The sequence below is a fragment of the Streptomyces sp. ACA25 genome, assembly GCF_028200735.1.
Taxonomy (GTDB): Bacteria; Actinomycetota; Actinomycetes; order Streptomycetales; family Streptomycetaceae; genus Streptomyces.
In genome coordinates this window covers 115,343-230,685 of record NZ_JAQKPV010000006.1, presented here as the reverse complement: position 1 = coordinate 230,685, position 115,343 = coordinate 115,343, and the positions used below count along the sequence as shown (strand labels likewise).

The window sequence follows — 115,343 nt, the reverse complement described above, 5'->3', positions numbered from 1 at the left end:
CTGGGGGCCTGGCGTGGGCCAGGAGCCCATCAGCTACTCGTCGTTGGCTAGTTAAGCCCACGGCAGATCGAACGTCGTGGAATACCCGCCAGCCCCATGCCAAGCTACACAGCCAACCGGCAGGTGCACCGGGCGACTTTGACGCGTCTCGCATAGCACATTCTTCCGGCCTTACCAAATCGGGTGAAGCACGAGAGTGTGTCGCTACAGCCTTTCCACTCTGCGGAGGTCATGCGTGTCTGATGGTTCTTCTGCCCCCTACTCCAACGCCTTTCTGACCCTGGACAAGGCCGCCGAGTATCTCGGCATATCACCCAACACTCTCTACGTATGGCGGCATCGGAGGCAGGGGCCTCCGAGTTTCCGGATGGGGCGGCGGGTCATGTACCAGATCACAGCCCTCGATGACTGGGTGCGCGAGCAGGAGCAGGCGGACTCGCGGTCGAATCAGAAGATCAACCCGTTGAACCACCCGCTGGGGCGACGCCGTGCAGGTGCCGCAGGCAGGCGCCGGTGAGCAGGACAGGCCACACCAGGCGGCAAGGAGGTCGGGTATCGCTATGCCCGGATACATAGAGGACCGCTGGCTCAAGAAGCGCGCGGACAGGGCCACGGGGAAGCGGGAGCGGACGAAGCGGTGGGGGCAGGGTGCCCGCTATCGCGTGAAGGGGATTCCCGGGGTGCGGGACCGGTCCTTCGACACCAAAGAAGACGCGAAGGCGTGGCTCGCGACAGCGACAACGGATAGCAAGCGAGGGGGTTTGTCGATCCCCGCGACGGGGCGATCCTGCTGGAGGAGTACATCGAGGACTTCTGGTGGCCGAGCCGCTCCGATGAGCCTTCTACTCGAACCCCGATGCGCAGCCGAATCTGGAACCACATCATTCCGCTGGTCGGGGATGTGGCGCTCAAGGACATCGACGCCGCCGTTCTGCGAGCGTGGAAGGCGCAGCTGCTGACGCGTGTGGATGAGTCCACTGCTGAGGTGATCTGGATACACCTCTCGACGATTCTGGCCGCGGCAGTGGACGACGGGCGGCTGCTGAAGAATCCCTGCAAGTCGCATCGGACGGTGAAGCCTCCGAAGCGGGCCGAGTCCAAGGCGAAGGCGTGGGACCGTCCGACAACGGATGCCGTCAGGGCGAGCCTTCAGGAACGGTATCGGCTGGCAGTGGGCCTCGGCGTGGGTGCGGGGCTGCGGCAGGGTGAGGCGTTCGGGCTCGGGGAGGACGACATCGACGAGGACGCCAGCGTCATCCGAGTACGGCGCCAGCTGCGCTGGGATCACCGAGGGCGGCCGTACTTCTGCCTGCCGAAGGGCAAGAAGGCCCGAGAGGTTCCGCTGTCTCCCGCCCTGGTCCGGCGAGCGCGGGCGCGTATGGCGCGCTTTCCGACGGTGGCCTGCACGCTCCCGTGGCGTGACCCTGAACCTCCGACGACGGAGCTGGAGGCGCGCCAGTGCAAGCCAATCACCGTTCCGCTGGTGCTCAACACCTCGCACGGCAAGCGGATCAACTACGCCACCTTCAACGACCGCCGCTGGAAGCGGGTGCTGGCGGCAGCCGGTGTGATCACGGTGGTGGATGAGAGGGCGGAGGAGTTCGGGGGCGGGTACGTCGGTACCCGGTATACGAGGCGTCGCGCCAGGACATGTTCCACGTGCTGCGGCATACCTACGCGAGCGTCCAGCTGGAGGCCGGCGAGTCGATCGTGAGCCTGTCCGCGTGGCTCGGGCATGCCTCGCCGAAGATCACCCTGGATCACTATGCTCACTTCATGCCCAGGCGGGGAACCGCGGCCTCGCGGCGATGGATTCCTGGCTGGTCGTCCCCGAGCCGCGGAAAGTCCCCGAGAAGTCCCCAGGGTCCGTCTGGGACCTCGCAGTTCCAGTGTTTTCGCAGGTCAGCGGGGCTGGGGCAGAAGGAGCGGACATGAAGGTCAAGTACAAGGAGACCTCCCGCGGCGGCCTCAACGTCATCGAGTGCTGAACCGCAGGCCCCTGCCTCCTCGTCCGGTGCCTGCGGCGGGACCGCCTCCCCTGCCCCCGGCAGGCGGGGCAGGAAAGGCGGGGTGTCACACCGGGCGGTGTGTTCCGCCCCCTGGGGCCCCGGGCCGCCGCGGGCACCGGTCCGCGCGCCGGTGGTCTCAGAACGCCGGGGAGCCACCGATTCCGGGCTCCCCGTCGACGGGGCCGCTCATCGGATGGGTGTCGGCGAAGTACCGGGCAACGAGGCGCAGTATCTCGTTGGCGTCGCGCAGCTCCTCCAGCTCCTCCTGGAGAGCGGAATCGGTCACGCTCTCCTCCGCGGGCACGGCGGGGGGCGGGTCCGTGGGAGCCGGGTCCTGCTCGTACCGGTGCTCGGACTCGGATTCGGGTTGTCCGGCCATGGGCGGATCCTCCTCTTGGCTGGGCACGGGCGACAGCAGCCGTGCGGAAAGGGGACGGAGGGCCGCGCCAGGGGGACCGGAGTCGGGGGTGTCCCCGGCCCTTCACCTGGCGCGGCGGTCTTGAGGTGGTGCCGGCCGCGCCTACTCCTTGACGGCTCTGCGTGCCGACCCGGCGAGAAGCGCGGTGGCCAGCAGTGCCAGGGCACAGGCTGCGACGAACGCGGGGTGGGGGCCCGCGGGCTGCCCGTCGGTACGCACCGCGCCCATGAAGTCCAGGGCGGGGATGCCGTTGACGGCGATGTACCAGAGGGGCAGGTAAAGGGCCTGGAACAGCCGGTGACTGCGGCTGACCGTGCCGAGTGAGAGGGCGAAGGCGGGGATGAACAGCACCGCCGCGCACCAGGCGGCCACACCGGCCGTGTCGCCGTCGATCACCATGCGGACCAGCGGTCCGGCGCCCGTCACCGCGGTCAGTACCGAGCCGGCGGCCCACTGGGCCACCAGCCGGGGGCGCGGCCTCGGGTACGCACCGAGCAGACTCTCCAGGCCGTACTCGACCTGCTGCGTCCCCAGCCGGGACCAGACCAGCACGGGCCAGACCCAGCACATCGGCAGCACCACGCCGACGACGGTGTCCACCGGCAGGGTCAGCGCCGCGAGCGTCAGTGCCGCCACCACCGCCCACCACCACGGTGACAGGCCCTGTACCAGAATGCGCAGCTCCCCCGAGAGCAGCCGGAGCATCCCGCTGCCCGGCGTGCTGCCGGCGGCCACGTCGGTGCGGAGCCTGCTGACGGTCATCGTCGTGGCCGGACCGGCGGCGGGTACCGCGGCGGGCACTGCTCCGCCACCCCCGGCCGGGCCACCCTCGGTGTCGACCGGGGAGGTCACCGGGACACCGCCGCGGTGCCGGGCGCGGGAGGGGTCGAAGCGGCCGAACCACAGGGCCGGCAGCAGCGCCACCGCGATGGCCAGAGCCACCAGGAGGAGCCTGGTGAGCAGGAAGCCGCCGCCGGGGTGGAAGCCGTCCCAGGTGAAGGGGATGAGGGGGTCGTCGAGGTAGGTGAGGCCGAGACTGAAGTCGGTGGTGGAGGCGTCCGGGTGCTGGGCGGTGAGGGCAGCTCGCAGCGATTCGGCGAACCGGTGCACGCCCAGCCCGTCCAGTGGCGCGGAAGCCGACTGGCCACCGATCGCCACGATCAGGGCCACCACGAACCACACGACGTTGCCGACGCCGCCGCGCAGCACCGGGGTGGCCGCGAACAGCACGGCCGCGGCGGCCGTCATGGCCAGCAGGGGCAGCGCGAACACGGCGTAGGGCATCAGGAGCGCGTAGGGGTCGACGGCGCGGTTCTCGCCCCGGGCCAGTTGCATGACCAGGGCGGTGCCCGCGAGCACACCGGCCATGGAGGCCAGCACCAGCAGGTTGCTGAGGAACTTGCCGGCCAGGTAGTGGGTGGTGCGCAGCGGCGTGGCCGCCAGCAACTGCCCCACTCCGGTCGTCTCGTCGCGGGCAATGGTGTCGCGGACGACGTAGAACCCGCCGACAGTCAGCCACAGCGCCCCGGCCAGGGCCGTCACCATACCGACGTAGGCGCTGTCGTACTCGCCTCGGTAGGCACCGATCTGGACGATCGTCCAGTGCGCGCTGTCCGGGACGGCGAGGTAGCCCAGGCCGACGGTGGCCAGCAGGGTGACCAGGTAGACCGGCCGCCGTGCCCGGTCTCGGAAGTCGCCGACCGCCATGCGCCCGATCGCGTGTGCGGTCACCGCGGCACCGCCTGCCGGTGGCCGGAGTGGCTCTCGCCGGACCGGTGGATGACGGACAGGTAGGCGTCCTCGAGGTCCGGGGCGGCCGGTACCGCGTCAGAAGTGGGCCGCTGCTGGTGCAGGACCCGCATGCGGACCCCGTCGGCCGTGCGGACGACTCGGCTGACGACGCATCGGGCCTGGACGGCGGTCACGTCGGCCGGGTCGGCGAGCAGCTCCCAGACCTGTCCTTCCATGCCGCTCAGCAGCTCCGTCGGAGAGGCCCGCCGGAGCAGCCGGCCCTGGGCGACGACCGCGATGTCGGAGGCGGTCGACTCCACGTCGGAGACGATGTGGGTGGAGAGCAGCACCGCGCGGTCGGCCGCGAGGTCGCTGAGAAGGTTGCGGAACCGCACACGCTCCTCGGGGTCGAGACCAGCGGTGGGCTCGTCCACGATGATCACCTGGGGGTCGGTGAGCAGCGCCTGGGCGATGCCGACCCTGCGGAGCATGCCGCCGGAGTACTTGCCGATGGGGCGCTTGACGGCCTCGGTGAGGTTGACCAGCTCGAGCAGCTCGTCGATCCGGGCCTTCGCCGCGCGGCCGGGCAGTCCCTTGGCGGCCGCGAGGTAGGACAGGAACTCCCGGGACGTCAGGTTGGGGTAGACCCCGAAGTCCTGCGGGAGGTAGCCGAGCCTGCGGCGCAGCACCTCCGGTTCAGCCAGTACGTCGGTGTCGTCGAACCGCAGCCGGCCGCTGGTCGGGCGGGTGACCGTCGCGGCGATCCGCATCAGCGACGACTTGCCGGCTCCGTTGGGGCCCAGGAGCCCCAGCAGACCTGCCTTCATCGGCAGTGTCACTCCGTCGACGGCGCGCTTCCCGCCCTTGTAGATCTTGGTTACATCGATGAGTTCGAGCATGCTTCCTCTTCCGTGGCCTGCGCCCCGACCGGTCCGTCTAGCCGTCGCCCTTGAGGTCCGTCTCCCGGCCGTCCCTCAGGACCTTCACGTGCTGCGGCACCTCGACACGGAACTTGGCGTCGCAGTTGGCCAGCCCGGAGCATTCGGCGGTCAGGTGCAGTGTGCCGTCATCGCTGAGCGTCCAGGTGGCGTTGGCCCCTGACGCGCCGGCACCGGTGGAGAACCAGCGGGTGACCTCCACGTCCGAGCGGTCGGAGGTGGCGAGGTCGGTGGGTACGTCGTTGGCCTTGACGTTGAGGGTGTCGCCGCTGAACTCGAAGGTCTTCGTCTCGGGGTCCGCGTTGCTGGCCTTGGCACAGCCGCTGATGACCACCAGCGTGGCGGTGACGACCGCGACCGTCCACGTCACGCCAAAGCGCCTGTTCATAGCTCCTCCGGAGGCAGGTGACCGGTGTGTTCCGGTGCAGGGTTCCAGCTTCCGTGCCGGCGGGGTGCGGCACATCTGCCGTTCGGCAGATATCGGAGCACTTCCTGCGCGACGTGCGGCTTCACCGCTGCGACGTGCGGCTCGCCGGCGCCGGCAGGTACGCGCGCACCTGCCAGCCGCCCTGGTACGGCCCGGCGGTGAGCGTGCCGCCCAGGACCCGGATGCGTTCGGTCAGCTCGATCAGTCCGGTGCCGCCCCCACGCCGGCCGGCCAGCAGCCCTCCGCCCCCGCCGCCGTTGTTGGTCACCGACAGCTCCACACCGCCCTCCGCACGGCAGGCGCGCACGGCGATCCGGGTGGCCCGGGGGGCGTGCCTGCGCACATTCGTCAGCGCCTCGAGCACCATCGTGTACGCGCCCGTGTCGGCTTCGCGGGCCAGCAGGCCGACAGCGTCCTCGTCGAGCTCCAGCTCCGTCCGTAAGGGGCCGGAGGAACCGGAGAAGCGTCCTACCAGGTCCGGCAGGTCTCCCAGCCCGTACAGCCGGGGCGGGGTGGTGCCGGTCTGTGCCGCGTCGGGGTCACGGAGTACCAGCACTGTCTGGTCCATGGAGTCCAGGGCCCGCAGTCCCGCCTCCTCGACCCTCTGGAGCAGCTCCCGGAACTGTTCCGGGGCTTCGCCCGTGACTTGGGCGGCCTGTACCTCCAGCACCACACCTGTCACCTCGTGGGCGACGAAGTCGTGAAGTGCGCGGGCCACTTCGAGTCGCAGGTCGCGCCGGGCACCGGCCACGGCGCGCTTCCTGCGGGCCTCCAGCGCCCGGAGGTAGGCCGCGGCGGCGGCCACCGCGAGGACCGGGACGAACGTGAGGGTCACCGCGAAGGCGGACTGCTCCCAGCCGTAGGGCATGCGCAGCGTGAGGCGGAGCGGCAGCAGGGTCACCACCAGGCCGAGCAACGGCCCGGCCCATGCCAGCTGGCGTGCGGGGGCCCGGCGGACCACCCGCCACAGCAGCAGGCACAACGCGGCCATTTCGAACAGAAGCCAGGCGCCGATGAAGTGGTGCGCCCCCTGATAGGTGAGGCTGACCAGTACGGAGAGCAGCGCGGCGGCGGTCGCCGCGCCGGCCAGGCTGACGCGGCGGACCGGCCAGGGTGCCAGCGCCGCGGCAGCCGCGACCGCGGCGGCGGTCGCCAGTATCCAGGCGGTTGGCGGAGCGGCCGCCGCGGGACCCAGGACGAGCAGCACCAGGGCCGACCGCCAGGTGCCCGGCCACCACTCGGCCAGGGGGCGTCTCCCGGCCCGCGGGTCCTCGGTACCTTCGAACCTCAGCACGGAAACCGTCCTCCCTGTCGGTCCCGGGGGCGGAGCACCGCCGGGGATCTTCGCCACTGTGACGCCGGCTGTGCGGCACGTCGAGCGGAGTGAGCCTTTCCGGCCGGGCGGTGCGGTGAGGGCCGAGGATCGCACGCGGGTGACCGACGTGGCCGGTGAGGCACTGGTTAGCCGGAGAGTGAAGTACGTAGAACCCTACGTGCCCGCTCACCAGACTGGCTTTCGATCACATGCTCGATGCCGCGTTGAGGGAGTTGTTCCAGATGGTTGAGCGGAAGGCCCACGAGCCGGACGGGGATCTGTGCCTGGACCAGCTGTTCGCCGCACAGGCCGCCAGGACTCCGCAGAACACGGCGGTCAGCTGCGCCGGCGACGCGCTCAGCTACGCGGAGCTCGACGCGCGGGCCACGGCGCTCGCTGCGCGGCTGACGCGGCTGGGTGCGGGGCCGGAGCGGTTCGTGGCGCTGCTGATGCCCCGGTCGATCGACATGATCGTCTCGATTCTGGCGGTCCTGCGGACGGGTGCGGGTTATGTGCCGATCGATCCCGGATATCCGGCGGAGCGGGTGGCGTACATGCTCGCGGACGCCGCCCCCGTCGCGGCCGTCACGGTTTCGGAGGCCGGCACCCGGTTGGAGGGCACGGATTCCCGGATTCCCTGGCTGCTGCTGGACGACCCGGACTCCGACGAGGACGTGCGGGCGCGCGCCGCCCACGTCCCGGGCGGGGCGGCCTTCCGGCGTTTCGCCGACTCCCCCGCGTACATGATCTACACCTCCGGCTCGACCGGGAACCCCAAGGGTGTGGTGGTCGGGCACCGCAGCGTGACGCGGCTGTTCACGTCGACCGCCCACTGGTACGGGTTCACCGAGCGGGACGTCTGGCCGTTGTTCCACTCCTTCGCCTTCGATGTCTCGGTCTGGGAGATCTGGGGGGCCCTCCTGCACGGGGGCCGGCTCGTCGTGGTTCCGCAGGCCGTGACCCGGTCTCCGGCGGACTTCCTGCGCCTGCTGGCCGAGGAGCGGGTGACGGTGCTCAACCAGACGCCCTCCGCCTTCTATCAGCTACTGGGGGCCGACCGCGAGCATCCGGAGCTGAGCGCAGCCCTCGCTCTGCGTTACGTGATCTTCGCGGGTGAAGCCCTGGACTTCCGGCGGCTCGGTGACTGGTACGCCCGGCACGCCGAGGACGCGCCGAGGCTCGTCAACATGTACGGGATCACCGAGACCACCGTGCACGCCTCCCACCTGGTGCTGGACCGCCGGACGGCCGGGGAGGCACAGGAGAGCCGGGTCGGCGGGCCCATCCCCGACCTGGCCTTCCATGTCCTGGACGAGAACCTGCGGCCGGTACCCCCCGGCACGGAGGGCGAGCTGTACGTCGCGGGGCCGGGGCTCGCCCGCAACTACGCGGGCCGGCCCGACCTGACCGCCGGACGCTTCGTGGCCTGTCCGTTCGGTCCGCCGGGCACCCGCATGTACCGCTCCGGCGACCTGATGCGCCCGGACGCGGACGGCGGCCTGGAGTACCGGGGCCGGATCGACACCCAGGTGAAGGTGCGGGGGTTCCGCATCGAGCTCGGTGAGATCGAGGAGACGCTCGCCAGGGAGCCGGGCATCGGCCAGGCCGTCGTCGTGGTCCGGGAGGACCGGCCCGGTGACCGCAGGCTCGTCGCCTACGCGGTTCCCTCGGGGGACCGGAGCGCCGTCCCCGGGCCCTCCCGGCTGCGTGCGGCGGTCGCGCGCCGGCTGCCGTCCCACATGGTGCCCGCCGCCTTCCGCATACTGGACTCGCTGCCGCTGACCGTGAACGGCAAGCTGGACCGCAAGGCGCTGCCCGCGCCGAGGCGGCAGGACAGTGTGGACTCCGACCTGGTGGCACCCCGCGACGGGAGGGAGGAGACGCTCGCGCACATCTGGCAGGAGGTCCTCGGCCTCGGCCGGACAGGTGTCACGGACGACTTCTTCGACCTGGGCGGCGACTCCCTCTCCGCCGCCCGCGTCCTCACCCGGGTCAGGACCACGCTGGGCACGGCGTTGCCGGCCCGCGCGCTCTTCGAATCCCGCACGATCGAGGAGCTGGCCGCCCGGCCCGAGTGGCTGACCAGGGAGAGCGAGCCGGGGATCCCGCCCGCACCGCGCACGGACGAGCCCCCGCTGTCCCCCACACAGCGGCGCTTCTGGTTCCTCCAGGAGTTCCGGCCCGGGTCCGCGGAGTACCACGTGCACAGTGCCTGGCGGCTGCGCGGCCCGGTCGACACCGGGGCACTGCAGCTGGCGCTGCAGCGCCTGGCGGAACGTCACGAGCCGCTGCGCACCACCTTCCCCGCGCGCGACGGCCGGCCGCGCGCGGTCGTCGGCGCCGCGTCGCCGGAGTGTGTGCCGCTCGTCCTGGCCGATCTCTCCGGCACGGGCGGGGAGTCACGGGAGGCCGAGCAGCGGCGGGTGCTCCGCGAAGAGGTGAGCCGCCCCTTCGACCTGCACTCCGGCCCGGTCATGCGGGCGTTGCTGCTCCGGCGCGAGGCTCGGGATCATGTGCTGGTCCTCGGGCTGCACCACATCGTGACCGACGGCTGGTCGACGGGCATCGTCGCCGAGGAACTCAGCGCGCTCTACGCCGCCGCTCTGGAGGGCCGGGACGCCGGTCTCGACCCGTTGACGGCCCGGTACGCGGACTTCGCCGCCTGGCAGCTCACCAGGCTGGACGAGGAACGGCTGGCCCCCCAGCTGGCGTACTGGCGGGAGCGCCTGGCCGGCCTGGAGCCGCTCGCCCTCCCCACCGACCGGGCCCGGCCCACCGTCCGGTCCGCGGAGGGCGCGGCCCACCGCTTCACTCTGGACCGCGCGCTCGTGCAGGAGCTGCGGGAAGTGAGCGCCGCCGGTGGCGCGACGCTGTTCATGACGCTGGTGGCGGCCTGTCAGGTCCTGCTGGCCCGCTACAGCGGCCAGCAGGACGTGGCGGTCGGCACGGCCGTCTCCGGGCGGGACCACCCGGACACCGAGCGGCTGGTCGGCGCCTTCATCAACACCCTGGTGCTGCGTTCCACGGTCACCGGGGACATCCCGTTCACGGAGCTGCTGGCGCAGGTCCGGGAAACCGTGCTCGGTGCCTTCGCCCACCAGGACGTGCCGTTCGACCGGCTGGTGGACGAGCTGAGCGAGGAGCGCGACCCCAGCCGGACGCCGCTCGTTCAGGCCCTGGTGGTCCTGCAGAACGCTCCCGCCGGAATCGCCGAGCTGGCCGGGGCGCGGGCGGAGCGGCTGGCGCTGCCTCGCACCGCGACGGTCCTGGACCTCACCGTGGAGTTCACCGAGCGGGCCGAGGCACTGGAGGTCATGTTCGAGTACAGCACCTCCCTGTTCGACGCCGCGACGATCGAACGGATGGCGGCCCATCTGCGGGTGCTGCTGACCGCCGTGACGGCGGAGCCCGCCCGGCCGGTCGGGGACCTGCCGCTGCTCAGCGATGACGAACAGCGGGAACTGCTGTCCGCCCCGGGGCGGCCGGCTGCCGGGGACCGGGCACCGGCCCACCACCTCTTCCGCGAGCACTCCCGGCGTACCCCCGGCGCGATCGCCGTGTCCTGCGGCGATCTGGAGCTCAGCTACGCGGAGCTGGACGAGCGGGCCAACCGCCTCGCCCACCGGCTCCGGGAGCTGGCCGTCGGACCGGACGTCCCCGTGGTGCTGTCCCTGGAGCGCCGTCCCGAACTGCTCGTGGCCATGGTCGCGGTGCTCAAGGCCGGCGGCGCCTACGTGCCCGTACCGCCCGATCTGCCGGCCGAGCGGCTGCGCTTCGTCGTCCGGGACACCAAGGCTCCGGTCCTGCTGACCACCGGCCGGGCGGACGGACGGCTGCCGGACACCGACGCGACGGTGATCGACCTGGATGCGGACTGGCCACAGATCGCACAGCTGCCCGCCGACGAGCCGACGGTGACCGTGGGTCCGGAGAATCTGGCCTACATCATCTACACCTCCGGCTCCACGGGGGCGCCCAAGGGCGTGATGATCCCGCACCGCGGCCTGAGCGAGCTGTGCGCCTGGCACGTGCGGGCCTACCGGGTCGGACCGCAGGACCGGGGCTCGCAGGTGGCGGGGCTCGGTTTCGACGCGACGGCGTGGGAGATCTGGCCGTACCTGTCCGCGGGTGCCCGCATCGATCTGCCCGGCCCGGACACGCTCGGCCAGCCGGCGGCCCTGGTCAGCTGGTTCGCCCGGATGGGCACGACGATCTGCTTCCTGCCCACCCCGCTCGCCGAGGTTCTGCTGGACGAGCCCGGCCTGGCCGGGACCCGGCTGCGGACAGTACTCGTCGGCGGGGACGCGCTGCGGCGCCGGCCGCCCCACGGCCTGCCCTGCACCCTGGTCAACAACTACGGGCCCACCGAGGCGACGGTGGTGGCAACCGCCGGGGCGGTGGCCCCGGCGGACGACAGCACGGCGGGAAGGCCGATCTCCATCGGCCTCCCCGTCGACGACCTCACCGCCTACGTGCTCGACGGCCGCGGCCACCCCGTGCCGACGGGCGTCCCGGGCGAACTGCACCTGGCAGGCGACGGGCTGGCCCGCGGGTACGCCTCCCGCCCGGATCTGACCGCCGAACGCTTCGTCGCCTGCCCGTTCGGCCCGCCGGGGGCCCGCATGTACCGCACCGGCGACCTGGTCCGGCGCCTGCCCGACGGCTCGCTGGACTACCTGGGCCGCACCGACCAGCAGGTGAAGCTGCGGGGCTTCCGGATCGAACTCGGCGAGATCGAGACCGTGATCACCCGGCAGGAGGAGGTCGCCCAGGCGGTCGTGGTGGTGAGCTCCGACGGCGCCCGGGGACAGCGACTGGTCGGCTATGTGGTGCCCGAGCCCGGCCGGAACGTCTCCGCCGAGGCGCTGACCGGGGAGATTTCCGGCTTCCTCCCGGAGTACATGGTGCCGCGGACCTTCGTGGTGCTCGACGGGATGCCGCTCACCCCGAACGGCAAGATCGACCGGAAAGCGCTGCCCGCACCGCCGGAGGACCGTGCGGACCCGGCCGGGTACACCGCCCCGGCAACCGTGCTGGAGCGGATGCTCGCGACGATCTGGGCAGAGGTCATCGACGTCCCCCGGGTGGGCACCGACGACAACTTCTTCGGACTCGGCGGCGACTCGATCCTCAGCCTCCAGGTGGTCGCCAGGGCTCGGCGGGCCGGCCTCCGGCTGACCTCCCAGGACATCTTCCGTTGGCCCACCGTCGGCGAACTGGCCCTGCGCGTGGCTTCCGGCACCGGAGGCCCGGAGCGGCGGACCGGCTCCCCGGACGCTCCGGGGCGTCCGGAGGCCGGCCACCTGGACGCACCGCTCACCCCCATCCAGCACCTGCTGCTGGACGGCACCCTCAACGGCGGTGCCGACCCCCGAATCTTCAACCAGTACGTCTGGACCGAGCCGGCCGCCGGCATCGACGAGCCGGCACTGCGACGCGCACTCGGCGCCGTACTGGAGCGCCACGAGGCGCTGCGCCACCGCTTCACCGGCACCGGTGACCGGTGGCGGCAGAGTCACGCCCCGCAGGCCGGTACCGACGTGCTGAGCGTCGTCCGCCTGCCCGGCACGGGCCCGGAGGCGGAGGAAGCCGTCCGGGAGGCAGCCGGGCGGGCCCACGCCGCCATGGATCCGGCCACGGGCGAGCTGTTCCGGGCGGTGCTGTTCACCTCACCCGGCGGAACGCCCGCCCGGCTGCTGCTGACCGCCCATCATCTGGTGGTGGACGGCGTGTCCTGGCGGGTGCTCCTGGAAGACCTGTCCCTCGCCCTGGAACAGGCACAGCAGGGCGCCGCCATCACCCTGGAGCAGCCGGCCGGCTCCTTCCGGGAATGGGCCCGGCGGCTGCACCGCCACGCCCTGGACGGCGGGTTCGAGGAGGAACGGGAGTACTGGGCGGAGATCGCCCGGCACACCGACCCCCCGCTCCCCCGGGACGGCGCCGTCGGCGGTCCCGCATCCGGGCCGGCCGAGGCGTCCGTCTCCCTGACCGAGGCCGAAACCTCAGCACTGCTCAGAGCGGCACCCGCCGCCTACCGCACCCGGATCGACGACCTGCTGCTGAGCGCACTCACCCGCACCCTGGCCGAGTGGACGGGCCGGGATCGCGTGGTGATCGCCCTGGAGGGGCACGGCCGGGAGGATCTCTTCCCGGAGCTGGACCTGAGCCGCACCGTGGGCTGGTTCACCTCCTACTACCCCGTGGCCCTGGATGCCGCACCGCCCGGCTGGGAAGCCCTGGTGAAATCCGTCAAGGAACAGCTGCGGGCCGTCCCCCGGCACGGAGTGGGCTACGGCGCGCTGCGCACTCTGACGGCCGAGGGCCTGCCGGCCGGCCCCGCGCCCCGGGTGAGCTTCAACTACCTCGGTCAGTTCCCGGGGGCCGCGCCGGAGCACCGGCCGCTGCGCGACACGAGCGGGATCGGTCTGCACCGGCCCGACGGCCCCGGCGCGCACGAGCTGGACGTTGTCGGAGCGGTCCGCGACGGGCAGTTCGAGGTGACCTGGACGGCCGGCGGGGAGGGGCCGGGCGAGGGCACTCTCGAGGATCTGGCGGACCGTTTCCGCAGTCACCTGCGGGACCTCGTCGCCCACTGCGTGCGCCCCGGCTCGGGCGGCCGGACGCCGTCGGACTTCCCGCTCTGCGGCCTGGACCAGGCCGCGGTGGACCTGCTGGCCGGCGACGGCAGCGCGGTGGAGGACATCTACCCGCTGACCCCGATGCAGTACGGGATGCTCTTCCACAGCCTGATGGACAGCCGGCGGGGCCTGTACCTGGAGCAGAACCACTTCACCCTGGAGGGCATCGGGGACACCGCGCTGCTCGCCACCGCGTGGCAGCACGCGGTGGACCGCAACCCGGTGCTGCGGACCGCACTGGTGCGCAGCGGGCTCCCCGAGCCCCGGCAGGTCGTCGCGCAGCGCGCAGTACTGCCGGTGACCCGGCTCGACTGGCGCACGCTGAACGAGGAGCAGCGCAGGGAGACCGCGGACCGGTACCTCGTCGAGGACCGGGCACGCGGACTGGACCTGGCGGTGGCCCCGCTGATGCGGGTGGCCCTCGCCGACCTGGGCGGGGACCGGGTACGGGTGCTGTGGACGTTCCACCACACCCTGCTGGACGGCTGGAGCGCCATGCTGGTGCTCACCGAAGTGCTCGGCGAGTACGCGGCTCTCGCCGGCGGCACGCCCTTCGCCCCGGTCCGGCGCCACCCGTACGGCGACTACGTGCGCTGGCTGCAGGAGCAGGACCTCTCCGCCGCGGAGGCGTACTGGCGTGCCGCACTGACCGGCCTGCCGGGCCCGACCCCGCTGCCCTACGACCGCTCACCGGGTGACCGGCGGACGATCAGCTCCTCGTCCCAGCACCTCCTGACCCTCCCGGAGGACGTCTCGGGGCGCCTGTACGCCGCGGCGCGGCATGCCGGGGTCACCCCCAACACCCTGCTGCTGGGCATGTGGGCGCTGCTGCTGTCCTCGCACGGCGGCGACGATGTCTGCTTCGGCACCACGGCTTCCGGCCGTTCCGCGGAGGTCGACGGCATCGAGGCGATGATCGGACTTTTCATCAGCACCCTGCCGGTGCGGATCCGGATCAGCGAGGACGCTCCGCTCGCCACCTGGCTGCGCCGCATCCAGGAGGACCAGACGCAGGCGCGCCAGCACGAGCATGCGCCACTGAGCCGGATCCGCCAGTGGGCACCCGAACGGACCGGCCCGGAACTCTTCGACAGCATCATGGTGTTCGAGAACTATCCGGTCGATCCCGGGACCGCCCGCGAACACGGTCTCCGGTTGCGGGACATCACTGCGGAGACCGGTACCAATTACCCGCTGAATGCCGTGGTCTATGCCGATGCCCGGCTGTCGGTGCTGCTCCACTACGACCCGTCGGTGTTCGACGCGGCGACGGTTGAGCGGCTCGGGGAACTGCTGCGCGGACTCCTCACCGCCGTCACCGACGCCCCCGAGCAGACCGTCGGATCGCTCCGCAAGCAGGCCGGGGGCCACCCGCCACGCGAGCGAGCGGCCGCCAGCCACGGGCAGCCGTCCCCGGCGGAAGCGGAACCGGACCGGACCGGGTCCGGCGCACCGGGCGGCGCCGGCACGCCGTCGGACCCCACCGAGCAGGCAGTGGCCGCGATCTGGTCCGAGCTGCTGGCGCGGGAGTCCATCAGCACCACCGACAGCTTTTTCGACCTCGGCGGCGATTCCCTCACCAGCCTCCGGCTGATGTCGCGGATCTCCCACGCCTTCGGCGTGGAGGTGTCGCTGCGTGAGTTCCACGACGACGCGACCGTCACCGCACTCGCCGAACAGATCAAGGCCAAGATCCTCACCCAGTGGGACCAGCCCCTCGGAGACAGCACCCATGAGCCAGTTTGAGCAGGAGATCACCCGCGGCACCACCGAGCGGGCCGGCACCCTTGACGACCGGCTGGCGGCGCTGCCCGCACAGGCGCGCGAGCAGCTGCTCGCGCGCCTGTCGGGCCGCGCGGAGAGCGCTCCCGCGCCCGGTGTGCGGCAGCTCCGGCCGATTCGCCGGGACGCCCCGGCGCCGCTCTCCCCCGGGCAGCAGCGGCTCTGGTACCTGCACGAGGTCGACCCGCACAGCACGGAGTTCAACACCGTCCGGGTGCTGCGGATACGCGGCCCGCTCGACACCGGCGCCCTGCGTGCGGCACTGGACGGTCTGGTGCGGCGGCACGAGCCGCTGCGCACCACCTTCCTGCCCGGCGACGGATCCGGGGCACAGCTGATCCATCCGGCCGGCGAGGTGCCGCTGCCGCTCACCGACCTGTCGGAGGGGTCCGCACCGCAGCGGGAGAGCGCGCTCGCCCGCGCCCTGGACGCCGAGCTGGCCGCTCCCTTCGACCTGCGCACCGGCCCGCTGTTCCGGGCCCGGCTCCTGCGCCTCGGCGCGCTCGAGCACGTGCTTGTCCTGGGCCTGCACCACATCGTCACGGACGGATGGTCGATGGGCGTCCTGACCCGTGATCTCTTCGCCCTCTACGAGGAGCGGACCGGCGGCCCGGCCGCCGCCCTGCCGGAGCTGCCGGTGCAGTACGCAGACGTGGCGGCGTGGCAGCGTGAGCGCGGCGACAGCCCCGGGACGGCGGCGCAGCTCGACTACTGGCGCTCCCAACTGGCCGGGCTGGGCGCGATGGAGCTGCCCACCGACCGGGCCCGCCCGCCGGTCCGCTCGGGCCGGGGCGCGGACCACACCTTCACCCTCGACGCGGCCGGCACCGACGGCCTGCGCCGGCTGTGCCAGGAGCACGGCGCGTCGCTGTTCATGGGCCTGGCCACCGCCGTCCAGGTGCTGCTGGCCCGCTGGTCGGGCAGCGAGGACATCGCGGTGGGCACCGCCGTCGCCGGCCGCGACCGGGTGGAGACCGAGGAGCTCGTCGGCTTCTTCGTCAACAACCTGGTGCTGCGTACCACGGTGGACGAGGACCTGACCTTCGGTGCGTTGCTGCGCCGCGTACGGTCCACCGCGCTGGACGCCTTCAGCCACCAGGAAGTGCCTTTCCAGCACGTCGTGGAGGCCATCCGGCCCGACCGCGACCCCAGTCGGCCGCCGCTCGCCGAAGTGTCGGTGAGCCTGCACAACGCGCCGGACAGCACGGGGGCGTCCCGGGGCCTGGAGATCAGCACGATCGAACCGCCCCGGACCGCCGCCGGCATGGACCTGGCGTTCGAATTCACCGAGCGGGACGGCGAGCTCGACGGCCGGCTCGTCTACGCCACCGACCTGTACACCCCGGGCACGGCCCGGCAACTGACCGGCCGGCTGACCACCCTGCTCCGGGAGGTGCTCAGCAATCCGGACCGGCCGCTGGCGCGGGCCACCGTGCTCGGCGCGGACGAGGAACGGCAACTGCTGCACGAATGGGGCGGGACCGGGGCGGGCCGGGAGCCCCGGTGCGCCCCGGGGCTCTTCGCGGAGCAGGTGGCGCGCCGGCCGGACGCCACCGCCCTCGTCTCCGACGTGGACGGGGAAACGCTGACCTACGCGGAGCTGGACGGGCGCTCCGACCGGCTCGCCCGCCTGCTGACCGCCCGGGGCGCGGCACCGGACACGATCGTCGCGGTATCGCTGCCCCGCTCTTCGGACATGGTCGTCGCCGTACTCGCCGTCCTGAAGACAGGTGCCGCCTACCTCCCGCTGGACCCGGCCCTGCCCGCGGAACGGCTCCGGTACCTGCTCACGGACGCCGCCCCCGCCATGGTGGTCACCGCGCCCGGTACCCGGCCCGCGGACTGCCCCGCGCCCCTGACCGTCCTGGGCACACCGGAGACCGAAGCCGCGCTGGACGCACTGCCGCCGGACGCGCCCACCGCCGGCGGGCCGCTGCTGCCCTCCCACCCCGCCTACATCATCTACACCTCCGGCTCCACCGGACGCCCCAAGGGTGTGGTGGTCACCCACACAGGGGTGCACGGGCTGGTGACCGCGCAAGCCGAACGCTTCGCCGTGGACGACGCCTCCCGGGTGCTGCAGTTCGCCTCCCTGGGATTCGACGCCGCCTTCTCCGAACTGGGCATGGCGCTGTTCACCGGTGCCGCACTGGTCGTCGCCGAACAGGACCGGATGCTCGGCGAGGCGCTGCCGGAGCTGACCCGCAAACACTCCGTCACACACGTCACCCTGCCGCCCAGCGTGCTGGCGACGCTGCCCCCGGACGCGCTGCCCGGGCGGCTGACGCTCGTGGTGGCCGGCGAGGCGTGCCCGCCCGGCCTCGCCCGTACCTGGGCCGCCGGCCGGCGGATGATCAACGCCTACGGCCCGACCGAGGCGACGGTCTGCGCGACGATGAGCGACCCGCTCTCCCCGGACCTCCCGGCCGCCGCCACCTCCGTGCCGGTCGGCCGGCCGCTCGACGGCGTACGAGTGCGGGTCCTGGACCGCCGGCTGCGCCCGGTCCCGGCCGGGGCACCCGGGGAGGTGTACCTCTCCGGGCGGGCGCTGGCGCAGGGCTACCTCCGCCGTGCCCCGCTGACCGCCGAACGGTTCGTGGCCGACCCGTACGGTCCCCCCGGCGGCCGGATGTACCGCACCGGTGACCGTGCCCGGTGGCTGCCCGACGGCACCCTGGACTATCTCGGACGCACCGACGACCAGGTGAAACTGCGTGGCTTCCGCATCGAGCCGGGCGAGATCGAGGCCGTGCTGTCGCAGCATCCCGAGCTGGCCGCGGCCGCGGTGACCGTCAAGCGCGACGAGCGGGGCAACCGGCGCCTGGTGGCCTACGCGGTGCCCGCTGCCGGCCACGACCCGCAGACCGCCCGGCTGCGGACGTACGCCCGGGAACACCTTCCGGAGCACATGGTGCCCGCGCTGTTCGTCCGGCTCGACCGGCTGCCCGTGAACGCCAACGGCAAGACGGACCGCGCCGCCCTGCCGGACCCCGATCCGCGCCGCGACCTCGACGAGCCGCGCATCGCGCCGCGCACCCCGGCGGAGCGGACCCTCGCCGCCATCTGGTCGGAGCTGCTGGGCGTCGACACGATCGGTGTGCAGGACAATTTCTTCGAGCTGGGCGGGGACTCCATTCTCAGCCTCCAGGTGGTCGCCCGCGCCCGCGACGCGGGCCTGGCGCTGACGGCCAAGCAGACCTTCCTGCGGCAGACCGTCGCCGACCTGGCGGCGGTGGCCGGACAGGCCGGGACCGGCCCGGCCCACGGCGGGGAAGCACCCGAGCAGGGCCGCGTCACCGGCGATGTCCCCCTGCTACCCATCCAGCACTGGTTCCTGACCGAGCTTCCGGAGAGCCGGACACAGTTCAACCAGTCGCTGTTCTGGGAGCTCGCGGAGGACACCGACCTCGCGGCACTGGAGACGGCCCTGACCGCACTGCCCGGCCGGCACGACGCACTGCGGCTGCGGGCACTGCGGGAGAAGAACGGCTGGCGCCTGTCCCACACCGACCCCGACCCCGACCCCGGCCACGTGCTGCGGCGGACCGACCTGTCCGGCCTGGACCCCGCCGCCCAGGACGCGGCGATGCGGGAGGAGAACCTGCGCGCTCAGCACGACTTCCCGCTGGCCACCGGCCCGCTGCTGCGCGCCCGGCTGTACATTCTGGGCGCCCACCGCCCGCCGAGGCTGTTCCTCACCGCGCACCACCTCGTCGTCGACGCCGTCTCCTGGCAGATCCTGCTCGCCGACCTGGAGAAGGGCTACCGGCAGGTCCGGGACGGTGAGCCCCTGTCGCTCGGCGCCAAGGGAGTGTCCTTCCGGCGCTGGTCCCAGCGCCTGCACGAGCACACCGCCGACGGCGGCTTCGCGGACGAGGCCGCCTACTGGCGGTCCGTCGAAGCGGCGGTGGCCTCGGCCGCCACGCTGCCCGTGGACGGTGACGGACCGAACACCGTGGCAGCGGAGCGCACGGTGACCGTCGCCCTCAGCCAGGAGGCGACCGAAGCCCTGCTGCGCCAGGTGCCCCGGGCCTACCGCACCCGCGTCAACGAGGTCCTGCTCAGCGCCCTCGCCCCGGTTCTCACCGAGTGGACCGGGCAGGACCGGGCAGCCCTCGCGCTGGAGGGCCACGGCCGGGAGGACGTCCTCGGCGTCGACCCCAGTCGCACGGTCGGCTGGTTCACCACGCTGTTCCCGGTGGCCCTGGAAGTGCCCCGGAACGGCGGCTGGGACCGGACGCTGAAGAGCGTCAAGGAGCAGCTGCGCGGCGTCCCCGGCCATGGCATCGGCTACGGGGCTCTGCGCTATCTGACCGAGTCGGGCGAGGGACTGGGCGCGGCCCCCGAACCACCGGTCAGCTTCAACTATCTGGGCCGCTTCGACGGCCCGGCCGCGGACTCCCCGGTACTGCGGCGGCGGTGCGCCGCCGACGGCGCCGAACGCGCCCCGGAGCAGCCCCGCCGTCAGCTCATCGAGATCAACGGGTCGGTGACCGGCGGCCGGCTGGAGTTCCGGTGGTCGTACGCGGAGGGGGTGCACCGGCGGGAGACCGTCGAACGGCTGGCCGTCCGCTTCCAGGAGGCGCTGGAGGAGATCACCGCCCACTGCACCGCACCGGGAGCGGGCGGCCGCACCCCGTCGGACTTCCCGCTCGCCGCCCTCGACCAGGCGGCCGTCGATCGGATCGCCGGCACGGGCACGACGGTGGAGGACATCTACCCGCTGACCCCGGCACAGAGCGGCATGCTCTTCCACGCGCTGTCCGGCGCGGCCGGGGACCGGGACATGTACACCGGCCACTTCGGGGTGCGGATCGACGGCGTCACCGACCCGCAGGCGCTGGCGGACGCCTGGCAGCAGGTGGTCGACCGGACCCCGGTGCTGCGCACCCGCGTGCTGTGGGAGAACGTCACGGAGCCGCTGCAGGTGGTGCACACCGGCGTTCGGGTACCACTGACCCTCACGGACCTGCGGGAGCTGTCGGAGGAGGCACGGCAGGAGGCGCTGTCGGTGGTGTGGGAGCAGCGCGCGGCCGGGTCGCTGGACCTGACCACCGCACCGCTGCTGGATCTGTGCATCGCGCGGCTGACCGACTCCGCCGTGCAGCTGTTCTGGTCCGTCCACCACCTGGTCATGGACGGCTGGAGCTTCTCCGAACTGCTCGGTGAGGTGCTCACCGAGTACGCGGCGCGGACCGGTCCGGACCCGGACGCCACCCGGCCGGAGATGCCCGCCCGCCGCCCCTACCGGGACTATGTCGCCTGGCTGGCGGCCCAGGACGAGGAGGCGGCCCGCGCGTACTGGAGCGGGGTCCTTCAGGGCTTCACCGCACCCACTCCGTTGCCCTACGACCGGGTGCCGGTGCGGGCGCACGGCACCCGGTCCTCCCGGGAACTGCGGCTGCGGCTGTCGCCGGACCGGTCCCGGAGGCTGTACGCGACCGCCCGCGCCGCCCGCCTGACGGTGAACACGCTGGTGCAGGGTGCCTGGGCGCAGCTGCTGTCCCGCTACAGCGGGGAGAGGCAGGTGTGTTTCGGTGCCACGGTCGCCGGCCGTCCCGCCGACCTCACGGACGCGGGACGGATGATGGGACTGTTCATCAACACGGTGCCGGTCCGGGTCCGCACCGACGGGACGCAAACCACCTCCCAGTGGCTGCGCGAACTGCAGGCGGCCCAGCTCGACTCGCGCGCCTACGAGTACGTGTCGGCCGCCCGGATCCAGCGGTACAGCGGGGCGCCCTCCGGCGCGCACCTCTTCGACAGCATCGTCGTCTTCGAGAACTACCCCTACGACAGCGAGAGTGCCTCCCGCCACGGCCTGCGGCTCGGCAGCTACCTGGGTGACGAGCACACCAACTACCCGCTCACGCTGACCGCTCACGCGGCCGAGGAGCTGCAACTCGCGCTCGGATACGACCCGGCGGTCTTCGACACCGACACCATCGAGCGGCTGGCCGACTACCTCGACACGCTGCTGGAGGCGATGGCCGAGGACCCCGAAGCGCCGGTGTCCCAACTGCCGCCGGCCACCCGTGAGGAACTGCGCCGGCTGGCGGCGAACAACGACACGGACGTCGCTCACCCGCCCGCGCGCTGTGTGCACGAGCTGTTCGCCGAGCAGGCACGCCGCACCCCGGACGCCGTTGCCGTCAGCGACGACACCTCGGAGCTGACCTTCACCGAGGTGGACGAGCGGTCCAGCCGGCTCGCGCACCGGCTGGCGGAGCTGGGGGTGAAGCCCGGTGTCCTGGTGGGCGTCTGCACCGGCCGGCACGCCGGCACGGTGGTGGCGCTCTTGGCGGTGCTCAAGGCCGGTGGTGCCTTCGTGCCGCTCGACCCCAGCTTTCCGGCGGCCCGGCTGCGGCTGATGCTGGAGGACTCCGCGGCGCCCGTGGTGGTGACCGAGGAGAGGTACACCGGGCTGATGCCCGCGGGAGGCACCGAAATCATCTGTCTGGACCGGGACGCCGACCGGCTGCTGGGACAGCCGGTCACCCCGCCTCCGGACGTGGCCGCCCCCGACGACCTGGCCTACGTCGTGTACACCTCGGGCACCACGGGCAGGCCCAAGGGCGTCATGGTGGAGCACCGCCATGTCCACCACATGGTGCGGGCCTGGGACAAGCACCACGGCCTGACCGCGATGCGGCCGCGGGTGCTGTCGGTCTCCAGTCTCTCCGTGGACCTGTTCTTCGGTGACTTCCTGCTCTCCGCTCTCTTCGGCGGCGCCATGGTCATCTGCCCTGCCGAGGCCGTGGCCGACCCGGTGGCTCTGGCCGACCGGCTCCTGGACAGCCGTGCCGAGCTGCTGGTCACCGTGCCGGCGCTGGCCCACGCCCTGGTCACCGAATTCACCCACCGTGGGCAGCGGCCGGAGTCCCTGCGGCTGCTGATGGTCGGCTCCGAGGGCTGGCCGGCCGATGCCGCCCGTGAGGTGCGGGCCGGGCTCGGGGCCGGCACCGTGGTGGTCAACGCCTACGGCTCCACGGAGACCACGGTGGACTCCACGGTCTTCCGGCTCGGTACCGAGCCGATGGGACGGAGCGGTTACGTGCCGATCGGCCGTCCTCTGGCGAACACCCGCATCCATGTCCTGGACGAGAACCTGCGACCTGTGCCACTGGGCGTCACCGGCGAGTGCTGCATCGGCGGGGACGGGGTGTCCCGCGGCTACCTGGGCCGCCCGGAACTGACTGCTGAGCGGTTCGTCCGGGACCCCTTCGCCGACGACCCGGACGCCCGGATGTACCGGACCGGCGATCTGGTGCGCCGACGGCCGGACGGTGTGCTGGAGTGCCTGGGCCGCGTCGACGACCAGGTCAAGATCCGGGGCTTCCGGGTGGAGCTGGGGGAGGTGGAGGCCGCGCTCAGCCGCCACCCGGAGGTCGCCGCCGCCGCCGCGGTGCTGCGCCGGGACGGCTCCGGCACGGACCGGCTGGTCGGGTACGTGACCGCCGCCGACGGCGGGGCCGGCCCGGACCCCGACGCGCTGCGGGAGTTCGTCTCCGACGGCCTGCCCGCACCGGCCGTCCCCACGGTCGTGACACTGCTGCCCGAACTGCCGATGACGACCAGCGGCACTGTCGACCGCCGGGCGCTGCCGCAGCCCCGGTGGCCCGCCGCCGCTGCCGGGGAGTACGTGCCGCCGCGCGGCGGCACGGAGAAGCTGCTCGCCCGGATCTGGTGCGAGGTCCTCGGCATCGAACGGGTCGGGGCCACGGACAACTTCTTCGCCCTCGGCGGCGACTCCGTGCTGAGCATCCAGGTGATCTCGGCCGTCCGGGCCGCCAACGGTGCCGCCGTCTCCCCCCGGCAGCTTTTCGACACCCCGACCGTGGCCGGTCTGGCGGCCGCCCTCGACGGGCCGGATGCCGTGGAGGCACCGGTCGAGGAACTGCTGACGCCCGTGCGCCGGGACGGGCCGCTGCCGCTCTCCTCGGGGCAGCAGCGCCTGTGGTTCCTGTACGACTTCGAGCCGGAGAGCTCGGAGTACCACACGGTGTTCGCGGTGCGCCTGCGAGGCGAGCTGGACACGCAGGCCCTCGCCACGGCACTCGACGCGCTGGTCGCCCGTCACGAGCCGCTGCGCACGACCTACGCCACGGTCGACGGCACCGCCGTCCAGACCGTCCGGGAGCCGTTCACCACGGCGCTGCCCGTGACCGAGCTGCCCGAGGACGGTCCTGAGGACACGGAAGAAGCAGTGCGCGAGCACCTGCGGCAGGAGACGGCCCGGCCGTTCGATCTCGGGGAGGGCCCGGTCTTCCGGGCGGTGCTGGTCCGGACCGGCGCCCAGGAGCACCTGTTCGCGCTGATCATGCATCACATCGGGACGGACGGCTGGTCCATGGGTGTGCTCTCCGATGACCTGAGCGCGTTCTACACGGCCGCTGTCACCGGGGAGCCCGTCGAGCCCGCTCCTCTCCCGCTGCAGTACGCCGACTACGCGGTCTGGCAGCGCCGCCGGGCGGCCGGGCCGGTCATGGCGGAGCACCTGGAGTACTGGCGGGAGAAGCTGCGCGGGATCACCCCGCTGGAACTGCCGCTCGACCGTCCCCGCCCGGCGGTCCGCGAGTCGGCGGGCGAACTGAAGCTGGTGGAGATCCCCGCCGAGGTGGTCGACGGGCTGAAGGCCGTCGCACGGCGGCAGGACGCCACCTTGTTCATGGCCCTGCTCGCCGCCGTGCAGGTCCTGCTGGCCCGCTGGACCGGCCAGGACGACATCGTGGTCGGCACCCCCGCCTCGGGACGGGACCGGCAGGAACTGCAGGGCTTGCTCGGCTTCTTCGTGAACACGGTGGTGATGCGCTCCACCGTCGACGAGTCCGAGACGTTTCCGGCATTCCTGTCCCGGGTCCGCGACACGGCGCTGGAGGCGTTCGTCCACGGCGAAGCACCCTTCGAGCAGCTGATCGAGCTGGTCCAGGATCAGCGCGACCCCAGCCGCAACGCACTGGTCGAGGTCATGGTGGGCCTGGAGAACACCCGGCCGGACAGCATGAACGCCCACGGCCTGTCGGCCGAGGAGGTCTCCTTCGTCAGCGGCGAGGTGAGCCACGACCTGAGCTTCGACTTCGTGGAACACCGGGGTGCCCTGCTGGCGGGCATCAGCTACAGCACCGCGCTGTTCGACGCCGCGACCGTCGACCGGTTCGCCGCGCAGCTGCAACGGCTGCTGGCCGGAGTGGTGGGCGACCACGAGCGGATGAGCGGTCTGCCGCTGGAGGACGAGGAGGCTCTCGCCCGGAAGACCGGCACCTGGAACGACACTTCCCGCGACATTCCTCCCGGCCCCGTCACCGGCTATCTGGAGGAACAGGCCGCAGCCTTCCCGGACCGGAAGGCGCTGATCGCCTCCGACGACCCGGCGAGCCTGTCCTTCGGCGAGCTGAACGCCGCCGTGAACCGGCTGGCCCATCTGCTGATCTCCCGCGGTATCGGCCCCGAGGACCTGGTGGCGGTACCGGGCACCCGCACCACCGGCACGGTGGTGGCCGTCCTCGCCGTGCTGAAGGCCGGCGCGGCGTACCTGCCGCTCGATCCGTCCCTGCCGCCGGCCCGCCTCGGCCTGATACTCGAGGACGCCCGGCCCGCGCTGGTGCTGCTGGAGCGGGACTCCCCGGACCGGCTGCCGGGGATGACCGCGCGAACGCCGGTGCTGCACCTGGCGGACGCCGCGGGCGACCTGACCGGCTGCCCGGACACCGACCCGCGGGACGCGGACCGCCGCACCGCGCTGCGACCCGAGCACCCGGCCTACCTCCTGTACACATCCGGCTCAACCGGCCGGCCCAAGGGCGTGGTCGTCGAGCACCGGAACCTGTCCAACGTCGCGGCGGACCACCTCGGGAAGCGCTTCCGGCCGGCCGCCGCCGCAATACCAGGCGGCATCCTGCGGTCCGCACTCACCGCGACCTTCTCCTTCGACAGCTCGCTGGGCAATCTGCTGGCTCTGATGGGCGGTGCCGAGACGCACATCCTGGACGACCGAACCCGGCTGGACCCGGAGGCGCTGGCCGCCTACATAGCGGAACACCGCATCGAACACCTGGAGATCACCCCCACGTACGCGGAGCTGCTGCTGCGGGCGGGGATGATGTCCCCCGGCCGGCACCGTCCCTCGCTGATCATCGTCGGCGGTGAGGCGGTCGGTGACGCCCTCTGGCAGGAGCTGGCGGCCACCGGCGCCGCGTACAACAGCTACGGCCCGACCGAGTGCACCATCGACACGCTGTACGGCCCGATCACGGCGGACAGCCGTCCGGTCATCGGCCGTCCGATGACGAACAGCCGGGTCCAGGTGCTGGACGCCCGGCTGCGGCCCGCCCCGGTGGGCGTCCCCGGGGAGCTGTACCTCTCCGGAGCCCAGGTGTCCCGCGGCTATCTGGGACGCCCGGCGCTGACCGCCGGGAGCTTCGTGCCCGATCCGCTGGGGGCGCCCGGCGAGCGGATGTACCGCACCGGTGACCGGGGCCGCTGGACCGCTGACGGCCGGATCGAGTTCCTGGGCCGGGCCGACGGCCAGGTCAAGGTCAGGGGTTTCCGCATCGAGCTCGGTGAGATCGAAGCGGTCCTCGGCACCCATCCGGGCATCGGCCAGTGCGCGGTCGCGGTACGCGGCGGACCGGGGGGAGCACCACGGATCGTGGCCTACGCGACGGCCACGGGCACGCCGCCCGACCAGGAGGAGCTGCGCCGCCACCTGGAGGAGTCGCTGCCGCCCTACATGGTGCCTGCCGGTGTCACGTTCCTGGACGGACTGCCCATGACGGCCAGCGGCAAGGTGGACCGGGGTGCGCTGCCCGAGCCGGAGCTGTCCACCGCGACCGGCACGTACACCGCGCCACGCACGGAGGTGGAACACACCCTGTCGCACATCTGGGCCCAGGTCCTGGACACGGCGAGGGTCGGCCTGGACGACAACTTCTTCGAGCTCGGCGGCGACTCCATCCTGAGCATGCAGGCTGTGCACCGCATCAGGCAGGCCGGGCTGACGGTGACCGCCAAGGACATCTTCCTCCGGCAGACCGTCCGCCGGCTGGCGGAGGCGGTCGGCACCGCGCCGCAGCCCACCGCCGCCGCGGAGCCGGTGACCGGCCCGGTCCCGCTGACGCCCATCCAGCGCGAGTTCTTCGCCCGGGAGCCGCTGGCACCGCACCACTTCAGCCAGTCCGTGCTGATCGAGCTGGCACCGGACGCCGAGGAGAGCCAGCTGGGCGCCGCGCTGTCGGCGCTGCTGGAACAGCACGATGCGCTGCGCACCCGGTTCGTCCAGGAGGACGGCCAGTGGCACCAGCACGTCGTCCCGGGCGGCACCGTCGAGCCGGCCGTGTACGACCTGCCGGCGGATGAGGAGGCCGGTCAGGCAGAACTGGAGCAGCGTGCCACTGAGCTCAACCGGGACCTGGACCTGGCGCAGGGGCCACTGCTGCGCGCGGCGCTCTTCCGCCGCGGTGCCGGCCGGCCGTCGGTCCTGTACCTCACCGCTCACCACCTGGTGGTGGACGCCGTCTCCTGGCGCATTCTGCTGGACGACCTGGAGACCGCGTACCGGCAGGCCGCGGCCGGTGAACCTGTCGCGCTCGGCCCGCGGACCACATCCTTCCAGCAGTGGTCCCGGCTGCTCGGCGACCAGGTCGCGCAGGGAGCCTTCGACGACCAGCTCGCTCACTGGGCCGGCCTGCCGGAGCCCCTCCCGCTGCCGGGCACCGGCACCGGCACCGCCACGGCGGGCTCGGTGGAGAGCTGCACCGTCACCCTCGACGGGGAAGTGAGCGAGCTTCTGCTGCACCGCGCCCCGGGAGCCTTCCGCAGCCGGGTCCACCATGTGCTGTTCGCCGCGCTCGCGCACGCCCTGTCCCGGTGGACCGGCACGCCCGAAGTGGTCATCGACCTCGAAGGCCACGGCCGCGAGGACATCGCCGAAGGTATTGATCTCACCCGCACCACGGGCTGGTTCACCACGTTGTACCCGGTCGCCGTCACGGTGCCCGGGGCGGACGGCGACTGGCCGGCCCTGGTGAAGTCCGTACGGCGGCAGCTGCGGAAGGTACCCGGCAACGGCCTCGGGTACGGGGCGCTGCGCCGGCTCAGCGCCGACGGGGCCCCGGGCGCTGTCCTGCGGGACCGCACGGACCCGCAGGTCGTCTTCAATTACCACGGCTCCACCGGTGGTGCGGGCGGCCCGGAGCCGGCCGGCCGGCTCTGCGGCCGGCTGCTGGCGCCGGCGGGAGAGGAACAGGACCCCCGCGAGGAGGTGACCCATCCGCTGGACATCGTGGGCGTCGTCGAGGACGGCCGGCTCACGTTCACCTGGCACTACGCATCGGAACTGCTGTCGGAGAAAGAGGTACGCGAGGTGGCCGAGGAATTCGCCGATGCGCTGCGTGCCATCGCGGCGCACACAGGGAGGCGATGACGTGGCGGGCAACATCACGGTGCTGCGCCCGGAACGGCCGGACGACCTCGACCCCGCCTCCCTCACCCGGTTGCTCAGCCGGCTGGCCCGGGAGCACCGGGTGCCCGGCGCCCAGCTGGCCGTCCGGCATCAGAACCGGACACTTCTGGCCAGTACCGGGGAGCGGGTTCACGGCACCGGCGTCGCAGTGACCGCGGAAGCGGCCTTTCCGCTGGCCTCGGTCACCAAGCCGTTCACCGCCGCGCTGGCCATGGTGCTGGTGGCCGACGGCGATGTGGGGCTCGACGAGCCGCTCGCGGGTTGCCTTCCCGAGTTCGGGGCCGGCCGATCCGTGACGCTGCGCCAGCTCCTCACCCACACGGGAGGGCTGGTGGCCAACGTCGAGGAGGAATCCCTGCCCCGGGACCGGTGGGTGACGCGCCACTGCGGCGAGCACCAGCTCGCGCATCCGCCGGGCTCCGGGTTCTCCTACTCCAACGCCGGCTACGTCGTCGTCGGCCGCCTGGTCGAGGCGGTCACGGGGATGACGTGGCGGGAGGCCCTGGAGGGCATCCTGCTCGACCCGCTGGGATTCACAGCTGCCTACGCTGTCGGCCCGACGGGCCGCACCCCGGTTTCCGGTCACGCGGTGCACTGGTCGGGACGGCGCACGATTCCGGTGGACCAGCAGGTACCGGCCGTGGAGGAACCCAACGGGGCTCTCGCGCTCAGCGCCGCGGAGCTGGCCCGCTTCGCCGGGCTCTTCCTTCCCGGCACGGACGGCCAAGGGCTGCTGGAGAAGGCCACGGTCGCCGAGATGTGCCGCGACCAGCTCGGCGATGCGCAGATCGAGCCGTACGGCATGGCGAGCGGATGGGGGCTGGGCTGGGCCCGGTACACGGACCCGGACAGCGACGCACCGGTCTTCGGGCACGACGGGACGGGCGACGGGATCTCCTGTCACCTGCGCTTCCAGCCGGCAACCGGGACCGTGATCGCCCTGAACACCAATGCCGGTACCGGGCAGCGGCTCTGGGCCGACCTGGCCGGCCGGCTGGCGGACGCCGGGCTGCCGGGGGCACGCCCGCAGCCCGCGGCACCACCGGCCTCCTGTGTGCCGTCACCACCCCCCGACGCAGTGACGGGCCGCTACATCAACGGTGACCTGGTCTACGACATCGATCCGGACGGCGCGGGCGGCCTCCAGCTGTCCATCGGGGGCCGGACTCATTCCCGGCTGGTGATGGGCCATGGTCTGCGTTTCACCGCCCAGGAGATCGACGACGCGCGCAACGAGTTCCACGGCCGGTTCCTGCCCGGCGCGGCCCCCGGGGAAGCACCCCTTCTTCAGCTCGCGGGCCGACTGGCCCGCAAATGGCACGAGAAAGGTTGACGTCACCGTGACGACAACAGATGCGCATGAGCGTGACAGCCCACCGAGCACTCCCCGGGAGGCACCGGAGGAAGCCGGGGAGGAAGCGGCTGACGTTGTTCCGCTTTCCCGGAACCGCAACTACAACATTCTCTGGACCGGCCAGTTCTTCTCCGCCCTCGTCCTCGAGGTGGCGTCGGTCGCCTTCCCGCTGCTGATCCTGTGGCACTCCGGTTCTCCGCTGGAAATGGGGATCGCGGCTTCGCTGATGGCGGCCGCCCACATGGTCGCGGTGGTTCCGGCCGGGGTGGTGGCCGACCGCTACGACCGGCGCCTGACCATGCTGATCTGCCAGGGTCTGCGGACCCTGGCGCTCGGCGGTCTCGCGGTCGCCCTGGCCATGGACGCCTACTCCTTCACCCTGGTCCTGGTCGTGGTGGTGGTGGAGGGCATCCTCGGTTCGATGTTCGATCCGGCGGAGACCGCGGCGATGCCCCAGGTGGTGCCGAAGTCCCAGATGCCGACGGCGGTGGCCCGCAACATGGCGCGGCCGTACATCGCGATGCTGCTGGGCCCGGCCGCGGCAGGTCTGCTCTTCGCCATCAATCCGGTGCATCCCTTCCTGGCAAACACGCTCATGATCGCCGTGTCGTTCCTGGCGCTGTTCTGGCTGCGATTGCCCCGCCGGGGCGCTCCCGCGCCGGGCGAACCGGAAGGCGGCCCGGACGGACCGGCGGACGGCACCGGGGACGAGGGAATCGGGACCGACAGGGGGCAGCCCGCCGAGGGCCGCACCGGCATGCTCCAGGAGGCACTGACCGGACTGCGCTGGATCACGGGCAACCGCATACTCAGCGTCACCATGCTGTGGATCATGGCGTCCAATCTGTTCTTCAGCGCCCTGATCATCATCATTCTGGCCACCGCGCACCAGGACGGCATCGGGGCCGGTGAGACCGGACTGATGATGACCTGCCTGGGCATCGGCGGTGTCTGCGGTGCGCTGATTGCCGCGCGGCTGCACGCCGCGCTCCCCGCCTCGGTCATCATTCTCGGGTTCTCCTGGACCGCGGCGGCCACCACCGGCGCCATGGCGCTGGTCCCCAGCGGCATAGCCCTCGGTGTGCTGCTGGGCGCCGCGGCCCTGCTGGCACCCGTCGCCAACACCACGCTGATGACCTATCAGCTGATGGTGACCCCGGACGAACTGCGCGGCCGGCTCAGCGGCATCGTCAGCTTCTGCTCGGGCGGCGCGGGGGCACTGGGCCCTCTCATCGGGGCGCTTTTCATGATGTTGCCCTGGGGAGACGCTTCCGGAGTACTGGCCTGTGCCGCCTGCCTCGTCGTGGTCGCGGTGTTCACCACGCTCAGCCCCACACTCCGGAAATTCCCGTCCATTCCCCGGTGAAATCGCGGGAGGAAGATACACGGGACGGACTACTACCCGACAGTAGCTTAACCCGTGACTCAATCTGATGGCCCTCGCTCACCACTCGAACAAGAATCCTCACAGGGCCTTCGGTCCTGCGCCAACCGTCTCCGAAGCGGAAAGTGCCTCCATGCTGACCTATCAGTTGTTACCCGACGACATCGCGACCATCGACGAATTGACCGAGCAGCTCCTGCGACGGTACGACAGCGTCGAGTCCCCGGAGTTCCAGCGCGAGGCCCGCATCTATTCCGAGGAACTGCCCCGCCCTCTCCGCCGGACGCTGCACGAGTTCCGGTCGTCCGAGAGCACCGGCACCCTGGTGATCAAGGGCCTGCCCGTGGAGGACGCGGCCCTCGGCGCCACCCCCACCGAACGCACCGGCAAGACCACGCCGTCCGCCTCGCTCCGCCAGGACATCGCGTTCTACCTGGCGGCCGGCCTGCTCGGGGAGCCGATCGGCTGGGCCACCCAGCAGGACGGCCGCATCATGCACGACGTGTACCCGATCGCGGCGCACGAGTCGGAGCAGATCGGCTGGGGCAGCGCGGAGACCCTCGCCTGGCACACCGAGGACGCCTTCCACCTGCTGCGCACGGACTACGTGGCGCTGATGTGCCTGCGCAACCCGGACGAGGTCGAGACCACCGTCGCCGACGTGGCCGACATCGAGATCGACGACGAGACCCGGGAGATGCTCTCCCAGCCCCGGTTCCGCATCCTCCCGGACGCCTCGCACCGGCTGCGCGGAGAAGAGGACGAGGACGGCCACCCGCGCGTCAGCGAACTGCGCCGGCGCAGTCTGGAACACGTCGAGCGGTCCCTCGAGTCGCCCGAGCCCACCGCCGTCCTCTTCGGTGACCCGGACGACCCGTACGTCGTGATCGACCCGCACTACATGCAGGGAGTGCAGGGCGAAGACGAGCAGCGCGTCCTCGATGTCATCTGCCGGGCGCTGGACTCCGCCATGACCGGAGTCACCCTGACACCGGGTGACATCTGCTTTCTCGACAACTACCGCGTCGTGCATGGACGCAAGCCGTTCCGCGCGCGGTTCGACGGCACCGACCGCTGGCTCCGCAGGCTGAACGTGGCCCGGGACCTGCGCAAGTCACGTGCGTCCAGGCTCAGCGCCACCTCGCGGGTCATCTACTAGACGACCCCCCACGCGGCACCCGACAGAACCCCGGTACCACCCGATCCGGCATCAGCCCATTGGACGAATGGACAGAGGTATGGAGATGGACGTGCGCAGCGCGGGCCGAACAACTGAACCCGGCACCCCCAGCGCCAAGGTCAGAAACCTCACCGAGTGGGAGTTTCTCGCGCTCAACAGTGAGCTCAACGTGGCGGACGGCCACGCCCGGCAGGCCCTCACCCCCGGACAGAGCAAGGTCATCGACGAGCTCCCCCTCATCTTCACCGAGGGTGAACAGCGCCCCGTCGCGGAGATCGAGCGAGAGGCCCACCGGGCGTACTTCACCCTTCTGGGGCAGCACTCCTACCCCTCCGGCCCCGGCCGGGTGCTGAGCTGCTACTCGTCCTCCGTGGCGATGGAGATACTCTCCCGGGCCCTCGTCAGCAGGATCAGCACAGTGGCTCTGCTGCACCCCACGTTCGACAACATAGCGGACCTGCTGCGCGGCAACGGCCTGCGACTGGTGCCCCTGGAGGAGGACCCGCTCCACACCGCGGACCTGGACCCCGAGCTGCTCAAGTCGGTGGGCTGCATCTTCATCACCACCCCCAACAACCCCACCGGCCGGGTGCTCGGCGAGGAACGGCTGCGCCGGATCGCCGAGCAGTGCGCCGAGCACGACGTGATACTCGCACTGGACACCTCCTTCCGCGGTTTCGACCCGCGCGCCCACTACGACCACTACGCCGTGCTCAACGACAGCGGCTGCCGGTGGGCCGTGATCGAGGACACCGGGAAGCTCTGGCCGACCCTGGACCTCAAGGTCGGGCTGCTGGTGGGCTCCGAGAACCTCGGCCTGCCGGTGGACAAGATCTACTCCGACATTCTGCTCGGCGTCTCCCCGCTGGTCCTGGTCCTCGCCCGGCGCTTCGCCGTGGACGCCGCCGAGGGCGGTCTCGAGGACCTGCACGACTTCATCGACGCCAACCGCCGGCTGGTGCGGGAGACACTGACCGGGCTCGACGGCGTCAGCTTCCCCGACCCGGACAGCCGGGTGAGCGTCGAGCGGGTGCACGTCGGCGACCGGCTCGGCCAGGACGTCTGGATGACGTTGCAGGAGCACAACGTGTACGCACTGCCCTGTGGCCAGTTCCACTGGGCCCGGCACTCCGAGGGCGACCACACGCTGCGCCTCGCCCTGGCACGCGACCCGGAGTCGCTGCAGAGGTCGGTGAACGCGCTCCGGGCCGTGCTGGAAGCCCGGTGAGCCGCCACCCCACCCTGCCCCGCGCTCCGGGCGTCACCACCTCCAGCCCGGGGACCGGCGCGGAGCAGGTGACACCGTGGCGTCCCGGCATCGTCCAGGCCGTGGCACCCCCCGGGGTCCAGGATCTGGGCCCCGGCTACCTGGCGCCGGAGCTGCTGCCCGTGGATCTGCTGCGGCAGGCGTACGGCCGGGCCCTGGATGTCTACGGCCCGGCGGCGCTCGCCTACGGGCACGACCCGGGTGCCGATCCGCTGCGTGAGCTGCTCGCCCGGCGGGCGGCCGGGGAGGACGGGGAGCCCTGCGGGCCGGAGCACGTCGTCATCACCGCGGGCACCTCGCAGGCGCTGTTCCTGCTCGCCACCGCCGTCGCCTCCCCCGGCGACGCGGTGGTGGTCGAGCAGAGCTGCTACGACTACGGGCAGGACATCCTGCGGGACTGCGGTCTGGCGCTGTACCGGGCGGAGACCGACAGCAGCGGCATCACGCCCCACGGGCTGCAGGCTGCGCTGGCCGAGGCCGGCCGGGACGGCAGGCGTGGTGCCTTCCTTTACCTGAACCCGACTTTCCACAACCCCACCGGGCGGACGATTCCGGTGGCCCGCCGCCGGGAGCTCCTCGCCGTCACCGGTCAGTGCGGTCTGCTGATCGTCGAGGACGACGCCTACGCGGAGCTGGACCTCACAGGAGAAGGCAGGCCCCCTTCCTTCGCCGCTCTCTCGGGCTACCACGGCGTCGTCCGGCTGTGCACCTTCGCCAAGACGCTGGCTCCCGGCCTGCGTCTCGGCTGGCTGCTGAGCGATCCGGCGACGGCCGACCGGCTGGCGCGGCACGCGCTGTTCCGGAGCGGCGGGTCGCTCAACCACACCACGGCGATGGCCGTCGGCATGCTGCTGGACGGCGGCGCGTACGACGGGCATCTCGCGTTCCTCCGGGAACGGCTGCGGCTGCGGAGGGACACCCTCGCCGCGGCGCTGCGGGACTCCGTGGGCAGCGCGGTGGAATTCACCGTGCCCGCCGGGGGGTTCTTCCTGTGGCTGCGTCCTCGCGGGGACCGGCCGGAGGCGGGACTGCTGGCCGCGGCGGAAGACGCAGGAGTCCGGGTAGCGGCGGGTTCGCGCTTCGGGCCGATGTCCCGCCCGCGTCTGCGGGTGGCCTACAGCCTGACCTCACCGACCGGGCTCCAGGAGGCCGCCGGCCGGCTGGCCGAAGCCTGGGGTCCGCGGTCAACAACCGACAACAGGAGATAATCAGTGCCTCATCTGGTTCACCGGCCGGACAGCGCCGCTCCCGACTCGGCCGGCAGCCCCGTGGGCTACAGCCTGCCGCTTTCGCCATCCGGGGGAGCATCCATGATCACACCTCCGCCCTGGCACTTCTCAGGTGAGGTCGTCATGGTCGAGTACCGGGCCGACCCCGCGGCCGCCGCGGCGTTTCTGCCTCAGGGGCTGTCGGCAGGCCCTGACCCGGGGGCCGCGGCCGCAGTGTTCGCCGAGTGGCAGTGGTGCTCGGAGTCCGGGGCGGAGCTGGACGATCCCGCCCGGAACGGCTTCGCCGAGTTCCTGATCCTGCTCGGGTGCTCCCACAACGGCAGGCCGATGGCACGGAGCCCGTTCGTCTGGGTCGACCAGGCCGTGCCGATGGTGCGCGGCTGGGTGCAGGGCATGCCCAAGCAGTTCGGCTCGATACACCAGTCACGGCCGGTCACCGTGGGGCGCGCGGGCCCGCGGCTCGCCCCGGGTGGACGCTTCGCCGGGAACCTGTCGGTCTTCGGCCGTCGCGCGGCCGAGGCCCGCGTCGAACTGACCACCACCACCGACACTCCTCCCACCCTGCACGATGTGCCGCTCGCCCACACGCTCAGCTTCCCGGACTGGACCGGATCCGGGGACCGGACGGACCGGCTGGTGGCGTCCCGGGTGGGCGATGTCGAGTTCTCCGAGATCTGGAAGGGGACGGCGGAGCTGGACCTCTTCGACGTCCTGGGACCCGACTTCGCTTCGCTGGCTCCGGTGGAAACCGGCGACGGCTACGTGTTCTCTTATGCCGAGACTCTGCACGGGGGCTATTCATTGCACGATTGATGTTCTTATACATCCAGTAATGGGGGGGAGCCGCGTGTTACGTATCCATTTCACCGCCGATGAGCTTGCACTGTCGCACTTGTCGGCCGGGCTGAGCCCGATGGCCGAGGGGGTGTTCGGGCTACGCTTGTTCCGCCAGGCCGGCGGTACGAATTTTCATCGGTGGCGCACCGATGTGACCCGAAGACTCGGGTGCTCAGCCCTGACCTACCAGAACATGACGGACACGCCTGAGTCCGTGGATGACCTGCTCAAGCCACTGGGAGGAAGGACGAGGCCCATCGACGAGCGACGCCCGTCGAGCGCTGTGGACGACAGAGCCCTCGCCTCCCTGGTCACTTTCGCCGAGGCGGCCGTTCTCCCGTACTGGAGCGACGTCCAGGGCAGACTCGAAAGATTCCGTGAGACCCGCGGCAGAGTGATCGCCACGAACGGAATCGGCAGCCTGCTGAATTCCCTGCACCCGCGCATACGCTGGAATTCCTCCGTACTGGAGGTGCACGGCCTCCCGGACCGGGACGTCACTCTCGACGGGCGCGGGCTCATGCTCAGCCCTTCCTTTTTCCTGCCCCGTCTCGAATGCGTGTTCATCGAGCACTGGTGGGAAGAGAAGAGCTCCGTCGTGGCCTTTCCGATCAATGTCAGCGGCCAGGTCGATCTCCGGGAGACGCGGAGCTTCGGCACGGACATCCTGGGGGCGCTGGTCGGCCACACGCGGGCCGCCGCCCTGCTGGCGCTGACCGAAGGCCGCAGCACCGGGGAGCTCGCCAAGCAACTGGGGCTCTCCATGGCGGGAGCGAGCAAGCACGCCTCGATCCTGCGGAAGTCGGGGCTCATCACCACCCTGCGCAACCGCAACACCGCGCTGCACGCGCTGACGCCGCTCGGCTTCGCCCTGCTGCGCAGCAGTCAGACCCTGATGGACTCCGAAGCGACCGATATGAACTGCAACCGCCGAGCCTGACGGACGGGCTGGAGGCGCGCGCGGGATCAGTGGACAGATTCGGAACGGACAAGAACGGAGCCTTCCCATGAGCACCAACCCCTTCGACGACCCTGACGGCACTTTCCACGTGCTGGTGAACGACGAGGGCCAGCACTCGCTGTGGCCCTCGTTCAGCCCGGTACCCGACGGATGGTCGCCGGTGCTGAGCGGGACCGACCGGGAGTCGGCGGTGGAGTACGTCAACACCCACTGGACGGACATGCGCCCCCGGAGTCTCAGAGAAGCCCAGGAAGCCGGCTGACCCGCCCTGTCCGGAAACTGCCGCCGGCCGGGTCCGGTCGGCGGCAGTGGGGCGCTACCACCCCCGCACGATGGGAAGATGGCCGTTATGACGATTCGGCTGCTGATCGCGGACGATCAGGAGATGGCCCGCCGGGGGATGCGCCGGATTCTGGAGAGCCAGCCCGGCATGGAAGTCGTGGGTGAGGCCGCCGACGGCGTCCAGGCGCTGGAGCTGGCCCGGGAGCTGCGGCCGGACGTGGCGCTGGTCGATGTCCGGATGCCCCGCATGGACGGTCTGGAGCTGACCCGGTTGCTTGCCGGGCCCCATGCCACCCATCCCGTGCGTGTCGTCGTGGTCACCACCTTCGACCTCGACGAGTACGTGTACCCGGCGCTGCGGAACGGCGCGTCGGGCTTTCTGCTCAAGCGGTGCGGCCCCGTGCTGCTCGTGGAGGCGGTGCGGGCCGCGATGAGCGGTGACAGTCTGATCAGCCCTTCCGTCACCGTGCGGCTGCTCAAGCATGTCAGCGGCCGGTCCCACGACGGGAAGCCGCCGGTGGACTCCCTCACCCAGCGGGAGGCGGAGATCGCCGGCCTGGTCGCCGGCGGAAAGACCAACGCCGACATCGCGGGGGAACTGTTCATCAGCGCCGGCACCGTGAAGACCCACATCGCGAGCATTCAGCGCAAGCTCGGGGTGCGCAATCGGGTGGGTATCGCGGTGCGGGCCTGGGACATGGGCTACGCAACCGGGAAGCTCCCCGGACGGGCCTGACCCGGGGCCCGTTCCCGGGGAGGCCCTCCCGTGCGCCGGCGCCCCCGGGGGCGGCACTGAGGGCGAAGGCCTTCCATGAAGCCCAGGCGCTTCGCCCTCGTCCGTTCGCGAGCCGGGGACGTCGGTACGGCGGCCCCGGCCACCGGTCTCAGGCGTCGATGATGATCGGGATGATCATCGGCCTGCGACGGTAGGTACGGAACGCCCAGTTGCCCACGGAGCGGACGATGAGCTGCTCCAGCTGGACGGCGTCCCCCACCCCCTCCTGTGCCGCGGAGGCGAGGGTCTTCTCGATCACCGGGATGACGGCGGCGAAGGTGGCCTCGTCGTGGACGAAACCACGGGCCAGGAAGTCCGGGGGCTCGACCAGGGCACCGGTGTCGGTGTCGACGATCGCGACCACGGTGAGGACGCCCTCCTCCGCCAGGTTGCGCCGGTCCTTCAGGGTGGCCTCGGTGGCACCGCCGACCGTCATGCCGTCGACGTAGACGTACCCGGCGGGCACCTTGCCGGTGATGGCCGCGCGTCCGTCGACCAGGTCCACCACCAGACCGTCCTCGGCCATGAGGACCTTGTCGGCGTCGACGCCGGTGTCGATCGCGAGGTCGCCGTTGGCCCGCAGGTGCCGCCACTCGCCGTGCACCGGCATGACGTGCCGGGGGCGGACGATGTTGTAGCAGTAGACGAGCTCGCCGGCACTGGCGTGGCCGGAGACGTGCACCTTGGCGTTGCCCTTGTGCACCACGTTGGCGCCCCAGCGGCTCAGCCCGTTGATGACCCGGTAGATGGCGTTCTCATTGCCGGGGATGAGCGAGCTGGCCAGCAGCACCGTGTCGCCCTTCCCGACCCGGATCATGTGGTCACGGTTGGCCATCCGCGACAGCGCCGCCATCGGCTCGCCCTGCGAGCCGGTGCACACCAGCGCCACCTTCTTGGCCGGCAGCTTCTCCAGCTCCTTGACGTCGACCACCAGGCCCGAGGGAACCTTGAGATACCCGAGCTCCCTGGCGATGCCCATGTTGCGGACCATCGACCGGCCCACGAAGGCGACCTTCCGGCCGTGCTCGTGGGCGGCGTCCAGCACCTGCTGGATGCGGTGCACATGGCTGGCGAAGCTGGAGACGATGACCCGACGCGGCGCGGTGCGGAAGACCTGCTCGATAGCGGGCGTCAGGTCACGCTCCGAGGTGGTGAACCCGGGCACCTCGGCATTGGTGGAGTCGGTGAGGAAGAGGTCCACCCCTTCCTCACCGAGCCGGGCGAACGCCCGCAGGTCGGTGATCCGCTCGTCCAGCGGGAACTGGTCCATCTTGAAGTCGCCGGTGTGCAGCAGCAGCCCCGCACCGGTCCGCAGGGCGACGGCCAGACCGTCCGGGATCGAGTGGTTGACCGCGATGAACTCGCAGTCGAACGGGCCGAACCCGCGCCGCTCCCCCTCCGTGACCGTGACCTTCCGCGGCTTGATGCCGTGTTCCTTGAGCTTGCCGTCCAGGAAGGCCAGAGTCAGCCGCGAACCGACCACCGGAATGTCCTGCCGCTCGCGCAGCAGGTACGGCACCCCACCGATGTGGTCCTCGTGGCCGTGGGTCAGGACGATGGCGACGATGTCGTCCAGGCGGTCCCGGATCGCGGTGAAGTCCGGAAGGATCACGTCCACCCCGGGCTGGTGTTCCTCCGGGAACAGCACACCGCAGTCGACGACGAGGAGCTTCCCGCCGTATTCGAAGACCGTCATGTTGCGACCGATCTCGCCCAGGCCACCCAGGGGGATGATCCTGAGCCCGTTCTCGGGCAGGCGAGGGGGCGGTCCAAGTTTGGGATGGGGATGACTCATACTTTGACGCTACCGGAGAGTTTCCCGGTACTCCATTTCCGTCCGGCCGGCCACCAGAATCCTTCCGCAGGGCCACCCCCCGGCATGAGACGAAGGCCAGGCCGTCAAGGGCATCACTCCGCTCCCCCCGGGGGCGGCCAGAGTCCGCGGGAAGGCGGCATACCGGAGTCCCCGCCGGAGACCGTGCGGACGGCGAGGACCTGGTTGACGCCGAGGGCGTTGCGCTCGAAAGAGAGCGCCGACGCCGCCATGTAGAGGCGCCAGACCCGTGCCCGCCCCGGGGACGTCAGAGCCACGGCGTCGTCCCAGTGCGCCTCCAGGTTGGCCACCCAGGCCCGCAGTGTCAGGGCGTAGTGCTCACGCAGGGCTTCGACATCCCGCACCTCGAAGCCCGCCCGCTCCAGGAGCGAAACGGTCCTGCCGAGCGGAGCCAGCTCACCGTCCGGGAAGACGTACCGGTCGATGAACTCGTCCGCGCGGTAGCTCTCCCCGTCGGCCTCCGGGCGGCGGGCGATCTGGTGGTTGAGCAGCCGGCCGCCGGGCCGCAGGAGGCTGTGCAGTGCATCGGCGTACGCGCGGTACTGCGCCGATCCCACGTGCTCGGCCATGCCGATCGAGGAGACGGCGTCATAGGGGCCGTCCTCGATGTGCCGGTAGTCCTGCACCCGGATCTCGATGCGGTCGGTGAGGCCGGCCTCCGCCACCCGCTTGCGTGCCCGGGTGGCCTGCTCCATGGAGAGGGTGACGCCGACCGCGTTCACCCCGTAGTGCTGGGCGGCGTGGAGCACCATCGAGCCCCAGCCGCAGCCCACGTCGAGCAGCCGCTGTCCGGGCCGCAGCGCGAGTTTCCGGCAGACCAGATCCAGCTTCGCCTGCTGCGCGGCCTCCAGGGTGCCCCCGGGTGCCCCACCGTTCTCCCAGTAGGCGCAGGAATAGACCATGGAGGGCCCCAGGACCAGCTCGTAGAAGTCGTTGCCCACGTCGTAGTGGTGACTGATGGCCACGCGGTCCCGGTGCAGGCTGTGCAGGATGCCGTGGCGTCGGACGACCTCCTCCTGCGGCGGCGCGGGCGGCAGCGGCGGCCCGGCGAGCGCGAGCACCTCCCGGCTCAGCCGGAGAGTGTGCGGGTCACGCAGGGCCCTGAGGGCCCGCAGAGCGGCCGGGCCACCCGCGTCCCGGTCCGCAGGCCGGACCCAGATCACCCCGGCGACGCGGTCCAGCGCCTCGTACAGGTCGCCCTCGACATCGATGTCCCCCGCCACCCAGGCCCGCGCGAGACCCAGCTTGCCCGGCTTCCACGCCAGGCGGCGCAGCGCCCTCCGGTGCCGGATGACCAGCGTGGGACCGTCTGCCGGACCCGCCTCGCTGCCGTCCCAGGCGCGGATCCGTATCGGCAGGGGCCCGCCCAGCGCCTGACGGACCAGGGCGGCGAGCCGGTCGGCGACAACGGCCATGACGGATACCTCCGGAACTGCGGACGCGGGAGCGGGACAGCGAACAGGAGACAGAGAAAGTCTGCCGGTTCAGGCAGCTGTACACAGCCTATTTCGTGATATTGCGGAGGTGTTGAGCGCCACGCGGAAGCCCTGTCTCCCTCGGCGGGATGCGCGACCTCCTTGAGGCACGGCGGCCCCGCGTTGTACGACCCGTGCAGCGGAGAGCCGCCGCCGGATCCCTCGTCAGCCAGCCGCGGGCACCCCAGAAGTCCACGGCTCTGCAGAGGGTGGCCAGCGCGCGCTCCCTGGCCGGGCCGCCCCGGGCGTCCCAGCGGTCGCCGAACCACCGGGCGAGGGCCTCAGCGGCTTCCGAAGTGTCCAGCACACCGAGCCGGTTGCAGGAGCCCAGGTGAGTGCCGAGCAGCAGCATGGTGGTCCGGTCGATGTCTCCGGACGACTCGGCCTGGAAGGCGGCGATGGCCTGCCGCACCGTCGGCACAGGGACGGGCGCCGCACGCGCGCGGCCCGCCGCCGGACGCCCCGCGCCGGACCGCCGTCGACCACAAATCGACTCTCTCGTTAGGGTAGGTTCACAGCCGTGGATCCGGACTTCCCCCCTCCGGCTCCGCCCGGCAGCGCCGTCCCTTCCGACGCGGCGCTGCCGTTGCCTCCTCCCGCTCAACGGCGCTGCACCGAGTCGGATTCCCGGGCCTCGCCGTCGGCGGAGGGCCGATGCCAGGTCAGCTGGACCTGGAGATGCCCCTGGGCGCCCGTGCGGGCGAGGACGGCGCCCACCTCGGCGTCGAGCTGGATGCCGAATTCGATCGACACCTCGTCCGGACGCTGGGGCAGATCGCTCATTTTCTGCAGCGCGGAGGCAGCCGCGCTGCGGACGCCCTCGAGAGCGGCCTCGAACGACCCGGTGGCGCGCGCCACCACGTCAGCGGTGCCGGCCGCCTCGACCACCCCCGGCCCGGGACGATCCGTCTCGGCGACCACGGACCCACCGTTGTCCAGCTCGAACCGCAGTAACTCACCCATTGAGCCCCCTCGTTGGCACACCTCGGGGCGCGCCGCCGGAAATGTCACGGCGAACGGTAGCGAAGGCGGTGGCACGATGAGGGGCTTTGTCGCAAAAACCCCGAGCGGATCGGCCGGTTCCGGCCCCTGTGGCTTCCCTGCGCTCTTTCCAGAGAGCAACCCGCAGTCCACTATGAAAAAGAGCACAGGTGTACGACTCCGACCCGGCATCGGCAGACCGTCAGGGGGAAGCAGGAAGTGAGTACTTCTGCGACCGAGTTCGAGACCGATCTCGTCGATCTCAGCCACTGCGGGCTCCGGGAGGTGATGAGCCTTCGTGACCCGCTGGTCGTGGACGCGCTGGACGCTCTGGTCAGGCACCTGCGAGAACGCGCGGCGGTCCAGGCCGACGGTGGCGGCGAGGGGAGTCCGCACCTGGCCACCGGGTGTGCCGGCGACCCGCTCTAGAGCTGCCGGATGCCCAGGTCACCGACCAATTCCGGGCCGAGGCCGGCGCGGCACCGCACGCCGTCGGCCGATCTCGACCGGCTGGCAGCCGGCAGTCTGGGGCCGGACGCGGCTCAGCGCCTCCGGCTCGCCGAGCGCAGCCGCCGACTGCTGATGCTGCGGGCGGTCATGGAGGCAGCGGGCGAGGGAACGGCGGCCCCGCTGCCGCCGCTGCGTGCTGCCATGGAACTGCTGTCCCGTGCGGAACAGGTCCGCCCCGATGTGGTCGCCGGGATCCTCGACCACGCCGGCACCGGCGTGTGGGCGGTGCGCGTCCTGGAGCGGCTCGGCGGGGACGGTGTTCCCGGCCGGGCCACCGAAACGAAAGTCCCCCTGTGGGAGGAGCTCGGCTACCTGCACACCCTGGCCGCGACCGCCGCCCTGCGGGCCGGAGTCGCGGGAACCACCCTGCTGCCGGTCCGGGACGGCGGGATCACGCTGCCCACGCTGGGCCGGATCAGGCTGCCGCCCGCCCTGCTCCGCGCAGTTGCCGGAGGCGGTGCGGCCGTGGCCGGGCTGCGGCTGTCCTCGGCCGGGGCCGGTCCGGCCGTGGTGACCGCCGGCGACCGGCACCTGTGCCTTCCCTCCGACCTGCGGCGGGCGGGCTCCGGATGGCAGCCGCTGCGTTCGGTCTCCTGGCACGTCAGCGAGCGCGCCGTGCCCGTGGCGCTGGAGGACCTCGACCCCTACCGGGACTTCCGCTCCCCGGGACGGCAACCGCCGGCGCTCACCTCCCCGGAGGCCGACCGGTGGGCGGGACTGCTGCGGGAGGCCGGAGCACTGCTGCGGGGACGGCATCCGCGTGCCGCGGGCATGCTGAGCGGCGTGCTGCGCTCCGTGGTGCCGCTGCCGGCGGCGCCGCGCTTCCGGACCGCCAGCGCCTCGTTCAGCGAGGCGTACGGAAGCGCCCTCGTCTCGCTGCCCCGCGATGCCGTGGAGCTCGCGGTCACGCTGCTGCACGAGGCGCGGCACTCCGCCCTCAACGGCCTGGACCATCAGCTGCCGCTGTGCCGGGACAGCACCCCGGAACACGGCCCGCTGCTGCTCTACGCGCCCTGGCGGGGCGACCCGAGGCCGCCGTCCGGCCTGCTGCACGGGACCTACGCGTTCGCCGGGATCGCGGAGTTCTGGCGCACCGAACGTCAGACCCTGACCGGCGCCGAGGCCGAGCTGGCGCATTTCGAGTTCGCCGCGGCGGGTGCGGCCGTCAGGGAGGCGCTGCGCACCCTGCTCACCGGCGACGCTCTCACGTCCCCGGGCCGGCGGTTCGTCGACCGGCTGGCCGCGGAAACCGCCGGCTGGCCGGACGAGGCGGTGCCCGCCCGGCCGCTCGCGCTGGCCCGCTCCGCGGCCGCCGACCTGCGGGCCGTCTGGCGGGCGAGGCACACCCGCCCGCACCACCCCGGCCGGGTGCGGGAGCTCGCCGACGAGTGGCTGCGGGGCACCGACCCCCGGACGGTGGCCGGCGTCTCCTCCCGGTTGCGCTCCCCCGTGCGCTTCGCCTCCCCCGACCCGCGGGACGAGCTGCGGCGGGTGCTGCTCGCGGAACCCGAGGCCCTGACCGCGCACGCCCACGGCGCGCTCTACAGCGCGCGACGGCACCCCGCCCTGGTCTCCGCCGACCTCGCGCTGCTCAGCGGAGCCCTGGGCCGGGCGGCCCGGGGCTACCGCAGCACACTCCTGGAACGCCCCGGCAGCGCCGCCGCGTGGGCGGGACTCGGGCTGGCGCTGGGCGGAAACGGGGACCGGGCCGCCGCCGGGGCCCTGCTGCAACGGCCCGAGGTGGTCCGGGCCGTCTGGCAGCAGGCCGCCGGACGGAGCAGCAGACCGCCCGATCCGGTGACGGTCGCCGACTGGATCGGGCGGATCCCCGGGATGTGCGAGCGGCCGTGAGCACCGGCCCTCAGAGCGGGATGGGATCGATGTCGCAGTTCGCCGGTCTGCCTTCGGCGGCGGCGGCGGTGGCCGGATGCTCCGGGCCGAGAGTCCGCCGATAGCGCTCCAGCGTGGCGGCCAGCAGCGCGTCGGCCTCCTCGCCCCTGCCCAGCTGACGCAGCCCGAGCGCCAGGTTGACGGCGGCCGCGGAGGTGCCGGGATGGTCCTCGCGCACCTGCCTGCCCTGTTCCAGGAGGCGGGTACTGAGCTCGACGGACTTCTGCACCTCGCCCAGCTCGTACAGGTCGACGGCGAGGTTCGTGGCGCAGGCCAGCACGTTCGGATGGTCGGGCCCGAGCGTCTCCTCCATGGAGGCCCTGGCCTGCTCGTTCAGCTCCTTGGCCTCCAAGCTGCGGCCGAGGAGCCGGAGACCCACCGCGTGGTTGACCTGGGCGGCACGTGTGTGGGGGTGTTCCGGCCCGAAAATCTGGTCGTATCTCTTGCATGACTGCTCGCTCAGCTCCACCGACCGGTGCAGCTCTCCGCTGTAGCGCACGTCGACGGAGTGGGCGAGCAGGGTGGCCAGTGTTTGGGGGTAGTTGTCGCCGTAGCGTCTGCGCAGCTGCGACAGCACCTTGGTGGACAGCTCCCTCGCCTCGTCGTGCCGCCCCGCCCGCCGCTCGGTCACCGCCAGGCCGCGGTAACTGGCCAGCGTGCTGGGGTTGGTGGCCCCGTAGTTGTACTCGTAACGGCTGGACACGTCCTTCTGCAGGTCCCGGGCTTCGAGGTAGCTGCCGATGCCCTGCAGGTCGAGGACGATGGCCGCGAGGGTGGACAGGGTGGACAGGGCGTTCTCCCCGAGCTCCTCCACCTTCCGGCGGTGGGTGTCCCGGTCCATCTCCAGCGCCTCGTCGTACGAACCGGTGAGCCGCAGATTGAGCGCCACCCGATGCGCCACGATGAGCGTGGAGATGTCGTTCGGGCCGAACAGCCGCCGGGTCGCCTCGAAGGTTTCCTGGTCGAGCTCCAGGGCCCTGCGGAACTGCCCGCGCATCCGGAGGTCCCAGGCGAGCATGCTGGTGATCTCCAGAGTGGCCTCGTGCTCGGGACCCAGCGTCTCGGTCATCAGCCGGCGCGTCTCCGCGTCCAGATCGTAGGCCTGGCGGTAGAGGCCGAGCACCCGCAGCGCGTCGGCGTGGAGCTTCGCGGCCTGCAGTACGTGCTCGTTGCGCTCCCCCTCCACGGTGCGCCAGCTGCGGTGGGCGCGTTCGGCCAGCTCCAGGGAGCCCGCGTGATCCCCCCAGGAATACATGTAGGTGATCATGTTGAGGACGAGCTGCCGCACCCAGGGATCGGTGGAGTGCACCGCGCCGCTGGCGAGGACGTGCGGCAGGAGCTCACCGTACTGCTGCCACTGGTGCGAGGCGGTCGGCTCCCCGGGATCCCCCTTGGCGAGCAGCCCGTGGGCGCCGTTGCGCATCTGTGTCTTCAGCGCGTCGGGCATCTGGGTGATCAGCACCCGCTGGACCAGCCGGTGGAGCTGGATGGTGTTGGTGCTGTGGTTGATCCGGGCCAGCGCGTACCGGTTGATCTCCCGGATGGCGCGGCTCAGCCGGATGGGGTCGCTGAGCGCGGCGGCGAGCTCGGGCGGCACGGGGGCGTCCCGGACCCCGGTGAGCAGCCGCCGGGAGATCGGCTCGGGGGCGAAAAAAGCGCACACCTGGAGGAGTTGCAGCGCGGCGGGGTGATTCCTGCGAAGCCGCTCGAGGGAGACATTCCAGGCCGCGGCGACCGACCGCGGGTAGTCCACCGGCGGATCGCTCAGTCCCAGTTCGGACGCCTGCTGCTCGAAGAGGCGCAGGTACTCGTCAGCAGGCATGCCGGTTTCGGCCAGCCACACCGCAGCCTGCTCGACCCCCAGGGGAAGGTCTCCGAGGGTTTCGGCCAGCCGGTCGGCGGTCCCGTCGTCGAGGCTCGGCGCGCGCAACTGGAGGAGCCGGCGGCTCTCCTCGCGGGTGAAGACGTCCACTTCCAGCGGGCGGGCCGCGGTCGCCCACCGGGCGTTGCGCGAGGTCACCAGGATGCGCCCGGAGCCGTTGGTGGGAAAGAACTGACTCACCTCTCTGGGGTCCTCCGCGTTGTCGAAGACGAGCAGCCAGTTCTTGTAGGGCTCGCCGACGCGGAGCGCCTCGATGACGGCGGGCACGGCCGTGCTCGCCTCGCCGCCGCCCGTCTGCAGGCCGAGGCGGGCGGCCAGCTCGACGAGGACCTGCCGGATCTGCTGCGGCTGCTCGGCCGGGATCCACCAGATGACCTGGTACTCGTGCAGGTGCCGGTAGACGTACTCCACGGCGAGCTGGGACTTGCCGACCCCGCCCATCCCCTGGAGCGCCTCGGGCAGGACCGCGGTGGTCCCCTGTTGCAGACGCTGGTGCAACTCGTCCAGCAGCGCACCGCGGCCGGTGAAGGCGCGGTTCCGCGGGGGGACATTGCCCCAGACGGGCGGCGGTTTGCGCGGCCCGCCACCTCCTGGCCCGGCGGGGCCGGACTGCTGCACGCCCACGGACACGTTCCCTCTCTCTCCGGACGGTCCGGCATCCTCGTCTGCCTCCGCGGGGGCGGCGGCGGGTTCCGGGCCGTCCAAATTATCACTCGGCGTATCTGCTCCGACACCAGCTTCACCGGTGCGGTCCGTTCCGTCCACGACCCCCCGCCCGCCCGCCCCGGGGGCCGGTACGGTCTCCTCCGCGATCCGCGCCGTGTCCTCCTCGGCCAGCCGGCCGCCGATCTCGGCCGCGAGGACGGTGAACTGCCCGTCGAGCGCGGTGAAAGCGGGAAGGGCCGGCTCGAGCCACGGGCGCAGGCGGGCCAGCGGGAGCCGGTCCGCCTCGCTCGGGTCGGCGACCAGCGCCTGCAGGCGGCGCAGGGACGCGCCGTCCGTGCCGGGCATCACCTCCGCCAGGTGTCCGAAGGCGACCCTCATGGCCCGGGCCGTTTCCCCCCGGGTTCCCTCGGCCAGCAGCTCCTCGCGCACTCCCTCGGCGAACTCCAGCTCGACCCGGGCCGGGCGGGGCACGCCGGGGTCCGGTCCGGCACTGCGCAGCAGCCCGCTGAAGAGGAGCTCCGCGAGGTGCCAGGTACGGGCCTCCGGCGCCAGCTCCCGGCTCAGGAGCTGAAGAAGCGTCAGGTTGACCGGCACGGCCGCGCACAGCAGGGCCAGCCGGTAGGCGGTCGGTGACAGCCGGGCGCGCTGCGCCCGTACCAGATCGGCCGGCGGGGTCCGGGCCGCGGCGATGCTCCACGACGCCGGCAGGAACACCGGGCTGTCGGCGGAGGCCGGAACGGTCCGGGTGACGTAACCGGTGAGGGCGTCGCCGCTGACGAACCGGGCCCAGCCGTGCAGCGCCTCGGGAGTGAGCTCGAGCACGGGCACCGGCACCGCACCCGGCCGGTCCGGGTACCACGGCCCCGCTCCGTCGTCCGGCGGGAAGGCGAAGTCGTCGGCGGCCCGGGACCACCGGCTGTTGGCGACGGCCGGGCCCGGACTGGTCAGCCGGGCCCGGCGCGGGACGGTGGCCATCCGCGGCCACAGATGCTCCGGCAGCACGCTCACCACCGCGGTCGGGGCGTGCTCCGCCCACGCGGCGATGCGCCGCAGACCGCTTCCGTCGCTCCACCGGCTCTCGTGCAGGTCGGTGAGGACCAGCACCATGTGGCGGCCGGGTGGGCCGGCCCGCAGCGCCACCGCGTCCCCGGGCGACCAGCGGTGCAGCCGCACATCCCGGAAGGCCCCGGATCCGCCCAGCGCGGCCGCGAACCGCTCGGCGGTCCGGGACCACAGCCGCATCGAGCCGCGGGAGTCCACCACCAGGGACACCGACAGGCGGCGTTCGGTGCCCGGCCGGAACCGGGGCAGCCATACACCGTACTCGGCGGCCGAGGCAGCGGTCGCCTCCTCGTCGAGGACGGGGGCGGACGGGGACACCAGCCGGCGCCGCAGCGGCCGCAGGGCCTGCTCGACCGCGCGGGCCCGGCCCGGGCCGGGGTCCGCCGCAGGCCGCCGGACCAGGACCGCCGGCCGGACGTCTGTTCCCGGGGTGAGGAGCGGGCCGGAGATCGGACCGGGAAGGTCCGGGCCCGGCTCGCCCCCCGTCCGCACCCACGGCTCCGGCCCCGGCTCCGGGCCGTCACGCGGTTCGGGGTCCACCGGCTGCCCGGCGGGCCCCGGGTCCGCGGACAGCTCCGGCTCCGTGACCGGGCCGGGCTCCGGAACATCCGCGCCGGGGGCTTCCTCCGCACTGTCCGGGACGGGGCCGCCGGGCTGCGCCGCCGCCTCCCGCAGCAGCCGCTCCCGCTGGGCGGCGAGCCATACCGCCTCCCCCGCCTCGTACCACAGGGGGTCAGCGCGCTTCCCGGCGCGCGGGGCGGTACCCGGCACCGTGCTGCTCCCCAGGCCGTTCGGCGAGGGCGGCTGAGTCATCCAGGGCCAACTTCGTCGAGCCGCTGCCACAGGGCGTGCAGGAGGCGGTCCCAGGCTTCCTGGCCGGGGCCCGTGGGAGCAGTGCGCAAGTACTCGGAGTTGAGCAGCTGGTCGGCGGCGAGCGTCCCGGTCACCCGGGACCGGGCGAGGAAGTCACGGATCATCGCCGCCCGTTCGTCCCCCGCCCCCGCCCCGAACTGCGCCGCCAGGATGGCGGCGAGCCTCCGCTCGTCCGGCGGGGGCATGTCCAGGCACAGGCAGCGGCGCAGCAGGGGCGGGGGCAGGCTGCGTTCGCCGTTGCTGGTGATGACCACGACGGGGAAGGCACGGCAGCGCACCGCGCCGTGGCGGATGACGGCCGTCCCTTCGGGGTCGTCGGTGTGGACCTCGGCCTCCGGCAGCCGGGAGCGGACCCGGGCGAGCTCCGGAATGCGGAACTCACCGTCCTCGAAGGCACCGAGCAGGTCGTTGGCGAGATCCGTGTCCGCCTTGTCGAACTCGTCGATCAGCAGGACCCGCGGTGCCTCCCGGGGGAGCAGCGCGGTGCCCAGCGGGCCGAGCTGCACGAAGTCACCGATGCTCCGGGTGCCGTCCGTGTCCGCCGCTTCCGGGCCGGCGCCGTCCGCCTCCGGTAACCGGCCGTCCGGGCCGGGAAGGCCCCGCAGCGCGCCGCGGGCCGCGGCGTCCTGCACCCGCCCGATCGCGTCGTAGCTGTAAAGGCCCTCGGTGAGCGTGGATCTGCTGGTGATCGTCCAGCGCAGGACCTTTCCGAGCCCCAGCTCCCGGCTGATCCGGTAGGCCAGGCTGGACTTCCCGATACCGGGCGGACCGGTCACCAGCAGCGGCCGGCGCAGGAACATCGCGGCGTTGACCATGTCGGCCTCTTCCGCGGCCGGCGCGTGCGCGTCGCCGGGCACCCCCAGCCGGCGCCGGGTCTCGGCCTCGTCCGGCGGCGGCGGGCCGGAAATCACCGGACCGCCGTCGAAGTCGCGCCACGGGGGTGGCGGGGGCAGCACCTCGGCAAGCGGGCGTGCCTCCTCGGAGGGAACTCCCGTGCCCCGGTAGATCCACCAGGCATCGTCCCCGGCGCCGGGCACCGCCGCTGCGCCCTGCGGCCGGTCCTCTTCAGCGTCATCGCCGCTCATGGCCACCGCCTCTCCCGGGATGCGGACGGGTCCGCCGGCGAGCACCCCGCCGGCGTCCGGATGCTGCTCGGTCATCGTGCTGGTCCGGTGACAGGTGCGCCGGCCACCCTCGGCCGGTTCACCTTAGACGTTGCGTCGGGCGGCAGGGTACGAATTCGTGAGACCGGACCGACGGAGCGTCACCGCACCGAATATCAGGTCACCGGCGCCGGAATCTCCGGGAGCCGGTCCGGGTCGTCCCACAGCACGGCGATACGAGAACTGGTGGAGTCCCCGGACTCATAATCCCGCGTCCCGGGAGGCGAGCGCAAGGGCCTGAGCCGCTCCGGCAACTCGCTCAACCGGGCTTCCAGCAGCGCCTCGACGACCGACCGGGCGGGGGCGGCCAGGCTGCCCCGGTGACTCCAGACGAACAGGGGGAGACCGGCCTGCAGGCCGGTGAACAGCTCGTTCCTCCCGTGCTCGTCGTCGGGCGGTGAGCCCAGCGCCATGAGCACGACGTCCGCGTTCTCCTTGAGCCGCGCGTAGAGCTGGTTCCGACGGGCTCCGTCGCCCTGTGCGCAGTGATGCGCGCGGGCGCTGCCGACCCCGCTTCTGAGCACGTCCCAGCGCTCGTTCCACACCCGGTGCAGTTGCAGGGCCTCGATGCGCTCCAGACTGCGCACCACGACCGCGTAGTCCTGCCACAGCGGGGGCCCGCCGTCATCACTGCCCCAGGGCCGGCCGGCCGGGAAGGCTCCGGCCCGGGGCCAGTTCTCCACCGGCTCGTTCATCAGGGAGGCAGGCAGGATGAACTCCAGCACCACCTCCCCCCGGTGTTCCCGCAGCCGGATCTCCTCCCGGTCCACCAGGGCCGCCACGTGCTGCCGCACTTCGGCGCGCGGCACGGTGCGGTCGTCGCGCCGGCGGGGCGCCCACTCCTCGCCGGTGTTCGTCCAGCAGGTGACATGGACGCGTTCGGCGGCGCTGGTGGAGGGATACAGCCGGATCAGCAGATGGGCGGGGCTCCGCGCTGCGTCCCGCCAGCTCCCGGTGTTCCGGCGGGCGTCGTCCAGCACGCGCTGGGCCGCCGTGCTGTCCCCCGCGGAGTCCCGCACCTGACGGCTCACCCAGCTGCGGATCCGGTCCCCCAGCTCCGGCCGCTGGACGGCGGCCAGCTCCTGGAGGAAGCGCATGCTCCGCGAAGCACCGGCGGCGGCCGGCCGGTTGGTGTGCGCCAGCAGCTCGTGCGCGTCCCAGGCGGTGTGCACGCCCCCCGGGAGCGGGCCGAAGGAGTCGCCCGCCACGGCGTGGTAGAGCGCGGGGAGCTCGGGCACCGTCCCGCGGTCCAGCCCGGCCAGCAACCCGGCCAGCTCGCGCCGGCCGGGCTCGTCGAGAACGGGCGGCAGCACCGGATCGACCAGCCCCAGCGCGTGCTGGGAGGGCAGGTCGTAGCCGGCGAGGTGGTGCACGGCGCCGGTCAGCTCCCGCAGACCGGTGTCCACCGTGCCGAAAGCCCGCACCATCGCCACCACATGGACCCGCTTCTCGGACCGTTCCGGCACCGACAGGCGCACTCCCAGCCGGTCCATGGCAAGGGACGTGCACAGCCTGCGGTTCTCGAGGTCGTCCAGCACCGAGACCTTCATCAGCGCGTCGACCAGCCGGACCGGCAGCTCCGCGTCGTCCGCCGCCGGGAGTTCACTCATGGTCGCCCAGCTGCCGTGGCCACGTCCGTCCGGCCAGGTCCGCAAAACGCTTCATCGCGATCGTCTCCCCGTCGATCCTCCGCACGGCCTCCACCAGGGCCGCCGGGCCGTCCTCGAACTCCCCGCACCGGCGCACGGTGTGGAAGAGCTGGAGGTGCGGTCTGCTCTGTCGTGGAATGCTGCCGCTGATCCTGCCCGGCAGGAGCGACAGCAGAGCGGCCCCGCCGTCCGCCCCCACCGCTTCCACCGCCTGCAGGCACTCCACCAGCGGCCACAGCCCGGCCGGAGATGTGCTGCCGGCGGCGGCACTCCCCCCGCCCGCGGCATTCCCGGCGGACAGCGTGCCGAACCGGGTTCCGCGCAGGACGTCCAGCGGAATCATCCAGGCGACCGCGGTGGGACCGGGCTCCCTGGTCTCCAGGACTGCGGCGACCACCCCGGTCACCCGGCTCCGCTCCACGTCCCAGGCCCCGGCGCCGCTGAAGCCCCGCTCCATCCTGGCACCGCCTCCGCCGAGACCGTCGAGCTGCTGCCATCCGGGGTGCGGACCGCCCGCACCGGCCACCCGGGCCCGCGACCACACCCCGGTGGGCACGGCGGGCGGGTGGCCGAACGCCGCCACCTCGAAGCCCGCCCGCAGGCCGCAGCCGCCGGTCGGCGCGGGCTCCGGCCCCGGGGGCAGCGGCTCCAGCAGCCGCAGCACCGCGAGGTCTCCCGCCGGCCCCGAGCGCAGCCAGCCGTCCTCCGCCACGCGGGCGCGCAAGGGCGCGTCTCCCTCCGGGGCGGCGGGAAAGTCCACCAGCACCGTACCGTCGGGCGCCACCGGGGTACGGGGGGTCCGCAGCGCCGCCTCCACGACGTGCGCACACGTCAGCAGCCGTCCCCCCGGCACCAGCACAGCGGCGCCCACGATGTCCGTACCCGGGCGGCCGCGGATGCGGGCACGCCAGGAGAAGGCGGCTCGCGGCGGTGCCCGGTCCTCGTCCTCTGCCCCCACACGCCCCCCTGTGCACCGTGCGGCGACGCGGCGAACACCGCGCCGGTACGACACGTCAGGGTAAGTCGGACAGCCCACGCCTGTCATCAGAAGGTGCGGACTCCCATCGGCCGCGGACGCCCGGTGACCACCGGCCGGCCCGCGGCGGGGAGACTGTGCGGTGCCGGCCCACACCGCCCGGCACCGGGTGCCCCGACCGGGCACCGAAGCCACCAGGACGGGGACTGAACAAGGTCATGTCGCTGCAACCGTACCGCCGCGTGCTCGCCGTTCCCCGGGTGCGGACGTCGATGCTGCTGATGTTCGTCGCCCGGCTGCCGATGACGGCCATGGGCATCCTGCTGACCCTCCACACCGTCGGCACCCTCGGTCGCGGCTACGGGGCGGCCGGACTGCTGGGCACCATGGTGATGGTCGGCAGCGCGCTCGCCGCGCCCACCCTGGGCAGGATGATCGACCGGTACGGGCTGCGCCCGGTGGTCGCCGTCTGCGGCACCTGTTCGGCCGCGTTCTGGGTGAGCGTTCCGCACCTGCCCTACCCTGCACTGGCGCTGATCGCGCTGCCTGCCGGGATGTTCGCCGTGCCCGTGGGCTCCCTCTCCCGGCAGGTGCTCAGCGCGCTGGTTCCCCAGGACCGGCTCCGGGCCGCGTTCTCCCTGGACTCGATCGGGGTGGAGGCCTCGTTCATGATCGGCCCGGCCGCGGGCGTCCTGCTGCTCACGCAGTACTCCTCCAGCACGGCGCTCACCGGCATCGGACTCTGCTTCGCACTGACGTCCACCGCGCTGTTCGTGCTGAACCCCCCGGTCCGCGGCGCCGGTGAGCCGGTGCGCAACCGGAAGGACGTCCGGCCCCCGCTGCGCAGCTGGCTGCACGGCAGGCTGATCGGGACCCTGCTGATCGCCACCGGGGCGCTGTTCACCCTGATCGGTACCGAGATCGCCGTGCTCGCCGCGCTGCGGGAGAACGGGGAGGTCGCCTGGACGGGCGTGGTGATCGCCCTCATGGCGGTGGCCTCGATCGCGGGCGGGCTGGTGCACGGAGCAGTCCGGCGGTCGCTGCCGCAGGGCAAGCTGATGGCGCTGATGGCACTGCTGGTGCTGCCTGTCGGGCTGTTCGCGGATCCCTGGTGGCTGCTGGCGCTCGCGCTCGTCCCGATGAACCTCCTGTGCACCCCGACCCTGGCCTCGACCACCGAGTCCGTCAGCAGGCTCGCCCCCGCCCGGGTGCGGGGTGAGGCGATGGGAATGCAGGACGCGGCGACCCGGATCGGCTTCGCGCTGGGCAGCCCGGCGGTCGGGCTGGCCATCGACCACAGTTCGCCCGGCTGGGGGTTCGTCGCCGCAGGGCTGGGCGGTCTGGCCCTGGCCTCCGTCGGCTTCCTGTGGAACCGGCGGGCGGCGGCAGCGGCACCCGTGCCCGACCTCGCCGGCGCCGGCTGACCCGGGTGGGACGGGCGCACTCCCGCCCTCCGCGGCGGCCGGACGTCTCCCCGTCCGGCGGCCGGTCCCCCGGCCGTCGGGAGAGCCGGCCGCTCGGGACGCCGCTCGACGGGCTTCAGCCGCCCAGCAGGTGAGCGACCACGTCGGCCGCGGAGCAGTCGTCGGAGGGCAGCCCTTCCAGACAGCTGAGGTCCTGTCCGAGGGTCACCAGGGCCGGTTCGGCGTAGCCGTCGGACCGGTGCTGGCCGAGCCCGATGTCCGCGGTGAGCGCGTTGCACAGGCAACGGCGCCCGGCCGTGTCCTGCTCCGCGCCGCCCTTGCGCACATAGGCGTCGACCGGTTCGGCGGCGCAGCGGTAACCGACCGAGCCGGCCGGTGACAGGTAGGGGGTACGCAGGTATCCGAGGTCACAGAGCCGGGGGCGCTCCTGGTAGGTGTCCGGCTCCGAGAGGGTCTCCGGCAGCCCTGCCACCTTGAACGGGAACCCGGCAGGGGAGGTGTCGGGGGCGTTGAGCACGGTCAGCGTGCCGAGCGCCGCCCGGTCCCTGACCTGCCGCCGCAGCGCCGGGTCCAGGCCCGACTCGCGGCACAGGGCGAAGACCGTCCCGGCCTGGATCCCGGTGGCCCCGGCCGCCCGGGCCTCGGCGAGCCCTTCGGGGGTGCCGTAGCCGCCGGCCAGCCAGAACGGCAGCCCGAGGCGGGCCACACCGGCCAGGTCGAGGGCGTCCCTCGGCCCGTACACCGGCTCGCCGGTGCCACTGAGCCGCATCCGGCCGCGGGGCGGGGCGCTGTGACCGCCGGCGCTCGGCGTCTCCAGGACGAAACCGTCCGGACGGGTGGCCGGGGACCGGCACAGGTAGGTGGCCAGCACGGTGGAGGACACGATGGCCAGCATGCGGGGGCGGCGCAGCGGCTCCGGCAGTGCCCCGGGCCGGGTACCGGCCGGGGTGCCGATCCGGTCGACGGGGTCGAACGTGAGGATGTGGCGCTCCTCGCTGCCGCTGACGGTCACCGACAGTTCCGCGGGCGCGTGCCGGGCCAGGGCGTCCAGCAGGGCAGGGATCTCGCTGGGGATTCCCGCACCCATCAGGACGTAGTCCACGCCGGCGAGCATCGCCCCGTACGCAGCGGCCGGAGTGGCGAGCTGCACCTTCTCCAGGTAGTTGATGCCGACCGGGCCGTCGTGTCCTTCCCGGGCCAGCCACACCTCGGTGAAGTTGCCCGCCACGGTCAGCTCGTCGCGGGCCCGGTGCGGGCGCAGTCCCAGCCGGGGCACCGGGCGGAACGGGCGGCCCGGGGCGATGCCGCCGGACACGAAGTACCGGCGCAGGATCCGCTCCGCCACCTCCGGGTACGGGAAGTGCGCCAGGGCACGCCGCAGGTCACCGCCGGGGTCACCGCGCTGCAGACGGCGCGCCAGGGTGGTGTCCAGGGCCACCCCGGACACCACTCCCAGCTGCCCCGTCCGGGCCACGGCCGCTGCCAGCCGCCACCCGGAGACCCCGATCCCCATACCGCCCTGGATCACGGCCGGTGCGGGCCTCTCCTCAGGCACGCCGGTCGCGTTCGGTGGCGGCCCAGGTGAGCAGGTCGAGGCCGGCGTCCTGGGCGGCGGCCCGCGTGGTGAGGATGCGGTCGATGTCCGCCTCGGGGAACGTCTCGACCATGATGGAGAGCCCTTCGCAGTCGCTGACGTGCGGCAGGATCTCGCGGGTCAGCTCCACCCCGCGGGCGGCCTGCGCGGGGGTGAGCGAGGCCAGGGAGCTGAGGCCGAGGAGTTCGCGCGCGTTGCGGATCGCCCCGTCGTGGTCGGCGAGCAGCTTCTCCACGTAGGTGGTTCCGAAGATGTGCACCAGCTGCGGGTACATCGCCTCTTCCTCGTACCGGAAGTGCGGGCCGGTGGCCTCGGCCACGGTGCCGACCAGCGCGCGGACCCGTGCGATGTCCTGCTTGCCGAACGCGTCGACCAGTTCGAGCAGCAGGTCGCGGACCTGCCGGTGTTCGGCGCTGAACGCCTCGGTGAATTCCTTCAAGGCCGTCATGAGTCGCCCTTCTCCTTCGTGCGAGGACGTCGGCGGCAGTGGGAATCCGGGCAGGCAAACCGGTCTCCGGAGCCCCAAAGGCTGACACTCCGTGACTCTCGTCCCACGACCGCACCGCCCACAGGGGCCGTTGGTCCCGGCGGAAGGCCCACCGGGGGCACTGCGGCGGGCCGCGGCAGGGCCGTTGGGCCCCTTCTCCGCACGGGGCCGGACGGCCCGCCGCCCGCGCGGCACGCCGGTTGTAGCTTGGGGTGGAGGGCCCGCGGCACGTCGCGGCCCTCCGTCCCGCAGCCCCGCCCCCACCGAGGACTTCCATGGCTCCCCGTACCCGCACCCGCACCGTTTCCGTCTCCGTCGCGGCGCTGCTCGCGACCGCGCTCGCCGCCTGCTCCGGAGGATCCGGTCCCGAAGCCTCCCCGGACGCCGGCGCGGAGCCGGACGCCGGGCCCACGGCCGAGGCGGCGGCGGTCAGCCACGTGCACGGCCTGGGCATCGACCCGGCGGACGACACCCTGTACGTCGCCACCCACGAGGGCGTGCTGGCCGTCGACGAGGACGGCGGGTGGGAGGTGGTCAGCGACGAGGCCGACTACATGGGCTTCGCCGTGGCCGGGCCCGGGCACTTCCTCGGCAGCGGCCATCCGGCGGCCGGCAGCGACGAGCCGTCGAACCGCGGTCTGCTGGAGTCCACCGACGCCGGACGTACCTGGGAGTCCCGCTCGCTGGGCGGCGAGGCCGACTTCCACGCCCTGGAATACGCGCACGGCACGGTGTACGGGTACGACAGCGTCACCGGCATGCTGCGGGTGAGCGAGGACCACGTGCAGTGGCAGGACCGGGCGCAGGTCCCGGTGGTGGACATCGCCATCGCCCCGGAGGATCCGGACATGGTGCTGGGCACCACCCAGGAGGGTGTCGTCACCAGCCTCGACGGCGGCGAGACCTTCGGTGCCGGTGCCCAGCCCGTGCTGATGCTGCTGTCGTGGGCCGAGCAGGACGCCCTCTACGGTGTCGACCCCGCCGGAGTGGTGTTCCGCAGCCCGGACGGCGGCGCGGAATGGAAGGAGGCCGGCACTGTTCCCGGGGGCCGGCCCCAGGCACTGGCCGCGGTCGACGCGGACCGCCTGCTGGTCGCGGGCCAGGACGGCGTCCACGAGTCGCTGGACGGAGGCCGCACCTTCACCCAGCGGCTGGCACTCACGGCGCGCTGAGACGCCCGCACCGGGGCCCGGCACCTTGTGCGGGGCCCCGGCACATCGCGCGCCAGAAGGGCTCAGAAGGGCTGGAAGCGGAGGTACACCAGCAGGGCGATCACCGCGTACCAGGCTCCGAGGATCACCCAGTGGGTGTCCAGCACCCACTGCAGCGCCTTCCGGCCGCGGTCGGGCACCGGGATGATCCGGTGCTCCAGGTTGTGCAGGGTCACGTACCAGAACAGCGGGATCACGATGATCCACACGACCACGCAGTAGGGGCACAGCTTGTTCAGCTCGTAGAGCGACTGCTGGATCAGCCAGTGGACGAAGAGCAGCCCGGCCACCGTGCCGGTCTGCAGCGCGAGCCAGAGGACGCGGTGCAGGCGGGCCCCGCCGAGTACGGCGGCGCCCAGGGTGGCGACGACGGCGAAGGCGCCCAGCCCGAGGAGCATGTTCGAAAACCCGAGCAGGCTGCCCTGCCAGCTGGTGAGAAGGCCACCGCAGCCGACGACATCGTTGATGTCGCACGCCGGAACGTACGACGGGTCGGCTCCCAGCGCGTCCGCGTCCACCGTGAGGCGGAACGCGGCCAGCCAGCCGATGAGGCCGGTGATCAGAAGCACCAGGCCCGTCCGCCGGCCGGCTCCGACCCCGTCGGCGGGGCCGGGCGCGCCGGGGTCCGGGACCCGGAGGTCCTCGGCCGTGCCGCCGTCGGTTCCTGCCAAGGGCTCCCCGGGCGGGCCGGTGCCGGGCGGGCCGTCGGGCGTCTCCCCGGCCGGCCCTCCGGCGGGTGCCGCGCGGAGGCTGTGCCGCCGCACGGCCGGGGACCGCGCCCCGCCCGCGAGGGAGTCGGGCGGACCTGCGCCTGCCTCACTCTCCATGGCGGCCACGCTAGACCGGCGGCAGGAAGCGGTCGCGAGGGCCGAACGGCCCCGGCCCGGTCCCGACCGGCCCTGGAGCGGACTCCCGGGGTGCCCTGGGTGGCCCCGGTGTCCGGGCCCTTCGGCCGGGCGGGTCGCGGCAGGTCTCCTGCCAGGCTGACGTGACCCGTCCCGGAGGTACGTCACCGTGCACAAGCAGCAGCCGGCACTCGCCCGGTCCCGCGGCCCCGCAGCCCTCACCGCGGCGCGTGCCGCCGCCGGAAGCGTCCGGCCCCGCTCCACCGCCCCGGCCCTCGCCGGCCGCGCGGTCCGGGCACAGCGTCAGGACGTGGACGACAAGCCGTTCATCGTGATCTGGGAGTCGACCCGGGCCTGCCCGCTGGCCTGCCGGCACTGCCGGGCGGAAGCCGTGCCGGACCGGGATCCGCTGGAGCTGGACACCGCCGCCGCCAAGGACCTGCTGCACCAGGTCGCGGACTTCGGGCGGCCCGCCCCGCTCTTCGTGATCACCGGGGGAGACCCGTTTCAGCGGCCCGACCTGCTGGAGCTGATCGCCTACGGGACGGAGCTGGGCCTGCGGGTCGCGGTGTCCCCGTCCGGCACCCCGACCCTCACCCCGGACAGCCTGCGGGCCGTGCACGAGGCGGGAGCCTCCGGCCTCTCCCTGAGCCTGGACGGCTCCACACCCGCGCTGCACGACGGTTTCCGGGGCGTGCCGGGGGTGTTCCGCTGGACGCTCGACGCCTGGGACGCCGCCCGGGAGCTCGGGATGAAGGTGCAGATCAACACGACCGTCGCCCAGCACAACCTGGACGACCTCCCGGACATCGTGCGGCTCGTCCAGGAACACGGGGCGATGCTGTGGAGCGCGTTCTTCCTGGTGCCCACCGGACGTGGCCGCCAACTGGCCGGACTGTCCGCGCGCGAGGTCGAGGACCTGCTCAACTTCGTGTACGACGTGGGTCTCACCGTGCCGGCGAAGACCACCGAGGCACACCACTTCCGCCGGGTGGCCCTGCAGCGCCGGGTACTGGCCGAGCGGGGCGAGGACCACGTGGCGGTTCTCGGACTCGGGCCCCTGTACCGGGGGCTTCGTGACCGGGCCCGGTCGCTCGGCCTGCACGCGCCCGTCCGGCGGGCCCGGCGCCCGCCGCTGGACGTCAACGCCGGCCGTGGCTTCGTCTTCGTCTCGCACCGGGGGACCGTGCACCCGAGCGGGTTCCTGCCGATGGACGCGGGCAACGTCCGTGAGCAGCCGCTGTCCGGGATCTACCGCTCCTCGCAGCTCTTCACCGGCCTGCGGGACCCTGACCAGCTCGACGGCCGCTGCGGGCGATGCGAGTTCCGCCGGGTGTGCGGCGGCTCGCGGTCCCGGGCCTTCGGGCTGACCGGGAACCCCTACTCGGAGGAACCCTGGTGCGACTACCGCCCCGGGTCCTTCCCCCACCAGGAAGAGCTGGCCGCGCTGCTCCCCGCCGGGAGCCGGGTATGACCGGTCACCCGGCCCTGCCCTCTCCGTCCGGCCCGTCGGCCTCCTCCCCCGCCCCGCCCGGGCCGCACGCCGGTGCGACCGGGGCCGAGGGGACACACCCGCCGAGCCACTTCACCTCCTCCGGCCCGCGGACCCGCCACCTGCGGGCGCATGCCGCCGTGGTCGCCTGGCTGGCCCTGGCGCTGCTGGCGGTCGCCGCGCACGATTCCCTGCCGGTGGCCCGCTGGCTGGCCGTCCACCTGTTCCTGCTCGGCGGGGTGTCCACCGCCCTGATGGTGTGGAGTGAGCACTTCACGGTCGCCATGTGCCATGCCCGGCTCCCCGACCCCCGGTGGAGCGATGCCCGGCTGGCGGGCCTCAACGTGTCGGTTGTCGCGGTGCTCGCCGGGGTCTGGGCCGACCTGCCGGCCGCGATCGCCGTGGGGGCGATCGGCGTGATCGCCGCGGTTCTCGCGCATCTGACGGTGCTGGTCCGGTTGGGCCGCGGCTCACTGGGCGGACGGCTGGGTCCGATCGCCCGGTACTACAAGGCCGGCGCGCTCGCGCTGGTGCTGGGTGCCGCGCTCGGGGCGCTGCTGGCCACCGGCCACGCCGGCGCGGACCGGCAGGCCGGGACCGCACTGGCGCACCTGCACGTCAATCTGCTCGGCTGGATCGGGCTCCCGGTGCTCGGCACCCTGTTCATGCTGTGGCCGACCGTGCTGGGCGTACGCATGGAGGACCGCACGGTCCTGGTGGCACGGCGGGTGCTGTGGCTCGCCGGTCCGGGGCTGCTGCTGACCGCCGGCGCGCTGCTGCTCGGCGCCCGCTGGCCGGCCGTCGCCGGTCTCGCTCTCTACGCCGCCGGGACGGCGTGGGCGGCCTCGCTGTTCCTGCGGACGGCGGCGCTGCGCGCTCCGCGTTCCGGCGCGGCCTGGATGCTGGCCGCGAGCACCTGCTGGCTGCTGGTGGCCGTGGCCGCCGATCTGCTGCTGATGGCCACCCGTGAGCCGGCCGTCCTGCTCGGTGACCTGGACTCGCTGGTCCCGGTTCTGCTCATCGGCTTCGTCGGCCAGGTGCTTCTGGGTGCCATGAGCTATCTCCTGCCGATCGTCCTCGCGGCCGGCCGCCCGGACTCCCGGACCGCGCTCACCGGCATTCTGGACCTGGGGTGGCCGGTCCGCCTCGCTCTGCTGAACGCCGGAGTCCTGCTGCTCGCACTGCCGCTGCCGGCTCCCGCCGGTGCGGTGGGCTGGGCACTCGTTCTCGCCTCCGGAGCCGCCTTCCTCGCCCTCACCGCCACGGTCCTCGCCCGCCGGGCGGGGACTCCGGCCCCCGGTTCGACGGATGCCGGGGACCCGCCCGGCGCGGAACGGCCCGCGACCGGCCGGCTCGCCCCACTGGTCGGTGCCGGGCTGGGGGTGGTCCTCACCGTCCTCGCGGTGCTGGTGGCCAACACCCCGGGCGGGCAGCCGGAAGCGGGCGGGGCGCAGAACACGGCCGCCGCCGGGGCGGCCGGGGCCGGCACCGGCGAGGTCCGGACGGTCGAGGTCTCGCTCCGCGGCATGTCGGTCATCCCCGACCGTCTGGAGGTGGAGCCCGGCACGGAGCTGCGGCTGGAGGTCACCAACGACGACGCGCACCCGCACGACCTGCTCATCGAGGACGGGCCGGCCACCCCGATGCTGGGCTGGCTGGAGAGCCACACGCTCGACCTGGGTCCGGTCACCGCCGACCTCGACGGCTGGTGCACGGTGCCCGGCCACAAGGCGGCAGGCATGACCATGAGGATCGAGGTGGCGGGCTCCGCGGAACCGGCACCGGCGGAGCCGGAGCATGCCGGTGGTCACGGCACGGGCGACAGCTCCCCCGGCGGGCTGAACCTCGCCGCGGAACCGTCTCCCGGCTGGGAGCCGCTCCCCGCCGCGCTTCCCCCGGCCCCCGGGGGGCGCGTCCACGAGGTCGAACTCCGCGCGGTGGAGGCCGATGTCGAGGTGGCACCCGGGGTGGTCCAGCAGATGTGGACCTTCGGTGGCACGGCCCCCGGCCCCACCCTGCGCGGGACGATCGGCGACACCTTCGAGATCACCCTGATCAACGACAGTGAGCTCGGGCACGGCATCGACTTCCACGCCGGGGCGCTGGCCCCGGACGAGCCGATGCGCACCATCGAGCCCGGTGAGGAGCTGGTCTACCGCTTCACCGCCGAGCACGCGGGGGCCTGGCTGTACCACTGCAGCACTCCCCCGTTGCTCCAGCACCTCGGCAACGGCATGTACGGCGCGGTCATCATCGACCCGCCGGATCTTGACCCGGTGGACCGGGAGTACGCCTTGGTCGCCTCCCAGCTCTACCTGGGGACTCCGGGCAGCGAGGAGCAGGTGGCCAAGATGCGCGAGGCCCGCCCGGACGCCTGGGTGTTCAACGGCGGCGCCGGGCAGTACGCCCAGGCCCCGCTGACCGCCCGGGCCGGGGAGCGCGCGCGGTTCTGGGTGGTGGCCGCCGGTCCCAGCGACGGCATCGCCTTCCACATCGTGGGCACCGTGTTCGACACCGTCTACAAGGAGGGCGCACACCTGCTGCGGCCCGGGGACCCGGGCGGCGCCCAGGTGCTCGATCTGGCCGCCGCGCAGGGCGGGTTCGTGGAGACCGTGTTCCCCGAGGCCGGAAACTACCCGTTCGTCGACCACGACATGCGCCATGCCGAGAACGGTGCGCTCGGCATCGTGGCGGTCGAGCCGTGAGCGAGGTCGGGCCGTGGGCCGTGGTGCGGTTCCTCCACGTCGCCGGAGCGGCGCTGTGGGTCGGCGGACAGCTGGCCCTGACGCTGGTGATCCTCCCGCTGGCCCGCCGGATGCTGACGGCCGAGGCGAGGGCGGGGTTCGTCCGGGCGGCGGGGCGCCGGTTCGGGATGCTGACCGGCGCGCTGTTCCTGCCGCTGCAGCTGGGCACCGGGGTGGCGATCGCCTGGCACAAGGGGGTGACCTGGGCGTCCCTGGCCGAGCCGGGCTACGGGCGCACCCTGGCCGCCAAGCTCGGCCTGTTCACCGCGGTGATGATCGCGGCGGCGGTGCACGGCTGGGCGTACAGCCGGGGGCGTCCCGAACTGGCGCGGGTGCTGGCCGTCACCTCGCTCGTCGGCTCGCTCGGTGTCGTGCTGCTGGCCGCGGCGCTCCCCGCCACGTGAGCGCGGCCCGGTCCCGGCTGGAACCGGGATCGGGCCGGGTGCGCACCGCGGTTTCCTCCGGACCCTGCCCACACGGCACCTTCCCGTACCCCCACCCCCTTTCGGTGTGACACTCTTACTGTCACACCGAAGTGGGAGGTCGGATGAGCGACGGACACACGGCCCCGGGCGCGGAGCCCGGCGACGGCCCGCTCGCGGGGGTGCGGGTGGTCGAACTGGCCGGCATCGGTCCGGGCCCCTTCGCCGCCATGCTGCTGGGCGACCTCGGCGCGGACGTGGTCCGCGTGGACCGGCCGGGCGGCGCCGGGCTCGGACTCCCCGCGGACCGGGATGTCACCAACCGCAACAAGCGGTCCGTCGTGCTCGACCTCAAGACGGCCGACGGCCCGGGGCTCTTCCTGGACCTCGCCGGGCGCGCCGACATCGTGCTGGAGGGTTACCGTCCGGGCGTCGCCGAGCGGCTCGGAGTCGGGCCCGAGGAGTGCCGGGCGCGCAACCGCCGGCTGGTCTACGGCCGGATGACCGGCTGGGGCCAGGAAGGGCCGCTGGCCGACCGGGCGGGCCACGACATCGGCTACCTCGCCGTCACCGGGACCCTCGGCATGATCGGCCCCGCCTCCGGACCGCCGTCCGTGCCCGCCAATCTGCTCGGCGACTACGCCGGGGGCTCCCTGTACCTGGTCGTCGGCGTCCTGGCAGCCCTGCACCACGCCCGCGCCACCGGACACGGCCAGGTCGTCGACGCCGCCATCGTCGACGGCGCGTCCCACCTCTCCACCATGCTGCACGCGATGCTCGCCGCCGGGGCCTGGCAGGACCGGCGGGAGGCCAACCTGCTGGACGGCGGCTGCCCCTATTACGCCGTCTACCGGACCGCGGACGGCGGCTACATGGCCGTCGGGGCGCTGGAGCCGCGGTTCTACGCCGAGTTCGCCGCCCTGCTCGGCCTCGGTGAGAGCGCCCCGGACCGTGAGGACACCGCCCGCTGGGACGAGCTGCGCGCCCTCATCGCCGCCCGCTTCCGCACCCGCACCCGGGCGGAGTGGACGGCCGTCTTCGAAGGAACCGACGCCTGCACCGCGCCGGTGCTGTCGCTGCGGGAAGCGGGCAGCCATCCCCACCTGGCCGCCCGCGGCACCTTCACCGACCACGGCGGTGTTCCCCAGCCGGCCCCGGCGCCCCGCTTCTCCGTCACCCCCGGCACGCTCCGCCGCCCCCCGGCGCTGCCCGGCGCGCACGCCGCCGGGATCGCCCGTGACTGGGAGCTCCCCCGGCTCGGCCGTCCGCACGAGGAGTCCTGATGAAGCGTGAGATCTTCACCGCCGGCCATGAGACGTTCCGGGAGACCGTCCGCGCCTTCCTGGCCCGGGAGGTGCTGCCGCACCACGCGCGGTGGGAGGCCGACGGCGTGGTGTCCCGGGAGGTGTGGCGGGCGGCCGGCCGGCAGGGACTGCTGGGGACTGCGGTCGCCGAGGAGTACGGCGGCGGGGGCGAGCCGGACTTCCGGTTCGCCGCGGTACTGGCCGAGGAGTTCGCCCGGGCCGGCGTCTCGGGTCCCGCCCTCGGCCTGCACAACGACGTCATCGGCCCGTACCTGACCTCCCTGGCGACGGAGCAGCAGAAGCAGCGCTGGCTCCCCGGGTTCTGCAGCGGTGAGCTGATCACGGCGATCGCGATGACGGAGCCCGGTGCCGGATCCGACCTGCAGGGCATCCGCACCACCGCCGAGGACCGGGGTGATCACTGGGTCCTGAACGGGTCCAAGACCTTCATCTCCCATGGCATCCTGGCGGATCTGGTGATCGTGGTGGCCCGCACCACCCCGGAGGGCGGGGCCGGCGGACTGAGCCTGCTGGTGGTGGAGCGGGGCACGCCGGGTTTCGAGCGCGGCCGGAATCTCGACAAGATCGGACTGAAGGCCCAGGACACCGCCGAGCTGTTCTTCCACGACGCACCGGTGCCGAAGGAGAACCTGCTGGGCGACCTGCACGGCGGGTTCGGCCACCTCATGACGAACCTCGCCCAGGAAAGGCTGGCGATCGCGGTCTCGGCGATCGCGGTGGCGGAGCACCTGCTGGAGATCACCACCGCGTACGTGAAGGAGCGGGAGGCGTTCGGCCGCCCGCTGGCCCGGCTGCAGCACGTGCGGTTCGAGATCGCCGAAATGGCCACCGAGTGCGCCGTCACCCGCAGCTTCGTGGACCGCTGTCTCACCGAGCACACCGTCGGCGCGCTCGACGCGGTGCACGCCTCGATGGCCAAGTGGTGGGCCACCGAGCTGCAGAAGCGCGTCACCGACCGCTGTCTGCAACTGCACGGCGGGTACGGCTACATGTCCGAGTTCCCGGTCGCCCGCGCCTTCACCGACGGGCGGATCCAGACCATCTACGGCGGCACCACCGAGATCATGAAGGAGATCATCGGCCGGGCCCTGCTGGACCCGCGTGCCGCGCGCACCGCCGAGGAGCGGCCTCGGCACACAGGATGAACCGCAGGCTCAGCGCAGGAGAAACCGGGCAAGGCGCTGATCCCGTTCCGCCGCCGCCCGCATCAGCCCGGCCCGGTCCGTCTCGATCTCGATCTCGATCTCGACCACATCGTGAGGGAGATCGAGGTTCTCGTCGTGCCGCCGGACGGGGGCGGTGAGCTTGTCAGGCGGGGCCCCGGTCTCCGGGAGGCGCGCTGTCGGGACCCGTGTCACCGGGGCCACGGCCACCGGAGGCCGTGGCGGAGGCGCGCAGCTCCTCGCGCAGGGACCGCTGGAAGGCGGTCACCAGAGCCTGCACCACCGCGGGCTGGATGTCCTGGGACAGCGCACGCATCCGCGCCACCTCCTCAGGGGCCGGCTCACCCTCGACGTAGGGGCGCCACACCTGTTCGCGGAAGAGCCGGTGCAGCTCACGGGCCACCGCCCGGGTGTGCTTGAGCACGATCTCCCGGGTGGCCAGCAGCGTCTCCAGCGGGATGGGCACGTCGAGCAGCCGCACCCCCAGGGGCAGCATGGCCGGATTGACCAGCAGTTCCTCCGGATCGTCGGTGCGGTCCAGGGCGCCCATCGCGGCGAGCCGGTCCAGGTCGTGCTCGGACAGCGTCCGGCCCGCCAGGCTCTGCACCCGTCCCCGGGGGATGCGCTCCGCGGTGTCCGGCATCCAGGTGGCCACCAGGGCGCGATGCAGGGAGAGGTCCTCCGGCGTGATGTCGGCCGGCAGCTGCTCGAGGTAGCGCTCGATCGCCGCCAGGGTCAGGCCCTGGCGCTGGAGCTCCCCGATGAGGGAGAGCCGGGCCAGGTGCTCGGCCCCGTACCGCCCGACGCGGCGCGGGCCGAGCACGGGCGGGGGCAGCAGTCCCTTGCTGCTGTAGAAGCGCAGCGTGCGGACGGTGAGACCGGTCCGGGCGGCCAGTTCGTCCACGGTGAGGCCGGTCCCGGCAGGTCCCGGGCCGGGCGTCTCCGGCCCGGCGGACGGGCGGATCGGTGAGGACGTCATCCGGGCGGCCCTCGCTCTCGGTCGTTCGGCTCCCCCGATGATCGCATTCGCCCTTCGCCACCGGGTCGGGCACGTTTCCCGTACGGAAGGGCCGTTGCGACGGGGAAATGCGCCCTGCGGGTGCCGTGTCCGTGCTTCCGGACTCGTTTAGGCTGGGAGGAGCCGGCCGCGCTCCTCCCCGGTGCGCGGAAGGCCCACCCGACCGGATCACTGGTGACGATGAACTCCCACCGGCCCACCGGCCCGCATTCCGGCCCGGCGCCCGGCGCCTCCGCCGCCCGGGCCCCACGGCGCGGCGGGCCCGTCTGGCGGTTCTTCGGGGACGCCCGCGGGACGCTGCTGGCCCCCCAGCTCCTCCTGCTCCAGGTGTCGCATCCGGTGGTCGGGGCCGGGGTGAAGGAACACAGCGACTTCCGGTCCGAGCCCTGGCCGCGGCTCGGCCGCACCCTGATGTCGCTGAACACCGTCATCTACGGCGGGCAGCGCGCGGCCACCGCCGAAGCCGCCCGGCTGATCCGGGTGCACGCCCCGATGAAGGGCGTCGACAGCGCGGGGCGCCGCTACCACGCGCTCCACCCCGAGGCCTACCACTGGGTGCACGCCACCCTGGTGAAGGGCCCCGTCGACGCCCAGCGGCTCTTCGGCAGGGGGCTGCGGCCGGAGGTGGTGGAGGAGTACTACCGGGAGATGCGCGACGTCGGGCGGGTCTGGGGCCTCCGGGAGCACCACCTGCCGCCGGACTGGGCATCCTTCTGCGCCTACTACGACACCATGGTCGCGGAACGGCTGGAGGACAACGCCTCGGTCCGGGACCTGCTCGAGGAGCTCGCCCACCCGGCGAAACCTCCCCTCCGGCTGCTGCCCGGGCCCGTCTGGCGGCCCTGCGCCGCCCTCGCCGCGCGGTACACCCGGCTCGTCACCGTGGGCACCCTGCCGCCGGTCCTGCGGGAGCGGCTCGGGCTGGCGTGGAGCCCGCGCGAGGAGCGCGCCCTGCGCCGCTTCGCCCGCCTGGTCCGGGGGGTGATGCTCCTGGTGCCTCCCCCGGCGCGGAACGGCATCTCGCTGGCCGTGGCCTACTGGGCCACCCACCGGCCGGGCACCGACCCCCGGGCGCGGCAGCCGCTGGGCGCCCCCTGACCGGCCCGGACCACGCCCGCGGCCGACGGACAGGACCGCTACCGGGGTGCTACCGGACTGAGACACCTCCGGCGCATGATGGAGGGGCCGGGCCGGTCCACCGGGGGGATGGACCGGCCCGGCCCGCGTTCACGGATGCGGTCCGGCCGGAGCACCGTCGAGCCGGCAGGCCCGCAGTATGAGCACCGACCGGGCAGGCAGACGGAGCGTGTTGCCCCCGCGGTGCCGGGTGAGGGGAGGCTCCTCCTGGTCCTCCCGGGAGGTGTCCACGACCAGCTCGTACCGGTCGGCCCAGGGCGGTCCCGGGAGCGGGTAGCGCACCGGCCGGTGTCCGGCGTGCAGGAGGACGAGGAAGCTGTCGTCGGTGACCGGCCGCCCCATGGCGTCGCGTTGCGGGATGTCCCGGCCGGACAGGAACATCCCGAGCGTGGAGCCTGGGGCATGCCAGTCGTCGGCCGACATCTCTCTTCCCCGGGGGTTGAACCAGCCCAGATCCCTTATGCCCTCGGGGCCGTGCCGGCGCCCGGAGAAGAACGCCCGCCGGCGCAGCACCGGGTGGGTGCGGCGCAGTCCGATGAGCCGGCAGGTGAGGTCCAGGAGGGAGCGCCAGGCGGGATCGTCGCGCAGGGACCAGTCGAGCCAGCTGATCTCGTTGTCCTGGCAGTAGGCGTTGTTGTTGCCGCCCTGGGTGCGGCCCATCTCGTCACCGGCGACGATCATCGGCACGCCGGTGGACAGCAGCAGGGTGGTGAGCATGTTGCGGAGCTGGCGCCGGCGCAGGGCGGTGACTTCGGGGTCGTCGCTGGGGCCCTCGGCCCCGCAGTTCCACGACCGGTTGTCGTGGGTGCCGTCCCGGTTGTCCTCACCGTTGGCCTCGTTGTGCTTCTGCTCGTAGGAGACCAGGTCGCGCAGAGTGTAACCGTCGTGCGCGGTGATGAAGTTGACCGAGGCGTAGGGGCGGCGGCCGCCCCAGGCGTACAGGTCGCTGGAGCCGGACAGCCGGTAGCCGAGGTCGCGGACGTCCGGGAGTGCGCCGCGCCAGTGGTCGCGGACGGTGTCGCGGTAGCGGTCGTTCCACTCCGTCCACAGCGGCGGGAAGGCCCCGACCTGGTAGCCGCCCGCGCCGATGTCCCAGGGTTCCGCGATGAGCTTGACGCGGCGCAGCACGGGGTCCTGGGCGATGACGGCCAGGAACGGGGAGAGCATGTCCACGTCGTGCATGGAGCGCGCCAGGGCGGCAGCGAGGTCGAAGCGGAACCCGTCGACGCCCATTTCCTGCACCCAGTAGCGCAGGGAGTCGGTGATGAGGCGCAGGACCTGGGGCTGGACGACGTGCAGGGTGTTGCCGCAGCCGGTGTAGTCGGCGTAGTAGCGGGAGTCCTCGGCGAGCCGGTAGTACCCCCGGTTGTCGATGCCCCGCAGCGACAGGGTGGGGCCGAGCTCTCCCGCCTCGGCGGTGTGGTTGTAGACGACGTCGAGGATCACCTCGATGCCCGCGTCGTGCAGCGCGCGGACCATGGCCTTGAACTCGCCCACCTGCTGGCCGCGGGACCCGTAGGCGCTGTAGGCGGCGTGCGGGGCGAAGTATCCGACGGAGTTGTAGCCCCAGTAGTTGCGCAGGCCCCGCTTGAGCAGATGGTCCTCGTGGGCGAACTGGTGGACCGGCAGCAGTTCGACGGCGGTCACGCCCAGCCGGGTCAGATGCTCGAGAGCCGCGGGGTGGGCCAGGCCGGCGTAGGTGCCGCGGAGCTTCGCCGGAACGCCGGGGTGACGCATGGTGAAGCCGCGGACGTGGAGTTCGTAGATGACGGAGTCGGCCCAGGGGGTCTTGGGGCGCCGGTCGTCGGACCAGGTGTCGTGGTCGTGCACCACCACGCCCTTGGGTACGTGGAGGGCGGAGTCCCGGTCGTCCCGCACGGTGTCGGCGAGTTCCTGCTCGGGCCAGTCGCGGACGTGACCGTACACCTCGGGCGGCAGCCGGTACTCGCCGTCCACCGCGCGCGCGTAGGGGTCCAGCAGGAGCTTCGCCGGGTTCCAGCGGGCGCCGGTCCACGGGTCCCAGCGGCCGTGCACGCGGTAGCCGTAGCGCTGTCCGGGACGTACTGCGGGCACGAAGCCGTGCCAGATCTCGTGGGTCAGCTCGGTGAGGGAGCAGCGGGTCTCGTGGCCGTTGTCGTCGAACAGGCACAGCTCGACTGCTTCGGCACCGCCCGCCCAGAGGGCGAAGTTCGTGCCCTCGGTGCCGTGCGGGCCGGTGCAGAAGCGGGCGCCGAGCGGCTGCGGGGTGCCCGGCCACACCTCGCGCCGGGCCGTGGAGCGGGCGGGAAGGTGCACGCCGTCGGTGAGACGGCGGGCCCCGTCCACGCCCGCGGGCCGGATACTGCCGGTCCCGGTTCCGCTGGTGGTCCCGCGCTCGGGTGCCTGGGACACGTCCCGCCTCCTGGAGTCCGCCACCCGGCACGTTCCGGGGTGGCCGTGTTCGTGTGGTGAGTTCTTCCCGCCTGTCGGCCGGCCCGCACGCCCGCGCTGCCGCGGCACCGAAAGCCTGTGCGTGATATTTCATCAGGTTTGTACGGAATTGCGCAGCGTACCGGGGTGGTCATGTCGTGGGCCTTCGCGCGCCCCCGAAAACTCGCTCGCGCCCGGAGCGGGAGCCCTGCACGCCGCGAGCTCGCGAGGGCATGGACAGCGCTTTCCCCACCACCGCTCCGGAAAGGCCCATCCCTGCCCTGAACTGGGACGGAACAGTGACAAAACCGGGGCGTCACCCGCCCGGAGGTGTGGTTCCCTGGCAGTTGACGAGGCGTCCGCAAGGCCGGGCGCCTCTGGGGTGCGCGCGAGGGGAGACAGATCGTGAGGACGCGACCGAGGGGTGGCAGGATGCCGGCAGCGGCGGCTGCACTGCTCGCCGTGGTACTGCTGCTGGTGTCGGCATGCAGCGCCAGCAGCAAAGCGGAGGAGAAGGGGGGGTCGTCCGACGGCAAGCCGGGGGCCGCGGCCGCGGTGCATGTCGCCATTTCACCGGAGGACGGGGCCCAGGACGTGCCGACGTCCGGGGTGCTGCGGGTCACCTCCGAGGACGGCGCTCTCCGCGAAGTGACCGTCACGGATGAGGACGGCGCCGAGATACCGGGCGAGCTGAGTGAGGACGGGGCGGGCTGGGAGCCGTCGGAGCATCTGGCCAACGCCACCACCTACTCCGTGGCGGCGACGGTCGAGGACACGGCGGGGGACGCCGTCACCGAGCAGTCCACCTTCACCACGGTGGCCGCCGAGCGGACCTTCAGCACCTCCTGGAACATCGCCGACGGGGCGACGGTGGGCGTCGGCATGGTGCTCTCCCTGACCTTCGACACCCCGATCGAGAACACCGCCGAGGTCCGTGACTCCGTCACGATCACCGCGGGCTCGGGTACCGAGGTACGGGGCCACTGGTTCGGTACCCAGCGGCTGGACTTCCGTCCCGAGGAGTACTGGGAGGCGGGCACGGAGGTCGACGTCAGCTTCCGCGTCCGGGGCGTCGAGGGCGCCCCCGGGGTTTACGGCACGCTCCACCGGGACCTCAGCTTCACCGTCGGCCGCAGCCAGGTCAGTACCGTCGACGTCGACGCGCTCACGATGACGGTGGTGCGGGACGGCGAGGTCCTCGACACCGTGCCGATCACCGCGGGCAAGCCGGGGATGGACACCTGGAACGGCAAGATGGTGATCAGCGAGAAGCACGAGGAGCTGCGGATGGACGGCGCCACCGTCGGCTACGACTACGACATCCCCGATGTCCCGCACGCCATGCGGCTGAGCACCTCCGGCACCTTCCTGCACGGCAACTACTGGTCCTCGCCGGGCACCTTCGGCGGCAGCCTGGACACCCACGGCTGCATCGGCCTGCGCGATGTGCAGGGCGGCGGGGACGGTTCCACTCCTTCGGCCTGGTTCTTCCAGAACTCGATGCTCGGGGACGTCGTGGAGGTCATCAACTCGGCCGATGACGTGATCGCTCCGGACAACGGCCTCAATGGCTGGAACATGAGCTGGAGCGAGTGGGGCGCCGGTCAGTGACCTCGCTCCCCCGGGTGTGACGGGTCCGGTGCTCCGGCTGTGACGAAGGGCACCGGACCCGGTTCCGTGAACGGCGGCTAACCTGACGCGCATGACTGTGCATCTCGAGGTAGCGGACGGCGTCGGAACCATCCGGCTGGACCGCCCGCCGATGAACGCCCTGAACATCGCGGTGCAGGACCGGCTGCGCGAGCTCGCCGAGGAGATCACCCGCCGCGAGGACGTGCGCGCGGTGATCCTCTGGGGCGGCGAGAAGGTGTTCGCCGCGGGAGCGGACATCAAGGAGATGCGGGAGATGGACCATGCCGCGATGGTCGCCCGCTCCCGTGGGCTGCAGGACGCGTTCACCGCCGTGGCCCGCATCCCCAAGCCGGTCGTCGCCGCCGTCACCGGGTACGCCCTGGGCGGCGGATGCGAACTGGCACTGTGTGCGGACATCCGGATCGCCGCCGACAACGCCAAGCTGGGCCAGCCGGAGATCCTGCTCGGCCTCATCCCCGGCGCGGGCGGCACCCAGCGGCTCCCCCGCCTCGTCGGACCGTCCCGGGCGAAGGACCTCATTTTCACCGGACGGCAGGTCCGGGCCGAGGAGGCGCTGGCGATCGGGCTCGTCGACCGGGTGGTGCCCGCCGGTGAGGTGTACGAGGAGGCCAGGAGCTGGGCCGCGAAGCTCGCCGCGGGCCCGGCCATGGCCCTGCGCGCAGCCAAGGAGTCGGTGGACACCGGCCTGGAGACCGATATCGACACCGGCCTTACCGTGGAGCGCAACTGGTTCTCCGGGCTTTTCGCGACCACGGACCGCGAGACCGGCATGCGCAGCTTCGTCGAGGACGGTCCCGGCAAGGCCACGTTCTCCTGATCTCACCCTTCCGAGTGATACCTGTCCCCGGACTTGCCCCGGGGCAGGGACCGCTCCGACCCGGCCGCGACGTTCCGCAACACCTCATTGACTCTGTGTCAATGCAGGTCGGGAGCGCGCCCGGGGACTGGAAGGGCGTCACGGGCCTGCCGGGGGCAAGTGGACGGAACCGTTCCGCCTCGCGGCCATCCGGAGGAAACGCCTCCACCCGCGGCATATGCACGTCATGATGGGCCCATGGCAGCGGCAGATACTGCCCCTCGGGGCGTCAGGTGTGAGGACCAAGGGATCCGGACCGCCCTGGATCCCACCAGCGATCCGTCGGCCGAGGAGGTGCGGCTCCCCTCCCACCCGCAGTCGGCCGGTGTCGTCCGCACGCTCACCCGGCGTCAGCTGCGGACCAGGTGGCTGCTCCCCGCCCAACTGACCGACGACGCCGTGCTGCTGGTGTCCGAGCTCGTCGGCAACGCTGTCCAGCACGCCGGTGCCCACTCCTTCGGCCTGCGCATCCGCCGCCGCCGGGGCTGGATCCGCATCGAGGTACGCGACCCCTCCCGGGCGCTGCCCTGCCTGCTGCCGGTCCGCGACTCCGACACCACCGGCCGCGGACTCACCCTGGTCGACACCCTGGCCGACCGCTGGGGCGTCGACCTGCTCGCGCACGGCAAGTCGGTCTGGTTCGAGATGCGGGTCTCCAGGCCCTGAGCCGGGGTGTCCCCGGCGCCCCGCACTCCCGCGGCCGGGCGCCGGTCACCTCATCTGCCGTCGGCGGGTGGACGCCCGCCGACGCCGGTCGTTGCACAGCAGGCACTTCCCCCATCCGGCCGGCAGCGGATCCTCCTTGTCGCCGAACAACGGATCGACCGCGCCCTGAGGGTGCTCCCGGCAGCCCGTGGCACCGCCGTCGCCGGTCAGCGCCTGGGCAGCTGCCAGCGCCCGACGCAGCTCGCCCACCAGCACCTCGGCCTGTTCACCCGACGGCTTCTCCTGATCGAAGGCGATATCGCCGGCGGTGCGCAGCGCCGCCTGCAGCTCGCCCAGGTCCGTCCGCTCATTCATACCGGCAGCCTAAGCCGGGGCACTGACAGCGCACCGCGCGTCCCCCTGCGCCGGTGGGGCCCGCGCGGCCCGGGCCCGGGCCGCGGACGGAAACTCACTGGGGACCGTCGGTGCCGAACCGTAAGCTCGGTCCTGATGTCTGCCTCAGCGCTCCCTGCCCCAGCCGCCCCTGCCCGGAAAAGATCCGTGGTCCGCTCCCTGCTGCGGCTGTGGCCGTACGTGCGCCCGGTGCGGGCGCGGCTGATCTCGGCGGCCGGCGTGGCGGTCCTCGCCTCCTGCCTGGGGCTGGTCTTCCCGCTCGTGCTCAAGTGGATCATCGACGGCCCGATCGCCACCGAGGACACCGCGGGCGTGTGGCTGGGCGGCGCGGTGCTGCTGCTCGTGGGCGGGGCCGAGGCGGTGCTGTTCGGGCTCCGCCGCTGGCTGGTCGCCCGTCCCCTCGCCGGAGTCGAAGCGACCATGCGCGCGGACCTCTACCGGCATGTCCAACGGCTGCCGGTCGCCTTCCACGACCGGTGGGCGACGGGACAGCTGCTGTCCCGGGGCACCGGGGATCTGCAGCAGTTGCGCATGTTCCTCGCCTTCCCGCTGACCTATCTGGTCGTCAACGGGACCACCATCGCGGTGGGCAGTGCCATTCTGCTGGCCCAGGACTGGACACTCGGACTGATCCTGCTCGCCCCCGTGGTGCCGCTGATCTTCGTCTGCACCGCCTTCGAGCGGAAGTACTCGCAGGCTTCCCGCCGCGCCCAGGACCAGATGGGCGACCTGACCACGGTGGTCGAGGAATCCGTGCTGGGCATCCGCATCATCAAGGGCTTCGGCAGACACCGCAGCCAGGCCCAGACCTTCCGGGACCTCGCCCTGCGGCTGCGCGGGACGGAGCTGCGCAAAGCCAGGCTCCTGGGCAGGATCCTGGGCCTGATCTACGGCCTGCCCGAGGTGTTCCTGGGCTTCGCGCTGGTGGTGGGCGTGCTTCAGGTGGCGAACGGCACCATCACCGCGGGCACCCTGGTCGCCTTCATGGCCATCGCGCTGGCACTGCGCTGGCCGATCGAGTCGATCGGGTTCCTCCTGGCGATGTGCAACGAGGCCGCCACCGCCACGGACCGGTACTTCGACGTCCTGCACACCAGGATCCCTCCGGAGACCGGGAAGCCCGCCACCACGGCTCCCACCGCAGGTGCTCCGGACCAGGACGGGACCGGGACCGGGGACGGGCCACCGGCGGCCGCCACCGTCCCGGACCCGCACCCCGACGCCCCGGCGGACGGCATCCGGTTCACCGGGGTCGTCTTCCGCTACCCCGACGCGCCGGCCGGCTCCCGGCCCGTGCTGGACGGCATCGACCTGCACATCCGCACCGGCGAGACCCTCGCCCTCGTCGGCGGCACCGGATGCGGCAAGACCTCCCTGACCGCGCTGGTCCCCCGGCTGCACGAGGTGACCTCGGGGCGGATCACGCTGGACGGCACGGACATCGCCACCCTTGCTCCGCACGAGCTGCGCCAGCGCGTCGCCCTCGCCTTCGAGGACCCCACGCTGTTCTCCGCGACCGTGCGGGAGAACGTCATGATGGGCATGCCGGACGACCCCGCCCGGACCGAGGAGACCGACCGGGCCGCCCTGGACCGGGCCCTGCGGGTCTGTCAGGCGGCCGACTTCGTCGCCGCCCTGCCGCACGGCCCGGACACCGAGGTCGGTGAGCAGGGCATGAGCCTGTCCGGCGGCCAGCGGCAGCGTCTCGCCCTGGCCCGGGCCGTCGTGGGCCGCCCGCGCTTCCTGGTGCTGGACGACCCGCTGTCCGCGCTGGACGTGCACACCGAGGCCCTGGTCGAGGCCGCGCTGCGGGAGGTGCTGGCGAGCACCACCGCCCTGGTGGTGGCGCACCGCCCGTCCACCGTGCTGCTGGCCGACCGGGCCGCCCTGCTGTCCGGCGGACGGATCACGGCGGTCGGCACGCACGCCGAGCTGCTGCGGAGCAGCGCCGAGTACCGCCATCTGCTGACCGGGGAGCCCCGGCCCGACCACCACCACGACCAGGACCAGGAGGTGCCGGCCCGATGACCACCACCGTCACCGGCCCGTCCGGCCCACCGTCCGGCCCGGAACGCCGGGAGCCGGCCACCGGGCCGGACAGCGAGGGCACCGGCGGGGACACCGGCGGCGACCCGTTCGCCCAGGACACCCTGCCGGCTCCCCCGGGAGCCTCCCGCCGGCTGCTCCTCTCCCTGCTCCGCCCGCAGCGGGGCCGCGTCACGATCACCGCGGTGCTGCTGCTCCTGCAGCAGGCAGCGGTGCAGGCCGGCCCCCTGCTCGTCGCCGTGGCCATCGATCGCGGGGTCCCGGCGGCGGCGGAGAACGACTACGGCCCGCTCACCTGGGTGGGCCTCGGCTACCTGCTGTGCGCGGCGGCGTCCGGGCTGCTGCTCTACGGCTTCGTGCGCGCCTCGGCCGGGGTCAGCCAGGAGGTCCTGCTGGAGATGCGGGCCCGCATCCACCGTCATGCCCAGGCCCTCAGCCTGGACTTCCACGACCGCTACACCTCCGGACGAATGATCTCCCGGGCCACCAGCGACGTGCACTCCCTGCGTGAACTCCTGGACGCAGGGCTTCAGGAACTGCTGATCGTGGTGGTCTCGGTGGGGTACATCACCGCGCTGCTGCTCTACCTCGACCTCGGTCTCGGCGGTGCCGCGCTGCTGTCGTTCCTCCCGCTCTACCTGCTGGTCCGCAGCTACCGGCGGCGCGCCGGGGCCCTGTTCTCCCGGCGGTCCACCGCGATCGCCACGGTCATCGTCAAGTTCAACGAGACGCTGAACGGCATCCGCCCGGTGAAGGCGTTCCGTCAGGAGCGGGCCAACGAGGAAGCGTTCGGGCGGCTGAACCGGCACCATCAGCACGTGAACGGCAGCACCATATTGGAGATGGCCCGCTTCGTGGTCCTTGCCCGGCTCACCGCCAACACCGCGGTGACGGCCATCGTGGTGTGGGGCGCCTTCCAGGTGGCGGCCGGCGAGCTGGCCCTCGGCGTGCTGGCGGCCGGAGCCCTGTACGTGCGGCGGCTGTACGACCCGGTCGACCGGTTCGCCATGATCCTCAACTACTACCAGTCGGCCTCCGCCTCGCTGCACAAGATCGCCGGTCTGCTGGCTCAGCGGCCGGACGTTCCCGAGCCCGAGCACCCCGTCGCCCTGCCGGAACGCCGGACCGGGGAGCCGGGCCGCGCGGTGGCCTTCGAAGGGGTGTGCTTCACCTACCGGACCGGCGGTGAGGTGCTCCCGCGGTTCGACCTGACGCTGCCCGCCGGGCAGACCGCGGCCGTGGTGGGCGCCACCGGGGCGGGCAAGTCGACCCTCGCCAAGCTGCTGGCCCGGTTCTACGACCCCACTGAGGGGAGGGTGCTGCTCGACGGCACCGACCTGCGGCGGCTCGGCACCAAGGAGCTGCGGCGCGGGGTGGTCATGGTGACGCAGGAGGCGTTCCTGTTCTCCGGGACGGTGGCCGAGAACATCGCGCTCGGCAAGCCCGACGCCTCCCGGGAGGAGATCGTGCGGGCCGCCGAGGCGATCGGCGCGCACGGCTTCATCAGCGCGCTGCCCGACGGCTACGACACGGACGTGCGCAAGCGCGGCGGCCGTATCTCGGCCGGGCAGCGGCAGCTCGTCGCGTTCGCGCGGGTGCTGCTGGCCGACCCCGCGGTGGTGATCCTGGACGAGGCGACGTCCTCGCTGGACGTCCCCGGCGAGAAGGCCGTCCAGGACGCCCTGCGCACCGTGCTCCAGGGCCGCACCGCGGTGATCATCGCGCACCGGCTGTCGACGGTGGAGATCGCCGACCGGGTGCTGGTGATGGACCGCGGGCGCATCGTGGAGGACGGCCCGCCCGCCGAGCTGATCGCCGGGACCGGCCGGTTCTCCGCTCTGCACCGGGCCTGGCGGGACAGCCTGGTCTGACCACGGCCGAGACCGCCGGCCCGCTCCCGCGCCGTGGGCCGGCGGACTCGGGGAGCCGCGAACGGGGTACACGCGCATGACGCTGGACAAGCGGCCGAGGGAGCGGGTGCCGGGATGAATACCGAGGCGGTGGCCGAGCGGCTGTTGGAGGACCTCGCCATCCGGGCGGACAGCGCCTTCGCGCACAGCACGCAGCGGTACTTTCCGAGTGGGGTCGCCGTGCTCGGCGTACGCAACGCCGCCGTGGCCGGCCTGGCGAACGACTACTTCCGCGAGCGGCCCGAGGTGCCCGCGACGACACGGCTGCTGCTGGCCGAGGAGGTCCTGTCGCGGGCGACTCACCACGAGGAGATCCTGCTGGGCTTCGCGCTCCTGCACAAGGTCGCGAAGAAAGACCTGGGACCGGAACTCCTCGACCACTGCCTCCGCTGGCTGGAGACGCGCGTCTCCAACTGGGCTCAGTGCGACGACATGTGTCTGAAGTTGCTGTACCCGTTCTTCCTCGGACACCTCGACCGGATCCCGCGGACCCGGGAGTGGATCGGCTCCGAGTCGAACTGGGCGCGGCGCGCTGCGAATGTGGCGGTGGTGAAGTTCGTGCGGCGCAAGGTCGGCGACTCGACCTTCGAGCTTCCTCTCGACCATGTCCTCGACAACTGTGTCCGGCTCATGCACGACGAGGACGTGTACGTCCAGAAGGGCTGCGGGTGGCTGCTGAAGGTCGCCGCCCCGGTCCACCCCGAGGAAGTCGCGGCCTTCCTGCGGGAGTGGAGCGGCGAAATGCCGCGCGTCACCTTCAGATACGCCACGGAGAAGATGGACCGGCAGACCTCAGCGGCACTGATGTCGCTCGAGCGACGGCGAACCGCTGAGTGAGGCATACGGCTCGTGCTGTCTCTGCCCCGTCGCGGCGCCCGGTACGGTGCCTTGCGATCCCTCGCACCGGACGCCGTCCTTCGACGGGCAAGCCCTGACCGACGCGGCACTCAGCGGAAGAGGACCCCGGCGGTCTCGGTGACGTCCGCGCCGGGCAGGGCCACCAGGCCGAGCTCGGCCCGGGAGGCGAGCAGCCGGTGGGCGGGCAGCACCCGGACGGAATAGCCGTACGGGCCCGCCCGGTCCAGGACGAGCTCGCCCTCGTACGTCCAGCGGCCGTCCAGGTCCGGGCCACCGGCCGGCTTGAGCGGCATCACCACCGGGGAGGTGAGGGTGTCCTCCGCATCGACCCGGCCGGTCACCGCCTGGACCTCCACCTCGGCCGGCTGAAGGTCGCCGAGCGTGACCCGCACCCGCAGTGGCAGGGTGCCGCCGAGCGTGGCCGCTTCGGCGCCCGACTCGACGTGGTCCACGGTCACCCGCGGCCATTCGCGGCGCACCCGGGCCGCGAAGCCGGCCAGTTGCCGGGCCGCGTCCGGGTCGGCGCTCAGCGTGCGGTGCGCGGCCGCCGCCGGAGCGTACAGCCCGGTGACGTATTCCTTGAGCATCCGCTCGGCGAGCACCTCGGGGCCGAGCCGGCCGAGCGTCGCGCGCACCATTTCCAGCCAGCGGGACGGAAGCCCGGCGCCGGCGCCCCGCTCGCGGCTCTCGGCGGTCCCGCGGTTCTCGTAGAAGCAGGGGACGACCTGGTCCTCCAGCAGGGCGTACAGGGCCGCGGCCTCGACGGCGTCCCGCCGCTCCGGGTCGGAGCCGGCGCGGCCGTCGGCGGTGGGGATCTCCCAGCCGAAGTCGGAGTCGCACCATTCGTCCCACCAGCCGTCCCGCACGGACAGGTTGAGGCAGCCGTTCAGCGCGGCCTTCATGCCGGAGGTTCCGCAGGCCTCCAGCGGCCGCAGCGGGTTGTTGAGCCAGACGTCGCAGCCCGCGTAGAGCGAGCGGGCCATGGCCATGCCGTAGTCCGGCAGGAAGACGATCCGATGCCGCAGCCCGGGGTCGTCCGCGAACCGGACCAGCTCCTGGATCAGCTGTTTGCCTCCGTCATCGGCGGGGTGGGCCTTGCCCGCGACGACGATCTGCACCGGCCGGTCCGGGTCGAGCAGCAGCCGCTTGAGCCGCTCCTGGTCGGTGAGCATCAGGGTGAGGCGCTTGTAGGAGGGCACCCGGCGGGCGAACCCCAGGGTGAGCACGTCCGGGTCGAACACGTCGTCGACCCAGCCGAGTTCTGCCCGGCCCGCGCCGCGCTGCTGCCAGGACGCGCGCAGCCGGGTACGGACGTCGTGCACCAGCTGTTCGCGCAGGGTGCGCCGCAGCTCCCAGAGGGCGGCGTCGGAGAGCCGGTCGGGCCGGGCGGCGAGCATCGGCCCGGCGGTCCAGGTGGGGGCGTGCACGCCGTTGGTGACCGAGCTGATCGGCACCTCGGCGGCGTCGAAGCCCGGCCACAGGAGGGAGAACATCTGCCGGGACACCGAGCCGTGCAGTGTGGAGACGCCGTTGGCGCGCTGTGCGGTGCGCAGCCCGAGGATCGCCATGTTGAAGTGGTGCGGTTCCTCCGCCGCGGCCCGGCCGCCGGGGGTGCAGCCGGCCGGCTCCCGGCCGAGGGCGAGGAGCTGCGCGAGCTCGAGCTCCGGCAGTTCGCCGCCCTCCCCGAAGTGCCGGGCGACCAGCTCCTCGGGGAACCGGTCGATGCCGGCGGGGACCGGGGTGTGCGTGGTGAACACGGTGCCCGCCCGGACCGTGCGCAGCGCGCTGTCGAAGTCCAGGCCGGCCCTGCCCAGCTCCCGGATGCGTTCCGCGCCCAGGAAGCCGGCGTGGCCCTCGTTCATGTGGAACACCTCGGGCTCGGGGTGCCCGGTGAGCCGGCAGTAGGCGCGGACCGCGCGGGCGCCCCCGATACCGAGGAGCATTTCCTGGAGCAGCCGGTGCTCGCTCCCGCCGCCGTAGAGCCGGTCGGTGACATCGCGTTCGGCGGGGGCGTTGTCCGCGAGAGCGGAGTCGAGCAGCAGCAGCGGCACCCGTCCGACCCGCACCTGCCAGACCTGGGCGCTGAGGGTGCGGCCGCCGGGCAGCGCGAGCGCCACCCGGACGGCGGACTCGTCGGCTTCGGTGAGGAGCCGGAGCGGCAGCTCGTGAGGGTCGAGCACCGGGTAGTGCTCCTGCTGCCAGCCGTCCCGGGACAGACTCTGCCGGAAGTAGCCGTGGCGGTACAGCAGGCCCACGCCGATCAGCGGGGCACCGAGGTCGCTGGCGGCCTTGAGGTGGTCCCCGGCAAGGATGCCGAGGCCACCGGAGTACTGGGGGAGCGCGGCGGTGATGCCGAACTCCGGGGAGAAGTACGCCACGGCACGGGGCAGCTCCGGCCCCGCCTGCTGGTACCAGCGGGGTGCGGTGAGGTAGTCGCGCAGCTCCTCGGCGGCGGCGCCGAGCCGCCGCAGGAAGCGGCGGTCGGCGGCGAGGGCGGCCAGCCGGGCCGCGGAGACGGTGCTGAGCATCCGCACCGGGTCACCGCCGGCGGCCCGCCAGCCCTCGGGGTCGACGGAGGCGAGCAGCTCGCGGCTCTCGGGGTGCCAGGACCAGCGCAGGTTCAGTGCCAGGTCCTGAAGCGGTCGCAGGGGTTCGGGAAGGACGGGACGCACGGAGTATCGACGGATGGCCTTCACGCTCCGACGTTAGCCCGTCACCGATGGTTATGGCACGGCTTTCCCGCCGATCGAGCTAATGGTGCCGGGCCGGCCGGGCTCCGCACCCGGGACGCTCCCGGCCGCCTCCCGGACAGGGCGACGGCCGGGACCGGTCGGTGTCCGGGGGTCAGGAGGCGGCCGGCGCGGATTCCTCCGGCCGCGTGTCCTCCGTCTCCCCGGGCGGCGTGCCCTGCCCGGCGCCGGCCGGGCGGTCGTTCCGGGAGGGCACCGAGGCGGCGGACGGCTGGAGGGCGCCGGCCGCGATCTCGGCCGCGTAGTGGCACGCCACCTTGTGCCCGTCACCCATGTCCGTCAGCAGGGGCCGCTCGGTGTCGCAGCGGGTCGGCTGCTTCCACGGGCACCGCGTGTGGAAGCGGCAGCCGGGCGGCGGACTGGCTGGAGAGGGCAGGTCACCGAAGAGCAGGATGCGTTCGCGGGAGTCCTCGACCTCGGGGTCGGGCACCGGGACCGCCGACATCAGGGCCCTGGTGTAGGGGTGGCGGGGTTCGGCGTACAGCACGTCGCTGGGCGCCTCCTCCACCAGTGCGCCCAGGTACATCACGCCGATGATGTCGGAGATGTGCCGCACGACGGCCAGGTCGTGGGCGATGACCAGGTAGGTCAGGCCCATCGACTCCTGGAGCTCCTCGAGCAGGTTGATCACCTGCGCCTGGATGGAGACGTCCAGAGCGGAGACGGGTTCGTCGCAGATGATGATGTCCGGTTCGAGCACCAGGGCCCGGGCGATCCCGATGCGCTGCCGCTGTCCGCCGGAGAACTCGTGCGGGTAGCGGGACAGCGCGCCGTCGGGCAGACCGACCTTCTCCAGGATGCGCAGGACCCGTTCCCGGCGCTCGGCACGGTCGGCGCCGATGCCGTGCGCCTCCATCCCCTCGCACAGGATCGACTCGATGTTCTGCCGCGGGTTGAGGCTGCCCAGCGGGTCCTGGAAGACCATCTGGAGCCGGCGCCGGGAGCGGCGCATCTCCTCCTCGGGCAGGGCGGCCAGGTCGGTGCCGTCGAAGACGGCGGAACCGCTGGTGATGTCCACCAGCCGCAGAACGGCCCGCCCGAGCGTGGTCTTGCCGCAGCCGGACTCCCCGACCAGGCCGTAGGTCTGCCCCGCCTCGACGGACAGGGACACCCCGTCCACGGCGTAGACGTGTCCGACCGTGCGGTCGAAGAGGATGCCCTTCTTGACCGGGAAGTGCACTTTCAGATCGTTCAGTTCGAGCAGGCTCATGCCCCGGTCTCCTTCTGTGGGGCGGCTTCCTTGGCAAGGGGTACGGCCGCCGGCCCGGCGGCGCCGGCCGGCTGCTCCGTCTTCGGCGGCACCGGGTTGACGCACCGGACCTGATGTCCGGCCGTGCGGGGCTCGGTGAGCTCCGGCGTACCGTGCAGGCACTCCATGGTGTAGAAGTCGCAGCGCGGTGCGAAGGCGCAGCCGTCGGCCCATGGAATGGTGTCGTTGATGGAGCCGCGGATGGGGTGCAGCGGATCCCCTCGCGGTGCGTCGAGCCGTGGGATGGACCCCAGCAGGCCGTGGGCGTAGGGGTGGGTGGGGTCGGCGAACAGCGGACGGCGCTCGGCGGCCTCCACCACCTTGCCCGCGTAGAGGACGTTGACCTGGTCGCAGAGCCCGGCGACCACCCCCAGGTCGTGGGTGATCATCAGCAGGGCGGTGCCCTCCTGGTCGACGAGGTCCTTGAGCAGTTCCAGGATCTGCGCCTGGATGGTCACGTCGAGCGCGGTGGTCGGTTCGTCGGCGATGAGCAGGCGGGGCGCACAGGCCACGGCCATGGCGATCAGTGCGCGCTGCCGCATCCCGCCGGAGAGCTGGTGCGGGTACTCCCGCAGCCTCCGGCCGGGGTCGGGGATGCCGACCCGCTCCAGCAGCGTGACCGCCTCCTTGCGGGCGGCCGCACCCTTCATCCCGCGGTGCCTGCTGAGGATTTCGGTGACCTGGACGCCCAGGGGGACCACCGGGTTCAGGGAGGACAGCGGGTCCTGGAAGATCATCGCCAGCTGGCTGCCGCGCAGGTCGCGCATCCGGTTGCGGCTGAGGGACAGCAGGTCGGTGCCGTCGAACTCGGCCCGGCCGCCGACCCGGACACCGCGGTCCGGCAGGAGGCCCATGAGCGCCAGTGAGGTCACGCTCTTGCCGCAGCCGGACTCGCCGACCAGGCCGACGACCTGGCCCTCGTCGACGGAGAAGGAGACCCCGGACACGGCGTCCACGTCACGGCGGCCGCGGCCGGTGAAGGTGACGGTCAGTTCGTCCACGGAAAGCAAAGGCATGCCATCAGCTCCGCAGTTTCGGGTCGAGTGCTTCCCGCATCGCCTCACCCAGCAGGGTGAAGCCGAGCGCGGTGATGATGATGCCGAGCGCCGGGTAGACCGCCAGCATGGGTGCCTGGTCGAAGAACCGTTGCGCCTGGGCGAGCATGACGCCCCACTCGGGCTGCGCGGCGTCGGGGTTGCCCAGCCCGAGGAAGGACAGGGCGGCGGCCTCGATGATCGCGGTGGCCAGGGCGAGGGTTGCCTGGACGATGACCGGGCCCATGGAGTTCGGCAGCACGTGGGCCAGCACGATGCGGCGCTTGCGCACACCCAGGGCACGGGCGGCCAGCACGTAGTCGGAGTTGCCCTGCGCGAGCATCGAGCCCCGCAGGAGCCGGGCGAAGATGGGGATCTGCACCACCCCGACCGCGATCATGACCGTGGTGAGGCTCTGGCCGAGGATGGCCGCGATGCTGACGGCCAGGAGCAGGGAGGGCAGCGCCAGCATCATGTCGATGAAGCGCATGATGACGGCGTCGATCCGGCCGCCGATCCGGCCGCCGAGCGTCAGGGCGGCACCGGAGATGCCGCCGAGCAGGGCGCCGACGGTGAAGCCGAGCAGGGTGGCGACCACACCGACGAGCAGGGTCTGCCGGGCTCCCACCAGCATCCGGGACATCTGGTCACGGCCGAGGTGGTCCAGGCCGAGCCAGTTGCCCCACCGGGGCCCGATGAACTCGCCGCTGTTGGGGCGGACCTCGGTGCGCCACACCTGGGAGGTGGGGTTGTAGGGGGCGAGCCAGGGGCCGAGCAGGGCGAGCAGCACGAAAACGGCGATGACGGCGGCGCCGATGAGGGCCATTTTGCTGTGCCGGAGCCGGCGGAACGCCTCGACCCACAGGCTGGCGCCGCTGCTGGTCTCGCGGCCGGCGGTGAGTTCGGCGAGCCGGTCGATCCGGGCGGCCTTCTTGGAGGGCAGCTGTGTGCTCATCAGTGCACCCGCACTCTCGGATCAATGATGCTGTAGGCCAGGTCGACCAGCAGATTGATGAGGACATAGGTGATCGCGATGATCATGATGAAGCCCATCAGGGTGGGGTAGTCACGACCGTCGATCGCTCTTCGGATGAAGTAGCCGATCCCTGGGAACGCGAACACCGACTCGGTGAGCACCGCCCCGGACAGCAGGCCGCCGGTGAGCAGGCCGATGGCCGTGACGACCGGCAGCAGCGCGTTGCGCATCACGTGCCGGGCACGGATGACGTGCTGGTGCAGTCCCTTGGACTCGGCGGTGCGCACGTAGTCCTCCTGGAGCACCTCCAGGACGCTGGCCCGGGTCATCCGGGTGATGATCGCCAGCGGGATGGAGGCGAGCGCCACCGCGGGCAGCACCAGATGCATCATCGCGTCCCAGGCCGCGTCGAACTCTCCGGTGAGGAAGCCGTCGAGCACTTTGAAGCCGGTCACGTCCGTGGCGTTGATGCCGGCGGTCTGCCGGCCGGAGCTGGGGAACCAGCCGAGATTGACGGCGAAGATGGCCTTGAGGATGAAGGCCAGGAAGAAGACCGGGATGCAGATGCCGATCAGCGAGCCGGACACCGCGCTCACGTCGAGCCAGCTGCCGCGCCGCTTGGCGGCGAAGTAGCCGAGCGGGATGCCCACGACGATGGCGATGATCATGGCCGACAGGGCGAGTTCCATCGTTGCGGGGAACCGCAGCGTGAACTCCTCCCAGACCGGCCGGCCGGTGCGGACGGAAGTGCCGAGGTCGAGCTCGGCGAGGCGGCTCAGGAAGGCGCCGTACTGCTCCCAGACAGGCTTGTCGAGCCCGAGGCGGGCCTCGATCTGGGCCCGGTCCGCGGCGGTCGCCCGCTCGCCGAGCAGTGCCGCCGCCGGTCCGCCCGGCAGCTTGTGGAGCCAGAGGAACAGCAGCACCGACAGGCCGAGCAGCGTGGGTATCAGCTGCAGCAGCCTGCGAACGATCAGTCGCAACACCGCGTCACCGCCCCTTTCTTGCGTGATTCAGCCAGAAGTCCGCCCGGCCGGGCGATGCCGCGGCCGGGCGGACCTTTGGGCAGGTGCGGTTACTTGAAGGAGACCTCGGCGAACTTCTCCTGCGTCAGCGGGGAGACGTTCGGCGGGTTGACGTCGGGAGAGAAGGCGATCGACGGGGGCGACGAGGAGATCGGCACGCCCGGCAGGAACTCCATGATCTCGGCGTTCAGGGTCTTGTACAGCTCGACCCGGGTGTCGTAGTCCGGCTCACGGTTGGCCTCTTCCATGGACGCGAAGAGCGCGTCGTCCCGGAAGCCCCACGCCTCGTCGTAGGCGGCGAACCAGGCGCCCAGGAAGTTGTAGCCGTCGTTGAAGTCACCGGTCCAGCCGAGGATGTGCAGCTCGCAGCCGCCGTCGTACACCGTGTCGATGTAGTCCGGGTTCCACTTCATCGGCTTGTCCACCACGGAGATGCCGACGTCGGTGAGGTCGGCCTTGAGGACCTGGTAGATGTCCTCCGGGGCCGGCATGTACGGGCGGGTCACCTCGGTCGGGTAGCAGAAGCTGACCTCGAGGTCCTCGTGGCCGGCGTCGGCCAGGAGCTCACGCGCCCGGTCCGGGTCGTGGGGGTACTCGGGAACGTCCTCGGAGAAGCCGTCCACGGTTTCCGGCATGAACTGCGTGGCGACCGTGCCGCCGTCGGGCAGCAGGGAGTCGACGATCTGCGACTTGTCCAGGGCGTGGGCGATGGCCTGCCGCACCTGAAGGTCTTCCAGTGCCTCGTTCTGGTCCTGGGTGAACGCCAGGTAGAAGATGTTGAACACGTCGCGGGTGGGAACGATGAAATCGTCCGCCTCCAGCGTCGTCACGTCCGCGGGGGCGACCAGGTCGTACCCGTGGATGGCCCCGGACTGCAGGTCCTGCCTGCGGGTGGCCTCCTCGTCGACGGTCTTGAAGATCAGCGTCTCGACCCCGGCGTTGTCGCCCCAGTAGTCGTCGAAGCGCTCCAGGACCACTTCCTGGTTGCCCTTGTTCCACTCACTGATCTCGAAGGGGCCGGTGCCGGCGATCGCGCCGGCCTCCTGGCTGTAGTCCGGGTAGTTGATGCCCTCGTCGCCCTCGGAGACGCTGTCGTCGGCGTAGGCCTCCAGGGACTTCGGCGAGTGGATGCCGAAGGCTGCCAGCGAGAATCCGCCGGGGTAGTTCGCCGAGTACTCGTGCACCGAGATGACGGCGGTGTGCTCGTCCGGTGCCTCGCAGCCCGCGTAGTTCGCGTCGCGGCCGTCCTCGTCCTCGTTCTCCGCGAAGCCGCCGAAGATGTTCTGCCAGTAGTAGGACAGGCTGCTGCTCTGGTAGGTGCCGGACCAGTTGTACCAGCGCTCGAAGTTCTGGCAGACGACCTCGCCCGTCAGGTCCTCACCGTCGTGGAACTTCACGTCCTCCTGGAGGTGGAACGTCCACTCGGTGCCGTCGTCGTTGCTCTCCCAGCTCTCGGCCAGGCCGCCGACCAGTTCGCTGGTGCCGGACTCGTGGTCCAGCAGGGGCTCGAGAACCTGGCGCGCGATGCGGAAGGTCTCGCCGTCGCTGGCCAGCGACGGGTCGAGGGAGGACGGATCCCCGGCTGCGCCGAAGACGAAGGGCTGAGAGTCGCCAGAGCCGTCGCGCTCACTGCTGCACGCGGTCGCCAGCACTCCCATGGCTACGGCTGCCGCAATCGCGGAAACAGCTTTGGATCTCGCTATCTGCATCGTCCACCTCAGTGGGTCGGCGGTGGTCAGGCCACTTGGTGCCCGCAGATTACTGCGCATGTGCATAGTTGTGAACGGTGAGCCGGACGGTGATACCGAGCTGAGACTCTGGCTGCCGGAAGCGGCCATGACAGCCCCCGGTGGTTGCCGTGAGTGACGCGGCCGCCTCCGGTACCGACCCGGGCGAAACAGCCCGCCGCGGTCCGGCCGGCAGTTCATCTGCCACACACACGTATGTAACGGTCCGTCCGGATTGCCCGGCGGGTTGCGCGGGGCAGAGATGCGGCACGGCGCCGGATTCAGCCGTTCCACACCCAGCCGAGTGAACGCGCACTGGAGCCGCCATGCCCACACCCCCTGAGCCACCGGTACACCAGATACAAAGGACAAAGCTGTACAGACGCAAGAAAAACGCAACAACTCCAACCCTTTCAGGTGATCCCCCCATGATCGGTCGCATTCCCGTACTGGACGTCCAGCCGCTCGCCGACTGCGGGCGACACCCGGTCAAGGCGGTGCCGGGCGAGACCTTCCAGGTCACGGCCACCGTCTTCCGGGAGGGCCACGAGGGGGTGGGGGCCAATGTGGTGCTGCGGAACCCGGGAGGCCGGTCGGGTCCCTGGACACCGATGCGCGAGCTGTCCCCGGGAAGCGACCGCTGGGGCGCCGAGGTCACCCCGGACGCCGAGGGACGCTGGACGTACGCCGTGGAGGCGTGGGCCGACCCGGTGGGGACATGGCGGGAGCACGCCCGGATCAAGATCCCGGCCGGCATCGACACCGAGCTGACCCTCGCCGAGGGTGCGGACCTGCTGCGACGGGCCGCGGCCGGCGTGCCCCGGCAGGACGGCCGCGAGGCGGTGCAGGAAGCCGTCCGGCTGCTGCGGGACTCCGCGCTGCCCGCTGCCGAACGGCTCGGCGCGGCTCTCCGTCCGGAGGTCACCGCCGTGCTCAGCAGGTATCCGTTGCGTGAACTCCTCAGCTCCTCCCGGCCCATGCCGCTGGTGGTGGAGCGCCGGCGCGCGCTCTTCGGCTCCTGGTACGAGATGTTCCCGCGGTCCGAGGGCGCCGAGGTGTCCCCGGGCCGGGAGCCGGTGCACGGCACCCTGCGCACCGCGGCCGAGCGGCTGCCGGCCCTCGCGGACATGGGCTTCGACGTGGTGTACCTGCCGCCGGTGCACCCCATCGGCACCTCGTTCCGCAAGGGCCCGGACAACGCGCTGACGGCGGGCCCGCACGACGTCGGCTGCCCGTGGGCCATCGGCTCGGCCGACGGCGGCCACGACGCGATCCATCCGGACCTCGGCACCCACGCGGACTTCGATCACTTCGTTGCCCGGGCGGAACAGCTCGGGATGGAGGTGGCCCTGGACTTCGCCCTCCAGTGCAGTCCGGACCACCCCTGGGTCAAGGAGCATCCGGAGTGGTTCCGCAAACGCGCCGACGGCTCCATCGCGTACGCCGAGAACCCGCCCAAGAAGTACCAGGACATCTTCCCGATCGCCTTCGACGAGGACTTCCGCGGTCTGGTGACGGAGACGCTGCGGATCCTGCGGTTCTGGATGGCACGCGGGGTGCGGATCTTCCGGGTCGACAACCCGCACACCAAACCGGTGGTGTTCTGGGAGAAGGTGATCGCCGAGATCAACCGCGCGGACCCGGACGTCCTCTTCCTCGCCGAGGCCTTCACCCGGCCCGCGATGATGCGCACCCTCGCCCGGATCGGCTTCCAGCAGTCCTACACCTACTTCACCTGGCGCAACACCAAGCAGGAGATCACCGAGTACCTCACGGAGCTGAGCGGACCCGCCGCCCCGTACATGCGCCCCAACCTCTTCGTGAACACCCCGGACATCCTGCACTCCTACCTGCAGGAAGGCGGCCGCGCGGCCTTCGAGATCCGCGCCGTGCTCGCCGCCACACTCTCCCCCACCTGGGGAATGTACGCGGGCTTCGAGCTGTGCGAGGCGGCCCCTGCCGCGCCCGGCAGCGAGGAGTACGCGCGCTCCGAGAAATACGAGCTGCGGCCCCGGGACTGGGCGGCAGCCGAGCGGGACGGCACCACCCTCACCCCGCTGATCACCCGGCTGAACACACTGCGCCGCCGCCATCCGGCGCTGCAGCAACTGCGCAGTCTGCGCTTCCACCGCACGGACAGTGAGCACATCCTGGCTTATTCCAAGCGGAGCGGCGCGGCGGACGACGACACCGTTCTCATCGTGGTCAACCTCGATCCCCACCACACCCACGAGGCGACCGTGTCGTTGGACATGCCGGCGCTCGGCCTCACTCCCGCTCAGGAGAGTGGCGCCGAGCCCTTCCCGGTGGTCGATGAGCTCACCGGGGAGACCTATCACTGGGGCAGGGACAACTATGTGCGGCTGGGGCCGGGCCGTGCGGACGCGCACGCCTCCTCGGCGCACATCTTTGCTCTGCGACCGTCCTCACCGACCGGAGGGTCACCCACACATGAGCGTCAATGAGCCGGTCCTCGACACCTTCGAGGACACGCCCGCCCGCGATCTCGACCCCGAGTGGTTCAAGCGCGCGGTCTTCTACGAAGTCCTCGTGCGGTCCTTCCAGGACAGCAACGGCGACGGCATCGGTGACCTGAAAGGACTCACCGCCAAGCTGGACTATCTGCAGTGGCTCGGGATCGACTGCCTCTGGCTGCCGCCCTTCTTCCAGTCGCCCCTCAAGGACGGCGGCTACGACGTCTCCGACTACACCTCGGTGCTCCCCGAATTCGGGGATCTCGCCGACTTCGTGCAGTTCGTCGACGCCGCCCACCAGCGGGGCATCCGGGTCATCATCGACTTCGTCATGAACCACACCAGCGATCAGCACATGTGGTTCCAGCAATCCCGCTCCGATCCCGAAGGGCCCTACGGCGACTACTACATCTGGGCCGACGACGACAAGCAGTACGCCGACGCCCGGATCATCTTCGTCGACACCGAAGCCTCGAACTGGGCCTTCGACCCGGTACGCAAGCAGTACTACTTCCACCGCTTCTTCTCCCACCAGCCGGATCTCAACTACGAGAACCCGGCCGTCCAGGAGGAGATGATCGCCGCCCTGCGGTTCTGGCTGGACCTGGGGATCAACGGCTTCCGGCTGGACGCCGTGCCGTACCTGTACGCCGAGGAGGGGACCAACTGCGAGAACCTCGCCGCCTCGCACGCCTTCCTCAAACGGGTGCGCACCGAGATCGACGCGAACTACCCGGACACCGTGCTGCTCGCCGAGGCCAACCAGTGGCCGGAGGACGTCGTCGACTACTTCGGCGACTACGACAAGGGCGGGGACGAGTGCCACATGGCGTTCCACTTCCCCGTCATGCCGAGGATCTTCATGGCGGTGCGCCGGGAATCCCGCTACCCGGTCTCGGAAATCCTCGCCAAGACACCGCAGATCCCCTCGGGCTGCCAGTGGGGCATCTTCCTGCGCAACCACGACGAGCTGACCCTGGAGATGGTCACCGACGAGGAACGCGACTACATGTACGCGGAGTACGCCAAGGATCCGCGGATGCGCGCCAACATCGGGATCCGCCGCCGGCTGGCCACCCTGCTGGACAACGACCGCAACCAGATCGAGCTGTTCACGGCGCTGCTGCTGTCGCTGCCCGGCTCACCGATCCTGTACTACGGCGACGAGATCGGGATGGGTGACAACATCTGGCTGGGGGACCGTGACGCGGTGCGCACGCCGATGCAGTGGACCCCCGACCGGAACGCCGGCTTCTCCTCCTGCGACCCGGGCCGGCTGTACCTGCCGGCGATCATGGACCCGGTCTACGGGTACCAGGTCACCAACGTGGAAGCATCGATGAGCTCCCCCTCCTCGCTGCTCCACTGGACCCGCCGCATGGTGGAGATCCGCAAGCAGAACCCGGCCTTCGGCCTGGGCTCGTACACCGAGCTCGACTCGTCCAACCCGTCCGTCCTCGCCTTCCTCCGGGAGCACGGGGACGACCTGGTGATGTGCGTGCACAACTTCTCCCGCTTCTCCCAGCCGACCGAGCTGGATCTGCGGGTCTGGGCGGGCCGTCACCCGGTGGAGCTGATCGGCGGGGTCAGGTTCCCGCCGATCGGCGAGCTTCCCTACCTGCTCACGCTGGCGGGCCACGGCTTCTACTGGTTCCGCCTCCACCGGTCTCTCGAGTAGACGGAGCGACCGGGCATCCTGCCGTCCACCGGCCCGGGGACACCTCATCCGCACCGGCTTCCCCGGGCCCCGATTTCGTCCTACTACCGCATGACCATTCCGCTCGCGACCGCCATCCGCGTGACCGGGCGTCACCCGCCTGGCCGTTCCTTCGCGACACGATCCCCACAATCGGGTAGCAAACGCCTCAATCCTGGACACTTCACGGCAGTGATGTGTGCCCGGGGAAAGGACGCCATGTCGGAAAGCTCCGTGCACCGGACGGCCTCGCCCCGGCTCCCGCCGGTCCTCGCGCCGCACGGCGCCGTACTGCTCCGCTCGCTCAACGGGCTGCTGGCCCGCTGGCTGCCCCGGCAGCGCTGGTACGCGGGAAAGGGCCGCCCCCTGGGCAGCCTCACACTCGTCTCCGCCACGGAGCTGCTGCCCTGCGGCACCGAGGGGCACACCCCCGGCCTGCTGCACCTGCTGGTGCGCACCCGGCCGACGGGCGTCGGACCGCAGCACCCGGCCGGCGCCCCCGAGGACGACTGTTACCAACTGCTGCTCGGTGTCCGGCAGGTGCTGCCACCGGCCCTCGCTCCCGCCCTCCTCGGCCGGCCCACCGAGGGCCCGCTGCGCGGCCGTGCCGTGTACGAGGCGCTGCACGACCAGCGGCTGGCCGCCCTGCTGCTGGAACGTCTCCGCACCCCCGGACGCCTGGGAGACCTGCGCTTCGAACGGACCGGCAGCGCCATCCCCTCCGGCCTCCCGGCCCGGGCGCTGGACGGCGACCAGACCAACTCCTCCGTGGTCTACGGCGAAGCCCACATCCTCAAGCTGTTCCGCCGGGTCAGCCCCGGCGTCAACCCCGACCTGGAGCTTCCGCTCGCCCTGGCCTCCGCCGGCTGCTCCCGGGTACCGCCACCCTCCGCGTGGTTCGAGGCCGACTCCCCCGACGGCACGACCGAGCCGATGACGCTCGGCGTCCTCCAGCCCTTCCTCGCGGGCTCCACCGACGGCTGGCAGCTGGCGCTGAAGTCCCTGGCACTGCGCACGGATTTCAGCGGAGCCGCACACTCCCTGGGCAGGGCCACCGCGGAGGTGCACACCGCTCTCGCCGGGGCACTTCCCACCACGGTGCTCCACCGGCCGCAACTGGAGCAGACCGCCACCGACATGAGCGCGCGGCTGTCCGTCGCGGCAGCCGCCGTCCCCGCCCTCCGCCCGTACCGGGCGGGCCTGAGCCGGGCGTTCGACGCACTGGCCGAACACGGCCGGGACGGCGGCACCTTCACCGCGCAGCGGCTGCACGGCGACCTGCACCTGGGGCAGGTGCTGCGCACGGCCGGCTCCGAGGGCCGGCTGAGCCGCTGGTCCCTGATCGACTTCGAGGGCGAGCCGGCCCGGCCGCTCGCCGAGCGCTGCCTGCTGCAGCCACCGGTGCGCGACATCGCCGGAATACTGCGCTCCTTCGACTACGCCGCCTGCCAGAACCGCGCCGCCGGAGCCTGGGGAGACGCCTGGGCCCGCGCCAGCCGCCACGCCTTCTGCCGCGGGTACGCGGAGGCGGGCGGGACCGATCCGCTGGCCCAGCCCGAGCTGCTGCGCGCCTTCGAGACCGACAAGGCCGTCTACGAGGTGCTGTACGAGGCGCGGCACCGTCCCGCCTGGCTGCACATCCCGATGACGGCCATCCGCCGGCTCGCCGCCGGCGCCCACCGCTGACCGCCACCGTCCCCGCTCCACCCGCCCGTCCCGCGTCATCTCCCGCTCCCCTGGAGGCCACAGCCGTGTACCCGCGCACCGACCAGCCATCCCTTCCGGTCGAGGGCTCCGTCACGCCACCGCCGCCCGCACCGCCCGCCACGGAGCCCACGGGAGCCCAGGCCGACCGGCCGCGTCCCCGATGGGCCGCCGCCCCACCCGCCGAGGTCCCCCCGCCCTCCGCCCCTCCGGTCGGTGAGGCCGCCACCGGGCCGGCCACCGGTGCCGGTGCCGCCGTACCGTCGGGCCGGCCGGCCGTACCGCAGCTCCCCGAGGGGGAACGACAGCGTCTCCTGGACGGCGCGCACCACGATCCGCACTCCCTGCTCGGCGCACACCGCACCCGGAACGGCGTGCTGATCCGTGCCCTCCGGCCGTTCGCCCGCGGCGTCACCGTGCGCTACCGCAGGGAGGGTCTGGAGCTGCGGGCCGAGCTGACTTCCGAAGGCGACGGACTGTTCGCGGGCCTGCTGCCGCTGCGCGAGATCCCCGACTACGAGCTGCTGGTGCGCTACGACGGAACGGAGCACCGGACCGCCGACCCCTACCGTTTCCTGCCCGCGCTCGGAGAGCTGGACCTGCACCTCATCCGTGAAGGACGGCACGAACAGCTGTGGCGCGCGCTCGGCGCCCATCCGATGGAGCATCAGGGGATCACCGGCACCCGGTTCACGGTGTGGGCACCCAACGCCCGCGGAGTGCGCGTGACCGGCGACTTCAGCTGCTGGGACGGCACCGGCTTCCCGATGCGCTCGCTGGGGGCCAGCGGCGTGTGGGAGCTGTTCCTCCCCGGGCTGGGCCCCGGCACGCTGTACAAGTTCGAGATCTGCGGCCCGGACGGCCACCGTACGACGCGGGCCGACCCGATGGCGCGGCGTGCCGAGTGCCCGCCGGCCACCGCCTCCGTGGTCGAGATGAGCAGCTACCGGTGGCAGGACTCCGCCTGGATGGCCATCCGCGGCGAGCGGTCCTCGCACACCTCGCCGATGTCGGTCTACGAGGTGCACCTGGCCTCCTGGCGGCCGGGGCTGACGTATCGGCAGCTGGCCGAGGAACTGCCGCGCTACGTCAGCGACCTGGGATTCACCCACGTCGAGCTGATGCCGGTGGCCGAGCATCCGTTCGGCGGATCCTGGGGCTACCAGATCACCGGGTACTACGCGCCCACCGCCCGGCTCGGCGGCCCGGACGACTTCAGGTACCTGGTCGACGCCCTGCACCGGCAGGGCATCGGGGTCCTGATGGACTGGGTGCCCGCACACTTCCCGAAGGACGACTGGGCGCTCGCCCGTTTCGACGGCACCCCCTGCTACGAGCACCCGGACCCGAGGCGCGCCGAACACCCGGACTGGGGCACCCTGGAGTTCGACTACGGGCGCAACGAGGTGCGGAACTTCCTGGTCGCCAACGCGGTGTACTGGTGCGAGGAGTTCCACATCGACGGCCTGCGGGTGGACGCCGTCGCCTCGATGCTGTACCTCGACTACTCGCGCGAGGAAGGCCAGTGGAGCCCCAACGACCAGGGCGGCCGGGAGAACCCGGACGCGGTGGCCTTCCTGCAGGAGATGAACGCCACCGTCTACCGGCGCTGCCCCGGAGTGGTGACCCTCGCCGAGGAGTCCACCGCCTGGAACGGCGTCACCCGCGCCACGCACCACACCGGGCCGGACGGATTCGGCGGGCTCGGTTTCGGGTTCAAGTGGAACATGGGCTGGATGCACGACTCCCTGGTGTACATGTCCAAGGACCCGGTGCACCGCACCTTCCACCACAACGAGATGACCTTCTCCATGGTGTACGCCTACTCGGAGAACTACCTGCTGCCCGTCTCGCACGACGAGGTGGTGCACGGCAAGCAGGCGCTGGTCTCCAAGATGCCGGGCGACTGGTGGCAGCAGCGCGCCAACCAGCGCGCCTACCTCGGCTACATGTGGGCCCACCCCGGGAAGCAGCTCCTCTTCATGGGCCAGGAGTTCGCCCAGGGAGCGGAGTGGTCCGAGGCCGAGGGGCCGCACTGGTGGCTGCTCGACCCCGCGTACTCCGCGGCCGGCGACCACCGGGGCATGCGGGACCTGGTGCGCGAGCTGAACGGCGTCTACTTCGCCACCCCGGCACTGTGGCAGCGGGACACCGACCCGGGCGGGTTCGCCTGGATCGAGCCCCATGCCTCGGACGACAACGTGTTCGCGTTCGTCCGGTACGACGCCGCAGGCACCCCACTCGTGGTGCTCTGCAACTTCTCCCCGGTGGTCCGCCACGACTACCGGATCGGCGTGCCCGGCGACGTCACCGCTTGGGCCGAGGCCCTCAACACCGACGACCCGGCCTACGGCGGCAGCGGGATCAGCAACCACGAGCCAATGAAGGCGGAGTCCCTGCCCTGGCACGGCCTGGACGCCTCCATCACACCGGTGCTGCCCCCGCTGGCCACGGTCTGGCTGCGCCCGAAGTAGCGACCCGCGCGCCGCCGGACCCGGTCTGCTCCGGAACTGGGTACGGGGTCAGGCGCGGGGGGTTCCGCAGCCGGGGCAGAAGGCAGCGCCCGCCGGGAGGGCCGCCTGGCAGGAGCCGCAGCCGTCCTGCTGGGCCAGGTGATGACCGCAGCCCTGGCAGAACGCCCCACCACGGGTCTCGGTTGAGCACCGGGGGCAGACCAGCTGGCGCGGGGTGTCCACGTCGTACCGGGCGCCGAGCGCCTCACCGGCCTGCTGCGCCTGCTTGGACGCCTCCCGGTTCAGGCCCCGGTGCTTGGCCGCCATCACTTCGGCGGCGGTGTCGGGAGCACAGCGCAGGCACAGGCCCTGGTCGATGTTCCAGCACTTGGCGCAGACCTGCCGGGTGCAGCGTGCGCAGCGGTTGAAGTGGCGCTCGGCGTTGCCGACGGCCCGCTGGAACGCCTCGTCCCTGGCGTTCCCCCAGCCGGCGCCGGCCAGCCCGTCGGCGGCCCGGCTGACGGTGCGTCCGGTCTGGCCGAACAGCTGCGAGGCCAGCCCCGAGCCGCGCTGGAGCCAGCCGGCGGCCCGGCCGCTGGCGTACGGCTCGAACGGCGACCGCCAGGCGTCCCGGCAGTGCGAGCAGGAGAACTCGAACTGGAAGCCGGCGTCCGTGCCGTTCCGGTTGCTCAGATCGCGGTAGTTGCGGCTGAACGATATTTCGCTGCTCACCAAGAACCCCCTGAAATCGCCCGCAGGTGCTTCTCATTCGGCACCGTCGCGGCACAGCTGCGGCACAGCTGCTCCATGGATGGGCAGATTGTAGGCGCAGTGAGGGGGAAGCGGCCCGGCCCTGCAGCTGTCCCCCGGACCCTGCTTGTGGCTCGTCACGCAGCCCTGGCCATGAGATCGGCCCATGAGCGGATCGGTGAGTCGGGTGCGAAGGCCGTCTTCAGCTCGGCGCGGGCCTTGCGTCGCGGCGGACGTGGGCGGCCACAGCCGCCTTCTGCTCCCCTTGCACAGCGCCCGTCGGCACTCACGCTCTTCCGGTGGGCGCACGGCGGTGCACGCTCACCGCGTAGCCGCCGCCCGCCGCGTACGGCTCGCCGTCCCAGGTGGCATACCGCCGGTGCGGCACCAGAGCGGCGTCGGCACACCAGCCGTCCAGTTCCTCGAGGGTGACGGTGGCCTCCGGCAGCGGCAGGTGCGCGGCGTCCAGGCCCATGCCGGTGACGAGCAGCCCACCGGGCAGCAGCAGGGCGGCGAGCCGGCGGATGACCTCCGGCCCGGTGCCGGGTGCGAGCAACGGGACGACGTTGCCCGCAGCCACCACCAGGTCGAAGCCCTGCTGCAGGGCCGGGTCCGCGGCGTCCAGCTCCCGCAGGTCCCGGTGGAGCCAGGGCAGGTCCGGCGCGGTGCGCCGGGCGACCGCCAGCATGGACCTGTCCACATCCACGCCGACGCAGTGGTGGCCGAGTTCGGCCAGCCGGACGGCGACCCGGCCGGTGCCGCAGCCGGCGTCCAGCAGGCGCGAGCCGGGGACCAGCAGCGCGTCGCAGAACCGCGCCTCCCCGTGCACGTCCTGTCCTGCGGCGGCGAGCCGCGCGAACCGCCGGGCGTACTCCTCACCCGACCGGCCACCGGTCAGTGCCGCCCAGCGGTCGCGCTGCTCACTCATGCCCGTCTCCTGCTCCTGCCCGTGGTCGCGGTTCTCCGGCGGTCCCGTGGTCCTCCCGCCCGGTCCGGTTGCCGGATCATCCCCGGTGGAACGGGTCGGCGACGGTGCCCTCGCGCCGCTCGGCGTCGTAGGAGTAGACCTCGCGGCCGTCCACGAAGGTCCGCAGGGCGCGGCTCATCACGTCCAGCGGGTCTCCCGACCAGATGACGACGTCGCCGTCGAGCCCGGGACGCAGCGAGCCGACCCGGTCGTCGATGCCCATGATCTCCGCGGGGTTGGCGGTGATGGAGCGGATCGCGGTCTCCCGGTCCAGGCCCTCCTTGACGCAGAGGGTGGCCTGGTGGACCAGGAAGTTGATCGGGATCACCGGGTGGTCGGTGGTGAGTGCCAGCTTCACACCCGCCCGGGCGAGGATGCCGGGGTTGGCGAGCGTCCGGTTGCGGAGCTCGACCTTGCTCCGGGTGGTGAACAGCGGGCCGGTGATCACCGGGATGCCGCGGCGGGCGATCTCGTCGGCCAGCAGGTGGCCCTCGGTGCAGTGGTTGATGACCATGCGGTAGCCGAACTCGTCGGCGAGCCGCATCGCGGTCGCGATGTCGTCCGCCCGGTGGGTGTGCTGGCACCAGGGAAGCTCCCGGTCCAGTACGCGGACCAGTATCTCCATGCTCGGGTCCCGCTCGAAGGGCTTGCCCTCGGTCCCGGCGTGGTCACGCTTGGCCCGGTAGTCCTGAGCCTTCATGAAGGAGTCCCGGATGACGGCGGCGACGCCCTGCCGGGTGGAGGGCAGCTGCTTCTTGTCGCCGTAGACCCGCTTGGGGTTCTCCCCCAGCGCGCTCTTCACGCTGACCGGCTCGCGGATCAGCATGTCGTCGACGGTGCGCCCCCAGCACTTGACCGCCACGGTCTGGCCGCCGATCGGGTTGGCCGAGCCCGGCTTGATGACGGAGCTGGTGACGCCGCCGGCGAGGGCATCGGCGAATCCGGTGTCCGCCGGGTTGATCGCGTCCAGGGCGCGCATCCGGGCCCCGTTGGGGTCGGTCATCTCGTTGGTGTCCTGACCGGACCAGCCCTCGGCCTCCTCGTGCACGCCGATGTGTCCGTGGGCCTCCACGAAGCCGGGGAGCACCCAGCTCCCGGCGGCGTCCACGGTGCGCACGCCGTCGGGGACGGTGACGTCGGCGTCGGGGCCGACCGCGGTGATCCTGCCGTCGATGATGAGTACGGTGCCGCCGTCGATGGGGTCGCCATGGACGGGGACCACGTATCCGGAGGTGATCGCGCAGCTTGCGGGGTTCTGTGAAGCCATGGGCAGCAACCTAACGGACCGGGGCCGTCCGGCGGCAGGCAGCAGGTCCTCACCTTCCCGTGATCCGGTCCCGCCGGTGCCGGCGCAGGCCTGCCGTGGCCGGTCCGGAGGGGCTCAGGCCTGCGACTGCGGCGGCTCGGCCTCGACATCGGTGCGGGCCCGGTCCGCGGTCTCGATCCGCTCCTCGGTGCGGTGGCTCTTGGCGATGTAGTCGCGCACGACGAGCTCCACCGCGTCCTGCGGGGTACGGACCCCCGCGAGCACCATGGCCTCCACGACCAGATCCGCTTCGAGAGAGATGTTGATCTTCGCCATGTCCGCTCCCTGTTCGTCGACTTGCTCATCCAACACCAGAACGGCGCCGCCCGTGCCGATGCCCGGGAAAGAGCCGCCGACCGGGCGGCCCGGTGTCGGAACATCCGGTCCGGGCAGAATGCGGAACGAGCACGGGAACGCCGTGCGTCCAGGGAAAGGCGCAGGTCAGTGGTTGACGGTGACGAGGTGACGGCAGCTGCGGCGCGGATTGCCGGGCAGGTGCGTCCGGTGGTGCTGGCCCCGGCGGCGGAGCGCCTGTGGTTCGCTCTGGAGTTCCTTCAGCACACGGGGACGTTCAAGGCGCGCGGCGCGCTGAACTTCACTGCCGCCCACCGGGAGGCCGGGGCCCTCCCGGAGGCGGGCATCGCCATCGCCTCGGGCGGGAACGCCGGGCTGGCCTGCGCGTGGGCGGCCGGCCGTGTCGGGGTGCCGGCCACGGTGTTCGTGCCGGAGAACGCGCCGCGGGTGAAGGTCGAGCGGCTGCGGGCCCTGGGTGCGACGGTGCGGCCCGCCGGGCGGGAGTACGCCGAGGCCGCCGAGGCGGCACGGTCGTTCGTCGCGGAGACCGGGGCCCTGGCCTCGCACGCCTACGACCACCCGCTGATTGCCGCCGGGGCCGGGACCCTGCTGCCGGAGATCCTCGCGGCGCGGCCGTCGGTGCGCACGGTGGTGGTGGCGGTGGGCGGTGGCGGGCTCTTCGCCGGGGTTGCCGCGGCAGCTGCGGAGCACGGCGTCCGGGTGGTCGCGGTGGAGCCGGAGCACTGCCGGGCGCTGAACGCGGCGCTGGCCGCCGGGGAGCCGGTGGACGTGACCGTCGACTCCGTTGCCGCGGACGCGCTGGGCGCCCGCCGGGTCTCGGCCACGGCCGCCGGTTTCGTCCGGCAGCCGCACGTGACCTCCGTGCTGGTGACGGACGACGCGATCCTGGCGAGCCGGCGCCGGCTGTGGGAGGACCACCGGCTGGTGGTGGAGCCCGGCGCGGCGACCGCCCTCGCGGCCCTGGACTCCGGGGCGTACCCCACGGGGCCGGACGAGGAGGTGTGCGTCGTGCTGTGCGGCGCCAACACCGACCCCGCTGACCCGGACCTGCAGCGGCCGGCCGCCCCGCCCCGGGGGGCCCACGGGACGGGGACGGCGCCCGCACTCAGTTGATCTTGCGCAGCAGGACGACGTGCGGCCCGACGTCCGGGATGTCGAAGGGCTCACCCATCGTGGTGAAGCCCTGCCGCTCGTAGAAACCCTGGGCACCGAGCCGGCCGTGGCACCAGAGCACCTCGCCGCCGCGCGCGGCGGCCTCCTCGGTGGCGGCGTCCAGCAGTGCGACGCCATAGCCCTCGCCCCGGACGTCCGGCGCCGTGGCCATGCCGCGGAAGCGGAACGCGGGGACCTCGAGGTCCGGCAACGAGTCCGGGAAGAGGGTGAGACAGCCGAGCACCGCCGGCCCGTCGTCGGCCCGGACCGCGAGGTGGACGACCTCGGGGTGGGTGTCCTCCAGGAAGACGGCCGCGTCCGGCGGATGACCCGCCCGCAGCACCTTCCAGCGCAACTCGAAGATCTCTTCCAAGGATGCCACCGAGGGCCGGATCGCCATGAGCGCCATTTTAAGTCAGTGGTGCTGGTTTTTCCGCCGCCACTCGCTCGGAGTGGTGAACGTCCCACTTCCGGGCCTGTCCGGGGCGTCCCGCCCCCGGCCGGTGCGGGCAGGCGGACGGGCCGCCGCCGCGCGCCCTGCGGCGCGCCGGGCGGCGGGCCCTCGCCCTCTTCCTGCGGTCAGCCCTGCGGACCTGCCCCGCACCGCTCGGCCCCCAGCACCTTCCGGGCGGTCAGGGCGAGGGACAGCTCGGCCGTCTCCTGCGGCCTGCCCAGGGACCGGCCGGTCAGCTTCTCGTAGCGGCGCAGCCGGTTGAGCACGGTGTTCCGGTGACAGGACAGCCGCTCGGCGGAGCGCTGCGCGGAGGCGTCGGAGTCCAGCCACACGGTCAGCGTGTCGAGCAGCAGGTCCCGGTCCACCGGCTCCAGCCGCAGCAGCGGCCCGAGTACCCGCTCGGTGAGGACGGCGCCGAGCTCGGGGGACGAGACGATCAGTGCGGCCGGCAGGTGATCGGTGAGCAGGGCGACCTCGCCGTCGCCGGGGCAGGACTGCAGCGCCTTCTCGGCGAGCCGGCGGGCTTCGCCCACCGCGGCGAGGCCCTCCACCGCCGGGCTGACCCCGGTCCGCACGCCTGCCCGGGCGGGGGACGGGGACAACGAGCGGGCCAGCTGCTCCGCTCCCCCGTCACCGAGCAGCGCGATCCCCAGATCGCTGCCACCGGAGACGTGCCAGATGAGCGGGGCCGCGGCCGGATCGTTGCGGACCGCGGCGCGGCCCGGCCCGGCCGTCACGACCACCGCGTACCGGCCGCGTTCCGGCAGTTCCAGCGCGGCGGCGATGTCGATGAGCTCGGACACCCGGGCAGTTCCTTCCAGGAGTGCCTCGGTCATCAGCCGCAGCCGGTTCTCCCGGCGCCAGGTCTTCTCCCGCTCCGTCCGGCGGTAGGCTTCCGCGGCCAGTGAGCAGTGCTCGTCGACGAAGTTCCACACGTCCCCGGCGACGTGCACCAGCAGCCGCATGCTCTCCGGGTCGCGCCGGGACGCGGTGTCGAGCAGCTCCTGCCAGACCGCACCGCCGCCGAGCCGGAAGGCGTGCAGCAGCGCGTCGAGCGGCAGCCCCTCCTCGGCCCGCTGCACACCGATCCGCCAGGAGAACCGGCGGGCGGCCTTGCGCAGCTCGTGCGGGTTGATCAGGCAGCCCACGTTGTGGCGGAGGGAGAGGTGTACTTCCTGCCACAACGCGTCGGCGTCCACCGCGGGCGCGCGGTAGGACGGCTCGTGCTGCTGGATGAGAGTTACCACGCGGTCGGTCAGTTGCGGCAGCTGGTTCAGCAGCCGCTGGGCGGAACGGCGCAGGACAGCGGTGGTCTGCTCTTCTCCCGAGATCCGTTCCCGGGTACGTACGACTGGGTGCATCACGGTCCTCCACCTGTGCGGGCGGTAAGGGCGGCTCGTGCTGCATTGTTGATGGGGGGACCGCTCGTATGCCAGAGCTGTTCCCGTAGTGCAACCAAAGACATACCGTCCAGTCGGTCCCCGTCGGCCGGATGACGGTCCGGTTTCCGGGCTACCCGGAGTTCACGCGGAGTCGCCGGCGGTGGCCAGCAGCCGGGTCAGCTCGACCCGGGAACGGATGCCCAGCAGGCTGAACACGTTCCGCAGGTGGTGGTCGACGGTGCGTGGGCTGACCGACAGCCGGGCGGCAACCTCACGGTTCGTGGCCCCTTCCGCCACGTGCCGGGCGATGCGCAGCTGCTGCGGCGTGAGACCGGCCAGCGCGGGCGGTCCGGCCGGTCCGGCGGCGGCCTCCCCGGTGGCCCGCAGCTCCGCGGCGGCCCGCTCCGCCCAGACCCGGGCCCCGCATCCCTCGAAGGCGAACAGCGCGTCCCGCAGCACGTTGCGGGCGGCTCCCGGGCGGCGCAGCCGACGCAGCGTCATACCGAGAAGCAACTGGGTACGGGCCCGGTCGAAAGGGCTCTGGGCCCGGCCGTGCTCCACCAGCGCGTCGGCGAAGAGGACAGCGGCCTCGTCGGGCCCGGCGAGCAGCGCACGGCAGCGGGCCAGCTGCGCCGGGGCCTGCGGGTCGTCGGTGACCGCCGCCCACAGGGTGAAGATTTCCAGGGCCGGCCGGGCGCGTTCCGGCTCCCCCGCCAGCGCCGCCGCCTCGATGAAGCAGGGCAGGACGAGCAGCCGCACCGCGCAGTGGCCCCGCCCGGGGCCGGAACCGATCACCGGCTCCAGGCGGGCGGCGGCCTCGTGCGGCCGGCCGAGTGCGAGGTCGCAGCGGGCCCGGCTCCACGCGGCGAGAGTGGCCGCGACCCCCAGGCCGTGCGGCCCGGCGTTCTCCCCGACCGCCGCGGCGTGCCGGGCACAGCGGTCGGCGTCACCCTCGGCCGCCGCTGTCATCGCGAGGATGGCGTGATGGTGCGCGGCGTGGTTGCGCTGTCCCGTGCGGGCCGCGCCGCGCAGGCCCTCCAGAGCGTGAGCCCGGGCCCGGGAGTGCCGGCCGAGGCGGAGCTCGCTGTAGGCGAGGTGTTCCAGCACCCGGGGCTCCAGGAGGGTGAGGCCACGGGCCCGGACGATGGCGAGCGTCCGGGTGCCCAGTTCCCGGGCACCCGCGGTCTCCCCCAGCACCAGGGAGGCGAGCATGGCCCGCAGCAGTCCGCCGGGCTCCTGGGAGTGCGGGCCGAGGGCGATCACCCGGCGCAGCAGGCCGGCTCCCGAGTTCTGGTCTCCGCGCAGCAGGGCGGACATCCCCGCACAGTAGTCGTCGAGCAGGGCGGCCCGGAGCGGCGTGCCGGAGCCGGGGCCGGACTGCAGTCCGTCGGTGTCCCCGATGGTCCAGGACGCCTCGATCGCGTGCCGGACAGCCTCCCGGGCGCCGTCCGCGTCGTGCGGCTCGAGCAGCCGGGCTGCTTCGAGCAGGGTCTCCCTGGCGTCGGTGACGACGCCGTTGCTCAGCTCCAGGACCCCGCGCATGAGTTCGGACCGGCCGCGGGCCACGTCCCCGGCGGGCAGCGAGCGGGCCCGGTCCAGCAGCACCCGGGCCCGGTGCGGCCGGCCGTCGGCCCACACGTGCTCGGCCGCGGTGGTCAGCCGCAGCACCCGGGCGTCCTCGTCCTCGGTGAGGTCGACGGCGCGCAGCAGGGCGTCGGCCGTGCCGGCGTGGCCGTGCTGGGCCACCGCTCCGGGACGCTGCGCGGCGGTCGAGAGGGCATCGGCGAGGGACGGCGCCGGGCCGGGGGCGGCAGCTGCCAGGTGCCGCAGCCGCAGCAGCAGGTCAGCCGGCCCGGTGAGGGCCTGGGCGAGCGTCCAGTGGGCGGCGCGACGGCGGGCGGGCGGCTCGTCCCAGTACGCCGCACGGCACAGCAGCGGGTGGGTGAAACGGACGGAGTCGCCGCCCCCGCGGCGGATCACCGCGGCGGCCTCGGCGGACTCCAGCGCCCGGGGGTCCATGCCTGTGCGGACGGCGGCGCGCAGCAGGACGTCCGTGCCGACCGCACCGGCCACCTCGTGCGCGGCGGCGGTCAGCAGCAGCAGGCCGCGGGTGGAGGGGGGCAGCTTCCCGAGCCGGCCGGCGGCCTCCCGGGCGGCGCTCTCGCCGACGCTCAGCGGGCGCGGCAGCGGCTCCGTGCCGGACCGCTGAGCGGGGGTGAGGTGCTGCGCCAGGTCGGTGAGGAGCCCCGGGTTGCCGTGGCCCTCGTGCAGCAGGGTTTCCCGGACGGCGGGGTCGGACTCGGGCAGCAGCCGGTCCAGGAGGACGGTGGCGGCCGCGTCGTCGAGCGGGTGGAGCGTGAGGACCGGCAGAGCGGCGAAGGGTTCCCCCTCCGTGCGGTGCGGGGGCCGGCCGATGAGCATCGCGGCGGGCAGGGAGGCGCCCAGCCGGCGGGCCGCGAAACCCAGCGCCTCGCGGGAGGCGGAGTCCAGGTGATGGGCGTCGTCGACACAGGCGAGGAGCGGACCGTGCTCGGCCGCCAGCCGTTGCAGCAGGGCGCAGAAGCCGGCCAGTACCGGGCCGCTGCCGCCGGACGGGACGGCCGCCAGTTCCAGCGCCCGGGCCAGTTCCCCGGTCACCCGGTGGTCCGCGACCGGCCTCAGCAGCGCGTGCAGACCGCTGTACGGGATGGCCGTCTCGGCGGCCACCCCTCGGGTGGTCAGCACGGTGCCGTCGGAGAAGGACGCGGCGGCCCGGTCCAGCAGGGTACTGGTGCCCAGTCCCGGCTCGGCCCGCACCAGCAGGGCACCTCCCTGCCCGGCGCGGGTACGTGTCAGCAGCGCCGCGACGGGGTGAGGGAACGCGCTCGCACTGTGCATCCGCATGGACCCTTCTGCGCGGGGACGTGCCTCGTCCGGCCCCCCGTGGCTGCCACGGCACCACCGCCGGGCGCCGGTGTCCATGCGGTGACCGGCGATCCGCTGCCCGCGCCCAACCCGGGACGGCTTGTCATGTGCAGCCGCACAACCGGTTGCGGCCGGTGCCGTACTCCGGGCGCCCTCGACCACCCGGCCCGCGGTGCGACGCATCGCTCACCCCTGCCGGGCGGTGAGGCGCACGTGCAGGGAGCGGGCCGAGGCGTCGGTCAGCGCGGCGATCTGGTCGACCACCACCCGCAGCCGCTCGGTGTCGTCGCCCGCGGCCCGGAACAGGGCCCGGTACTGCGGGTCGAGGCCGTCGGGTGCCCGGCGGACGAGTGCCTCCCCCAGCTCGGCGAGGATCTGCCGCTGCCGGGAGCGCACCCGCTCCTGGTCGGGACGCTGCATGACGTGGACGTCGGCCACGGCCTTCAGCACATCGCACTCCAGCCGGGCCTGGCGCGGGACAATGAGATCCGCGCCGTACCGGCGCAGCGGCCCGCTGCCGTACCGCATCCGGGTCGCGCCCTCGGCCGCCAGGCAGAACCGGCCGATGAGCTGGCTGGTGGCGTCCTTCAGCCGCGCCTGGGCGGCGGTGGTCCCGTCGTAGCCGTGCGGCCACCAGTCCTGCTCCAGCAGCCGGTCCAGCGCGGCGGCCAGCTCGTCCTCAACGGTGCCGGGCGGGGCGTACCGGGCTGCGGCGACCGTGAAGACCTCCTTCCGCTCGGAGCCGGCGAGCAGCAGGTTCGGGTCCAGATGTCCGGCGTGCAGCCCGTCCTCCACGTCGTGCACCGAGTAGGCGACGTCGTCGGACCAGTCCATCACCTGGGCCTCGAAGCACCGGCGGGTTCCGGGCGCGCCCTCCCTCAGCCAGCGGAACACCGGCAGGTCGTCCTCGTAGACCCCGAACTTGCCGGACGCGGGGTCGGTGGGGTGCCCGCCGCGCGGCCACGGGTACTTGGTGGCGGCGTCCAGGGTGGCCCGGGTCAGGTTGAGCCCCACGGGCCCGCGCTCGGTGAACCGCTTGGGTTCCAGCCGCGTCAGCAGCCGCAGCGACTGGGCGTTCCCCTCGAAGCCGCCGCAGGCTTCGGCGATCTCCGCGAGCGCGCCCTCACCGTTGTGCCCGAACGGCGGATGGCCGAGGTCGTGCGCCAGGCAGGCGGCCTCCACCAGGTCCGGATCGCAGCCGAGGGAGGCACCGAGCTCCCGGCCGACCTGAGCACACTCCAGGGAATGGGTCAGCCGGGTGCGCGGGCTGGCGTCCCAGGCGTGCGCCGCGCCGGGGTTGTCCGGGGTGACCACCTGCGTCTTGCCCGCGAGCCGGCGCAGCGCCGAGGAGTGCAGCACCCGGGCCCGGTCCCGCTGGAAGGCGGTCCGTCCGGGCCGCTTGTCCGGCTCGCGGTCCCAGCGCTCGGTGGCGTCCGGGTCGTCACTCTGGCTGCGTTCCATGTGCCGACCGTAACCGTCCCGGCGATCCTCCCGCGCGGCCCGGCGGCCGGCCCCGGCCCGGCGCCCGCCGGACCTGCCGCGGGGCACCCCGGTGGCCGGGTCAGGCCGCGGCGGCGGCCAGGGCGGGCGGTGCGGTGCGGCGGGAGTCGGCGACCGCGCGGTCATGGCGGTGCAGGAGCAGCCGGGCGAGCGCCGGGTGGGCGCCGATCGGAGCGCCCACCACACCCGGGGCGGCCTCGGCGCAACGGGACGCGAACCAGCCGGGTGCGGTGAAACAGGAGGACAGGGCGATCTCCCGGTGCCCGAGCTCCCGCAGATGCGCCACAGCCCTGGCCACCGTCGGTGAGGCGGCCGAGGCGTAGGCCGGCAGCACCGGCACCCCGCCGAGCCGGGCGGACAGCATCGCGGCGGTGGCCCGGGTGCCGGCGGCGGACTCCGGGTCCCGGGAACCGGCCGCCGCCAGGACCACCGCTCCGCCGGTGTAACCCCCTTCCACCAGGCGGTGCCGCAGGGCCTCCACCAGCAGCGGGTGCGGACCGAGGCAGGCCGCGACCTCCGCACGCAGGTGCGGGGCCGCGGCCAGCACGCCGGGAAGGTCGTGCTTGACGTGGTAGCCGCGGCTGAACAGCAACGGCACCAGGACGGCGTCCCCCCGCAGCCGGGCGAGGGTGTCGCCGAGCAGTGGCTCGTCGGTTTCGAGGTGGCCGAGCTCGACCCGCAGTCCGGGACGCAGGGCCCGGACGCGGCGCAGCAGGGCGTGGATGGTGTCCCGGGCCCTCGGGTCGGGAGATCCGTGGGCCACGGCGACCAGGGTGGGAGCGGTGCCGGGGTACATGCCGTCCACGTTGCCGGACGCCTGTTGCCACGGTGTTGCACGGTCATGACGGCCGGCGGCCGGAGACCTCACGGCCGGGCCCGGCGGGAGCGGAGACGGACGGTCCTCCGCCGTAACCCCGCCGGGCCGTGCCGGTAACACGCCGGAAGCACGCTGGGGGCATGAACGCGGACAGCACCGGGACCACTCAGACGCACTGCCCGTACTGCGCGCTGCAGTGCGGTATGGGGCTGCGCCCGGAAGCGGGCGAGCCGGGCGGACTGCGGGTCGTGGAGCGGACCGCGTTCCCCGTCAACCGGGGCGCGTTGTGCGGCAAGGGCCGCACCGCACCCGCTGTGCTCTCCTCCCGGGTGCGCCTGACCGAGCCCCTGATCCGTCGCGCCTCGGGTCGGCTCGAACCGGCCACCTGGGAGGAGGCTCTGGACCGGGTGGCCGAGGGCCTGGCCGGCACCCGTGAGCGGCACGGCGCGGACGCCGTGGGCGTCTTCGGCGGCGGCGGGCTCACCAACGAGAAGGCCTACACCCTGGGGAAGTTCGCCCGGCTGGTGCTGAACACCTCCCAGATCGACTACAACGGCCGGTTCTGCATGTCGTCGGCCGCCGCGGCCGGCACCAAGGCGTTCGGCGTGGACCGCGGCCTGCCGTTCCCGCTGGCCGACATCCCCCGCACCGGCTGCGTCATCCTCGTCGGCTCGAACCCCGCCGACACGATGCCGCCCGCGCTGCGCTACTTCACCGAACTGAAGGAGAACGGCGGGACGCTGATCGTCATCGACCCGCGGCGCACCAGGACCGCCGAGCAGGCGGACCTGCACCTCGCGCCCCGGCCCGGCACCGACCTGGCGCTCGCGCTGGGGCTGCTGCACCTGGTGGTGGCCGAGGGGCGCACCGACGAGGAGTTCATCGCCGCCCGCACCAGCGGCTGGCCCGAGGCCCGGGCGGCGGCGATGGCGCACTGGCCGGAACTGGTGGAGCGGATCACCGGCGTCCCCGTCCCGCAACTGCGCCGGGTGGTGCAGATGTTCTGCGACGCGGACACCTCGATGGTGCTGACCGCCCGCGGCCCGGAGCAGCAGGCCAAGGGCACCGACACCGTCGGCGCCTGGATCAACCTCTGCCTGGCCACCGGCCGGGCCGGCCGGCCGTTGTCCGGCTACGGCTGCCTGACCGGTCAGGGCAACGGCCAGGGCGGGCGGGAGCACGGTCAGAAGGCCGACCAGCTGCCCGGTTACCGCATGCTCGCCGACGCGGCGGCCCGCGCCCACGTCGCGGGTGTGTGGGGGGTGGACCCCGACTCGCTGCCGGCCCCGGGCCGCAGCGCCTACGAGCTGCTGGACGCCCTGGGCCGCGACACCCCGGACGGGGTGCGGGCGCTGCTGCTGATGGCGTCCAACCCGGTGGTCTCCGCTCCCCGCGCGGCCCACGTCGAGGAACGCATGCGGTCCCTGGACTTCCTGGCGGTCTGCGATGTGGTGCTCTCCGAGAGCGCCCTGCTGGCCGACGTGGTCCTGCCGGTGACGCAGTGGGCCGAGGAGACCGGCACCATGACCAACCTGGAGGGCCGGGTGCTGCTGCGGCAGCAGGCGGCGCAGCCGCCCGCGGAGTGCCGCAGCGACCTGGTCGTCATGCACGAGCTGGCCGCCCGGCTCGGCTGGGACAAGGGCTTCCCCACCGACCCGGAGGAGATCTTCGAGGAGCTGCGCCGCGCCTCGGCGGGCGGCAAGGCCGACTACTCGGGCATCACCTACCGGCGTATCAGGGAGGAGGACGGGGTCTTCTGGCCCTGTCCGGAGACTCCGGCGCACCGGGACGGCGAGGCGTCCGGCGACCCGTCCGCCGACCACTCCGCCGCCCCGCACCCGGGCACCCCCCGCATGTTCCTGGACCGGTTCCACACCCCCGACGGGCGCGCCCGGTTCGTGCCGGTCACCCACCGGCCCGCCGCCGAGGAGCCGACCGGGGAGTACCCGGTCCTCCTCACCACCGGCCGGGTGCTGGCGCAGTACCAGTCCGGCGCCCAGACCCGGCTGGTGGACGAGCTCAACAAGGCCGCGCCCGGCCCGTTCGTGCAGCTGCACCCGCAGCTCGCCGAGCGGCTGGGAGCCGTCGAGGGCGAAGAGCTGGCGGTGATCTCCCGGCGCGGCCGGGCCGTCGCCCCGGCCCGCATCAGCCGGGACATCCGCCCGGACACCGTCTTCATGCCCTTCCACTGGCCGGGCGCGGGCCGGGCCAACACGGTGACCAATCCGGCGCTCGACCCGACCTCCCGGATGCCGGAGTTCAAGGTGTGCGCGGTCCGGGTGGAGCGCGTCTCGGCCGTAACGGCCGAGGCGGGGCTCTCGGTTCAGAGCGCGGTGTCGGGCGCGGACTCTGCCGTCACCCACGCCAGGTAGGCGGCGCTCCCCCGGACGACGGGGGTGGCGATGATCTCCGGCACGTCGTAGTCGTGCGCGTCCCGGAGGTACGCCTCCAGCGCCTCGTACCGGGCGGCGGCCGTCTTGAACAGCACCTGCCACTCCGGGTCGTGCTGCACCGCGCCCTCCCACCGGTAGTACGAGGTGATCGGCGCGCTCACCTGCGCGCAGGCCGCCACCCGCGCCTCCACCGCTCCTGCCGCCAGCTCCTCCGCCTGTGCCGCGCTCCCGGCGGTGGTCAGGACGGCCAGCACCTCGGGTGCCGTCCGCCGCCCGGCCCCTTCCGCCGCCTTCGACGTCAGCGGCGTGCCCGACGTCCCCGGCGCGCCCGGGGCGGCTCCGACCGGCACGGTGGGCTCGGTCGGTGCGGGAAGGGGCTCTGTCACGCGGGTCACTCCTCAGCTGGGAACGTTCCGGACCCCCACGCTATCGGACGCTCCCCGGTCATCCGAAACGACGGGAGCTGATTTCATTGCCCTGCATTTCTATCGGATCAGCAAGGATTTCAGAAAGTCGAATTCGGAATCAGGATCGTGTCGTCGGCCGCGTACACCGAGAACACCCCGTGGTCGCTCCATTCTGCCCCGCGGGGAGCCAGCGCCGACCGGGCAGGGTCTCCGCCCTGCCACAGCGTGAACACCGTGGCGACCAGCCTTGCCGCGGCCACGTCTCCGGGCTCCAGGCCGGTCCGAATGGTGACGCGCTGAGAAACCTGATCACCGGAGATCATGGTTACTTCCTCAGCCGCTACCCGCCAGTCCCCCGTCAGGTCCGCAGAGTCATCCGGAGTGTAGTTGGCTTGAGCGGCATGCTGACGGAACAGCTCGCCCCACTGCTCGGCCGTCGCCTGATCTGCCGGCGGCGGAGCCGAAGTGATGATGGCGCGCGCCGCCGGTGGGTCGGTGGGCGTGACGTTGAGCTGCTGTAATCTGTCGACCACGACAACGCCTATAATTCCCAGGCCGACGACGGCAAGAATGACGGCGACAACAATGGGGATACGGCTTCGTTTCACAATTCCTTCTTCCACAATTGCACAAGACTGCACACCACACGCATGTGCAGCCTTCGGTTTATTGGGTTGATCAGCGGCGCATCCCGGCGACCCCGGTGTTCCGTGCACCGCAATGAACATGGCGTCGCGGAAGTCCGCACCAGCCATCTCTTGGTACCGCTCCCGCCGCACGGAAGATTGCACCCACGGTAGGTGGCGCAGTCCCACGGGGAGTACAGCCCCAGGCGCAGTCAGGGGTTGACCGGGATCGTACCGGGAAGCATCGTCGGGGGTTTCAGGTCCGCGCGATGCGATGGGGGGACAGGCATGTTACTGCTGCGAAAGCGCCGGGAGGCGCTCGTCCGGGCGACCGATGTTCACGGTGAGCAGGCGGTCCTGCTCCATCTCGACGGGCAGCACGAGACGGCCCTGGAGGCGTCGGTGCGGGCGACCCGGGCGGCGGAAAAGCTGCACCGCGCCGACCGGAAGGACCAGGAGGTCCGCAAGGTCCTGTCCGCCCGGTACCGGGACCGCGCCGACATCCGGCGTGAGCTGGGCAACCACTGTGCGCTGCAGAACGGTTCCTCGCGCGCGCTCGTCCAGTACCGAGCGGGCGTCAAGGACACGAAGCGCGCCATCGGGCTGCTGGAGGGAAGCGAGGAGGCCGCCGCGTACCCGCTCCTCGTGCCGTCCCTGCGCCTCCTCACGGCGGAGTTCCTGGCCCGGACCGGTGACCGGACCGGCGAGGCGGCCCGGGAGAGACAGTCCGCCCTGGCGGACTACCGCAGCCACACACAGCGGTCCGAGGAGCGGGGCGCACTGGATCTGGCGTGGGCGCTCACCCGTGTCGCCGACGTGTTGCTCCTCACCGGCGACGGGCAGGGAAGCCTGGTCGCCCGCCAGGAGTCACTCGAGCTGTTCCGGCGCCACCTCGGCCGGAACAGCCTGCTGTGGACCGGCAGGCATCGGGAGCGCGCCACCTGGGTGACCACCCCGACCCTGGAACGCTTCAGCAACTCGGCCCATGCGTTCGCCGTCCAGCTGCAGCCGCCGGGCTGGTCCGGCATGCCGTGGCCGGCCGGCAGGGGAAGCCGTTCCCCGCTGCCGGATCCGGCCGACGGTTCGGCCGTCCCGGCGGCCCTGGACGCCCTCCAGGACGCCGCCGAAGGTTTTGCGGACCTCCTGCCGAAGGAGGGCTTCGGCCCGGTGCTGAACTCCCCCGCCTACGAACGGCGCACCCTGGCTCTGAACAACGTGGGCATCGCCCTGCGGCGCTGGCTGGAGATGGCGGGAGCGCCCGGGCTCGCCGTGCGGTACAACGAAGCGATCCACGCAATCCTGGAGCAGGTGCACGCTGAGCAGATGCGCGCGATGCTCGGTCACCTCTCCCCCGCGACGCCCGGAGATGAGTGGTCGGCACCGCTCAGGGCCCTCCGGCCCTCCCTGGAACAGGTGGCCCACGCTCGATGATCCCTGGGCTGGACGACCGCCTCGGCGGCGGACCCGGCTCCCCACGACGAGAGCGAGGTGCTGGCGTTGTGTCCGCTTCGTGGGCCCAGGCGACTCGACGACGCGGTGGGTCGGGGCGGTTCCGGTACCGGGAACGGGGGCCCGGCGGGAGGCGGGCCCCCGTCACCGTCATGCGACGCGGCGTCAGCAGGGCAGCAGGGGCCGGGCGACGGGCCGACAGCGGACGGGGTTCGGTTGCGGGAGACATGCGGAGTGGCAGGATGAACCATCCCAACGCCGACCGGAGGGAAGAGCCGTCCATGGAGGACCTCATCGAGCTGGCCCAGGAGCACATGGAGAAGGCGCGCTCGGCGCCGCACGGGCGCAGTGCCCACCTCTTCCTGCAGGACGGACCGCTGCGACAGAGCATCATCGCGCTGACCGAGGGCTCGGAGCTGGACGAGCACAACTCCCCGCCGGCGGCCAGCCTTCAGGTGCTCCAGGGGTCGGTCCGGATCACCGGAACGAGCGAGGACGTGGAGCTGGCGACCGGGCACATCCACAAGCTGCCGCAGGAGCGTCACGGCCTGCGGGCGCTGGAGGACGCCATCGTCGTGCTGACCGCCGTCACCGCGACGTAGTCCCCGCCCGCCCCGCCACTGCCGCCGTGGCGGGGCGGGCGCGCGCCCCGATCAGCCGGCCGGGAGCCGTGGGCCCGGCCGGGGGCGGGGTAGCGGTGGCGTGCAGGTGCGCGCGGGGGCTGACGCCGCGCGTCCGTTTGAAGGCCGCGCTGAGGCTGAAGGCGTCGGCGTAGCCGACCTGCCGGGCGACGGAGCCGAGCGTGGCCCCCGGAGTGCGCAGCAGGTCGGCGGCGAGGGTCAGCCGCCAGTCCGTCAGGTAGCTCATCGGCGGCTCCCCCACCAGCGCGGTGAAGCGGCGGGCCAGGGTGGCCCGGGAGGTGCCGGCCTTCGCTGCCAGCGCGCCGACGGTCCACGGGTGCGCCGGGTCGGCGTGCAGCAGCCGGAGGGCCTGCCCCACCACCGGGTCGCCGTGCGCGCGGTACCAGGCCGGGGCGTGTGCCTCGTTGCCGTTGAACCAGCTGCGCAGGGTGGCGAGCAGCAGCAGGTCGAGCAACCGGTCGAGGACGGCCTGCTGGCCGGGCTCGTCGCGGGCGATCTCCTCGGCGATCACCGGGCTGAGCGGGCAGTCCGTCATGCACTGCTCGACCGTCAACACCGGGGGCAGGGCGGCCAGCAGGCGGCTGCCGACGTCTCCCTCCACCTGGTACATGCCGCTGAGCAGCACGGCGGCGCCGTCCTCCCGGGCGCCCCAGCTGCGGGTGGAGAGCGACAGGTCGGCGGCGAGTTCCGCGCCGTCCGGGCCGGTGCAGCTGTCGCCGGAGTGGAGGACGACGTCACCGGCCGAGGGTGCGGGGCTGTCGGCGACGGTGTACGGCGCGGCGCCCCGCAGGATCGCCACGTCCCCGGGATTCAGCCGTACCGGGCTGCCGTCGTCGGGGAGCACCCAGGCGGTGCCGTGCACCATCGAGGCGAGCGCGAGCGGAGTGCCGCAGTCGAGGCGCAGGGCCCAGGGCGACGGCAGGAACGACTGGTGGAAGAGGGCCCCGCGGGCCCGGACGCCTGCCAGGAGTTCGGTGAGGGGGTCCATGCCGGCCAGCATAACGACGGGCGGTGAGACGGACAGACATGCGGCTGAGCCGATGAGCCATGGCGCGTCTCATCCCGTCTCGCTTGACTGGGCACATGACAGAGAACATGACTTTGGTGACGGGCGCGACGGGCAAGACCGGCAGCCGGGTGGCGGAGCTGCTGCGGGAACGCGGGCTGCCGGTGCGGGCGGGGTCCCGCTCCGGGGAGCCGCGGTTCGACTGGACGGACCGCTCGACGTGGGGGCCGGCGCTGCGGGACGTGTCGGGGGTGTACCTGGTGTACGGCCCGGAAGTGAACTCCCCGGGCGCCGCCGAGACCATCAGTGCCTTCGCGCAGGAGGCGGCCGGGGCAGGGGTGCGGCGGGTGGTGCTGCTGTCGGCCCGCAGCCACCGGGGGCCCGTGGGGCCGCTCGACCGTGCGTTCCGGGCCGCTGAACGGGCCGTCCGGGGCGGCGGAACGGAGTGGACGGTGCTGCGGCCGAGCTGGTTCCAGCAGAACTTCAGCGAAGCGGACTTCCTGCGGGACCCGGTGATCGCGGGGGAGCTCCAGCTGCCGACCGGGGACGGCCGGGACGCCTTCATCGACGTGCGGGACATCGCGGAAGTGGCGGTCACCGCGCTGACGGAGGACGGGCACGCGGGGCAGGTCTACGAGCTGACCGGCCCACGTCTGCTGTCCGTCGGGGACGTGGTGGCGGAGATCGCCGGGGCGACCGGACGGGACCTCCGGTACGTACCGGTGACGCCCGAGGAGTACGCGGCCGCGCTCACCGGGCTCGGGGTGCCGGAGGATGTGGTGGAGCTGCTGAACGAGCTGTTCGGGCACGTGCGCGCGGGCGACCTGGAGACCGTCACCGAGGACGTGCGGAAGGTGCTGGGCCGGGAGCCCCGGGACACCGCGGCCTACGTGCGGGAGACGGCCGCCACCGGCATCTGGGGAGGCAGCCCGGCCTGACCCGGCCGACCGGAGGCAGGGCGGGGGCGGGGCGGACGGGTGGCGGGGGGGAACGGCTGCGCCGTCCCCCGTTCCCGCAGCCGGCCCGGGGCATGCTCGGAGGTATTCGGTGACCTGCCTGGGGTGCCCTTCCGCACCCTGGCCGTGGGGGCGGGCGGGTTTCCCTCCGGCTTCCCGCACCGGTGACGCAGGGACCGAGGGGCGGCCGGCGGGCCCTGCGCCACGGGTGCGGGGCTCACAGTGGGGGTGGGCGCGGACTGAGGACAGCGTTCCTTCGGGGAAACGGACGGGACGCCGACGGGAAACGGCGGCCGCGCAGGCTCCGTACATGAGCTCGGAATCCCGTGTGGTGATCGTCGGCGGCGGCATGGCCGGTGCCCGGCTCGCGCAGCAGCTGGCAGCGCGGGCCGGGACGGCAGTGACCGTCATCGGTGACGAGCCGCACGCCCCGTACAACCGGGTCCTGCTCGCCGAGGTACTGGGCGGGCGCTACCCGGCCGACGTGATCGCGCTGCCGGCCCCGGCCGGCGAGACCGTGACCTGGCGCACCGGAGTGCGCGCGGTCCGTATCGATCGCGACGAGCGCCGGGTGGTCTGTGACGACGGCGCGCTGGTGCCGTACGACGCGCTGGTGCTGGCCACCGGCTCCAACCCGGTGCTGCCCCCGTTCCACGGCCTGTTCGAGCCGGGCAGGCACGAGCTTCCCCGGGGCGTACGGGCGTTCCGGACGCTGGACGACTGCCTGGCGCTGGACACCGAGGTACGGGACGGCACCCCGGCGGTGGTCATCGGGGGCGGTCTGCTCGGGGTGTCCGCGGCCCGGGCGCTGGCCCGCCGCGGGGCCCGGGTGGTGCTGGCCCAGCAGGGCGAGCGCCTCATGGAGCGCCAGCTGGACGCCGGCTCCTCCGCGCTGCTCCGGGAGCACCTGGAGACGCTCGGGGTCGAGGTGCACACCGAGTGCCGGGTACGGCAGCTGCTGCTGTCGGACCCGCGCGAGGAGCACCGTCAGGTCCGCGGCGTGCAGCTGGCCGACGGCTTCCGGCTCGACGCCGAGCAGGTCGTACTGGCCTGCGGGGTGCGCCCGCGCACCGGCCTGGCCCGGGCCGCCGGGCTGACCGTGGCGCGCGGCATCGTCATCGACGACGAGCTGCGCACCGACGCCCCCCGGATCTTCGCGCTCGGCGACTGCTCCGAGCACCGCGGGACGGTGTACGGCCTGGCCGGCGCCGCCCAGGAGCAGGCCGATGTCCTGGCGCGGGTGCTGAGCGGGGACGACGGCGTCCGCTACTCCGGCACCCGGGCGCTCACCCGGCTCACCTTCAACGGCGGCGCCACCCCGCTCGACCTGGCCTCGTTCGGCGAGACCACCCCGGAGCCCGGGGACGACGTGGTCCAGCTCGCCGACGCCACCCGCGGCGCCTACCGCCGGATCGTCGTGCGCGGCGACCGGCTCATGGGCGGTGTGCTGCTGGGCGACCTCGGAGGGGTCGGGGCACTCGCCCGGGCCTGGGAGTCCGACGATCCGCTGCCCGCCTCCCCCCTGCTCCACCTGCTCACCCACGACGGAGGGTCCTGACATGTCTGCCGAGCCCGTTGCGTCCGCGCTCACCGAGCCCGCCGCCGCACACACGTCCGCGCCCGCCCCCGCCG

General features: G+C 72.6%; 76 protein-coding genes. 40 read left to right on the top strand and 36 right to left on the bottom strand.

The features are described 5' to 3' along the window. The first annotated feature begins 235 nt into the window (after positions 1-235). From PJ985_RS12280 to PJ985_RS12270, 3 genes are all read left to right on the top strand, one after another. On the top strand, positions 236-517 hold the full coding sequence (locus PJ985_RS12280; protein ID WP_271683716.1) for a helix-turn-helix domain-containing protein: 282 nt from the start codon (positions 236-238) through the stop codon (positions 515-517). Positions 518-856: 339 nt separating this feature from the next. Then, positions 857-1,714, top strand: a complete 858-nt coding sequence (locus tag PJ985_RS12275) for a tyrosine-type recombinase/integrase (RefSeq protein WP_271683715.1) — start codon at positions 857-859, stop codon at positions 1,712-1,714. 94 nt (positions 1,715-1,808) lie between these two features. Continuing rightward, positions 1,809-1,988: a hypothetical protein gene (locus PJ985_RS12270; RefSeq protein ID WP_271683714.1), complete on the top strand. Its 180-nt coding sequence runs from the start codon at positions 1,809-1,811 to the stop codon at positions 1,986-1,988. A gap of 157 nt (positions 1,989-2,145) precedes the next feature. Here PJ985_RS12270 and PJ985_RS12265 read toward each other — a convergent pair whose 3' ends face one another. From PJ985_RS12265 to PJ985_RS12245, 5 genes are all read right to left on the bottom strand, one after another. Then, entirely contained in the window at positions 2,146-2,388 is a 243-nt protein-coding gene (locus PJ985_RS12265) for a hypothetical protein (RefSeq protein ID WP_271683713.1), read from the bottom strand. A gap of 141 nt (positions 2,389-2,529) precedes the next feature. Continuing rightward, complete coding sequence (locus tag PJ985_RS12260; protein ID WP_271683779.1) at positions 2,530-4,134, bottom strand: ABC transporter permease; 1,605 nt, start codon at positions 4,132-4,134, stop codon at positions 2,530-2,532. 20 nt (positions 4,135-4,154) lie between these two features. After that, entirely contained in the window at positions 4,155-5,057 is a 903-nt protein-coding gene (locus PJ985_RS12255) for an ABC transporter ATP-binding protein (RefSeq protein ID WP_271683712.1), read from the bottom strand. Positions 5,058-5,094: 37 nt separating this feature from the next. Continuing rightward, positions 5,095-5,484, bottom strand: coding sequence for a hypothetical protein (locus tag PJ985_RS12250; protein WP_271683711.1), 390 nt, complete (start codon positions 5,482-5,484; stop codon positions 5,095-5,097). 121 nt (positions 5,485-5,605) lie between these two features. Continuing rightward, on the bottom strand, positions 5,606-6,817 hold the full coding sequence (locus tag PJ985_RS12245; RefSeq protein ID WP_271683710.1) for a sensor histidine kinase: 1,212 nt from the start codon (positions 6,815-6,817) through the stop codon (positions 5,606-5,608). A gap of 263 nt (positions 6,818-7,080) precedes the next feature. Between PJ985_RS12245 and PJ985_RS12240 the strand changes: the two genes are divergently transcribed. The 11 genes from PJ985_RS12240 to PJ985_RS12190 all read left to right on the top strand — a co-directional run bounded on the left by PJ985_RS12240 (position 7,081) and on the right by PJ985_RS12190 (position 36,948). After that, entirely contained in the window at positions 7,081-15,222 is an 8,142-nt protein-coding gene (locus PJ985_RS12240) for a non-ribosomal peptide synthetase (RefSeq protein WP_271683709.1), read from the top strand. After that, positions 15,209-27,679 (top strand): non-ribosomal peptide synthetase, encoded by a 12,471-nt coding sequence (locus PJ985_RS12235; RefSeq protein ID WP_271683708.1) that lies wholly within the window; start codon positions 15,209-15,211, stop codon positions 27,677-27,679. Before PJ985_RS12240 ends, PJ985_RS12235 begins: the two co-directional genes overlap by 14 nt. A gap of 1 nt (position 27,680) precedes the next feature. Further along, the gene (locus PJ985_RS12230; RefSeq protein WP_271683707.1) at positions 27,681-29,051 is read left to right on the top strand and encodes a serine hydrolase domain-containing protein; all 1,371 of its coding nucleotides are present in this window, start codon (positions 27,681-27,683) and stop codon (positions 29,049-29,051) included. Between the two features lie 7 nt (positions 29,052-29,058). Then, the gene (locus PJ985_RS12225) at positions 29,059-30,438 is read left to right on the top strand and encodes an MFS transporter (protein WP_271683706.1); all 1,380 of its coding nucleotides are present in this window, start codon (positions 29,059-29,061) and stop codon (positions 30,436-30,438) included. A gap of 151 nt (positions 30,439-30,589) precedes the next feature. Continuing rightward, a complete protein-coding gene (gene gntD / locus PJ985_RS12220) occupies positions 30,590-31,615 on the top strand; it encodes a guanitoxin biosynthesis L-enduracididine beta-hydroxylase GntD (protein ID WP_271683705.1) in 1,026 nt (341 codons plus the stop codon). 79 nt (positions 31,616-31,694) lie between these two features. Then, positions 31,695-32,864 carry an enduracididine biosynthesis enzyme MppP gene (gene mppP / locus PJ985_RS12215; RefSeq protein ID WP_271683704.1) on the top strand — a complete coding sequence of 390 codons (1,170 nt, stop codon included), beginning with the start codon at positions 31,695-31,697 and terminating at the stop codon, positions 32,862-32,864. After that, the gene (locus PJ985_RS12210; RefSeq protein ID WP_271683703.1) at positions 32,861-34,111 is read left to right on the top strand and encodes an aminotransferase class I/II-fold pyridoxal phosphate-dependent enzyme; all 1,251 of its coding nucleotides are present in this window, start codon (positions 32,861-32,863) and stop codon (positions 34,109-34,111) included. Before mppP ends, PJ985_RS12210 begins: the two co-directional genes overlap by 4 nt. A 3-nt stretch (positions 34,112-34,114) precedes the next feature. Continuing rightward, positions 34,115-34,945, top strand: a complete 831-nt coding sequence (gene mppR / locus PJ985_RS12205) for an enduracididine biosynthesis enzyme MppR (protein ID WP_271683702.1) — start codon at positions 34,115-34,117, stop codon at positions 34,943-34,945. A 217-nt stretch (positions 34,946-35,162) separates the two neighbouring features. After that, complete coding sequence (locus tag PJ985_RS12200; protein WP_271683701.1) at positions 35,163-35,909, top strand: ArsR/SmtB family transcription factor; 747 nt, start codon at positions 35,163-35,165, stop codon at positions 35,907-35,909. 67 nt (positions 35,910-35,976) lie between these two features. Continuing rightward, a complete protein-coding gene (locus PJ985_RS12195; RefSeq protein ID WP_271683700.1) occupies positions 35,977-36,192 on the top strand; it encodes an MbtH family protein in 216 nt (71 codons plus the stop codon). Positions 36,193-36,279: 87 nt separating this feature from the next. After that, positions 36,280-36,948: a response regulator gene (locus tag PJ985_RS12190; RefSeq protein ID WP_271683699.1), complete on the top strand. Its 669-nt coding sequence runs from the start codon at positions 36,280-36,282 to the stop codon at positions 36,946-36,948. 148 nt (positions 36,949-37,096) lie between these two features. Here the strand turns inward: PJ985_RS12190 and PJ985_RS12185 are convergent, their stop codons facing one another. The 3 genes from PJ985_RS12185 to PJ985_RS12175 all read right to left on the bottom strand — a co-directional run bounded on the left by PJ985_RS12185 (position 37,097) and on the right by PJ985_RS12175 (position 41,259). Further along, positions 37,097-38,782, bottom strand: a complete 1,686-nt coding sequence (locus tag PJ985_RS12185; protein ID WP_271683698.1) for a ribonuclease J — start codon at positions 38,780-38,782, stop codon at positions 37,097-37,099. Between the two features lie 113 nt (positions 38,783-38,895). Further along, on the bottom strand, positions 38,896-40,236 hold the full coding sequence (locus PJ985_RS12180; RefSeq protein ID WP_271683697.1) for an SAM-dependent methyltransferase: 1,341 nt from the start codon (positions 40,234-40,236) through the stop codon (positions 38,896-38,898). A 660-nt stretch (positions 40,237-40,896) separates the two neighbouring features. Then, entirely contained in the window at positions 40,897-41,259 is a 363-nt protein-coding gene (locus PJ985_RS12175) for a CU044_2847 family protein (protein WP_271683696.1), read from the bottom strand. A 237-nt stretch (positions 41,260-41,496) separates the two neighbouring features. Here PJ985_RS12175 and PJ985_RS12170 point away from each other — a divergent pair, with 237 nt between their 5' ends. Together PJ985_RS12170 and PJ985_RS12165 are read left to right on the top strand one after the other, a co-directional pair. Beyond that, positions 41,497-41,706: a hypothetical protein gene (locus PJ985_RS12170; protein WP_271683695.1), complete on the top strand. Its 210-nt coding sequence runs from the start codon at positions 41,497-41,499 to the stop codon at positions 41,704-41,706. Between the two features lie 9 nt (positions 41,707-41,715). Beyond that, complete coding sequence (locus PJ985_RS12165) at positions 41,716-43,638, top strand: HEXXH motif domain-containing protein (RefSeq protein ID WP_271683694.1); 1,923 nt, start codon at positions 41,716-41,718, stop codon at positions 43,636-43,638. Between the two features lie 10 nt (positions 43,639-43,648). On the opposite strand, the gene fxsT is transcribed toward PJ985_RS12165, so the two are convergent. From fxsT to PJ985_RS12145, 4 genes are all read right to left on the bottom strand, one after another. Then, positions 43,649-48,100, bottom strand: coding sequence for an FxSxx-COOH system tetratricopeptide repeat protein (gene fxsT / locus PJ985_RS12160; RefSeq protein WP_271683693.1), 4,452 nt, complete (start codon positions 48,098-48,100; stop codon positions 43,649-43,651). Continuing rightward, the gene (locus tag PJ985_RS12155; protein WP_271683692.1) at positions 48,097-49,320 is read right to left on the bottom strand and encodes an AAA family ATPase; all 1,224 of its coding nucleotides are present in this window, start codon (positions 49,318-49,320) and stop codon (positions 48,097-48,099) included. The genes fxsT and PJ985_RS12155 overlap by 4 nt, the downstream gene beginning before the upstream one ends. Positions 49,321-49,439: 119 nt before the next feature. Next, the gene (locus PJ985_RS12150; RefSeq protein ID WP_271683691.1) at positions 49,440-50,933 is read right to left on the bottom strand and encodes a VMAP-C domain-containing protein; all 1,494 of its coding nucleotides are present in this window, start codon (positions 50,931-50,933) and stop codon (positions 49,440-49,442) included. Then, entirely contained in the window at positions 50,926-51,930 is a 1,005-nt protein-coding gene (locus PJ985_RS12145; protein WP_271683690.1) for an effector-associated domain 2-containing protein, read from the bottom strand. Before PJ985_RS12145 ends, PJ985_RS12150 begins: the two co-directional genes overlap by 8 nt. Before the next feature lie 236 nt (positions 51,931-52,166). Between PJ985_RS12145 and PJ985_RS12140 the strand changes: the two genes are divergently transcribed. After that, positions 52,167-53,372, top strand: a complete 1,206-nt coding sequence (locus PJ985_RS12140) for an MFS transporter (RefSeq protein WP_271683689.1) — start codon at positions 52,167-52,169, stop codon at positions 53,370-53,372. 115 nt (positions 53,373-53,487) lie between these two features. Here the strand turns inward: PJ985_RS12140 and PJ985_RS12135 are convergent, their stop codons facing one another. Both PJ985_RS12135 and PJ985_RS12130 read right to left on the bottom strand, forming a co-directional pair. Continuing rightward, positions 53,488-54,927 carry a nitronate monooxygenase gene (locus tag PJ985_RS12135; RefSeq protein WP_271683688.1) on the bottom strand — a complete coding sequence of 480 codons (1,440 nt, stop codon included), beginning with the start codon at positions 54,925-54,927 and terminating at the stop codon, positions 53,488-53,490. Continuing rightward, entirely contained in the window at positions 54,920-55,414 is a 495-nt protein-coding gene (locus tag PJ985_RS12130) for a hemerythrin domain-containing protein (protein WP_271683687.1), read from the bottom strand. Before PJ985_RS12130 ends, PJ985_RS12135 begins: the two co-directional genes overlap by 8 nt. Positions 55,415-55,728: 314 nt before the next feature. On the opposite strand from PJ985_RS12130, the gene PJ985_RS12125 reads away from it, so the two are divergent. Beyond that, positions 55,729-56,625, top strand: a complete 897-nt coding sequence (locus PJ985_RS12125; protein ID WP_271683686.1) for a F510_1955 family glycosylhydrolase — start codon at positions 55,729-55,731, stop codon at positions 56,623-56,625. A 62-nt stretch (positions 56,626-56,687) separates the two neighbouring features. On the opposite strand, the gene PJ985_RS12120 is transcribed toward PJ985_RS12125, so the two are convergent. Continuing rightward, positions 56,688-57,491 (bottom strand): vitamin K epoxide reductase family protein, encoded by an 804-nt coding sequence (locus PJ985_RS12120; protein ID WP_271683685.1) that lies wholly within the window; start codon positions 57,489-57,491, stop codon positions 56,688-56,690. Between the two features lie 187 nt (positions 57,492-57,678). Here PJ985_RS12120 and PJ985_RS12115 point away from each other — a divergent pair, with 187 nt between their 5' ends. The 5 genes from PJ985_RS12115 (at position 57,679) to PJ985_RS12095 (ending at position 64,637) form a co-directional block, all read left to right on the top strand. Continuing rightward, on the top strand, positions 57,679-58,983 hold the full coding sequence (locus PJ985_RS12115; RefSeq protein WP_271683684.1) for a TIGR04053 family radical SAM/SPASM domain-containing protein: 1,305 nt from the start codon (positions 57,679-57,681) through the stop codon (positions 58,981-58,983). Continuing rightward, positions 58,980-61,706, top strand: a complete 2,727-nt coding sequence (locus tag PJ985_RS12110; RefSeq protein WP_271683683.1) for a multicopper oxidase domain-containing protein — start codon at positions 58,980-58,982, stop codon at positions 61,704-61,706. Before PJ985_RS12115 ends, PJ985_RS12110 begins: the two co-directional genes overlap by 4 nt. Then, entirely contained in the window at positions 61,703-62,149 is a 447-nt protein-coding gene (locus PJ985_RS12105; RefSeq protein ID WP_271683682.1) for a hypothetical protein, read from the top strand. Before PJ985_RS12110 ends, PJ985_RS12105 begins: the two co-directional genes overlap by 4 nt. Before the next feature lie 143 nt (positions 62,150-62,292). Further along, a complete protein-coding gene (locus PJ985_RS12100) occupies positions 62,293-63,450 on the top strand; it encodes a CaiB/BaiF CoA transferase family protein (protein WP_271683681.1) in 1,158 nt (385 codons plus the stop codon). Then, positions 63,450-64,637, top strand: coding sequence for an acyl-CoA dehydrogenase family protein (locus PJ985_RS12095; RefSeq protein ID WP_271683680.1), 1,188 nt, complete (start codon positions 63,450-63,452; stop codon positions 64,635-64,637). The genes PJ985_RS12100 and PJ985_RS12095 overlap by 1 nt, the downstream gene beginning before the upstream one ends. Before the next feature lie 163 nt (positions 64,638-64,800). On the opposite strand, the gene PJ985_RS12090 is transcribed toward PJ985_RS12095, so the two are convergent. Then, positions 64,801-65,634, bottom strand: coding sequence for a MerR family transcriptional regulator (locus PJ985_RS12090; RefSeq protein WP_271683679.1), 834 nt, complete (start codon positions 65,632-65,634; stop codon positions 64,801-64,803). Between the two features lie 219 nt (positions 65,635-65,853). Between PJ985_RS12090 and PJ985_RS12085 the strand changes: the two genes are divergently transcribed. Further along, positions 65,854-66,771, top strand: coding sequence for an oxygenase MpaB family protein (locus tag PJ985_RS12085; protein WP_271683778.1), 918 nt, complete (start codon positions 65,854-65,856; stop codon positions 66,769-66,771). 129 nt (positions 66,772-66,900) lie between these two features. Here the strand turns inward: PJ985_RS12085 and glgX are convergent, their stop codons facing one another. Continuing rightward, the gene (gene glgX / locus PJ985_RS12080) at positions 66,901-69,135 is read right to left on the bottom strand and encodes a glycogen debranching protein GlgX (RefSeq protein ID WP_443033472.1); all 2,235 of its coding nucleotides are present in this window, start codon (positions 69,133-69,135) and stop codon (positions 66,901-66,903) included. A gap of 516 nt (positions 69,136-69,651) precedes the next feature. On the opposite strand from glgX, the gene PJ985_RS12075 reads away from it, so the two are divergent. The 3 genes from PJ985_RS12075 (at position 69,652) to PJ985_RS12065 (ending at position 72,394) form a co-directional block, all read left to right on the top strand. Continuing rightward, the gene (locus PJ985_RS12075; protein ID WP_271683678.1) at positions 69,652-70,830 is read left to right on the top strand and encodes a L,D-transpeptidase; all 1,179 of its coding nucleotides are present in this window, start codon (positions 69,652-69,654) and stop codon (positions 70,828-70,830) included. Positions 70,831-70,921: 91 nt separating this feature from the next. Beyond that, entirely contained in the window at positions 70,922-71,689 is a 768-nt protein-coding gene (locus PJ985_RS12070; RefSeq protein ID WP_271683677.1) for an enoyl-CoA hydratase/isomerase family protein, read from the top strand. A 237-nt stretch (positions 71,690-71,926) separates the two neighbouring features. Beyond that, positions 71,927-72,394, top strand: coding sequence for an ATP-binding protein (locus tag PJ985_RS12065; protein WP_271683676.1), 468 nt, complete (start codon positions 71,927-71,929; stop codon positions 72,392-72,394). A 45-nt stretch (positions 72,395-72,439) separates the two neighbouring features. Here the strand turns inward: PJ985_RS12065 and PJ985_RS12060 are convergent, their stop codons facing one another. Continuing rightward, entirely contained in the window at positions 72,440-72,748 is a 309-nt protein-coding gene (locus PJ985_RS12060; protein WP_271683675.1) for a hypothetical protein, read from the bottom strand. A 135-nt stretch (positions 72,749-72,883) separates the two neighbouring features. Here PJ985_RS12060 and PJ985_RS12055 point away from each other — a divergent pair, with 135 nt between their 5' ends. The 3 genes from PJ985_RS12055 to PJ985_RS12045 all read left to right on the top strand — a co-directional run bounded on the left by PJ985_RS12055 (position 72,884) and on the right by PJ985_RS12045 (position 77,580). Beyond that, positions 72,884-74,815, top strand: a complete 1,932-nt coding sequence (locus PJ985_RS12055; protein ID WP_271683674.1) for an ABC transporter ATP-binding protein — start codon at positions 72,884-72,886, stop codon at positions 74,813-74,815. Then, positions 74,812-76,704 carry an ABC transporter ATP-binding protein gene (locus tag PJ985_RS12050; RefSeq protein ID WP_271683673.1) on the top strand — a complete coding sequence of 631 codons (1,893 nt, stop codon included), beginning with the start codon at positions 74,812-74,814 and terminating at the stop codon, positions 76,702-76,704. The genes PJ985_RS12055 and PJ985_RS12050 overlap by 4 nt, the downstream gene beginning before the upstream one ends. A 114-nt stretch (positions 76,705-76,818) precedes the next feature. Next, on the top strand, positions 76,819-77,580 hold the full coding sequence (locus tag PJ985_RS12045) for a DNA alkylation repair protein (protein WP_271683672.1): 762 nt from the start codon (positions 76,819-76,821) through the stop codon (positions 77,578-77,580). 110 nt (positions 77,581-77,690) lie between these two features. Here PJ985_RS12045 and glgP read toward each other — a convergent pair whose 3' ends face one another. From glgP to PJ985_RS12015, 6 genes are all read right to left on the bottom strand, one after another. Then, a complete protein-coding gene (glgP, locus tag PJ985_RS12040) occupies positions 77,691-80,297 on the bottom strand; it encodes an alpha-glucan family phosphorylase (RefSeq protein WP_271683671.1) in 2,607 nt (868 codons plus the stop codon). 148 nt (positions 80,298-80,445) lie between these two features. After that, positions 80,446-81,561, bottom strand: a complete 1,116-nt coding sequence (locus PJ985_RS12035; RefSeq protein ID WP_271683670.1) for an ABC transporter ATP-binding protein — start codon at positions 81,559-81,561, stop codon at positions 80,446-80,448. Next, positions 81,558-82,616, bottom strand: coding sequence for an ABC transporter ATP-binding protein (locus tag PJ985_RS12030; RefSeq protein ID WP_271683669.1), 1,059 nt, complete (start codon positions 82,614-82,616; stop codon positions 81,558-81,560). The genes PJ985_RS12035 and PJ985_RS12030 overlap by 4 nt, the downstream gene beginning before the upstream one ends. A 4-nt stretch (positions 82,617-82,620) precedes the next feature. Continuing rightward, a complete protein-coding gene (locus tag PJ985_RS12025; protein ID WP_271683668.1) occupies positions 82,621-83,589 on the bottom strand; it encodes an ABC transporter permease in 969 nt (322 codons plus the stop codon). Continuing rightward, entirely contained in the window at positions 83,589-84,593 is a 1,005-nt protein-coding gene (locus PJ985_RS12020) for an ABC transporter permease (RefSeq protein WP_271683667.1), read from the bottom strand. Before PJ985_RS12020 ends, PJ985_RS12025 begins: the two co-directional genes overlap by 1 nt. 89 nt (positions 84,594-84,682) lie before the next feature. After that, complete coding sequence (locus PJ985_RS12015) at positions 84,683-86,341, bottom strand: ABC transporter substrate-binding protein (RefSeq protein ID WP_271683666.1); 1,659 nt, start codon at positions 86,339-86,341, stop codon at positions 84,683-84,685. Positions 86,342-86,787: 446 nt separating this feature from the next. On the opposite strand from PJ985_RS12015, the gene PJ985_RS12010 reads away from it, so the two are divergent. From PJ985_RS12010 to glgB, 4 genes are all read left to right on the top strand, one after another. Beyond that, positions 86,788-88,824 (top strand): alpha-1,4-glucan--maltose-1-phosphate maltosyltransferase, encoded by a 2,037-nt coding sequence (locus tag PJ985_RS12010; RefSeq protein WP_271683665.1) that lies wholly within the window; start codon positions 86,788-86,790, stop codon positions 88,822-88,824. Further along, positions 88,811-90,511: a maltose alpha-D-glucosyltransferase gene (gene treS, locus PJ985_RS12005; RefSeq protein ID WP_271683664.1), complete on the top strand. Its 1,701-nt coding sequence runs from the start codon at positions 88,811-88,813 to the stop codon at positions 90,509-90,511. Before PJ985_RS12010 ends, treS begins: the two co-directional genes overlap by 14 nt. A 237-nt stretch (positions 90,512-90,748) precedes the next feature. Continuing rightward, positions 90,749-92,215, top strand: a complete 1,467-nt coding sequence (locus tag PJ985_RS12000) for a maltokinase N-terminal cap-like domain-containing protein (protein ID WP_271683663.1) — start codon at positions 90,749-90,751, stop codon at positions 92,213-92,215. A gap of 65 nt (positions 92,216-92,280) precedes the next feature. Then, positions 92,281-94,707: a 1,4-alpha-glucan branching enzyme gene (gene glgB / locus PJ985_RS11995; RefSeq protein ID WP_333909850.1), complete on the top strand. Its 2,427-nt coding sequence runs from the start codon at positions 92,281-92,283 to the stop codon at positions 94,705-94,707. A 48-nt stretch (positions 94,708-94,755) separates the two neighbouring features. Here glgB and PJ985_RS11990 read toward each other — a convergent pair whose 3' ends face one another. From PJ985_RS11990 to PJ985_RS11975, 4 genes are all read right to left on the bottom strand, one after another. Further along, positions 94,756-95,418 (bottom strand): double zinc ribbon domain-containing protein, encoded by a 663-nt coding sequence (locus PJ985_RS11990; protein WP_271683662.1) that lies wholly within the window; start codon positions 95,416-95,418, stop codon positions 94,756-94,758. 304 nt (positions 95,419-95,722) lie between these two features. Further along, the gene (locus PJ985_RS11985) at positions 95,723-96,364 is read right to left on the bottom strand and encodes a class I SAM-dependent methyltransferase (RefSeq protein ID WP_271683661.1); all 642 of its coding nucleotides are present in this window, start codon (positions 96,362-96,364) and stop codon (positions 95,723-95,725) included. 76 nt (positions 96,365-96,440) lie between these two features. Continuing rightward, positions 96,441-97,670: an amidohydrolase gene (locus tag PJ985_RS11980; protein ID WP_271683660.1), complete on the bottom strand. Its 1,230-nt coding sequence runs from the start codon at positions 97,668-97,670 to the stop codon at positions 96,441-96,443. Between the two features lie 114 nt (positions 97,671-97,784). After that, the gene (locus PJ985_RS11975) at positions 97,785-97,985 is read right to left on the bottom strand and encodes a type II toxin-antitoxin system VapB family antitoxin (RefSeq protein WP_271683659.1); all 201 of its coding nucleotides are present in this window, start codon (positions 97,983-97,985) and stop codon (positions 97,785-97,787) included. A gap of 168 nt (positions 97,986-98,153) precedes the next feature. Here PJ985_RS11975 and PJ985_RS11970 point away from each other — a divergent pair, with 168 nt between their 5' ends. Further along, complete coding sequence (locus PJ985_RS11970; protein ID WP_271683658.1) at positions 98,154-99,137, top strand: serine/threonine dehydratase; 984 nt, start codon at positions 98,154-98,156, stop codon at positions 99,135-99,137. Here the strand turns inward: PJ985_RS11970 and PJ985_RS11965 are convergent. The 5 genes from PJ985_RS11965 to PJ985_RS11945 form a co-directional block, all read right to left on the bottom strand. After that, entirely contained in the window at positions 99,130-99,576 is a 447-nt protein-coding gene (locus PJ985_RS11965; protein ID WP_271683657.1) for a GNAT family N-acetyltransferase, read from the bottom strand. The genes PJ985_RS11970 and PJ985_RS11965 overlap by 8 nt on opposite strands. A gap of 179 nt (positions 99,577-99,755) precedes the next feature. Further along, the gene (locus PJ985_RS11960; protein ID WP_271683656.1) at positions 99,756-100,991 is read right to left on the bottom strand and encodes a PucR family transcriptional regulator; all 1,236 of its coding nucleotides are present in this window, start codon (positions 100,989-100,991) and stop codon (positions 99,756-99,758) included. A 162-nt stretch (positions 100,992-101,153) separates the two neighbouring features. After that, on the bottom strand, positions 101,154-103,895 hold the full coding sequence (locus PJ985_RS11955; protein ID WP_271683655.1) for a LuxR C-terminal-related transcriptional regulator: 2,742 nt from the start codon (positions 103,893-103,895) through the stop codon (positions 101,154-101,156). A gap of 207 nt (positions 103,896-104,102) precedes the next feature. Further along, complete coding sequence (locus PJ985_RS11950) at positions 104,103-105,377, bottom strand: deoxyguanosinetriphosphate triphosphohydrolase (protein WP_271683654.1); 1,275 nt, start codon at positions 105,375-105,377, stop codon at positions 104,103-104,105. 100 nt (positions 105,378-105,477) lie between these two features. After that, on the bottom strand, positions 105,478-106,212 hold the full coding sequence (locus PJ985_RS11945; protein WP_271683653.1) for a sirohydrochlorin chelatase: 735 nt from the start codon (positions 106,210-106,212) through the stop codon (positions 105,478-105,480). Between the two features lie 161 nt (positions 106,213-106,373). Here PJ985_RS11945 and PJ985_RS11940 point away from each other — a divergent pair, with 161 nt between their 5' ends. Beyond that, positions 106,374-108,605: a molybdopterin oxidoreductase family protein gene (locus PJ985_RS11940; RefSeq protein ID WP_271683652.1), complete on the top strand. Its 2,232-nt coding sequence runs from the start codon at positions 106,374-106,376 to the stop codon at positions 108,603-108,605. Here PJ985_RS11940 and cutA read toward each other — a convergent pair. Next, positions 108,557-108,928, bottom strand: coding sequence for a divalent-cation tolerance protein CutA (gene cutA, locus PJ985_RS11935; RefSeq protein WP_271683775.1), 372 nt, complete (start codon positions 108,926-108,928; stop codon positions 108,557-108,559). The genes PJ985_RS11940 and cutA overlap by 49 nt on opposite strands. Before the next feature lie 203 nt (positions 108,929-109,131). Then, complete coding sequence (locus PJ985_RS11930) at positions 109,132-109,788, bottom strand: hypothetical protein (RefSeq protein WP_271683651.1); 657 nt, start codon at positions 109,786-109,788, stop codon at positions 109,132-109,134. A 159-nt stretch (positions 109,789-109,947) separates the two neighbouring features. On the opposite strand from PJ985_RS11930, the gene PJ985_RS11925 reads away from it, so the two are divergent. Further along, entirely contained in the window at positions 109,948-111,090 is a 1,143-nt protein-coding gene (locus tag PJ985_RS11925; protein ID WP_271683650.1) for a hypothetical protein, read from the top strand. 299 nt (positions 111,091-111,389) lie between these two features. After that, complete coding sequence (locus tag PJ985_RS11920; protein WP_271683774.1) at positions 111,390-111,710, top strand: cupin; 321 nt, start codon at positions 111,390-111,392, stop codon at positions 111,708-111,710. On the opposite strand, the gene PJ985_RS11915 is transcribed toward PJ985_RS11920, so the two are convergent. Beyond that, the gene (locus PJ985_RS11915) at positions 111,697-112,737 is read right to left on the bottom strand and encodes an AraC family transcriptional regulator (RefSeq protein ID WP_271683649.1); all 1,041 of its coding nucleotides are present in this window, start codon (positions 112,735-112,737) and stop codon (positions 111,697-111,699) included. The two genes, PJ985_RS11920 and PJ985_RS11915, sit on opposite strands and share 14 nt — an antisense overlap. A gap of 95 nt (positions 112,738-112,832) precedes the next feature. Between PJ985_RS11915 and PJ985_RS11910 the strand changes: the two genes are divergently transcribed. Together PJ985_RS11910 and PJ985_RS11905 are read left to right on the top strand one after the other, a co-directional pair. Beyond that, positions 112,833-113,693, top strand: a complete 861-nt coding sequence (locus tag PJ985_RS11910) for an SDR family oxidoreductase (protein WP_271683648.1) — start codon at positions 112,833-112,835, stop codon at positions 113,691-113,693. Between the two features lie 328 nt (positions 113,694-114,021). Beyond that, positions 114,022-115,269, top strand: coding sequence for an NAD(P)/FAD-dependent oxidoreductase (locus PJ985_RS11905; RefSeq protein WP_271683647.1), 1,248 nt, complete (start codon positions 114,022-114,024; stop codon positions 115,267-115,269). Positions 115,270-115,343: the final 74 nt, after the last annotated feature.

Bases quoted from the DNA above. Each gene is read 5' to 3' on its own strand.
- PJ985_RS12275 (WP_271683715.1), top strand. From the start codon at position 857: ATGCGCAGCCGAATCTGGAACCACATCATTCCGCTGGTCGGGGATGTG.
- PJ985_RS12270 (WP_271683714.1), top strand. From the start codon at position 1,809: ATGGATTCCTGGCTGGTCGTCCCCGAGCCGCGGAAAGTCCCCGAGAAG.
- PJ985_RS12265 (WP_271683713.1), bottom strand. From the start codon at position 2,388: ATGGCCGGACAACCCGAATCCGAGTCCGAGCACCGGTACGAGCAGGAC.
- PJ985_RS12260 (WP_271683779.1), bottom strand. From the start codon at position 4,134: ATGGCGGTCGGCGACTTCCGAGACCGGGCACGGCGGCCGGTCTACCTG.
- PJ985_RS12255 (WP_271683712.1), bottom strand. From the start codon at position 5,057: ATGCTCGAACTCATCGATGTAACCAAGATCTACAAGGGCGGGAAGCGC.
- PJ985_RS12250 (WP_271683711.1), bottom strand. From the start codon at position 5,484: ATGAACAGGCGCTTTGGCGTGACGTGGACGGTCGCGGTCGTCACCGCC.
- PJ985_RS12240 (WP_271683709.1), top strand. From the start codon at position 7,081: ATGGTTGAGCGGAAGGCCCACGAGCCGGACGGGGATCTGTGCCTGGAC.
- PJ985_RS12235 (WP_271683708.1), top strand. From the start codon at position 15,209: ATGAGCCAGTTTGAGCAGGAGATCACCCGCGGCACCACCGAGCGGGCC.
- gntD (WP_271683705.1), top strand. From the start codon at position 30,590: ATGCTGACCTATCAGTTGTTACCCGACGACATCGCGACCATCGACGAA.
- mppP (WP_271683704.1), top strand. From the start codon at position 31,695: ATGGAGATGGACGTGCGCAGCGCGGGCCGAACAACTGAACCCGGCACC.
- PJ985_RS12200 (WP_271683701.1), top strand. From the start codon at position 35,163: ATGACGGACACGCCTGAGTCCGTGGATGACCTGCTCAAGCCACTGGGA.
- PJ985_RS12195 (WP_271683700.1), top strand. From the start codon at position 35,977: ATGAGCACCAACCCCTTCGACGACCCTGACGGCACTTTCCACGTGCTG.
- PJ985_RS12190 (WP_271683699.1), top strand. From the start codon at position 36,280: ATGACGATTCGGCTGCTGATCGCGGACGATCAGGAGATGGCCCGCCGG.
- PJ985_RS12185 (WP_271683698.1), bottom strand. From the start codon at position 38,782: ATGAGTCATCCCCATCCCAAACTTGGACCGCCCCCTCGCCTGCCCGAG.
- PJ985_RS12180 (WP_271683697.1), bottom strand. From the start codon at position 40,236: ATGGCCGTTGTCGCCGACCGGCTCGCCGCCCTGGTCCGTCAGGCGCTG.
- PJ985_RS12175 (WP_271683696.1), bottom strand. From the start codon at position 41,259: ATGGGTGAGTTACTGCGGTTCGAGCTGGACAACGGTGGGTCCGTGGTC.
- PJ985_RS12165 (WP_271683694.1), top strand. From the start codon at position 41,716: ATGCCCAGGTCACCGACCAATTCCGGGCCGAGGCCGGCGCGGCACCGC.
- fxsT (WP_271683693.1), bottom strand. From the start codon at position 48,100: ATGACTCAGCCGCCCTCGCCGAACGGCCTGGGGAGCAGCACGGTGCCG.
- PJ985_RS12155 (WP_271683692.1), bottom strand. From the start codon at position 49,320: ATGACCGAGCAGCATCCGGACGCCGGCGGGGTGCTCGCCGGCGGACCC.
- PJ985_RS12150 (WP_271683691.1), bottom strand. From the start codon at position 50,933: ATGAGTGAACTCCCGGCGGCGGACGACGCGGAGCTGCCGGTCCGGCTG.
- PJ985_RS12140 (WP_271683689.1), top strand. From the start codon at position 52,167: ATGTCGCTGCAACCGTACCGCCGCGTGCTCGCCGTTCCCCGGGTGCGG.
- PJ985_RS12130 (WP_271683687.1), bottom strand. From the start codon at position 55,414: ATGACGGCCTTGAAGGAATTCACCGAGGCGTTCAGCGCCGAACACCGG.
- PJ985_RS12125 (WP_271683686.1), top strand. From the start codon at position 55,729: ATGGCTCCCCGTACCCGCACCCGCACCGTTTCCGTCTCCGTCGCGGCG.
- PJ985_RS12120 (WP_271683685.1), bottom strand. From the start codon at position 57,491: ATGGAGAGTGAGGCAGGCGCAGGTCCGCCCGACTCCCTCGCGGGCGGG.
- PJ985_RS12110 (WP_271683683.1), top strand. From the start codon at position 58,980: ATGACCGGTCACCCGGCCCTGCCCTCTCCGTCCGGCCCGTCGGCCTCC.
- PJ985_RS12100 (WP_271683681.1), top strand. From the start codon at position 62,293: ATGAGCGACGGACACACGGCCCCGGGCGCGGAGCCCGGCGACGGCCCG.
- PJ985_RS12095 (WP_271683680.1), top strand. From the start codon at position 63,450: ATGAAGCGTGAGATCTTCACCGCCGGCCATGAGACGTTCCGGGAGACC.
- PJ985_RS12090 (WP_271683679.1), bottom strand. From the start codon at position 65,634: ATGACGTCCTCACCGATCCGCCCGTCCGCCGGGCCGGAGACGCCCGGC.
- PJ985_RS12085 (WP_271683778.1), top strand. From the start codon at position 65,854: ATGAACTCCCACCGGCCCACCGGCCCGCATTCCGGCCCGGCGCCCGGC.
- PJ985_RS12075 (WP_271683678.1), top strand. From the start codon at position 69,652: ATGCCGGCAGCGGCGGCTGCACTGCTCGCCGTGGTACTGCTGCTGGTG.
- PJ985_RS12070 (WP_271683677.1), top strand. From the start codon at position 70,922: ATGACTGTGCATCTCGAGGTAGCGGACGGCGTCGGAACCATCCGGCTG.
- PJ985_RS12065 (WP_271683676.1), top strand. From the start codon at position 71,927: ATGGCAGCGGCAGATACTGCCCCTCGGGGCGTCAGGTGTGAGGACCAA.
- PJ985_RS12060 (WP_271683675.1), bottom strand. From the start codon at position 72,748: ATGAATGAGCGGACGGACCTGGGCGAGCTGCAGGCGGCGCTGCGCACC.
- PJ985_RS12055 (WP_271683674.1), top strand. From the start codon at position 72,884: ATGTCTGCCTCAGCGCTCCCTGCCCCAGCCGCCCCTGCCCGGAAAAGA.
- PJ985_RS12050 (WP_271683673.1), top strand. From the start codon at position 74,812: ATGACCACCACCGTCACCGGCCCGTCCGGCCCACCGTCCGGCCCGGAA.
- PJ985_RS12045 (WP_271683672.1), top strand. From the start codon at position 76,819: ATGAATACCGAGGCGGTGGCCGAGCGGCTGTTGGAGGACCTCGCCATC.
- PJ985_RS12035 (WP_271683670.1), bottom strand. From the start codon at position 81,561: ATGAGCCTGCTCGAACTGAACGATCTGAAAGTGCACTTCCCGGTCAAG.
- PJ985_RS12030 (WP_271683669.1), bottom strand. From the start codon at position 82,616: ATGCCTTTGCTTTCCGTGGACGAACTGACCGTCACCTTCACCGGCCGC.
- PJ985_RS12025 (WP_271683668.1), bottom strand. From the start codon at position 83,589: ATGAGCACACAGCTGCCCTCCAAGAAGGCCGCCCGGATCGACCGGCTC.
- PJ985_RS12015 (WP_271683666.1), bottom strand. From the start codon at position 86,341: ATGCAGATAGCGAGATCCAAAGCTGTTTCCGCGATTGCGGCAGCCGTA.
- PJ985_RS12010 (WP_271683665.1), top strand. From the start codon at position 86,788: ATGATCGGTCGCATTCCCGTACTGGACGTCCAGCCGCTCGCCGACTGC.
- treS (WP_271683664.1), top strand. From the start codon at position 88,811: ATGAGCGTCAATGAGCCGGTCCTCGACACCTTCGAGGACACGCCCGCC.
- PJ985_RS12000 (WP_271683663.1), top strand. From the start codon at position 90,749: ATGTCGGAAAGCTCCGTGCACCGGACGGCCTCGCCCCGGCTCCCGCCG.
- PJ985_RS11985 (WP_271683661.1), bottom strand. From the start codon at position 96,364: ATGAGTGAGCAGCGCGACCGCTGGGCGGCACTGACCGGTGGCCGGTCG.
- PJ985_RS11980 (WP_271683660.1), bottom strand. From the start codon at position 97,670: ATGGCTTCACAGAACCCCGCAAGCTGCGCGATCACCTCCGGATACGTG.
- PJ985_RS11975 (WP_271683659.1), bottom strand. From the start codon at position 97,985: ATGGCGAAGATCAACATCTCTCTCGAAGCGGATCTGGTCGTGGAGGCC.
- PJ985_RS11965 (WP_271683657.1), bottom strand. From the start codon at position 99,576: ATGGCGATCCGGCCCTCGGTGGCATCCTTGGAAGAGATCTTCGAGTTG.
- PJ985_RS11960 (WP_271683656.1), bottom strand. From the start codon at position 100,991: ATGCACCCAGTCGTACGTACCCGGGAACGGATCTCGGGAGAAGAGCAG.
- PJ985_RS11955 (WP_271683655.1), bottom strand. From the start codon at position 103,895: ATGCGGATGCACAGTGCGAGCGCGTTCCCTCACCCCGTCGCGGCGCTG.
- PJ985_RS11950 (WP_271683654.1), bottom strand. From the start codon at position 105,377: ATGGAACGCAGCCAGAGTGACGACCCGGACGCCACCGAGCGCTGGGAC.
- PJ985_RS11945 (WP_271683653.1), bottom strand. From the start codon at position 106,212: ATGTACCCCGGCACCGCTCCCACCCTGGTCGCCGTGGCCCACGGATCT.
- PJ985_RS11940 (WP_271683652.1), top strand. From the start codon at position 106,374: ATGAACGCGGACAGCACCGGGACCACTCAGACGCACTGCCCGTACTGC.
- PJ985_RS11930 (WP_271683651.1), bottom strand. From the start codon at position 109,788: ATGGCTGGTGCGGACTTCCGCGACGCCATGTTCATTGCGGTGCACGGA.
- PJ985_RS11925 (WP_271683650.1), top strand. From the start codon at position 109,948: ATGTTACTGCTGCGAAAGCGCCGGGAGGCGCTCGTCCGGGCGACCGAT.
- PJ985_RS11920 (WP_271683774.1), top strand. From the start codon at position 111,390: ATGGAGGACCTCATCGAGCTGGCCCAGGAGCACATGGAGAAGGCGCGC.
- PJ985_RS11915 (WP_271683649.1), bottom strand. From the start codon at position 112,737: ATGGACCCCCTCACCGAACTCCTGGCAGGCGTCCGGGCCCGCGGGGCC.
- PJ985_RS11910 (WP_271683648.1), top strand. From the start codon at position 112,833: ATGACAGAGAACATGACTTTGGTGACGGGCGCGACGGGCAAGACCGGC.
- PJ985_RS11905 (WP_271683647.1), top strand. From the start codon at position 114,022: ATGAGCTCGGAATCCCGTGTGGTGATCGTCGGCGGCGGCATGGCCGGT.